This window comes from Neobacillus sp. 204, assembly GCF_046562815.1.
In the GTDB taxonomy this organism is placed as follows: Bacteria; Bacillota; Bacilli; order Bacillales; family Cytobacillaceae; genus Neobacillus.
This window is the reverse complement of the sequence record NZ_JBJORY010000003.1, coordinates 288,356-403,698: the sequence shown is the minus strand read 5'-3', so window position 1 is coordinate 403,698 and position 115,343 is coordinate 288,356. Positions and strand designations below refer to the sequence as shown.

The 115,343-nt window shown below is 38.6% G+C and carries 109 protein-coding genes and 8 pseudogenes (2 of these 117 running past the window's edge); 82 read left to right on the top strand and 35 right to left on the bottom strand.

What is annotated here, in order from left to right; all coding sequences use genetic code 11:
- From ACJ004_RS09155 to fbpA, 5 genes are all read left to right on the top strand, one after another.
- Window positions 1–6, top strand: the 3' end of a protein-coding gene (locus tag ACJ004_RS09155) for an ATP-binding cassette domain-containing protein (RefSeq protein WP_410892593.1). Its footprint begins 768 nt before the window's first position; only the last 6 of its 774 coding nucleotides appear in the window; the start codon falls outside the window, past its left edge; it ends in the stop codon at window positions 4–6.
- Window positions 7–67: 61 nt separating this feature from the next.
- The gene (locus tag ACJ004_RS09150; protein ID WP_410892592.1) at window positions 68–1,690 is read left to right on the top strand and encodes an FAD-dependent oxidoreductase; all 1,623 of its coding nucleotides are present in this window, start codon (window positions 68–70) and stop codon (window positions 1,688–1,690) included.
- Window positions 1,687–2,028, top strand: a complete 342-nt coding sequence (locus tag ACJ004_RS09145) for a 4Fe-4S binding protein (protein WP_410892591.1) — start codon at window positions 1,687–1,689, stop codon at window positions 2,026–2,028. Before ACJ004_RS09150 ends, ACJ004_RS09145 begins: the two co-directional genes overlap by 4 nt.
- Before the next feature lie 20 nt (window positions 2,029–2,048).
- The gene (locus ACJ004_RS09140) at window positions 2,049–3,062 is read left to right on the top strand and encodes an ABC transporter substrate-binding protein (RefSeq protein ID WP_410892590.1); all 1,014 of its coding nucleotides are present in this window, start codon (window positions 2,049–2,051) and stop codon (window positions 3,060–3,062) included.
- Window positions 3,063–3,121: 59 nt separating this feature from the next.
- On the top strand, window positions 3,122–3,316 hold the full coding sequence (fbpA, locus tag ACJ004_RS09135) for a Fur-regulated basic protein FbpA (RefSeq protein WP_410892589.1): 195 nt from the start codon (window positions 3,122–3,124) through the stop codon (window positions 3,314–3,316).
- Between the two features lie 80 nt (window positions 3,317–3,396).
- On the opposite strand, the gene ACJ004_RS09130 is transcribed toward fbpA, so the two are convergent.
- A complete protein-coding gene (locus tag ACJ004_RS09130) occupies window positions 3,397–4,881 on the bottom strand; it encodes an aldehyde dehydrogenase family protein (RefSeq protein ID WP_410892588.1) in 1,485 nt (494 codons plus the stop codon).
- 282 nt (window positions 4,882–5,163) lie between these two features.
- On the opposite strand from ACJ004_RS09130, the gene ACJ004_RS09125 reads away from it, so the two are divergent.
- Window positions 5,164–5,862: a hypothetical protein gene (locus ACJ004_RS09125; RefSeq protein ID WP_410892587.1), complete on the top strand. Its 699-nt coding sequence runs from the start codon at window positions 5,164–5,166 to the stop codon at window positions 5,860–5,862.
- A gap of 63 nt (window positions 5,863–5,925) precedes the next feature.
- On the opposite strand, the gene ACJ004_RS09120 is transcribed toward ACJ004_RS09125, so the two are convergent.
- Window positions 5,926–7,125, bottom strand: a complete 1,200-nt coding sequence (locus tag ACJ004_RS09120) for a CynX/NimT family MFS transporter (RefSeq protein ID WP_410892586.1) — start codon at window positions 7,123–7,125, stop codon at window positions 5,926–5,928.
- 217 nt (window positions 7,126–7,342) lie between these two features.
- Window positions 7,343–8,245 (bottom strand): DMT family transporter, encoded by a 903-nt coding sequence (locus ACJ004_RS09115; protein WP_410892585.1) that lies wholly within the window; start codon window positions 8,243–8,245, stop codon window positions 7,343–7,345.
- 211 nt (window positions 8,246–8,456) lie between these two features.
- Here ACJ004_RS09115 and ACJ004_RS09110 point away from each other — a divergent pair, with 211 nt between their 5' ends.
- Window positions 8,457–8,948, top strand: a complete 492-nt coding sequence (locus tag ACJ004_RS09110; RefSeq protein WP_410892584.1) for a protease inhibitor I9 family protein — start codon at window positions 8,457–8,459, stop codon at window positions 8,946–8,948.
- Window positions 8,949–9,036: 88 nt separating this feature from the next.
- On the opposite strand, the gene xylE is transcribed toward ACJ004_RS09110, so the two are convergent.
- Window positions 9,037–10,425, bottom strand: coding sequence for a D-xylose transporter XylE (gene xylE / locus ACJ004_RS09105; RefSeq protein ID WP_410892583.1), 1,389 nt, complete (start codon window positions 10,423–10,425; stop codon window positions 9,037–9,039).
- Between the two features lie 503 nt (window positions 10,426–10,928).
- Between xylE and ACJ004_RS09100 the strand changes: the two genes are divergently transcribed.
- From ACJ004_RS09100 to ACJ004_RS09090, 3 genes are all read left to right on the top strand, one after another.
- Entirely contained in the window at window positions 10,929–12,086 is a 1,158-nt protein-coding gene (locus ACJ004_RS09100) for an ROK family protein (protein WP_486348387.1), read from the top strand.
- Between the two features lie 42 nt (window positions 12,087–12,128).
- A complete protein-coding gene (locus tag ACJ004_RS09095) occupies window positions 12,129–13,097 on the top strand; it encodes a 2-hydroxyacid dehydrogenase (RefSeq protein ID WP_410892582.1) in 969 nt (322 codons plus the stop codon).
- Between the two features lie 313 nt (window positions 13,098–13,410).
- On the top strand, window positions 13,411–14,127 hold the full coding sequence (locus tag ACJ004_RS09090) for a CAP domain-containing protein (RefSeq protein ID WP_410892658.1): 717 nt from the start codon (window positions 13,411–13,413) through the stop codon (window positions 14,125–14,127).
- Window positions 14,128–14,667: 540 nt separating this feature from the next.
- Here the strand turns inward: ACJ004_RS09090 and ACJ004_RS09085 are convergent.
- Entirely contained in the window at window positions 14,668–15,147 is a 480-nt protein-coding gene (locus ACJ004_RS09085) for a GyrI-like domain-containing protein (protein ID WP_410892581.1), read from the bottom strand.
- A 123-nt stretch (window positions 15,148–15,270) separates the two neighbouring features.
- Between ACJ004_RS09085 and ACJ004_RS09080 the strand changes: the two genes are divergently transcribed.
- Entirely contained in the window at window positions 15,271–15,741 is a 471-nt protein-coding gene (locus ACJ004_RS09080; protein WP_410892580.1) for a hypothetical protein, read from the top strand.
- Entirely contained in the window at window positions 15,741–16,235 is a 495-nt protein-coding gene (locus tag ACJ004_RS09075) for a hypothetical protein (protein ID WP_410892579.1), read from the top strand. The genes ACJ004_RS09080 and ACJ004_RS09075 overlap by 1 nt, the downstream gene beginning before the upstream one ends.
- 44 nt (window positions 16,236–16,279) lie before the next feature.
- Here the strand turns inward: ACJ004_RS09075 and ACJ004_RS09070 are convergent, their stop codons facing one another.
- The gene (locus ACJ004_RS09070; protein ID WP_410892578.1) at window positions 16,280–17,296 is read right to left on the bottom strand and encodes a S66 family peptidase; all 1,017 of its coding nucleotides are present in this window, start codon (window positions 17,294–17,296) and stop codon (window positions 16,280–16,282) included.
- A 234-nt stretch (window positions 17,297–17,530) separates the two neighbouring features.
- On the opposite strand from ACJ004_RS09070, the gene kduI reads away from it, so the two are divergent.
- The 4 genes from kduI (at window position 17,531) to ACJ004_RS09050 (ending at window position 21,376) form a co-directional block, all read left to right on the top strand.
- Window positions 17,531–18,361, top strand: a complete 831-nt coding sequence (gene kduI, locus ACJ004_RS09065; RefSeq protein WP_410892577.1) for a 5-dehydro-4-deoxy-D-glucuronate isomerase — start codon at window positions 17,531–17,533, stop codon at window positions 18,359–18,361.
- A gap of 48 nt (window positions 18,362–18,409) precedes the next feature.
- Window positions 18,410–19,186, top strand: coding sequence for a 2-dehydro-3-deoxy-D-gluconate 5-dehydrogenase KduD (kduD, locus tag ACJ004_RS09060; protein WP_410892576.1), 777 nt, complete (start codon window positions 18,410–18,412; stop codon window positions 19,184–19,186).
- A gap of 185 nt (window positions 19,187–19,371) precedes the next feature.
- Window positions 19,372–20,364: a 2-keto-3-deoxygluconate transporter gene (gene kdgT, locus ACJ004_RS09055; RefSeq protein WP_410892575.1), complete on the top strand. Its 993-nt coding sequence runs from the start codon at window positions 19,372–19,374 to the stop codon at window positions 20,362–20,364.
- A 61-nt stretch (window positions 20,365–20,425) separates the two neighbouring features.
- Window positions 20,426–21,376 carry a sugar kinase gene (locus tag ACJ004_RS09050; protein ID WP_410892574.1) on the top strand — a complete coding sequence of 317 codons (951 nt, stop codon included), beginning with the start codon at window positions 20,426–20,428 and terminating at the stop codon, window positions 21,374–21,376.
- 102 nt (window positions 21,377–21,478) lie between these two features.
- On the opposite strand, the gene ACJ004_RS09045 is transcribed toward ACJ004_RS09050, so the two are convergent.
- Window positions 21,479–22,243, bottom strand: coding sequence for an IclR family transcriptional regulator (locus tag ACJ004_RS09045; protein ID WP_410892573.1), 765 nt, complete (start codon window positions 22,241–22,243; stop codon window positions 21,479–21,481).
- A gap of 164 nt (window positions 22,244–22,407) precedes the next feature.
- On the opposite strand from ACJ004_RS09045, the gene ACJ004_RS09040 reads away from it, so the two are divergent.
- The 3 genes from ACJ004_RS09040 to ACJ004_RS09030 all read left to right on the top strand — a co-directional run bounded on the left by ACJ004_RS09040 (window position 22,408) and on the right by ACJ004_RS09030 (window position 27,300).
- Window positions 22,408–23,055, top strand: a complete 648-nt coding sequence (locus ACJ004_RS09040) for a bifunctional 4-hydroxy-2-oxoglutarate aldolase/2-dehydro-3-deoxy-phosphogluconate aldolase (protein ID WP_410892657.1) — start codon at window positions 22,408–22,410, stop codon at window positions 23,053–23,055.
- Window positions 23,056–23,127: 72 nt separating this feature from the next.
- Entirely contained in the window at window positions 23,128–23,973 is an 846-nt protein-coding gene (locus ACJ004_RS09035; protein WP_410892572.1) for an aldo/keto reductase, read from the top strand.
- Between the two features lie 135 nt (window positions 23,974–24,108).
- The gene (locus ACJ004_RS09030) at window positions 24,109–27,300 is read left to right on the top strand and encodes a DEAD/DEAH box helicase (RefSeq protein WP_410892571.1); all 3,192 of its coding nucleotides are present in this window, start codon (window positions 24,109–24,111) and stop codon (window positions 27,298–27,300) included.
- A gap of 33 nt (window positions 27,301–27,333) precedes the next feature.
- Here ACJ004_RS09030 and ACJ004_RS09025 read toward each other — a convergent pair whose 3' ends face one another.
- Window positions 27,334–27,615 carry a YggT family protein gene (locus tag ACJ004_RS09025; protein WP_410892570.1) on the bottom strand — a complete coding sequence of 94 codons (282 nt, stop codon included), beginning with the start codon at window positions 27,613–27,615 and terminating at the stop codon, window positions 27,334–27,336.
- A gap of 121 nt (window positions 27,616–27,736) precedes the next feature.
- A complete protein-coding gene (locus tag ACJ004_RS09020; protein ID WP_410892656.1) occupies window positions 27,737–28,318 on the bottom strand; it encodes an HAD hydrolase-like protein in 582 nt (193 codons plus the stop codon).
- Between the two features lie 155 nt (window positions 28,319–28,473).
- Between ACJ004_RS09020 and ACJ004_RS09015 the strand changes: the two genes are divergently transcribed.
- Window positions 28,474–28,662, top strand: a complete 189-nt coding sequence (locus tag ACJ004_RS09015) for a hypothetical protein (protein WP_410892569.1) — start codon at window positions 28,474–28,476, stop codon at window positions 28,660–28,662.
- 241 nt (window positions 28,663–28,903) lie between these two features.
- Window positions 28,904–29,329 (top strand): DUF1801 domain-containing protein, encoded by a 426-nt coding sequence (locus tag ACJ004_RS09010; RefSeq protein WP_410892568.1) that lies wholly within the window; start codon window positions 28,904–28,906, stop codon window positions 29,327–29,329.
- A gap of 220 nt (window positions 29,330–29,549) precedes the next feature.
- Here the strand turns inward: ACJ004_RS09010 and ACJ004_RS09005 are convergent, their stop codons facing one another.
- Entirely contained in the window at window positions 29,550–30,359 is an 810-nt protein-coding gene (locus ACJ004_RS09005) for an alpha/beta fold hydrolase (protein WP_410892567.1), read from the bottom strand.
- A 241-nt stretch (window positions 30,360–30,600) separates the two neighbouring features.
- Here ACJ004_RS09005 and hemY point away from each other — a divergent pair, with 241 nt between their 5' ends.
- The 5 genes from hemY (at window position 30,601) to cysT (ending at window position 36,467) form a co-directional block, all read left to right on the top strand.
- On the top strand, window positions 30,601–32,007 hold the full coding sequence (gene hemY, locus ACJ004_RS09000; RefSeq protein WP_410892566.1) for a protoporphyrinogen oxidase: 1,407 nt from the start codon (window positions 30,601–30,603) through the stop codon (window positions 32,005–32,007).
- A gap of 400 nt (window positions 32,008–32,407) precedes the next feature.
- Complete coding sequence (locus ACJ004_RS08995; RefSeq protein WP_410892565.1) at window positions 32,408–33,655, top strand: cation:dicarboxylate symporter family transporter; 1,248 nt, start codon at window positions 32,408–32,410, stop codon at window positions 33,653–33,655.
- Between the two features lie 388 nt (window positions 33,656–34,043).
- Window positions 34,044–34,214 carry a YezD family protein gene (locus ACJ004_RS08990; RefSeq protein WP_410892655.1) on the top strand — a complete coding sequence of 57 codons (171 nt, stop codon included), beginning with the start codon at window positions 34,044–34,046 and terminating at the stop codon, window positions 34,212–34,214.
- Window positions 34,215–34,478: 264 nt separating this feature from the next.
- Window positions 34,479–35,549: a sulfate ABC transporter substrate-binding protein gene (locus tag ACJ004_RS08985; RefSeq protein WP_410892564.1), complete on the top strand. Its 1,071-nt coding sequence runs from the start codon at window positions 34,479–34,481 to the stop codon at window positions 35,547–35,549.
- Window positions 35,550–35,633: 84 nt separating this feature from the next.
- Entirely contained in the window at window positions 35,634–36,467 is an 834-nt protein-coding gene (cysT, locus tag ACJ004_RS08980; RefSeq protein WP_410892563.1) for a sulfate ABC transporter permease subunit CysT, read from the top strand.
- 3 nt (window positions 36,468–36,470) lie between these two features.
- Here the strand turns inward: cysT and ACJ004_RS08975 are convergent, their stop codons facing one another.
- The gene (locus ACJ004_RS08975) at window positions 36,471–36,737 is read right to left on the bottom strand and encodes a hypothetical protein (RefSeq protein WP_410892562.1); all 267 of its coding nucleotides are present in this window, start codon (window positions 36,735–36,737) and stop codon (window positions 36,471–36,473) included.
- Window positions 36,709–36,846, bottom strand: coding sequence for a hypothetical protein (locus tag ACJ004_RS08970; RefSeq protein WP_410892561.1), 138 nt, complete (start codon window positions 36,844–36,846; stop codon window positions 36,709–36,711). The genes ACJ004_RS08975 and ACJ004_RS08970 overlap by 29 nt, the downstream gene beginning before the upstream one ends.
- Before the next feature lie 265 nt (window positions 36,847–37,111).
- On the opposite strand from ACJ004_RS08970, the gene cysW reads away from it, so the two are divergent.
- The 3 genes from cysW to ACJ004_RS08955 all read left to right on the top strand — a co-directional run bounded on the left by cysW (window position 37,112) and on the right by ACJ004_RS08955 (window position 39,647).
- Window positions 37,112–38,002 carry a sulfate ABC transporter permease subunit CysW gene (gene cysW, locus ACJ004_RS08965; RefSeq protein WP_410892560.1) on the top strand — a complete coding sequence of 297 codons (891 nt, stop codon included), beginning with the start codon at window positions 37,112–37,114 and terminating at the stop codon, window positions 38,000–38,002.
- A 1-nt stretch (window position 38,003) separates the two neighbouring features.
- Complete coding sequence (locus ACJ004_RS08960; protein ID WP_410892559.1) at window positions 38,004–39,074, top strand: sulfate/molybdate ABC transporter ATP-binding protein; 1,071 nt, start codon at window positions 38,004–38,006, stop codon at window positions 39,072–39,074.
- A gap of 84 nt (window positions 39,075–39,158) precedes the next feature.
- Entirely contained in the window at window positions 39,159–39,647 is a 489-nt protein-coding gene (locus ACJ004_RS08955; RefSeq protein ID WP_410892558.1) for an HIT family protein, read from the top strand.
- Window positions 39,648–39,769: 122 nt separating this feature from the next.
- On the opposite strand, the gene gnd is transcribed toward ACJ004_RS08955, so the two are convergent.
- From gnd to ACJ004_RS08935, 4 genes are all read right to left on the bottom strand, one after another.
- Window positions 39,770–41,173, bottom strand: a complete 1,404-nt coding sequence (gnd, locus tag ACJ004_RS08950) for a decarboxylating NADP(+)-dependent phosphogluconate dehydrogenase (RefSeq protein ID WP_410892557.1) — start codon at window positions 41,171–41,173, stop codon at window positions 39,770–39,772.
- 149 nt (window positions 41,174–41,322) lie between these two features.
- Window positions 41,323–42,669: a GntP family permease gene (locus ACJ004_RS08945; protein WP_410892556.1), complete on the bottom strand. Its 1,347-nt coding sequence runs from the start codon at window positions 42,667–42,669 to the stop codon at window positions 41,323–41,325.
- Between the two features lie 18 nt (window positions 42,670–42,687).
- On the bottom strand, window positions 42,688–44,232 hold the full coding sequence (gene gntK / locus ACJ004_RS08940) for a gluconokinase (RefSeq protein WP_410892555.1): 1,545 nt from the start codon (window positions 44,230–44,232) through the stop codon (window positions 42,688–42,690).
- Window positions 44,232–44,957, bottom strand: coding sequence for a GntR family transcriptional regulator (locus ACJ004_RS08935; RefSeq protein ID WP_410892554.1), 726 nt, complete (start codon window positions 44,955–44,957; stop codon window positions 44,232–44,234). The genes gntK and ACJ004_RS08935 overlap by 1 nt, the downstream gene beginning before the upstream one ends.
- Before the next feature lie 236 nt (window positions 44,958–45,193).
- On the opposite strand from ACJ004_RS08935, the gene ACJ004_RS08930 reads away from it, so the two are divergent.
- Entirely contained in the window at window positions 45,194–45,907 is a 714-nt protein-coding gene (locus ACJ004_RS08930) for an MOSC domain-containing protein (protein ID WP_410892553.1), read from the top strand.
- A 163-nt stretch (window positions 45,908–46,070) separates the two neighbouring features.
- On the opposite strand, the gene ACJ004_RS08925 is transcribed toward ACJ004_RS08930, so the two are convergent.
- Both ACJ004_RS08925 and ACJ004_RS08920 read right to left on the bottom strand, forming a co-directional pair.
- Complete coding sequence (locus ACJ004_RS08925) at window positions 46,071–46,922, bottom strand: hypothetical protein (RefSeq protein ID WP_410892552.1); 852 nt, start codon at window positions 46,920–46,922, stop codon at window positions 46,071–46,073.
- A 563-nt stretch (window positions 46,923–47,485) separates the two neighbouring features.
- Window positions 47,486–47,827, bottom strand: coding sequence for a YqzG/YhdC family protein (locus ACJ004_RS08920; RefSeq protein ID WP_410892551.1), 342 nt, complete (start codon window positions 47,825–47,827; stop codon window positions 47,486–47,488).
- A gap of 172 nt (window positions 47,828–47,999) precedes the next feature.
- Here ACJ004_RS08920 and ACJ004_RS08915 point away from each other — a divergent pair.
- The 4 genes and pseudogenes from ACJ004_RS08915 to ACJ004_RS08900 form a co-directional block, all read left to right on the top strand.
- Window positions 48,000–48,446 (top strand): annotated as a pseudogene (locus tag ACJ004_RS08915) (DUF3231 family protein); the annotation flags it as partial.
- A 66-nt stretch (window positions 48,447–48,512) separates the two neighbouring features.
- Window positions 48,513–49,079 (top strand): annotated as a pseudogene (locus tag ACJ004_RS08910) (GNAT family N-acetyltransferase); the annotation flags it as partial.
- Window positions 49,080–49,136: 57 nt separating this feature from the next.
- Window positions 49,137–49,673, top strand: a complete 537-nt coding sequence (locus tag ACJ004_RS08905) for a GNAT family N-acetyltransferase (RefSeq protein ID WP_410892654.1) — start codon at window positions 49,137–49,139, stop codon at window positions 49,671–49,673.
- A 153-nt stretch (window positions 49,674–49,826) separates the two neighbouring features.
- The gene (locus tag ACJ004_RS08900) at window positions 49,827–51,245 is read left to right on the top strand and encodes a tetratricopeptide repeat protein (RefSeq protein ID WP_410892550.1); all 1,419 of its coding nucleotides are present in this window, start codon (window positions 49,827–49,829) and stop codon (window positions 51,243–51,245) included.
- A 93-nt stretch (window positions 51,246–51,338) separates the two neighbouring features.
- Here the strand turns inward: ACJ004_RS08900 and ACJ004_RS08895 are convergent, their stop codons facing one another.
- Entirely contained in the window at window positions 51,339–51,566 is a 228-nt protein-coding gene (locus ACJ004_RS08895) for a hypothetical protein (protein WP_410892549.1), read from the bottom strand.
- 321 nt (window positions 51,567–51,887) lie between these two features.
- Between ACJ004_RS08895 and ACJ004_RS08890 the strand changes: the two genes are divergently transcribed.
- Window positions 51,888–52,343, top strand: coding sequence for a DUF2269 family protein (locus ACJ004_RS08890; protein ID WP_410892548.1), 456 nt, complete (start codon window positions 51,888–51,890; stop codon window positions 52,341–52,343).
- 72 nt (window positions 52,344–52,415) lie between these two features.
- Here ACJ004_RS08890 and ACJ004_RS08885 read toward each other — a convergent pair whose 3' ends face one another.
- Window positions 52,416–53,186 carry an alpha/beta hydrolase gene (locus tag ACJ004_RS08885; RefSeq protein WP_410892547.1) on the bottom strand — a complete coding sequence of 257 codons (771 nt, stop codon included), beginning with the start codon at window positions 53,184–53,186 and terminating at the stop codon, window positions 52,416–52,418.
- Between the two features lie 270 nt (window positions 53,187–53,456).
- On the opposite strand from ACJ004_RS08885, the pseudogene ACJ004_RS30210 reads away from it, so the two are divergent.
- A pseudogene (locus ACJ004_RS30210) lies at window positions 53,457–54,097 on the top strand (AlkZ-related protein).
- Window positions 54,098–54,391: 294 nt separating this feature from the next.
- Window positions 54,392–55,636 carry an MFS transporter gene (locus ACJ004_RS08870; protein WP_410892544.1) on the top strand — a complete coding sequence of 415 codons (1,245 nt, stop codon included), beginning with the start codon at window positions 54,392–54,394 and terminating at the stop codon, window positions 55,634–55,636.
- Between the two features lie 52 nt (window positions 55,637–55,688).
- Here the strand turns inward: ACJ004_RS08870 and ACJ004_RS08865 are convergent, their stop codons facing one another.
- Entirely contained in the window at window positions 55,689–57,077 is a 1,389-nt protein-coding gene (locus ACJ004_RS08865) for an ATP-binding protein (protein ID WP_410892543.1), read from the bottom strand.
- 515 nt (window positions 57,078–57,592) lie between these two features.
- On the opposite strand from ACJ004_RS08865, the gene ACJ004_RS08860 reads away from it, so the two are divergent.
- Window positions 57,593–59,224 carry a M4 family metallopeptidase gene (locus tag ACJ004_RS08860; protein WP_410892542.1) on the top strand — a complete coding sequence of 544 codons (1,632 nt, stop codon included), beginning with the start codon at window positions 57,593–57,595 and terminating at the stop codon, window positions 59,222–59,224.
- A gap of 379 nt (window positions 59,225–59,603) precedes the next feature.
- On the opposite strand, the gene ACJ004_RS08855 is transcribed toward ACJ004_RS08860, so the two are convergent.
- Window positions 59,604–60,089, bottom strand: coding sequence for a nucleoside deaminase (locus ACJ004_RS08855; protein ID WP_410892653.1), 486 nt, complete (start codon window positions 60,087–60,089; stop codon window positions 59,604–59,606).
- Between the two features lie 164 nt (window positions 60,090–60,253).
- Between ACJ004_RS08855 and ACJ004_RS08850 the strand changes: the two genes are divergently transcribed.
- From ACJ004_RS08850 to ACJ004_RS08840, 3 genes are all read left to right on the top strand, one after another.
- Window positions 60,254–60,778 (top strand): sigma-70 family RNA polymerase sigma factor, encoded by a 525-nt coding sequence (locus ACJ004_RS08850; RefSeq protein WP_410892541.1) that lies wholly within the window; start codon window positions 60,254–60,256, stop codon window positions 60,776–60,778.
- Window positions 60,771–62,093 (top strand): DUF4179 domain-containing protein, encoded by a 1,323-nt coding sequence (locus tag ACJ004_RS08845; protein ID WP_410892540.1) that lies wholly within the window; start codon window positions 60,771–60,773, stop codon window positions 62,091–62,093. The genes ACJ004_RS08850 and ACJ004_RS08845 overlap by 8 nt, the downstream gene beginning before the upstream one ends.
- A 205-nt stretch (window positions 62,094–62,298) precedes the next feature.
- Window positions 62,299–62,520 carry a hypothetical protein gene (locus ACJ004_RS08840; RefSeq protein WP_410892539.1) on the top strand — a complete coding sequence of 74 codons (222 nt, stop codon included), beginning with the start codon at window positions 62,299–62,301 and terminating at the stop codon, window positions 62,518–62,520.
- A 71-nt stretch (window positions 62,521–62,591) separates the two neighbouring features.
- Here ACJ004_RS08840 and ACJ004_RS08835 read toward each other — a convergent pair whose 3' ends face one another.
- The 5 genes from ACJ004_RS08835 to ACJ004_RS08815 form a co-directional block, all read right to left on the bottom strand.
- Entirely contained in the window at window positions 62,592–63,101 is a 510-nt protein-coding gene (locus tag ACJ004_RS08835; RefSeq protein WP_410892538.1) for a DoxX family protein, read from the bottom strand.
- 296 nt (window positions 63,102–63,397) lie between these two features.
- Entirely contained in the window at window positions 63,398–63,787 is a 390-nt protein-coding gene (locus tag ACJ004_RS08830) for an SRPBCC domain-containing protein (RefSeq protein WP_410892537.1), read from the bottom strand.
- A 19-nt stretch (window positions 63,788–63,806) separates the two neighbouring features.
- Window positions 63,807–63,983 carry a hypothetical protein gene (locus ACJ004_RS08825; RefSeq protein ID WP_410892536.1) on the bottom strand — a complete coding sequence of 59 codons (177 nt, stop codon included), beginning with the start codon at window positions 63,981–63,983 and terminating at the stop codon, window positions 63,807–63,809.
- A gap of 38 nt (window positions 63,984–64,021) precedes the next feature.
- A complete protein-coding gene (locus ACJ004_RS08820) occupies window positions 64,022–64,477 on the bottom strand; it encodes an SRPBCC family protein (RefSeq protein WP_026568447.1) in 456 nt (151 codons plus the stop codon).
- Complete coding sequence (locus ACJ004_RS08815; RefSeq protein ID WP_410892535.1) at window positions 64,461–64,787, bottom strand: ArsR/SmtB family transcription factor; 327 nt, start codon at window positions 64,785–64,787, stop codon at window positions 64,461–64,463. The genes ACJ004_RS08820 and ACJ004_RS08815 overlap by 17 nt, the downstream gene beginning before the upstream one ends.
- A 192-nt stretch (window positions 64,788–64,979) precedes the next feature.
- Between ACJ004_RS08815 and ACJ004_RS08810 the strand changes: the two genes are divergently transcribed.
- The 3 genes from ACJ004_RS08810 to ACJ004_RS08800 all read left to right on the top strand — a co-directional run bounded on the left by ACJ004_RS08810 (window position 64,980) and on the right by ACJ004_RS08800 (window position 67,087).
- Window positions 64,980–65,687: an MBL fold metallo-hydrolase gene (locus tag ACJ004_RS08810; protein WP_410892534.1), complete on the top strand. Its 708-nt coding sequence runs from the start codon at window positions 64,980–64,982 to the stop codon at window positions 65,685–65,687.
- A gap of 13 nt (window positions 65,688–65,700) precedes the next feature.
- Window positions 65,701–66,273 carry a TetR/AcrR family transcriptional regulator gene (locus tag ACJ004_RS08805; protein WP_410892533.1) on the top strand — a complete coding sequence of 191 codons (573 nt, stop codon included), beginning with the start codon at window positions 65,701–65,703 and terminating at the stop codon, window positions 66,271–66,273.
- A 208-nt stretch (window positions 66,274–66,481) separates the two neighbouring features.
- The gene (locus ACJ004_RS08800) at window positions 66,482–67,087 is read left to right on the top strand and encodes an exonuclease domain-containing protein (protein ID WP_410892532.1); all 606 of its coding nucleotides are present in this window, start codon (window positions 66,482–66,484) and stop codon (window positions 67,085–67,087) included.
- Between the two features lie 86 nt (window positions 67,088–67,173).
- Here ACJ004_RS08800 and ACJ004_RS08795 read toward each other — a convergent pair whose 3' ends face one another.
- On the bottom strand, window positions 67,174–67,599 hold the full coding sequence (locus ACJ004_RS08795; protein ID WP_410892531.1) for a VOC family protein: 426 nt from the start codon (window positions 67,597–67,599) through the stop codon (window positions 67,174–67,176).
- Between the two features lie 197 nt (window positions 67,600–67,796).
- The gene (locus ACJ004_RS08790) at window positions 67,797–68,321 is read right to left on the bottom strand and encodes a DinB family protein (RefSeq protein WP_410892530.1); all 525 of its coding nucleotides are present in this window, start codon (window positions 68,319–68,321) and stop codon (window positions 67,797–67,799) included.
- A 183-nt stretch (window positions 68,322–68,504) separates the two neighbouring features.
- Here ACJ004_RS08790 and ACJ004_RS08785 point away from each other — a divergent pair, with 183 nt between their 5' ends.
- The 11 genes from ACJ004_RS08785 (at window position 68,505) to ACJ004_RS08735 (ending at window position 78,270) form a co-directional block, all read left to right on the top strand.
- Window positions 68,505–68,984 (top strand): hypothetical protein, encoded by a 480-nt coding sequence (locus ACJ004_RS08785; RefSeq protein WP_410892529.1) that lies wholly within the window; start codon window positions 68,505–68,507, stop codon window positions 68,982–68,984.
- Window positions 68,985–69,145: 161 nt separating this feature from the next.
- Window positions 69,146–69,595, top strand: a complete 450-nt coding sequence (gene grpE / locus ACJ004_RS08780) for a nucleotide exchange factor GrpE (protein ID WP_410892528.1) — start codon at window positions 69,146–69,148, stop codon at window positions 69,593–69,595.
- A 94-nt stretch (window positions 69,596–69,689) separates the two neighbouring features.
- The gene (locus ACJ004_RS08775) at window positions 69,690–70,895 is read left to right on the top strand and encodes a tetratricopeptide repeat protein (protein WP_410892527.1); all 1,206 of its coding nucleotides are present in this window, start codon (window positions 69,690–69,692) and stop codon (window positions 70,893–70,895) included.
- 153 nt (window positions 70,896–71,048) lie between these two features.
- Window positions 71,049–71,324 (top strand): hypothetical protein, encoded by a 276-nt coding sequence (locus tag ACJ004_RS08770; protein ID WP_410892526.1) that lies wholly within the window; start codon window positions 71,049–71,051, stop codon window positions 71,322–71,324.
- The gene (locus ACJ004_RS08765; RefSeq protein ID WP_410892525.1) at window positions 71,285–71,929 is read left to right on the top strand and encodes a hypothetical protein; all 645 of its coding nucleotides are present in this window, start codon (window positions 71,285–71,287) and stop codon (window positions 71,927–71,929) included. Before ACJ004_RS08770 ends, ACJ004_RS08765 begins: the two co-directional genes overlap by 40 nt.
- Entirely contained in the window at window positions 71,889–72,446 is a 558-nt protein-coding gene (locus ACJ004_RS08760) for a hypothetical protein (protein ID WP_410892524.1), read from the top strand. Before ACJ004_RS08765 ends, ACJ004_RS08760 begins: the two co-directional genes overlap by 41 nt.
- Before the next feature lie 21 nt (window positions 72,447–72,467).
- Entirely contained in the window at window positions 72,468–72,854 is a 387-nt protein-coding gene (locus ACJ004_RS08755; RefSeq protein WP_410892523.1) for a VOC family protein, read from the top strand.
- Between the two features lie 305 nt (window positions 72,855–73,159).
- The gene (locus tag ACJ004_RS08750) at window positions 73,160–74,956 is read left to right on the top strand and encodes a histidine kinase (RefSeq protein ID WP_410892522.1); all 1,797 of its coding nucleotides are present in this window, start codon (window positions 73,160–73,162) and stop codon (window positions 74,954–74,956) included.
- Window positions 74,934–76,514: a response regulator transcription factor gene (locus tag ACJ004_RS08745; RefSeq protein ID WP_410892521.1), complete on the top strand. Its 1,581-nt coding sequence runs from the start codon at window positions 74,934–74,936 to the stop codon at window positions 76,512–76,514. Before ACJ004_RS08750 ends, ACJ004_RS08745 begins: the two co-directional genes overlap by 23 nt.
- 26 nt (window positions 76,515–76,540) lie before the next feature.
- Window positions 76,541–77,866: an ABC transporter substrate-binding protein gene (locus tag ACJ004_RS08740; RefSeq protein WP_410892520.1), complete on the top strand. Its 1,326-nt coding sequence runs from the start codon at window positions 76,541–76,543 to the stop codon at window positions 77,864–77,866.
- A 17-nt stretch (window positions 77,867–77,883) separates the two neighbouring features.
- Entirely contained in the window at window positions 77,884–78,270 is a 387-nt protein-coding gene (locus ACJ004_RS08735; protein ID WP_410892519.1) for a glyoxalase superfamily protein, read from the top strand.
- A gap of 205 nt (window positions 78,271–78,475) precedes the next feature.
- On the opposite strand, the gene ACJ004_RS08730 is transcribed toward ACJ004_RS08735, so the two are convergent.
- Both ACJ004_RS08730 and ACJ004_RS08725 read right to left on the bottom strand, forming a co-directional pair.
- A complete protein-coding gene (locus ACJ004_RS08730) occupies window positions 78,476–78,883 on the bottom strand; it encodes a DUF6671 family protein (RefSeq protein ID WP_410892518.1) in 408 nt (135 codons plus the stop codon).
- A 71-nt stretch (window positions 78,884–78,954) separates the two neighbouring features.
- Window positions 78,955–79,167 carry a hypothetical protein gene (locus ACJ004_RS08725; protein WP_410892517.1) on the bottom strand — a complete coding sequence of 71 codons (213 nt, stop codon included), beginning with the start codon at window positions 79,165–79,167 and terminating at the stop codon, window positions 78,955–78,957.
- 275 nt (window positions 79,168–79,442) lie between these two features.
- Between ACJ004_RS08725 and ACJ004_RS08720 the strand changes: the two genes are divergently transcribed.
- The 12 genes and pseudogenes from ACJ004_RS08720 (at window position 79,443) to ACJ004_RS08665 (ending at window position 94,156) form a co-directional block, all read left to right on the top strand.
- A complete protein-coding gene (locus tag ACJ004_RS08720) occupies window positions 79,443–80,378 on the top strand; it encodes an ABC transporter permease (protein ID WP_410892652.1) in 936 nt (311 codons plus the stop codon).
- An 18-nt stretch (window positions 80,379–80,396) separates the two neighbouring features.
- Complete coding sequence (locus tag ACJ004_RS08715) at window positions 80,397–81,278, top strand: carbohydrate ABC transporter permease (protein ID WP_410892516.1); 882 nt, start codon at window positions 80,397–80,399, stop codon at window positions 81,276–81,278.
- Window positions 81,279–81,340: 62 nt separating this feature from the next.
- The gene (locus ACJ004_RS08710) at window positions 81,341–82,957 is read left to right on the top strand and encodes an ABC transporter substrate-binding protein (protein WP_410892515.1); all 1,617 of its coding nucleotides are present in this window, start codon (window positions 81,341–81,343) and stop codon (window positions 82,955–82,957) included.
- A gap of 100 nt (window positions 82,958–83,057) precedes the next feature.
- Window positions 83,058–84,536: a glycoside hydrolase family 32 protein gene (locus tag ACJ004_RS08705; protein WP_410892514.1), complete on the top strand. Its 1,479-nt coding sequence runs from the start codon at window positions 83,058–83,060 to the stop codon at window positions 84,534–84,536.
- Between the two features lie 98 nt (window positions 84,537–84,634).
- Window positions 84,635–85,623: pseudogene (locus tag ACJ004_RS08700) on the top strand (carbohydrate kinase family protein).
- Between the two features lie 31 nt (window positions 85,624–85,654).
- Window positions 85,655–86,794, top strand: a complete 1,140-nt coding sequence (locus ACJ004_RS08695) for a Gfo/Idh/MocA family protein (protein WP_410892513.1) — start codon at window positions 85,655–85,657, stop codon at window positions 86,792–86,794.
- Window positions 86,795–86,877: 83 nt separating this feature from the next.
- Complete coding sequence (locus ACJ004_RS08690; protein WP_410892512.1) at window positions 86,878–88,647, top strand: ABC transporter ATP-binding protein; 1,770 nt, start codon at window positions 86,878–86,880, stop codon at window positions 88,645–88,647.
- Window positions 88,634–90,422: pseudogene (locus ACJ004_RS08685) on the top strand (ABC transporter ATP-binding protein). Before ACJ004_RS08690 ends, ACJ004_RS08685 begins: the two are co-directional and overlap by 14 nt.
- Window positions 90,423–90,823: 401 nt before the next feature.
- Window positions 90,824–91,312, top strand: a pseudogene (locus tag ACJ004_RS08680) (tyrosine-type recombinase/integrase); the annotation flags it as partial.
- Window positions 91,313–91,955: 643 nt separating this feature from the next.
- Window positions 91,956–93,197: an LOG family protein gene (locus ACJ004_RS08675; protein ID WP_410892511.1), complete on the top strand. Its 1,242-nt coding sequence runs from the start codon at window positions 91,956–91,958 to the stop codon at window positions 93,195–93,197.
- 220 nt (window positions 93,198–93,417) lie between these two features.
- Window positions 93,418–93,781 (top strand): annotated as a pseudogene (locus tag ACJ004_RS08670) (recombinase family protein); the annotation flags it as partial.
- Window positions 93,782–94,006: 225 nt separating this feature from the next.
- Window positions 94,007–94,156 carry a hypothetical protein gene (locus ACJ004_RS08665; protein WP_410892510.1) on the top strand — a complete coding sequence of 50 codons (150 nt, stop codon included), beginning with the start codon at window positions 94,007–94,009 and terminating at the stop codon, window positions 94,154–94,156.
- A 721-nt stretch (window positions 94,157–94,877) separates the two neighbouring features.
- On the opposite strand, the pseudogene ystJ reads toward ACJ004_RS08665, so the two are convergent.
- A pseudogene (gene ystJ / locus ACJ004_RS08660) lies at window positions 94,878–95,303 on the bottom strand (NADP-dependent malic enzyme); the annotation flags it as partial.
- 244 nt (window positions 95,304–95,547) lie between these two features.
- Between ystJ and ACJ004_RS08655 the strand changes: the two are divergent.
- The 4 genes from ACJ004_RS08655 (at window position 95,548) to ACJ004_RS08640 (ending at window position 97,371) form a co-directional block, all read left to right on the top strand.
- The gene (locus tag ACJ004_RS08655) at window positions 95,548–96,054 is read left to right on the top strand and encodes an acyl-CoA thioesterase (RefSeq protein WP_410892509.1); all 507 of its coding nucleotides are present in this window, start codon (window positions 95,548–95,550) and stop codon (window positions 96,052–96,054) included.
- 122 nt (window positions 96,055–96,176) lie between these two features.
- Window positions 96,177–96,404: a hypothetical protein gene (locus tag ACJ004_RS08650; RefSeq protein WP_410892508.1), complete on the top strand. Its 228-nt coding sequence runs from the start codon at window positions 96,177–96,179 to the stop codon at window positions 96,402–96,404.
- A 44-nt stretch (window positions 96,405–96,448) separates the two neighbouring features.
- On the top strand, window positions 96,449–96,832 hold the full coding sequence (locus ACJ004_RS08645) for a VOC family protein (RefSeq protein WP_410892507.1): 384 nt from the start codon (window positions 96,449–96,451) through the stop codon (window positions 96,830–96,832).
- A 134-nt stretch (window positions 96,833–96,966) separates the two neighbouring features.
- The gene (locus tag ACJ004_RS08640; RefSeq protein ID WP_410892506.1) at window positions 96,967–97,371 is read left to right on the top strand and encodes a globin domain-containing protein; all 405 of its coding nucleotides are present in this window, start codon (window positions 96,967–96,969) and stop codon (window positions 97,369–97,371) included.
- Between the two features lie 55 nt (window positions 97,372–97,426).
- On the opposite strand, the gene ACJ004_RS08635 is transcribed toward ACJ004_RS08640, so the two are convergent.
- From ACJ004_RS08635 to ACJ004_RS08625, 3 genes are all read right to left on the bottom strand, one after another.
- Entirely contained in the window at window positions 97,427–98,722 is a 1,296-nt protein-coding gene (locus tag ACJ004_RS08635; protein ID WP_410892505.1) for an ABC transporter substrate-binding protein, read from the bottom strand.
- 88 nt (window positions 98,723–98,810) lie between these two features.
- The gene (locus ACJ004_RS08630; RefSeq protein WP_410892504.1) at window positions 98,811–99,638 is read right to left on the bottom strand and encodes a carbohydrate ABC transporter permease; all 828 of its coding nucleotides are present in this window, start codon (window positions 99,636–99,638) and stop codon (window positions 98,811–98,813) included.
- Window positions 99,638–100,606 (bottom strand): carbohydrate ABC transporter permease, encoded by a 969-nt coding sequence (locus ACJ004_RS08625; RefSeq protein ID WP_410892503.1) that lies wholly within the window; start codon window positions 100,604–100,606, stop codon window positions 99,638–99,640. The genes ACJ004_RS08630 and ACJ004_RS08625 overlap by 1 nt, the downstream gene beginning before the upstream one ends.
- Before the next feature lie 203 nt (window positions 100,607–100,809).
- Between ACJ004_RS08625 and ACJ004_RS08620 the strand changes: the two genes are divergently transcribed.
- The 11 genes from ACJ004_RS08620 to ACJ004_RS08570 form a co-directional block, all read left to right on the top strand.
- Window positions 100,810–102,630, top strand: a complete 1,821-nt coding sequence (locus ACJ004_RS08620; RefSeq protein WP_410892502.1) for a sensor histidine kinase — start codon at window positions 100,810–100,812, stop codon at window positions 102,628–102,630.
- The gene (locus tag ACJ004_RS08615; RefSeq protein WP_410892501.1) at window positions 102,627–104,216 is read left to right on the top strand and encodes a response regulator transcription factor; all 1,590 of its coding nucleotides are present in this window, start codon (window positions 102,627–102,629) and stop codon (window positions 104,214–104,216) included. Before ACJ004_RS08620 ends, ACJ004_RS08615 begins: the two co-directional genes overlap by 4 nt.
- Window positions 104,217–104,417: 201 nt before the next feature.
- Window positions 104,418–105,245, top strand: coding sequence for a glycerophosphodiester phosphodiesterase (locus ACJ004_RS08610; protein WP_410892500.1), 828 nt, complete (start codon window positions 104,418–104,420; stop codon window positions 105,243–105,245).
- A 325-nt stretch (window positions 105,246–105,570) separates the two neighbouring features.
- Window positions 105,571–106,545 (top strand): LacI family DNA-binding transcriptional regulator, encoded by a 975-nt coding sequence (locus ACJ004_RS08605; protein ID WP_410892499.1) that lies wholly within the window; start codon window positions 105,571–105,573, stop codon window positions 106,543–106,545.
- 245 nt (window positions 106,546–106,790) lie between these two features.
- A complete protein-coding gene (locus ACJ004_RS08600) occupies window positions 106,791–107,747 on the top strand; it encodes an ABC transporter permease (protein WP_410892498.1) in 957 nt (318 codons plus the stop codon).
- 18 nt (window positions 107,748–107,765) lie between these two features.
- The gene (locus ACJ004_RS08595) at window positions 107,766–108,680 is read left to right on the top strand and encodes a carbohydrate ABC transporter permease (RefSeq protein ID WP_410892497.1); all 915 of its coding nucleotides are present in this window, start codon (window positions 107,766–107,768) and stop codon (window positions 108,678–108,680) included.
- Between the two features lie 83 nt (window positions 108,681–108,763).
- Window positions 108,764–110,404, top strand: a complete 1,641-nt coding sequence (locus ACJ004_RS08590; protein WP_410892496.1) for an ABC transporter substrate-binding protein — start codon at window positions 108,764–108,766, stop codon at window positions 110,402–110,404.
- Between the two features lie 68 nt (window positions 110,405–110,472).
- Entirely contained in the window at window positions 110,473–111,435 is a 963-nt protein-coding gene (locus tag ACJ004_RS08585) for a PfkB family carbohydrate kinase (RefSeq protein WP_410892495.1), read from the top strand.
- Complete coding sequence (locus ACJ004_RS08580; RefSeq protein WP_410892494.1) at window positions 111,436–112,956, top strand: glycoside hydrolase family 32 protein; 1,521 nt, start codon at window positions 111,436–111,438, stop codon at window positions 112,954–112,956.
- A 32-nt stretch (window positions 112,957–112,988) separates the two neighbouring features.
- Window positions 112,989–113,597 (top strand): YesL family protein, encoded by a 609-nt coding sequence (locus ACJ004_RS08575; RefSeq protein ID WP_410892493.1) that lies wholly within the window; start codon window positions 112,989–112,991, stop codon window positions 113,595–113,597.
- A gap of 100 nt (window positions 113,598–113,697) precedes the next feature.
- Window positions 113,698–115,343, top strand: the beginning of a protein-coding gene (locus ACJ004_RS08570) for a GH32 C-terminal domain-containing protein (protein ID WP_410892492.1). 3,259 nt of this gene lie beyond the right edge of the window; 1,646 of the gene's 4,905 nt are visible here — the first part of the coding sequence; it begins with the start codon at window positions 113,698–113,700; the stop codon falls past the right edge of the window.

Sequence of the window (115,343 nt, the reverse complement as noted above, 5' to 3'; positions counted from 1 at the left end):
ATCTAATAGTTTATGATTTTAGGATAAATAGATACTTACGGTTAATCATACAAGGAGGTTTGTAGTCATGAGTAAACATTTAGGATTACAACAAAAGAATGAACGAGAAGTAGAAACTGATGTATTAGTGATAGGGGGTGGACCTTCAGGGACCTGGGCAGCGATTCATGCCGCTTCAAAAGGAGCAGGGGTAATTCTCGTCGATAAGGGATATTGTGGAACAAGTGGTGCGACAGCGCCATCTGGGACAGGAGTTTGGTATGTGAATCCAACCCCGGAGGAGCAAGAAAAAGCGATGAAAAGCAGGGAAGCGCTCGGCGGGTATTTACAGGAACGAAAATGGATGAAAAACGTATTGAACCGAACGTTTAGCAATGTCAATCAGTTAGATTCGTGGGGATACCCTTTTCCACTGGATGAAAACGGACATAAACATCTTAAAAGCTTGCAGGGTCCAGATTATATGCGGTTAATGCGAAAGCAGGTGAAAAAAGCAGGGGTTAAAATTTGGGATCATAGCCCAGCGCTTGAGCTTCTTGCCGATGAACATGGTGTTGGCGGAGCAGCAGGGATATCTAATGAAACGGGGGAACGTTGGAAAGTTAAGGCCGGAGCTGTTGTTATTGCTTCTGGGGGCTGTGCCTTTCTAAGTAGAGCATTGGGTACCAATGTTTTAACGGGTGACGGCTATTTACTTGCTGCTGAAGCGGGGGCTAATCTATCGGGGATGGAATTTTCAAATGCCTATGCCATTGCTCCAGCTTTTTCATCGGTAACAAAAACAGCATTTTATACGTGGGCTTCCTTTTATTATCAGGATGGTTCAATCATTGAAGGTGCAGGTTCACAAAGAGGTCGGTCTGTGATCGCGAAAACACTGCAAACACAGCCCGTCTATGCAAGACTTGATAAAGCAGATGAAGAAATGCAGAAATGGATGCGCAAAGCACAGCCAAATTTCTTCGTTCCATTTGATCGGTTGAGTATTAATCCGTTTACGGACCGATTTCCAGTGACTTTGAGATTAGAAGGAACGGTTCGTGGGACGGGTGGCGTCCATCTTATCAATGAGAATTGTGAAACGAAGGTGCCAGGATTATATGCAGCTGGGGATGCTGCTACCCGAGAATTTATTTGCGGAGGATTTACGGGTGGAGGTAGTCATAATGCTGCCTGGGCGATGTCATCAGGTTCTTGGGCCGGTGAAGCAGCAGGTGAATATGCACTAAACCTAGGATCGAACGCCTCAAAACGGAACGTAAAAAGGATTTCCTCTACACCCATCGCAGCGGGATGGAGCAAATCAAACAAAAAAGGAACGGTATTATATGAAATTACTGAAAGCGTCCAAGCAGAAGTAACTCCTACTGAAATTAATTTATTTAGAAGTGAAAAAACGCTCCAGTCGTCTTTGCAGCGTCTTGATCTGATTTGGGAGGAAATTCGATTAGGTCTCCTAGCAAACGAACCGAATGTCGTGAGGGTAAGAGAATCTGCTGCTATGACAGCAACCGCCCGATGGATGTATTCTTCGGCCATAGTGCGGCGAGAAACACGGGGGATGCATAAACGTTTGGATTATAAGGACCAAGATCCGAGTTTTCATTACCGAATTCTTACAGGGGGACTGGATGAGATTTGGGTCAAACCTGATAAGCCTTTGCATCAAGAGGAAGGAGTTAGAAGATGATTGAATTGATAAGTAAATCAAAATGTATTAGCTGTGGTTTATGTGTTTCCATTTGTCCAACTGGTGTATTTGACCAAGCAAAAGGGAAGGTCCCTGTGATTGCTCGTAAGGATGATTGCCAAACATGCTTTATGCGTGAAGTTTATTGCCCGGTAGATGCCATGTATGTCGCTCCAAATGTAGATGAAGTGACAGTAAATGAGGAGGAACTTGTACAAAGTGGGGTTTTGGGAAGCTATCGAAAAGAAATTGGCTGGGGGAAAGGTCAGAGTCCAAGTGCAGCCTCAGATGCTTCTTATAAAATGTTTCAATTGATGAGTAAATTACCGGGACATTAATGATAAGTAGGAGGATTTTTATGAGTGTAAGCCATAAACGAAAACCATTTTTAAGAGGAGTAGTGGGGTTTCTAATCTTGGTTGTTCTTTTGACGATAGCCGTAGGATGCACAAACAACGCCTCTTCAACAAACTCAAAGGAATCTAATAAATCCCAGTCAACGACTTTACGGATTGGTTTTGTTGGATCAACGAAAGATAATATTCCATCAGGAGTAGATGGTTGGGGAATTCAACATCAATCACTTCAGGAAAAATTGCAAAAAATTGGGATCGAAAACTACGAATTTCATGCTTTTCCGAATGGCCCGCCATTGAATGAAGCCATTGCGGCAGGAGAATTAGATATTGGTATTTTAGGAGATACTCCTGCGATTGTAGGGAAATCGAACGGACTGAATACACGATTGATTAATCAGGCTGCCATTAACAGCAATGTGTGGTTAATCACTCCGAAAAATGGAGTAAAGACACTTGAAGAATTAAAGGGAAAGACAGTAGCAACACAGTTAGGATCATATATGTATCGGTACCTTACTGGAGTACTCAAAGAAAAGGGCTTGGAAAAGGATGTTAAGATTGTCAGCATGCTATCAAGTGATGCAGAAGCCGCTTTAAAACGGAATGACATTGCCGCTTATGCTTTTCCGACAAACTCTGGTCCGCTGATCAAGTCCCAAGGATATCCGGTAATAGATGAGGCAAAGGATCATCCAGAGCTACTTGGAAGCACCGTCACAGTTATTACCGAGGATTATTTAGCGAAAAATCCAGACTTTCTAACGATTTGGAACGAAGTACGCAAACAATCATTAGCGGATTTATTAAAGAAACCGGAGGATTTTTATCAATTCCAGTCGGAACAAATTGGGTACCCAGTCGACGTCATGAAAGATTCTTTGCCGCTCAGTAATTTAAAAGCAGAAGCATTATCTGAGGAGGGAATCAACCTATTGGAGGGGACGAAAAAGTTTCTCGTTGAAGGGAAATTTGCAAAAAAAGATTTTGATTTGAATGATTGGATTGCTAAGTAAAGATATGATGCTTTTTCTTTTCCTCTTAAGCTAGCAAACAATCAAAGGGAGAGGGTTGGATGGAGAATATTCTTCGGAAGGCTGTAGAACAGAGAAGGAAAACATTAATAAATATCCTGCTTAATTTTAAAATATATGACAATGAGGAACAGCTTTTGAACTTATCATTAACAGAATTAGAAAATGAGTTCAAAAGACTAAAGTTGAATAGTCATCCTCATAGTGATACAGGTTCGATTAATTGGAAGAACTAGAAATTTGGATTCTAGGTTTACGTAAAGAAGGAACTCAAAAATGAGTTCCTTCTTAATCTTTATTATAATAGATATATATTTTACTTCATGGCAATCCAGACACTTTTCACTTCTGTATAGTTTTCGAGTGCATAGGAGCCCATTTCACGGCCGATACCAGATTGTTTATATCCTCCGAATGGAGAAGCTGCATCAAAAGTATTGTAGCAGTTTACCCAAACTGTTCCGGCACGAAGCTTGTTGGCAATATAGTGGCCATTTGCAATATCGCGTGTCCACACACCTGCGGCAAGTCCATACTCGCTATTGTTAGCACGATTTATTAATTCATCCAAATCATCATATGGCATAGCAGAAATTACTGGTCCAAAGATTTCTTCCTTGGCAATAGTCATTTCATCCCGTACATCTGCAAAGATAGTAGGGGAGACGAAGTAACCTTGCTCCTGAGGCCTATCACCGCCAGCTACCAGTTGTGCCCCTTCGCTTAGCCCTTTCTCAATAAAGCCAAGTACTCGATTTTGTTGCTCAGCAGAAACAAGCGGCCCAATTTCAGTATCAGCATGAATTCCTGCCCCTTGTTTAATCTTTTTCGCATGACTTGCCATATCAGCTACAACATTATCAAACTGCTTCTTTTGTATGAACACACGGGAGCCAGCACAGCAAACCTGGCCTTGGTTGAACATAACTCCGTTAAGTGCACCAGGAATGGCCTTTGTTAAGTCCGCATCAGGAAGAATGATGTTCGGTGACTTGCCTCCAAGTTCAAGTGTAACGCGCTTCAGTGTTTTTGCAGCATTTGCCATGATTAGCTTTCCTACTTCAGTGGAACCAGTAAAAGCGATTTTATCTACTAATGGATGGTCAACAAGCGGCTGGCCTGCCGTTTCTCCAAAACCAGGAACGATATTTACAACACCTGCTGGGAATCCAGCTTCTTGTATTAATTCAGCTAAGTAGAGGGCTGATAATGGTGTTTGCTCAGCTGGTTTTAAAACTACGGTACAGCCAGTTGCAAGGGCAGCTCCGAGTTTCCACATTGCCATAAGAAGAGGGAAGTTCCAAGGGATAATTTGTCCAACTACTCCTACAGCCTCATGGCGTGTATAGTTTAAGAATGGTCCATTAACAGGAATTGTTTGTCCAACAATCTTCGTGCACCACCCTGCATAATAACGCATATGCTCAACTGCCAAAGGAATGTCAGCATTGGAAGTTTCACGGATGGGTTTCCCGTTATCCAAAGTCTCTAACTGAGCTAGTTCTTCACTGTTCTCCTCCATTAGATCAGCCAGTTTATACATAAGACGGCTTCGAGAAGAGGCGCTCATTTTTGACCAAGGTCCTTCATCAAAAGCTTTACGGGCAGCTTTAACAGCCAGATCAATATCAGCTGATCCAGCTTCAAAAACACAGGCTAATACTTCACCGGTAGCGGGATTGTACGTATCAAAGGTTTTTTGAGATTGGCTTTCTACAAATTCCCCATTAATATAAAGATTTTTTTTCCCACTTAAGAATTTTTCCACCTTTTCTTTTAAACCAGCTGTTAGTTGACTCATAAAATCCCTCCATAAAATTAGTAGTCTATGTATTTCGTGATGTTAAAAGATTGAGCAAACCCTGGTGATAACGCTTACTTTCTAATGGTAACATTTGGGTGGTTGTGAAATCTATGTATATTTTATCCTAATTTTCTGATAATTATCGACATGAATCTTCAAAATAAAATTCTGTCAGTGCGATCAGTTTTGCAATTTATTATATGAAACCTCATGCGAGTTATTGATTCCATAATAAAAAGCGGTTAATCTTGAGTAAAATAAGTTACTGGAGCCATTGTTATGAAAATACTAAAAGCAGCCACTCTACGAGTTCTTGCATTTATCGCTGTAATTATAATAACCATAGGTAGTTTTGTTTTAATTTCAAGCATTCAAGAAGCATTGTTTGTACCGAATGTATATCTCATCTGGATTTTTAAATCGCCCTACTCAGGGCTAGTGATGGTTTTTGAAATCTATCTTTTTTGGGGTTTCTTCTATATTTTCAGTAAAAATTGGAGAAAAGCCTGGAGAAATGGGAGACTTATTAAAAAGTATAGAAAACAAGTGATTGCCGCGTTTACTATTTTTAATATTATTTTGCTGTACACAATCACTTCAGCAGTCGCTGTCATAACTAATGATCAGATTATCGATTATTCGTTTTTTTCTCCAAAGGGCAGGGAGTATAGCTACAACGATATTGTGAAGATTAAAACGGGAGTGTATGGTAAGGGGAGAACGTTTCAATTTAAACACACAAAAGGTGATTTCTTCTATATAATTGAACTAAATGATGGTACCAAGATTGATTTGGCTCAAGTGGGTGGAGTAAAAAATGATCAAGACGAGCGTTTTGTCATTGAAAAACTAGATAGACAATTAGTCAACATGGGAATTCCGAAAGAATCTAGTATGAAATACTTTGAATACACTAAGAAAGACTTAGCTAAAATCTATACTGATAAAATTCGGAACATATTAGAAAATACGAAATAATCGAAGTGAGTAGTTTTTCCTAATAGACATAACATGAGGGAACAAGCTAAGCATTGTTCCCCACTACACATATTGATCTCGACCCGACAACATCCCGAATAGCATTACAACGCAAGAGATAATGATTAGTGTGATAAGTGGAATAGTCCACATATGGGTGTAATCATACAAAAATCCAATAAACAAGGGACCAATGGCCGCTAGGATATAACCCGTTGATTGTGTCATGCCAGATAAATCGGCAGCCTGGCCGGCATTCCTGGAGCGAAGTCCAATATAGCTAAGTGCCAATGGAAAGGTTCCTCCCAATGCAATTCCAATGAAAATAATACTTACGATTAAAATGGGATAGGATGAGCCCAACAGTAATCCTCCATAACCAATGACTGAGCACAAGCTTAACATGAACGATATCCACTTTTGTGAACGATAACGTCCTGCAATCATGGGAATGATGAAACTAGCTGGTAATCCTACAATTTGGCTAAATGATAAGAGCCAGCCTGCTGTTGCCATACTCATGCCATGACTATGTAGGATTTCGGGTAACCAAGAAATCGTTACATAAAATAAAAAAGATTGAAATCCCATAAATATAGCGATTTGCCAGGCAAGTGGTGAACGCCAGATTTGATTAGAGCTAGGAGTCACTTTTTTTATTTCCTTTTGATTTCCTTGGTTATATTTAGAAATAAATATCCACACCAAAATCGCTACGACAGCTGGAATCCCCCACACGTTTAAGGCACCCTTCCATCCAAGGTTCATCCCTTCTGCTAAAGGTACACTAACTCCCGATGCTAAAGAGGCAACTAATCCCATTGAGGTTGAATAAACACTTGTCATTAAACCGAATTGCTCGGGGAATTTATCCTTTGCAATAGCTGGTAAAAGGACATTTCCAATCGCTATTCCGACACCAATAAAAAGAGTCCCTGTGAAAAGAAAAAATACTAAGGGAATAGACCGAATGACAATGCCGATTAAAAGAAATGTCAAACCCACAATTAAAGCTATCTCATTTGTAATACGATTGGCTAGCTTTGGTACAAGGGGTGACATGATGGCAAAAACAATTAGTGGCAAACTCATTAATAAGCCAGCACTCCAATGGGCCAGTCCAACATCCTTCTGAATCATTCCAGCTAACGGTCCTACAGAGGTAATCGCAGGGCGCAAATTAAAGGCTACTAGTACAATCCCAATCACGAGCCAAATGATGTAAGTCGATTTTGAATAGGTATTTGATTTTAGTAACTCCACTACTTAGACCTCCATTGTTGAACAAACTTTCTAAAGTATATCATAATTAAAGTGAGGAGTCGCAAAGCAGGTTTAGTGGGGATTGCAACACAGAAGTGAAGGAACAAATAAATCTTCCAATTAAATGGATTCTTTAAGAATATAAGAATAGTAGGCGGTCTTTTGACGCTTATGAGTTCGGCAAAAAGACTTTTAAAAAATTGGGGTCAGACTACCATTACGGTGAAGTAGTGGGAGTCTGACCTTTTTTTGCGACTTTTAACTCTAGTTTTTCGCTGAAGAACGTGGAGCCTAGGACAAGGACTCCACCAATCATTTGAATGAGAGTCATGCCCTCGCTTAAGAAAATCGCAGCAATGATTACAGCTGAAATCGGATCGATATAACTAAGAACCGCAATCGTTTGCCCTTTTAGTTCTTGGATGGATGTAAAATATAAAAAATAGGCGAAACCGGTATGTACAATACCGAGGATCAAAATATAAATAATTGAAGTGGAGTTTATCCCAGCAAAATGAAGATTACCCTGCCACAGGATATAGGGAAGCAGGACTAAGGCAGCCGCCATTAATTGGACTAAGGTAATTTCAAAACCCGATAAATTTTTGATGAATTTGTTGATTAAAACCACACTTGCATAAAATGCTGCCGCGATAAGGCCATAGGCTATACCTAATGTATGATTCTGTGAACCGCTGTTACCACCGGCTCCAGGATTGACAATTAAAAACAGACCAATCATAGCGGTGGCGATGCAAATAACCTTCACGCTCGTCAGTTTTTCTTTCAGAATCCATGGTGCTAAGATCATCACAAATATTGGCGCGAAGTAATAGCTAATGGTGGCATTGGAAATCGTCGTATAGTGATAGGACTCGAAGAGGAAAATCCAATTAAGGCCAATCGCTGCCCCAGATAAAAGAAGCAGAAGGGCATTTTCTTTTAACGCCTGATAAGATGGCTTATGTTTGACTAGGAAACTAGCAATAAGCAGAAATAGACTTCCGATAACCCCTCGTAAGAATGCAATTTCACTTGAAGATAGGTCAATCTTTTTAACAAAAATCCCGATGCTTCCAAAAATAAGCATCGTCAAAATGAGTTTCATATTCCCTTTCATATGGATCCCCCCTCGTTCTTCATCCAATTACTTATGACTGGCTGCTCAACTGCTGTTAACAGCAGGGGACACCATCTTATTATGTTATAAACTGGAATAACGTAAAAATCAATCATTACATAGTTTTTTTAGCAACTATCCTATAAAACGTATGAAAGGTGAATACTAAAGATATATTTCACTTTTTGTTTCAAAGGAGACTCGGATGATTATGAAGAATTGTTATAGAGGAGTCGTTTTAGCAACAGCTATGCTATCAATTATGAGCGGCTGCAGTTATGAAAACAATTATCCCAACGATCAAGAAAAGGAGGTGAAAGAAACAATGAATCGGTCCGCCTATATTGATCCTGCCATTGACCTCTCAAGCAAACAAACCATTTCGGTTATCATTGAATTTAAACCAAAACCAGCGAAAGTGGCAGTTATTGAAGCAGAAGCAAAGGGGATTCCTTTAACATTGGAGGAAGCGGAGAAACATGTAAAAGAAAGTCATCTAATGTTTCAAAAGGAACTGCACGAGTTATTAGATAAGAACCAGACCCCCTATACCGTTCGGCACAAATATACGACGGCCTTAAACGGCGTGTCTATGGAATTACCCGCAAACGAAATCAACAGGTTAGCAGAGTCCTCGTCTGTCATTTCAAGAATATATCTAAATCGAAAAATCAAACTGGATCCGCCGATTTTACCCTTTTGAGCAACTGTGAAAATAAGCCCATTAGCTCCGATTATAATAAATAAACGCTATCCTCCTGTTTGTTACAAAGGATAGCGTTCTATTCTTATTAGGCAATCTTACTCCAAGTTCCATCCATTTCTTCAAGAGTCTTCCCTTTTGTTTCAGGTACGAACTTCCATACAAAAATGGCAGACAGCACACTCATTACCCCGTAAAAACCATAGGTTACGGCGCCGCTATATTCCATCATCATTGGATAGGTGGAGGAAATAAGGTAGTTAGCTGCCCATTGTGCTGCAACCGCAATGGCAACCGCACGTCCACGAATTTTATTAGGGAAGATTTCAGAAATTAATACCCAGCAAATGGGACCCCATGACATCATAAAGGAAGCGGTATAGACAATGATGAAGACTAACGTTGCCACTCCAATAACACCCGTATAGGCCATACCTGCTACACCAAACATACCTAAAGCCATACCACCAGATCCTACGATTAATAAAGGTTTGCGCCCCCATTTATCAACAGTCATAATCGCGACAATCGTAAAAACAACATTGATTAATCCCATAACTGTTGTCTGCATCATTGAGGCGCCTTTTCCCGCGCCCATACTTTCAAAAATTCGCGGTGCATAATATAAGGCAACATTGATACCAACAAACTGTTGAAACACTGAAAGCAAGATCCCAATAACGATCACAGCTTTACCGTATGTGAATAGTTTTTCAGAAGAAGCATCGACCGTTTGCTTGATTTGTTCTAAAATCGACTTTGCTGCTGAAGAACCATTAATTTTTGCGAGAATCGCAAGTGCCTTATCATCTTTATTGTTCAGTGATAAATAGCGAGGTGTTTCAGGTACCATCAGTAAAAGGCATCCAAACAATAGAGCGGGCACTCCACACGACGCAAACATGTATCTCCAGCCAATATCATTGACCCAGGCTTGACTTTCTCCGCTCGAAATCGAAAAGTTAACGAAATAAGCAACAAGCATCCCAAGGATAATCATAAACTGGTTAAAGGATACTAGCCGGCCTCGGACATTCGCAGGTGCCACTTCTCCGATATACATCGGGCAAACAGCAGAAGCCAAACCTACACCGATCCCGCCCAGAATTCGATAAATATTAAAGGCTAGTAACAAGCCAATAGTAGGTTCTCCTTTGGTGAAAAATAAAAACTCAGGATAGGCTGCTCCAAGAGACGATACTAAGAAAAAGATTGAAGCGATAATAAGCGAATTCTTCCGTCCAAACTTTGAGGCAAAGTGACCGGAAATAAAACCGCCGATAATACAACCAATGAGGGCACTAGAAATAGTTGCCCCGTGAATAAAAGCACCTAAGTTGAGGCTATCAATCAAATAAATTTTTATAGATTCCTCCGCCCCAGAAATAACGGCAGTATCATATCCGAACAGCAAGCCGCCAATCGCAGCTACCAGTGTAATTCCAAAAAGATAAAGCGAGTTCTTTTTTTGCTCCATCGTATTGTTTAAAGACAGGTTCTTTTTTAGGAAACGAAGATTCTACCATCATTTACCATAACAGCGTTTTCATAATGGTCTAATAAATAAAGTAGATAAAATTTACACCTAAAATCTGTCTTTATCCTCCTTTTAATATGGAATGAAAAACTAGGAAATTACTTCTGTTTCAATAAATAGCCTTGTAACCAAAATTAGCTTATCCCTGTTGACGGGTCGATTTTTCCCAAATAAGTATTTGTCTGTGTTTGAATATGTTTTTTCCCTCCTGAATTTAACTATAATTAAAGATTAGGTAGATTCAATAGATGTTTGTATTAATTAGTTCGTTGTGTGGACAAACTAACTTTATCTGTTTACATCTTATAAGAATTAAGCGCTTTAATCAATAGTTTTTTTAAAAAATTTAAGTATAATTTCAATAATAGTTGATTTATAATGGAATGATACGAATGAATAACATGGGACTTAATTTATGCATTATACAAACGGGGTGTAGACTTGTGGTTATTGCTGATCAACTATTAGTGAAAAAAATGAACCAAAAGGTACTATTAAATGAAATCGTTTCTAATTCTCCGATTTCGAGGGCCAGATTATCTGAAATAACAGGATTAAATAAATCCACTGTTTCTTCCCAAGTAAACACGTTGATTGAGAAGAACCTGATTTTTGAAATCGGACAGGGGCAATCAAGCGGTGGGAGAAAGCCTGTTATGCTTGTTTTTAATAAAAATGCCGGATATGCAATTGGAATTGATATCGGTGTCGATTATATAAATGGAATTTTAACGGATTTGAAAGGAAATATTGTCTTTGATCAATATCATCATTTAAAGAAATCTTCACTTGATCAGAACAAAGATGTATTATTTTCAATTATTAAGGAACTTAGCAATCAAATCCCGGATTCTCCTTACGGTTTAATTGGCATTGGGGTATGTGTACCAGGTCTGGTCAATACAGAACAAAAGGTCATTTTCACACCAAACATCGACTGGAACTATCAACTTGACTTGAAATCCCTCATCGAAAAGGAATTTCAGGTCCCAGTCTTTATTGAAAATGAAGCCAATGCCGGTGCATACGGGGAAAAAGTTTTTGGCGCAGCTAAAAATTATGACAACCTCATTTACGTGAGTGTAGGAACTGGAATCGGGATTGGAATTGTGATTAATAATGATATCTATCGAGGGGTTAACGGGTTTGCGGGTGAAATGGGTCATTTAACCATCGACTTTAATGGCCTGAAATGTAGTTGTGGAAACCGAGGATGCTGGGAATTATACGCTTCTGAAAAATCCTTACTCCATAATTTTAAGGAAAACGGTCGGATCACTTCCAATCAGGAACTGATTCATTTAGCCAACCAAAATGACCCGGATGTATTAATGGCATTACAAAATTTCGGCTTTTACCTTGGGATTGGATTAGTAAGCATTTTAAATACATTTAACCCACAGGCGGTTATTATTCGAAATGAACTTGTCGAAGCGCTGCCCATGGTTTTGAATTCAATTAAGAATTCTATTTCATCAAGGAGTAACGACCAGTTTACTAACGGTCACGAGTTATTTCTATCTTCCTTAGGAAAAAATGCTCCCGCCTTAGGGACGTCTTCAATTGTTATTGAACATTTCTTAGAAATGGCTACAGCCTAATAGGTAACGTCTATTTTGCATTGTCGAGAGGTGGAGAAGGGTTTGAAAAGAACGATATATATTACAAGAAAACTACCCGAAGAAATTGTCGGTAAACTCTCAAGGCAATTTCATGTGAAGATGTGGTCTGAAGAAAATGTTCCCGTTCCAAGGGATGTTTTATTGAAAGAAATAGAAGAGATAGATGGGCTTATTTGTCTTATAACGGAGAAGATAGATGAAGAGGTTCTAAGTAAAGCGAAACAGTTAAAGGTGATTAGTAACATAGCGGTAGGCTATAATAATATCGATATTGGCTATGCAACGGAGAAGGGAATTGTTGTGACCAACACGCCTGGTGTATTAACCGAAACAACAGCTGATTTAACGTTCGCCCTGTTAATGGCTGCAGCACGAAGAGTCGTGGAGGGATCTGATTTCTTGCGCAGTGGGGAATGGGGGGCCTGGTCTCTTATGCAAATGACCGGACAGGACATTTTTGGGGCAACCTTAGGGATTATTGGGTTAGGCAGAATTGGAGAAGCCCTAGTCAAACGGGCAAAGGGCTTTGATATGAATGTTCTATATTATAATCGGACACGGAAACAGGAAAAAGAAGAAATGCTTGGGATTCACTATAGGGAAATGAAGGATTTGTTGGAGGAAGCTGATTTTGTTTGCCTGCTGCTCCCTTACAGTCCTGAGGTCCACCACCTAATCGGTAAAGAAGAATTGTCGCATATGAAAAGAAATGCCATCTTGATTAATACGGCAAGAGGGGGCATTGTTGATGAGGAAGCATTATATGATTCTTTGAAGAATGCGGAGATTTGGGGCGCTGGACTAGACGTGTTCGAACAAGAACCCATCCCAATGGATCATCCCTTATTATCCCTGCCCAATGTTGTGACCCTGCCGCACATTGGAAGTGCCAGTCTGAAAACGAGAATGCAGATGGCTCATTTAGCTGCGGATAATATGATGAGTGTATTAGCTGGTGAAGAAGCACTTACTCCGGTTATTAAGCCCTAACAAATAAATGTAAAATACGACACTTTTCTGAAATATTTGTTAAGAATGATTATTGTTTAAAAGCTTGTCAATGTTATTTCCCCTTATAATTATTGGTTGTAATTCTATAATTTGGTAAAAAATGTTGAAATGAGTAGTTTTTGATTATCGTCTCAGAGACTTAGAGTACCAGTAGATAGCAAGAGTTGAAACATTAATAGAATCAAAATAGGCTTTTATAATGTAAAATCCTTCCTCAAATATGACAAAAATCATATGTTACGATGAATTTGCGAAGGAACTGCAATTTGTCAAAACAGGAGGAAGAATAATGATGAAGAAAAAAGCAATTCTAACTGTAGCCGCTGCAGCAGCATTAATGATGTCCAATCCAGTCTTAAATAAAGCTCATGCTGCCACGACTAGTCCGTCGGTGCAGGAAAAGGTCTATGTATATCAAGGAACTAATTTGAATGAGATTAATAGTATTATCGAAAAATATCTTGCTAGTTTCGGTCTTACCTTTTCAAAAAATACTGAAAAGGAGCCAGCTCAGACTGGGCCGAGTCAAACGGTCCCAACCACACAAGAGCCTGCTCAGACTAAGGCACCACAGCCTGTCCAACAACCAGCAGCTGCCACGCAGCCTAGTACAACACAAACCACTAGTGCATTGAGTGCGTATGAGCAAAAAGTAGTCGATCTGACCAATCAAGAACGGGCAAAAAATGGATTACCAGCGCTTAAAGTGGATGTAACGCTTAGTAAAATGGCCCATGAAAAATCACGTAATATGTCTGCTAATGGCTATTTTAGCCATACAAGCCCAACGTACGGGTCACCATTTGATATGATGAAGAAATACGGGATTACCTATCGATATGCTGGTGAAAATATAGCCATGGGACAACGAACTCCTGAGGAAGTAGTTAAGGCTTGGATGAACAGTGAAGGTCACCGTAAGAATATCCTTAGCCCGAACTACAACTATATTGGAGTTGGTTACGTCGCAGAGGGGAATTACTGGACACAGGAATTTATCGGTAAATAAGTATAAAAAACCTTGGGGATGATTTGTCCCCAAGGTTTTTGTGTAATTTACAACTTATAAAAATAATAACTAACCTTTCCAAATAAAAAAACTCTAGTCAAAAAGATTTGGTGATTTTAGATTCGCCCATAAAGTACCTAGATTCGCCCATTGAAGAGAAAAGTCGTTAAATAAATCAAAAATGTCCACATTTTGAAGTGTAATTTTACACAAGATATCACATTTAATGAGTTTCTCATTGAGTTTTAACAACAGTATTTAGGAAAACAGGCAATAAAAGAGTACACCTCTTCTTAAAGAGGTGTACTCCTGTTGAGTTTTCATATGTAACAAACAAGTAAGTATTAGATTTACATATTTAAGGAAGTATCGTTTAGCTCAGCTCTTCCTAAGGTATGGGCTCCGCCTACGCCAAATACCATGATAGCCACGCGTGCTATCCCCTCTAATATGTACTATAACTCTCTATTATTAATAAAATATGAACTAGATGTTAATCAACCATTAATTTTCCTATCATTCCGTAAAAAAATGAACCTTTTATTTTAAAGGGATCCAAATCTCGGAGTAGTAATCAGAACTCCGTGGATCTCCAGCGGAATAGACTTCTAAATCAGGTGTGCCGGCATGCTTGTAATGACCGGAGGGGAACCATTCTGTATATATTTGTTTCCACACTTTTTGAATAGCATCGGGCATTGCACCGTGAACTTCAAATACGGCCCACATGGAAGCGGGGATCTCGAGATTCATTAAACATTCTGGAGTATCACCAGAATGTTCTGTTGCAATCCAGTAATCCATTAATTGCGGCTGAGTTTCTCGTTTATTGACACATACACCAAGGACACCGTTAATTTCCCCATTGTTCATCTTGAATAATAAATCGTTGGTTCCATCTGCATGAACATCAGCCCACATTTTTGGAATTTCCGTTAAGTTCTCACCATTTTCACATGATAACTCGCGCTTGATTCCAACTACTTGAAAACTTTCTCTCTCCATAATTTTGTATTTCATAGGTTCTGCTCCTTTCAATGTTCCCCAATTTGTCAACCGATTATATGATTTCAGTTTCCCAATTTTTAGTATGAATTTTTATAAAATAGTTAAACTAACAGTAAAATCTTTGGGAGGCTTCTTATGGGCTTTGTCATTTTTTTCTTCCTAGCATGGCTGATTGTATCCCTTTTTGTAGTTATAAAGAAGAAATTAACATTTGCCGAAAATACATTGGTTTTTTTAGTTGTTCTAATTGTTAGTATTAACTTTTCCTGGATTGTAATTGAAGAACTGGAACTAATCAAACTGACTAGATCAAGTTTGGGATATACGGGCTTCATACTTAACCGTAGTATAATCATCCCGATCTTAAGTGTTATTCATGTGAATCTTCTTTTATGGTGTCATTCGTTGCTGATGAAAATAATACTATTTGTTTCTGTTGTTATGATACTAATTGGCATAAGTAGTCTCGCTAACTTTAATGACATAACAGAATTTAAACATTGGAATTACTGGTATGATGGAATCTATTTTTTCATTCTAAATGGAATGGCGATTTTTTCTTATAAGTTATATACGAGAGCCTCTCGGAATGTGGTGAGTTATTAATGATTTTATGGGAAAATTTCGATAAAAACGAAATATATATCTTAATTATGCTGGTTATTGCATATACTGCATTTTTCCTATTTCCGAAAAAATTACCTACATCTATTACGATTTTATTTTTAGTGTGGGGATTTGCAAGTGCTACCTTGTTCGATTTCACCATCGGCGGTGGATTGCTCGATTTTTATAAGGTCAATGATTCTAACGAATATGAGCTATTTGATTTGCTCAGCTATTTTTTATTTGCCCCGTTCAGCTATTTTTTTATTTATTTTTATGAAAGATTTAATATCGGTAGAAAGGCATTTATCTTTTATGTGCTCGGGTGGTGCTTTGTGGGCTTATTAATGGAGAAAGTCTCAGGCATTATGGGACTTACACATTATCAGCATGGTTATAGTATGAAGTATTCGTTGGTTGTATTTTTAGTTGTTCAAACAACCACAGCCCTTTACTATGAATTATTAAAGAAAAAGGAACCAGTTTACAAGTGATCTAGGTAAACAAAACTGTGCTTTATTGAACAATCGGTTGGTCATTATGGACGGAAATATTGTAATACTGTACCCTGACCTTCGGAGACTTTCACCTCTGCAAAGGCCCCATTGATGAAAGTAATTTGTGGTGGGAGATGCCCGCAATCAATATCATAAATAACAGGTATTTCAAGTTCATCAGCAAGGTCTTGATAAACATCTTCTACTGTATAGTTTTCCACTGGCTTATTAGCTTCACTTCGGCCAAACATCAATCCCGAACAGTTTTCAAACCAGCCAGCTAACTTCATTTGGACTAAAGATCTTCGTAAATCCGTGGTATTCAGCTCACAATTCTCTAAAAACCAAATGACAGGCTCTCCATTGATATGATGTTTTCTAAAAGTATCTACATCACCGAAGGGTGTTCCAATAAGATGCCTAATAATGTCTATACATCCTCCGAGGAGACGTCCTTGGATTTTTGCAGGACCGTTTCCTACCGTTCTCCAAGAAGTCTGTTCCGTTAAATGAAAAACGCAGGGTGACGGATTAGCATGCTGCCATTCCTTTTGATAGCAGTCAGAGGAATACTGAATAACGGAGTCACCTGAGTTCGTTGCTAAAACATCCTCCCACATCGCAGTTGTTTTATCCATCGATTCCCCTCTTATATCTACGAGATTTGTCCCGTGAGCGGTAGCGATACCTGTTTTTAAGGTAATGGCAAGCAATAGCGCGCTAACATCAGAATAACCCAAAACCCACTTATTATTAATATTTTCAAAGTCGATATGTTCGAGGATTTCGACTAATAACTCACCCCCCCAGGGTGGAATGATGATGTCGATGTCATTGTCTTTGACCATCGCATTAAATTCGGCCGCCCGTTTAAGTGCTGAGGCTGACTTAGCCTTGTCCTGAGTCCATACCGTTTTACCTAAGATCACCCGGAATCCCCTTTGTTCCAGTCGGCTGCATGCAAGTTTAAGGATTTCGTGCAATGGTGATGGCACCCCGGATGAGGGGGCTGTAACTCCGATAGTTGCGTCCTTTTTTAAATAAGGATAGGTAATCATAATGGATATCTCCCTATGCTTTTAGATGATTTTACCAAAAGGAACGAAACCTCGCCATATGTTTTCAGCAGCTCAGCTGACGAAAACATAAAAAATAAAAATTCACCTTTTTGTCAAATTACTACTAGCCATTTGAAAATGAAAACGCTATAATTAAATTATGAAACATCGTACCACGATGTGGAACAAAATAAAACATTGTTGATAACAATTAAATATAAGGAGATGGATATTGTGGAAACTAGATATTCGACACACCCAGATCATGCAAAAGCATTTACAACTGAAGAACTTCGCAAACACTATTTAATTGAAGAGTTATTTATGCCAGGCGAAATTAAGCTCGTTTATACAATGGAGGACCGTGCCATTGTAGGGGGCATCACACCGATGGAAGAGTCGATTTCATTAAAGGGGTATGATCAAATCAAAGCAGATTACTTCTTAGAACGCAGAGAAGTTGGGATTTTTAATGTCGGTGGAAGCGGGAAAATCACAGTTGATGGCGTGACATATGAAATGGACAACAAAGATTGCTTATATGTTGGCCTAGGGAAGAAAGAATTGCTGTTCACTAGTGAATCCACTGTAAGCCCAGCAAAGTTTTATTTATTCTCTGCTCCAGCTCATAAAGAGTATCCAGTGCAACATGTTGCCTTTAAGGATATTGAAGGTGACCGATTAGGGTCACTTGAAAGTGCCAATGATCGAGTGATCCGTCGAATGATCCATAATGAAGGGATTCAAAGCTGCCAGGTTGTGATGGGTTTGACGCAATTAAATACGGGAAGCGTATGGAACTCAATGCCAACTCATACACATGACCGCAGAATGGAAGTCTACCTCTATATTGATTTAGATGAAAACGCAAGAATGTTCCATATGATGGGTGAGCCAACGGAAACGCGTCATCTTGTAATGAAGAACGAACAAGCGGTTATTTCGCCGCCATGGTCCATTCATTGCGGTAGTGCAACCAGTAATTATACTTTTATCTGGGCAATGGCTGGAGAAAATAAAACCTATAATGATATGGATCAAGTAACCATGGACCAATTGAGATAACTTGTAAACTGCAAGATTCGAAGACATAAAAGAAGAGGGGCAAAACAAATGAGTTTAAGAGATTTTTCACTAGATTTTTTTAAGTTAACAGATAAGGTTGCGATTGTGACAGGAGGAAATACGGGTCTTGGACAAGGATATGCAATCGCATTAGCTAAAGCAGGAGCAGATTTGTTTATTGTTTCACACGATACCAACTGGGATGAAACCAAATCTTTAATAGAAGAGACAGGACGCACTGTCCATTTTCATCAGGCAGACTTAACAGTGAGGGAAAATATTAAGAGGATTGTAGACGAGTGCCTGAATGTCTATGGAAAAATAGATATTCTTGTAAATAATGCAGGAACCATTCGTCGTACACCGTTACTAGAATACAAACAAGAAGATTGGGATGCGGTCATGGATATTAACCTGAACGCTGTCTATTTTCTAAGTCAAGAGGTTGCTAGAGTAATGGCCAAGCAAGAAAGCGGAAAAATTATCAATATTGGTTCGATGCTGTCCTTCCAAGGTGGTAAATTTATTCCACCATACACAGCAAGTAAGCATGGGGTGGCTGGTCTTACAAAAGCATTTGCAAACGAATTAGGCCATTACAACATCCAAATTAATGCAATTGCACCAGGTTATATTGCTACCGCTAATACAGCTCCAATTCGTGAGGATGAAGGACGTAATGCGGAAATTCTCTCTCGTATTCCTGCAGGAAGATGGGCCGATCCTTCAGATCTTATGGGGGTAGTTGTCTTCTTATCTAGTAAAGCCTCCGATTACATGAATGGACATATTCTTGCAGTTGATGGTGGTTGGTTAGCCCGTTAATCAGGGAGTAGTAGCTTCGGAAGGGTTACAATCAAGAGTTATTTCAATTTTGTGGTGTAAATTGAGTTCCAAATGTCAAAGGCGGTTCAATTAGATAGCTTAATTCAAAGCCGCCTTTGGTTTTCAATGAAAATAGCCTTGCTAAAACATTACCCATTATAAACCGAAAGGTAAGGTATGCAAATATGAAAATTATGAAGACGATTGAAAAAATTCCTGGCGGACTAATGCTGGTTCCATTATTTTTAGGTGCAATTATCCATACGCTTGCTCCAAAATCTGGTGAGTATTTTGGGTCCTTTACAAATGGGTTAATGACCGGTACTGTACCAATTCTAGCTGTATGGTTTTTCTGTATGGGTGCAGGGATCAATATTAAAGCAACAGGTACTGTTTTACGAAAATCAGGAACACTTGTGGTAACAAAGATAGCGGTTGCATGGGTAGTTGCCATGGTTGCTGCCATGTTTATCCCGGATGGCGGAATTCAAACAGGCTTTTTTGCAGGGTTCTCTGTTCTCGCTTTAATTGCCTGTATGGATATGACAAATGGCGGGTTATATGCTTCCATTATGCAGCAGTACGGTTCCAAAGAAGAAGCAGGTGCGTTTGTACTCATGTCACTTGAATCAGGCCCACTAGTAACAATGTTGATTCTTGGCTCAACTGGATTAGCAGCCTTTCAACCGCAAGCATTTGTAGGCGCTGTCTTACCTTTCTTAGTAGGGTTTATTCTTGGTAACTTGGATAAAGATTTCCGTGAGTTTTTCAGTAAAGCTACACATACAATGATTCCATTCTTTGGTTTTGCCCTTGGTAACTCGATTGACCTGACAGTGATTGCGAAGACTGGTCTGGCAGGAATTCTATTAGGTATTCTTGTAATCGCTATCACAGGTATTCCATTAATGCTAGCAGATAAGTTTATCGGCGGAGGAAATGGAACAGCAGGACTTGCTGCCTCTAGTACAGCGGGTGCTGCGGTTGCCAATCCAATGATCATTGCCACGATGAAACCAGAATTTCTTCCTGTTGCCCAGTCCGCAACGGCTTTGTGTGCAGCATCTGTTATCGTAACGTCTATATTAGTACCAATCTTAACTGCCTATTGGTCACAATACATGAAAAAGAAAAACAAAGGATCCGTTGTGCAGGACGGAAATAAAGCTACGGCTTGATAATTAAATCAAGGGAGACATATTCAGCGTATGTCTCTTTTTCAATTAAGGGGTGGATCGTATGAGTAGAATTATGACTGTGGGAGAACCGATGGCACTCTTTGTTGCAGAACAAGAGGGTTCATTAGAAAACATAGAGCGTTTTGATCGTTTTGTTGCAGGTGCGGAGGTCAACTTCTCCATTGGGATGTCACGATTAGGGCATAAAGTTACATATATTACCCAATTAGGAATGGACCCGTTTGGAAAAAATATCGAAAAGTTTCTAAAGCAGAATGCCATTGATACCACGTATGTGACGTTTAATGCTAATTATTTAACAGGGATGCAATGGAAGCAAAAGGTAGTGAGTGGTGATCCAGAAGTGTTTTCAGCTCGAAAGAATTCAGCTGCCTCACATATGGACTTGGAAACGATCGCTCATTTAAACTGGGATGGCTTCGATCATATTCATTTGACAGGCATTCCCCCGGCTTTGTCTTCGGGGTGTCGGGAGATGGTTTACGAACTAATGAAGGAGGCTAGGGAGCGAGGCGTGCAAATTTCTTATGATCCTAATTTGCGCCCTGGACTTTGGCCGGACAAACAAGAAATGGCTCAAGTCATTAACGACCTTGCCTGCCGTGCGGACATCGTTCTTCCCGGCATTGAGGAAGGGAAGCAGTTAACAGGGAAAGAAGACATTCATGAGATTGCGGAATATTATCACGCCGTCGGTGTAAAAACAGTCGTTATTAAACTCGGGGCAACAGGGGCGTTCACAAGTTCAGAAGGTGAACAATTTTACACCGAGGGTTTCCCAGTAAAGAAAGTCGTCGATACGGTAGGTGCTGGTGATGGATTTGCAGTCGGTGTGGTTAGCGGAATACTGGAAGGATTACCTTTGAAGGAAGCGGTAAAACGCGGAGCAGCAATCGGTGCGCTTGCTGTGATGTCACCTGGAGATAACGACGGGTTACCCAATAAAGATAGCTTGGAAGCTTTTATCGAAGACTCACTGGAAAAGCTTTAATAATAAGCATTTGTAAAAGGAAGAAAACCAGGCAAAAATACTTTTGCCTGGTTTTATGAATAAACAAAAAAGAGGATTCTCAAGTAGAGAGCCCTCCTGCCACTAAGAACCTGTGTATCCAAGGTTCCTTGAGATTGCAATACTATACTGTTTCATTTTTTCAATTAAAGTGTGATTGATAACATCCATTGTTACTCGGTTATTAGGTCCTGAAATACTAAAACTGGCAATAATTTTCCCTTTATGGTCGTAAATAGGTGAGGCAATACATCTTAGAACTTCTTCATTTTCAGCATTGTCTAATGCATAACCTTGGACCTTCACCTTTTCGATTTCATTGATGAATTCTTCTTTCGAAGTAATCGTTTTTGGTGTTTTAGGAATGAAGTTAATTTTTGAAACGATTTCCTCAAATTGGTCCGGATTCATGCCAGAAAGTAATATCTTTCCTACACCAGTACAGTACATGGGGGCTCTGCTTCCAATTCGCGAATACATCCGAATGGTTTGATTACTTTCAATTTTATCAATATAAATCACTTCGCCGCGATCTTCAATGCATAAATGAACCGTTTCATTCACTTCTTGTGATAATTTTTCTAAATATGGTTTTGCGACAGTGACAATATTCGAGTGATTTAAAAGGTTTCTAGAAAGAAAGAGGACTTGTAAACCAAGTTTATATTTGTCGGTTTCTTCATCTTTCACAACATAATTCATATTCGATAATGTTGATAACAATCGATGAAGAGTACCTTTTGTCAGTCCAACCTGCTCCGCTAGTCGCGTGATCTGGATGCCATCAGGATATTCAGAAAGCTTATTTAATATGGTTAGAGCTCTTTCAAGGGATTGAACATTAGACATAGATTTCTACCTCTTTTGAATGTTTTCATTTTACTTTATTGGAACGCTGTTCTATTATATGATACGTTATAGAGAATCTTTTGTAAATTTAAATTAAATCAATGAAAACTATTTTGAAATAATTCTTCTCAACAATAAAAAGTAGAAAGAAAGTGACAATCATGATGAAAAAAATCAATATATTAACGAAAATTGCTGAATGTGGTGTGGTTGCCGTTGTAAGGGCAGACTCAAAGGAAGAGGCCGTTAACATTTCGGAAGCCTGTGTAGAAGGCGGGATACAAGGGATCGAAGTTACCTTTACTGTGCAAGGCGCAGATGAAGTCATTAAAGAATTAACATCCCTTTATCAAAATAATAATGATGTAGTAATTGGAGCAGGAACGGTACTTGATGCAGCAACCGCACGGATTGCCATTTTGGCGGGGGCGCAGTTTGTAGTAAGTCCAGCCTTCGATCAGGAAACGGCAACACTATGTAATCTTTATCAAGTACCCTACATGCCTGGCTGTATGACCCTCACCGAAATGAAACGTGCATTAGAAGCTGGGGTCGATATTGTGAAACTGTTCCCTGGAAGTGCCTTTGGTCCAGAGTTTGTCAAAGCAGTAAAAGCTCCGCTTCCACAAATAAATATTATGCCAACTGGCGGTGTCGATTTAGATAATGTCGATCAATGGATTAAGAATGGCTGTGTAGCCGTCGGGGTAGGCGGTAATCTAGTGGCACCGGCTAAAACAGGGGAATTTAACAAGATTACTGAGTATGCAAAACAGTATATCGAAAAAGTACAAACTGCTAGAGGAAGATAAACTTTATAAGCGCCTTTCGCTGCAATCAACAGCCAGGTTTAACACAGCTAAAATAATGAGGAGGAATAGATGATGGTACCAACAAATTTAAAAAACACAACTACATTACATAATGGTGTACAAATGCCATGGGTTGGATTAGGTGTATTCAAAGTGAACGAAGGGGAAGAGGTGGTTCAATCCGTTAAAGCAGCCATTAAAAATGGATACATTAGTATTGATACCGCCGCTATCTATAAAAATGAAGAAGGCGTTGGTCAAGCGATTAAAGAATCAGGGATTCCACGCGAAGAACTATTTATTACGACCAAGCTTTGGAATGCGGAACAAGGCTATGAATCAACTTTAGAAGCTTTCGAGACTAGTTTAGAAAAGCTAGGACTTGATTACTTAGACCTTTATTTAATTCACTGGCCTGGAAAAAATAAATATAAAGAAACATGGAAGGCCTTTGAAAAGCTCTATAAAGAGGGTCGTGTCCGCGCGATTGGCGTAAGTAACTTCCAAGTTCACCATTTAGAAGATTTAATCAGTTCAGCAGAGATTAAACCAATGGTAAACCAAGTAGAATTCCATCCACATTTAACCCAAAAAGAGCTGCTTAGCTACTGTAAAAAGGAAGGAATCCAACTAGAAGCATGGTCGCCTTTAAAACAAGGGCAGCTTCTAAATGAACCGGTTCTTGAAGATCTTGCGCATAAATATAATAAATCTGTTGCTCAAGTGATCTTGCGCTGGGATCTGCAGCATGGTGTGGTGACCATCCCAAAATCAATCAAAGAACATCGCATTATCGAAAATGCGGATATTTTTGATTTTGAATTGTCCGCTGAGGATATGGAAAAAATCGATGGATTAAATCAAGATAGCCGCGCTGGCTCTCATCCTGATACGATGAGATTCGGCTTTGAAGAATAGAGTTGAATTATCAAGCGCCTGCCCACCGTTTTAAAAGGCAGGCGTTTTTCATTCTAGAGTAAAAAAGTACTTATGCTATAATGTTTTATATCTTAACTGACAGCAGAACCTAAACCTCAGGAAGGAGCAGGACACTTGAACGTTCCATTAACTCATAAACGCATTAAAGAAATGTGTGGCACTGTCTCCTTCAAACGAGGAGATTATTTTTATCAAACAAATAAAGTGATATTTCAACAATTTCTCCCTAATCGTTGCCAAGCAACAGTGATTAGCGACGAAGACTTTCAGGTGTCAATCGAAATAGGTCCCAATGATGACCTTCGAACCGAATGCAGCTGCCCGAAACTGGCATCCTTTACGAAGGAGTGTCAGCATATTGCGGCGGTTTTAATAGCTATTTATGAACACCAACAGAAAGGGACCATCCCTATGGTGGCTCAAGCGACTAATCAAGAACTGACCGAGGGGTTACTCAATCTCTTTTCGACTCAGCCAGTCCGATCAAGCGGTCATCAACTGCATTTTGAAAAAAGAAAAGTGCTAGATATCGAGTTTACCTTGAAACCCATTGATATTGGCAAGGGAAGAAATCTATTCACGATTGGAATTACGGTTGAATCAATCAAGGTCCAGAACATTCGTAACTTACTGGAGCAGATCAGATTAGGAAAGACCTGCATACTTTCTAGTTCCTTTACCTTTGACCCAAGTCAGCATTGCTTTCAAAAAGAAAACAATGACGTTCTCGAACAACTCATTCAAGTCATGCGGGATGAAAAGGTTTATATGGATGTGGTGCCTGACACCACTAAAGAACAGCTGCTATTCATTCCGTCTTCCGTATGGGGACGGCTGCTTTCTTTCCTTCAAAACATACCGACAGTGCTGGTGGAGTATGATGGACAAACCTATTTGGGATTGCATGTATCAGACGAAGGGCTGCCCTTACAGTTTGATTTTACTATAGCGGAGGGGAACGGCTATCAGCTGAAAGTAAAAAACTTGGGCAGGATGATATTCTTAGAACCCTATCATTCCGTTCTATTTGAAGGGAAAATGAAACAGCTGGAAGAGCAGGACTTTAAACGTCTTTCCGACCTCAAAAAGATGCTCGATGCCTCAGGTACGAGTCAAATTCCGATTCCACAAGCACAAATCCAGTTTTTTCTGGAAAAAGTGGCACCTGGCTTAAAAAAACTAGGACAGGTTACAATCGCTGAATCAATCACGAAGCAATTGATGTATACACCCTTAGTTGCCAAACTCTATTTGGATCGGCTGAAAAATCGCTTGCTGGCTGGACTTGAATTTCACTATGGAAATTTAATGATTAATCCATTGGAAAATAGAGATCTCCCAGCAGGCGCGGTAGTTATCCGAGATGTAGAAAAGGAAGAGGAAATCCTGCAGATTTTTGAGGATAGCTCGTTTGCCAAAACGGACGGAGGGTATTTTCTCCATCATGAAGAACTGGAGTATGATTTTTTAACTTACGTCGTTCCGAAGCTTCAAAAGCTCGTCCGAATATATGCAACCACTGCTGTGCGAAATCGGATTTCCAGAGAGAATTTTCGTCCGCAGGTGAGGGTGAGGATTAAAAAGGAACGAACCAACTGGCTTGAATTCAAATTTGAAATGGACGGCATTCCTGAAGGACACATACGCGAAGTCTTGGCGTCTTTAGAGGAAAAAAGGAAATATTATCGTTTGCCTAATGGATCACTCCTCTCGCTTCAGACAAGAGAATTCAACGAAATCCAGCGTTTTCTTTACTCACCATTGACAAAAAACAAGGATCTCGCCAGCGGTTTGGATTTACCCATTGAGCAGAGTCTTCAACTCCTTGATACGGTCGAGGTTAGTGATGCGTTCAAGCTAGAGGAATCTTTCCGGCAGTTCCTCGATCACCTACATTATCCCGGCAAGTTGAAGTTCGATGTGCCAACGAGTTTAGAACCTATTCTCAAAGAATATCAAAAACAAGGGTTTAAATGGATGAAAACTCTTGCTTTCTATGGATTCGGAGGGATTTTAGCTGATGATATGGGACTCGGAAAAACGGTTCAAAGCATCGCCTATATCTCATCTGTACAATCTGATATCCGTAAAAATAACCAGCCTGTTCTTGTAGTTTGTCCGTCATCGTTGACCTATAACTGGCTGGCTGAAATCAGGAAATTTGCTTCCCAGTTAAAAACGGTTGTGATTGATGGCACAAAAACAGAGCGGACCAAGCTGCTGACAGAACGGACGGATGTTGATGTCATGATTATCTCCTATCCGTTACTGCGCCGCGAGATCAACTGGTTTGAGAAGCAAACGTTTCATACCGTGTTTTTCGATGAAGCGCAGGCCTTTAAAAATCCGTTGACCCAAACCGCTCGAGCGGTTAAGAAGCTGGAATCCAATTATCGCTTTGCCCTAACAGGAACACCTGTGGAAAATTCGTTAGAAGAGCTGTGGTCGATTTTTCATGTTGTTTTTCCAGAACTGTTCCTCGGTCTTAAGGAATACAGCAAGCTTACCAGGCAAACCATTGCGCGGAGAATTCGTCCTTTTTTACTGCGCAGATTGAAGGAAGATGTCCTTGCTGAACTTCCTGAAAAAATGGAATCGCTGGAATCGGTCGAACTACTTCCTGAACAAAAGAAATTGTATGCTGCTTATTTGGCGAAATTAAGACACGACACGTTGAAGCACCTCGACAAAGACACAATTCGAAAAAATCGGATCAGAATATTAGCTGGTTTGACGCGGCTGCGGCAGATTTGCTGTCATCCAGGCTTATTTGTAGATGATTATCAAGGAAATTCGGCGAAATTCGAACAACTCTTGAAAATCGTCGAAGAATCAAGGATCTCTGGTCGAAGGGTGTTAATCTTTTCACAGTTTACGAAAATGCTGGAACTCATCGGGCGAGCGTTAACGGCGCAAGGGATGCCTTTCTTTTATCTGGATGGACAGACTCCATCAGAAGAACGAGTCGAGACCTGCGAACGCTTTAATCAAGGTGAGCGGGATTTGTTCCTTATTTCGTTAAAAGCAGGAGGGACCGGCCTTAATTTAATGAGTGCGGATACGGTCATATTATATGACACATGGTGGAATCCGGCTGTGGAGGAACAAGCTGCTGACCGTGCTCACCGGATGGGACAGAAAAATGTCGTTCAGGTTATCAAGTTGGTGGCCCGAGGGACGATCGAGGAAAAAATGAATGAACTGCAAGATAAGAAGAGACACCTCATCGAAGAAATTATTGATTCGGATGAGAAAGTCATGTCTGCCCTTACCGAAGAAGATATTAGGGAGATTTTGATGATATAAAAAAAGGAGCTGCAGCGCAGCTCCTTTTTTGTTTTATGCTCCAAGGACATTCAATGATTGGCGCAGACCTTCTAAAGCAAATCTCCGGATAAATTGAAAGGCAAATAATGCGATAATCGGTGAAAAATCAATAGGACCAAGAGGTGGGATAAACCTTCTAAACAATCCTAAATAAGGTTCGACAAGCTTGGCAACCCAGCCTCCAAGCTTTGATGCTTGAAACTTAGGAAACCAGGAACCAAAGATAGATATTAAAATTAACCAATAATAAATCTCAAAAACATACTGACCAATTAAAAATATAGTTGAGCCCAATATAGATCTTCCGTTCTATAATAATTTTTTTTAAATCTTTTAATCATCCTACCTATATACACTTATACGATTTAGTTTAAATAAAGTTTCAAAAATTATCACGTTGATTTTTTAAAAGAAACTAATTTTGTCGAAGCGGGTTAAGAACCTCTGGTATAAAATCAGCATAGCTATCAATATGAAAATCCGCTTCAATGTTTCGATTTTGAAAAGCACACGTTTTAATATTTAATTTACGGGCCGGAATTAAATCTAAATCTCGGTCACCGACGACCAAATCGATATGGTAACTTTTTAAAACATATTCATAGGAGGAACTGTGTGGTTTCCTTGTAAACCCTTGTTCTTCAACAGAAACAATGTCTTTAAAATAGGGAGCTATTTGATATTTTTCAAGCAAAAATACGGTGGATTCCTTATCACGATGTGTAACAATAATATTGTTATCAACAGAAGATAAAGCTTCCTCTAAGTGCTCAAATGGCTGGCTTTCCGTCTTTGAATAATAGTTATGTAAGGTTTGATACTCATGTCGCTGCTTCTCATCGATTCCATAATGTTTAAAGGCTGTTTTGGAATCAATTTTAAGCCACTTCAGCACTTCCTCGCGGTCCAAGTCTTGTTGGCTTAAGTTGATGAATCCAGAGACAAGTGCTGGATAGGTATCAAACAGGGTTCCGTCGAAATCCCATAGTACGTTAATATGAATCCCTCTTTTCAGTAACGTTTTGATTTTTCTTTTAAGAGAGTACCATAAGATGAAAATAAAGAAAAATCATTAGGCGCATTGGAGGGGGAAAATTTGTTATACTTTACCTTAGGAATGCAAATGTTAATAGATAGAAATGAGGGATAACAATGCCATTTGATCGTTCAACACTTGGATTACCATATTTTAGCTTAGAGGCAGCAGCCGTTGACAAAAGTCCAAGTGAATTGGTCATTACTGACGAAACGAAAGAAAACTATTACATAGTCTCTCGGGAAGTATACGAGGACGGCCCGCAACAACTTGGGTATATAATTGTTGTAGAAGAAGGAGAGTAGAGCTACTCTCTTTTTTTCATGGACTCTTTCTTAACTTAATGGGAAGACCAGTCGATTAACAACTTGTAATACTTCCTTCTACATATGTAACTCCAATTTAGTAACCTTTATTCTTACAATAGTAACATTAAGCAGGAAAAGCAAGAATGAAAGAGTATACATTAATACAAAGGTCTGTAATTTGTTCTTTTTACCAATAATGGTTTTAAAATCATCAATTTTAACTAAAAGGAGTGGAAAAATGAGCTATCAACAAAAAACAAAAGAGACAGATAACAGTGTGATTGAGTTTATTGAAAACGTCGACAACCCGAAAAAACGCGAGGATGCGTATAAATTAATAGATATTTTTACAGAAACAACAGGATATGAGGCAAAGATGTGGGGTCCAAGTATTATTGGTTTCGGATCCTATCATTATAAATATGAATCCGGTCACGAAGGAGATGCTCATTTCGTTGGCTTTTCGCCGCGCAAAGCAAAAATTAGTTTGTATTTTGCTCCGGGAGAGACTAAGCGTGAGGAATTGCTCAAGAACTTTGGGAAACATACGACTGGAAAAGGGTGTGTGTATATCAATAAAGTAGCCGATATCGATGTCTCTGTCTTAAAAGAACTCATTACCGTGTCGGTCGAATTTTTGCAAAAAACCTATCCAAATTCGTAAAGCGGCCAGGGATTTGTCTTAAAGAGGTTGAGATAAATTAAAGAACGTTCCATTGACCGAAAAGAGAAAAAAAGAAGCCCTTCGGTAAATGAAAGAGTGTCCCAATTACCGAAGGGAGAAAAAAGGAGCTTGCTCGGTAAATGAAAGAACGTTTCATTGATCAAAAGGAGAAAAAAGGAGCCCGCACGGAAAATGAGGAAAGCGTGTGTTCATTCTAATTCTACCCAACGAAGTTGGCCAATTCCTCTGTAAACTTTTTCTGCTCTTCCCAGAACAATCCGTGACCGCTATGTTCAAACCAAACCAGCTTAGATGTCATTATTCCTTGATGTAGGACGGAAGCCAGCGGTGGCAAACAAATTTGATCATGTTTCCCATGCAGAATTAATGTTGGTACTTGAATTCTCTTGATATCAGCGAATAAGATTTCATCTCGTAAGGAAGCAAGCAAACCTGCTGTAGAATGACCTGCAGCTTCAAGGCCTAATTGAAAGAACCAGTCTGAAAAAGGTTTAGTGATGGCTTGATAAAAGAACATGTTTGAGAAGTCAGCAAGCATTTCTGGACGATCGTTATAAATCTGCCCAAGTAGGGCATTGACCGCTTCTTCCTCTAACCCAAAAGGGAAGCCGGGCCGCTTAATAAAACTAGGAGCCGCTGCACCAAAAAGGGCCAATTTCGAAACACCATAGCCATTATGGCGTCCCATATACCTGATAACAATCGCTCCACCGACAGAATGTCCAGCCAGCGTGAAATTCTGTAAACGAAGTGCTTTAACAATTTGGCGAATATCGTCGGCCAGCTTGTCGTAGGAATACCCTTCCCAAGGCTTATCCGACTTGCCAAATCCCCTAAGATCTATCCCTATACACCGATACCCCATAGCAGGAAGGACATTAAACTGATATTCAAATAATTTATGATTAGCCGGCCAGCCATGAACAAAGAGGATGGTCTTTTTACTTTTGGGATTAATGTCTTCTACATAAATATTCACTCCAGTCGCAACTTTTACATAATACCCCATTTCTATCCCTCCCTTATAACAAGGCTATTCATTGATAGCTAGGCTAATACTTCGTGAACATTTTAGTACAACTTGTAAATCTTCACTTTTTCATCTTTAAATAGTTTACAATGTACATTGGAGGAGAATGGATGGCACTCTCCTTTATAAAAAAAATATATATGTGAAATTATGAACAAACTAACTTTCATTCAACTGAGAATTTTTGGATAAAAATCATTTACTGGAGCTGGTTTCTACAATGGATAAAAAGAAAGTTGTCATTATCGGTGGAGGGATTACGGGGTTAGCAACCGCCTATTACCTGCAAAAGGAAATCAAGGAGCAAGCATCGCCGCTTGAAGTTAAACTATTTGAGGCGAGTGACCGATTTGGCGGTGTGATTCAGACGGCAAAAAAGGACGGCTTTATTATTGAAAAAGGTCCCGATTCCATTTTGGCCCGAAAAGCGAGTGCGCTTAAACTGATTAAAGAAGTCGGTCTTGAGGACAAAGTGGTCTCTAATACAGCTGGGAAATCTTATATTTACGCTCGAGGAAAGATCCACTCGATGCCCGAGGGAGCTTTTATGGGGATTCCAACTCAGGTGACTCCATTTGCGCTCTCGGGACTATTTTCTCCACTAGGAAAACTACGGGCTGCTGGTGATTTTATTTTACCAAAAGGAAAAGAAAAATCCGATCAGTCGCTTGGTGAGTTTTTCCGCAGAAGGCTTGGCGATGAAATCGTGGATAACTTAATCGATCCACTTTTGTCAGGGATATATGCAGGGGACATTGACCGGTTAAGCTTAATGTCGTTGTTTCCGATGTTCTATCAGATGGAGCAAAAACATCGAAGCCTAGTACTTGGCTTGAAAAAAACGATGCCGGCTCCGCCAAAATCGGCAAAAAAAGAACCATCTAAAAAAGGCATGTTTATTTCCTTATCTACCGGTCTCGAGTCGTTAGTTAACGAAGTCGTCAAGCGGATGGATGAGGGAACTGTTAGTAAAGGAACGCCCGTGGAAAAGATAGTCAAAGAACATAATACCTATACGATTACCTTCGCAGATGGAAAGGTAGAAAAGGCGGACTGTGTAGTCATTGCAACGGAACATTTCCATGCCCAAAAGATGCTTTCTGATTATCCATTCATGCATTCCTTTGATGATATGCCGTCTTATTCTGTAGCAAACGTGGCGATGGCTTTTCCTAAGTCAGCAATTAAACAGGATATTGAGGGAACAGGCTTTTTAGTGTCAAGAAACAGTGACTTTAGAATAACAGCATGCACCTGGACTCATAAAAAGTGGCCTGGGACGACACCGAAGGATATGGCATTATTACGTTGTTATGTGGGGAAACCAGATGATCAAGCTGCGGTGGATTTATCCGATGAAGAGATTATGAATCTTGCCTTAAAGGATTTAACTAAAACCATGAACATAACCGAAAAGCCATTGTTTCATATCATTACAAGATGGAAAAGGGCTATGCCTCAATACAATGTCGGCCATATTGAACGGATGAAGTATATAAAGGAATCGCTTGCTAAGGAACTGCCAGGAGTATTTTTAGCTGGAGGCTCTTATGAAGGTGTAGGTATTCCGGACTGTATTGACCAAGGAGAAACAGCGGTGAAAAAAGTGTTAACGTTTTTGAAATAGGTTGTAGATGGAGTAGGGGTTAGAAACCTACTCCATCTTTTTATTTTAGGATACTTTTCAGTTGCTCTTCTAGTTAAACAATATTATCAATATAATAATTCTTTTGAAGGTAATAATCGTAAATATGTCTATCTAATGGCAGAGATTTTGAATGTAAAAACTAATCAAATAATAGGTATGAAGTCTTGGAGAAAAAGGATTATTATTATTCTGAAATTTGAAATGAAAGTATTTCCCAATAAAAATAGGTTGTTAAAAGAGTGAAAAATCATTAAAATTAATAAAGTGCTGTATAGTTGAGAAAAATTATCATTTTATTAACAAATTTACAAAGATTTTACTTTTTAGTTGACCCCTCTGTGTAATCAGCTTTTATTAAGATAGAAAAGGAGAAATGCAAATGAAGAAGATTAGTTTAGCATGGCAGATTTTCATTGGGCTGGCACTCGGTATTATTGTTGGTGCAGTGTTTTATGGTAATCCACATGTGGCAAGTTACCTCCAGCCAATTGGCGATATATTTATTCGTTTAATTAAAATGATTGTTGTTCCAATTGTTATTTCCAGTCTGATTGTTGGTGTTGCAGGCGTTGGTGATATGAAGTCTCTAGGAAAGCTTGGCGGAAAAACCCTGCTATATTTTGAAATCATTACTACTATTGCGATTTTCGTCGGACTTCTTGCGGCAAACGTGTTTCACCCGGGAGCTGGCGTAGATAAATCGAAACTTGTGAAAACAGATATTAACAGTTATGTAAGCACGGCGGAACAAACAGAATCACATTCAATGATTGATACTGTTGTAAATATTGTTCCTACGAATATCATTCAGTCAATCGCAAACGGGGAAATGCTGCCAATCATCTTCTTCTCCGTTATGTTTGGACTTGGAGTAGCTGCGATTGGAGAGAAGGGGACCCCAATCATCAATTTCTTCCGAGGAACAGCGGATGCGATGTTCTATGTTACCAACCAAATCATGAAACTAGCTCCATTTGGTGTGTTTGCATTAATTGGTGTTACTGTTTCAAAATTTGGAGTCACATCATTAATTCCACTGGGAAAATTGGTTCTTGTTGTATACGGAGCTATGTTTTTCTTCATTCTTGTCGTCCTTGGATTAACAGCAAAACTTGTTGGATTTAACATTATCCATCTCATTAAATATTTAAAAGACGAATTAATTTTAGGCTATACAACAGCAAGTTCTGAAACGGTCCTTCCGAGAATTATGGAAAAAATGGAGAAACTGGGTTGTCCTAAGGCCATTACATCGTTTGTTATTCCAACGGGATATTCCTTTAATCTTGATGGATCGACACTTTACCAAGCGATAGCAGCGTTGTTTATTGCACAAATGTATGGCATTGATATGAGTATTATGGACCAAATTACCTTAGTGCTTGTATTAATGTTAACCTCTAAAGGAATTGCCGGAGTTCCAGGCGTTTCGTTTGTTGTACTTCTTGCAACATTAGGAAGTGTGGGAATCCCTGTAGAAGGTCTAGCATTTATTGCTGGTATTGACCGAATCCTTGATATGGCACGTACATGTGTGAACATTGTCGGTAACTCTTTGGCAGCTATTGTTATTACCAAGTGGGAAGGCCATAAGATTAAAAATTATCAGGAACAAAAGGTTGCTTAATAGTGGTTAAAAGGACATCTTCTTCAGGGGAGATGTCTTTTTTTCTATGTTTCAATCCATCGACTTACTTTTGAAGGAAATCTGGATCCAAACAGATAATTCATTAAAACCCACTTGACAGGTAGGAAAAGTCAGAATAAAATGTAAATAATTCAATGAGATTTAGAGCGAGAGATTAAATGAATATCAAGCTGATTGGATAACCAAAGGCTTATACTCTTAGTTAGGTAGGGGTGTAAGTTTTTTTATTAGAAGGGGGACTGATCATGAATTACCCGATTAGTAAGTGTTGTCCGCATTGTTGTCAGTCATCAAATCCAGAGTCTTTTTTTAATTATAAAACCAAGTATTCTTATGTGAAATGAAGAGATTAAGAGAGGATGATTCGATGGCAATCGTGGATTCAGCTAAAGCAAATTATATTCTATCTTTACTTAAAGGGATCGAGTATGGTTCTGTGGTTATAACCGTTCATGACGGAACTATCACCCAAATCGATAAAACAGAGAAAACTAGATTTACACAACAAAAAAAGTACGCTTCTAAAGAACAAAAGTGACCACATTAAAAAAATAGCCGATCAGTCAACTGAAGGCTACTTATTTTCTAGACTATCCGAAGGATGAGTATTTCTGATTTTGGTCTTATCTTAAGACCGAAATGCAGACACTTATTCTTTATGAGATAGTACTAAAAATAGGTAGCCTTTTTTGTTTGGCTGTGTTAAAGGTTCTTATTGATTTTGCTACCCTGCTGATTGGAGCGGAAATCAACAGACAAGTTTAACACAGCCTCTTGTTTAAAAATAAGGAGGAAATAACAAATGAAAATAGCCTACAAATTCACAACCGTACTCATTCTTATCGCTCTTATTTTGGCCGGATGCGGCAGTCAGGCTAGTAATCAAAGCTCTGAGAAAAAGGATGGAGGAGCCAATCAAGAAGCGTCAAAAACAAAGGAACCTGTCCAATTATTAAATGTCTCATATGACCCTACCCGGGAGCTTTATGAAGAATTTAACGGGGAATTCGCTAAGTATTGGGAAAATAAAACAGGGCAGAAGGTGACCATTCAACAATCACATGGTGGATCCGGGAAACAAGGTCGTGCTGTTATTGATGGGCTTGAGGCAGATGTAGTGACATTGGCATTGGCCTATGACATTGATGAAATTGCTAATATTGGCGGCCTACTATCAAAGGACTGGCAAAAGAACCTAAAGGATAACTCAACACCCTATACGTCGACGATTGTGTTTCTAGTTAAAAAGGGGAATCCCAAAGGAATTAAGGATTGGGACGATTTAACGAAAAAGGGCACTTCCGTTATAACCCCAAATCCGAAGACGTCAGGCGGAGCCCGCTGGAACTACTTAGCAGCTTGGGCCTATGCAAAAGATAAATTTAATGGTGATGAAACGAAGATTAAGAAATTTATGAGTCAATTGTATAAAAATGTAGAAGTATTAGATTCTGGTGCACGCGGGGCAACCACTACTTTCGTGGAACGAGGCATTGGGGATGTCTTGATTGCTTGGGAGAACGAGGCCTTCTTGACCCTCAATGAATTAGGAAAAGACAAGTTTGAGATTGTTGTCCCATCGATCAGTATTCTTGCCGAACCACCGGTTGCCGTGGTGGATAAGATTGTCGAGAAAAAGGGAACAAAAGAGGTAGCTGAGGCCTATTTGAACTATTTATACAGTGATGTTGGACAGGAAATTATCGCTAAGAATTATTATCGTCCGCGCAATCAAGCGATTCTTGATAAATATGCAGATGTCTTTCCAAAAATTAATCTTGTGACGATTGACGATGATTTTGGCGGGTGGAAAAAAGCACAAGAGACGCACTTTAATGATGGCGGGACGTTTGATCAGATTTACCAGCCTTAACAAGTAGTTCAGTTAGACGGGTGTCCTCCATCAAGAGTGATGAGGGGCGCCCAACATGTATCTTATCTGGAAGGGGTCAACCTCATGGCTCGTTTAGCAAGTATGAAAATGAAAAGAAATAGTGTGCTGCCGGGATTCGGTCTTTCGTTAGGGTTTACGATGTTTTATATAAGCATTCTTGTCATTCTGCCATTATCGATGATCTTTATTAATTCTGTGACTGTTGAGTGGTCAAAAATTTGGGGGACGATTTCAGATCCGAGGGTGGTAGCCTCCTATAAATTGAGCTTTGGTTCAGCCTTTTCAGCGGCGTTTATTAATGTTATTTTTGGTGTGCTAATCGCGTGGGTGCTGGTCCGATATCCGTTTCCTGGTCGAAAAATCATCGATGGACTAGTTGATTTGCCGTTTGCTTTACCAACAGCAATTGCCGGGATTGCCTTAACGACGTTGTATACGGAAAATGGCTGGGTTGGGCAGTTTTTAAGTTTTAAGGTGGCGTTTACTCCGCTCGGGATTACGCTAGCATTAACTTTTATTGGACTGCCCTTTGTGGTACGGACCGTCCAGCCCGTCCTGCAAAGCTTGGATAAAGAAATAGAAGAAGCTTCGGCAAGTTTAGGGGCAAACCGTTCGCAAACGTTTGTAAAAGTAATTTTTCCAGAATTAATGCCGGCTGCGTTAACAGGTTTCGCGCTCGCCTTTGCTCGTGCCCTCGGGGAATACGGCTCGGTTGTCTTCATTGCAGGGAATATGCCGATGCGGACAGAGATAACTCCACTACTAATCATGACGAAGCTAGAACAATATGATTACGCTGGAGCTACGGCGATTGCGGCAGTAATGCTGATTTTTTCCTTCACGATTCTTCTTATTATTAACGTATTGCAGTGGTGGACGAATCGGAAATTTATTTAGAGATTAGTGTTTTGGAAGAGGTTTTCTCTGTTTCGCAAACAAACCACCTGGTTTCGCAAACAAACTACCTGGTTCCGCAAACAAACTAGATAGTTTCGCAAACAAATTAGATAGTTCCGCAAACAAACTACCTGGTTTTACAAACAAACTAGATAGGTTCGCAAACAAACCAGATAGGTTCGCAAACAAACCAGATAGGTTCGCAAACAAACCAGATAGTTCCGCAAACAAACTAGATAGTTTATGCAAACAAACTAGATTGTTCCGCAAACAAACCACCTGGTTTCGCAAACAAACTAGATAGTTTCGCAAACAAACCACCTGGTTTCGCAAACAAACCAGATAGTTTCGCAAACAAACCACCTGGTTTCGCAAACAAATTAGATAGTTCCGCAAACAAACATCTGTAACAAAGCGAAATATTTGAAAAATTGGCTGATTGCATCAAAATTGTTGTTTTTACTAGTGTAAAATTACACCTTATCAGGTAGCTTATATAACTTATCAGCCGGATCTGACCTTTTATCAGCGAAACTAAGTCATATATCAGCGAAATCAAAATTAGCAACAATATTTTTTGCTAAGAACCAATACTGACTCTTCTAAAAAAGAGGATATAAATTTAAGTCCAGAAGGAGGTACCTATGGCAGGAAATGTTCCAATACAATATTCAACAAGTACAAGGCCTCTAACGACAGCACACAATTCAGAGCCTCGCCTTGTCCGCTGGTTACTAATCACACTGGCATTAGCATTTTTAGGTCTATTTTTAGTGATACCACTGGTGGCCATTTTTATAAAAGCCTTTGATAAAGGTGCAGCAGTTTTTCTAAAGGCGATTAGCAATCCAGATGCATTATCGGCAATCAAGTTAACCTTGATCATAACCTTGATTACGGTACCGCTTAATGCCATCTTTGGTGTGGCAGCTGCTTGGGCCGTTACCAAGTTCAATTTTAAGGGGAAAAGTCTATTAATTACGATTATTGATTTGCCTTTTGCCATCTCGCCAGTGATTGCGGGATTGGTGTTTGTTCTATTATTTAGTGCACATGGCTTATTTGGACAATGGTTAATCGATCATAATATCAAAATAATCTTTGCGGTACCTGGAATCGCTTTGGCTACACTTTTAGTAACGCTGCCCTTTGTCGCCCGTGAACTGATCCCATTAATGCAAACTCAGGGGACGGCCGATGAGGAAGCTTCTTTGACGCTGGGGGCAAGCGGCTGGAAGACATTCCTTTTGGTGACTTTGCCTAATATAAAATGGGGACTATTATATGGGATTATCCTCTGCAGTGCTCGCGCAATTGGGGAGTTTGGAGCCGTTTCGGTTGTTTCGGGACATATCCGCGGATTGACCAATACGATGCCGCTCCATATCGAGATTTTATACAATGAATATCAATTTTCCGCCGCCTTCGCGGTTGCTTCCTTAATGTCATTGTTCGCCATTATCACTCTCATTGTAAAAAATGTGATTGAATGGAAAGCCAGAAAGTCATTTGAATCTGAAGAAGGAGCACACTAAGATGAGTATTCAAATCCAAAATATCTCAAAATCATTTGGAAACTTTCAAGCTCTTGACCAAATCAATCTTGATATACAAACGGGGGAACTCGTTGCCCTGCTTGGTCCGTCCGGTTCTGGGAAAACATCGCTGCTCAGGATTATCGCAGGTTTAGAAGCAGCCAACCAAGGGGCCATTCTGTTTGGGGAAGAAGACATCACTCATATCAGTACAAAGGAACGGAAAGTAGGATTTGTATTTCAGCATTATGCCTTGTTTCGTCATATGACTGTTTTTGAAAATGTTGCTTATGGATTAAAAGTCCGGCCAAGAAAAACCCGTCCTTCTAAAAACGAAATAAAAGAAAAAGTTATCGAATTACTAAAGCTAGTAAAACTAGAGGCCTTTGCGGATAGGTATCCATCTCATTTGTCAGGAGGGCAACGACAGCGGGTCGCATTAGCACGGGCATTGGCGGTTGAACCCAAGGTGCTGTTGTTAGATGAACCGTTTGGTGCTTTAGATGCCAAGGTTCGGAAAGACCTTCGCAGATGGTTGAGAAAACTTCATGATGATTACCAGATTACGAGCATTTTTGTGACCCATGACCAAGAAGAGGCGCTAGATGTAGCCGACCGAGTAGTTGTGATGAATGAGGGGAAGATTGAGCAAATCGGCACGCCAGAAGAGGTGTATGAAAATCCCAACAGTCCTTTTGTCTATCATTTTTTAGGAAATGTAAATTTGTTTAAAGGGCGTCTGCATAAGGGGAAATTACGGCATGGTAATTTTGAAGTAGATGCCCCGGAATTTTCGGGGACAGAGAATACAGAAGCAGTAGGGTACGTTCGCCCGCATGATATAAGTATTGAAAGAGAAGCAAGCCTTGATTCAGTTTCTGCAAAGATTAATTATATTCACCAAGTCGGAGCTGCTGTCCAACTTGAACTGATTCGGAAAGATAATGGCGAGTACCTAGAAGTGGAGCTAAGAAAAGAGCAATTTCGAAGCCTCAATCTAAAAACAGGGGAAGAAGTGTTTGTAAAGCCTAAACAATTAAAGGTTTTTATCCCTCAGGATTATTCTATTTAATATTACGTTCTTTATAGTAATATTGGTAAAAATTATATAAGATTCTTTTAGTAATCTTATATAATTTTTACAGGGGGAGTATCATTGAGAAAAATCACTTTATCAAATGGAAATACAGTCGAGGTGGAATGTTTAAGCTGCGCCTTAACAAGTGGTTTGATTGAGCCTGATGGAGGTGTCGTCCTTGAGACTGAACATTTCCATGCTCATCAAGACGTGGCCTATCCCATTAAAGGATTAATGATTGTTGCGTCCAAACGGCATATTAAATGTCTCGATGAACTAACGGAAGTAGAGAAGGCAGATTACATAAATATACTCGCCAAAATAAGAAAAGCACAAAGGGAAGTCCTCGGAATTGAATATGTTTATTATTTTTACAATGAAGATACCACTCATCATTTTCACACCTGGATGGTCCCACGCTATGAGTGGATGTACCAATTTGGACGGTCTGTGGAATCGGTCAGGCCCGTATTATTGCACGCTAGAAATGAAATGAATCATGAAGAAAATCTCAAAGAAGTGATGGAAGCTATTAAACAGCTGACTATCGAGCTAAATAAAGAGTGAGTTCCATAATGATCCTCAAATAGTAATTATTCGTTTCATTCTATTTTTACTCTATGCAAAATTAGAACAAAGTCCTATACTCAATTCTGAGTATAGGACTTTTATGATTGATAAAAGGATATTTAGTTCCAGTCTGTATGAAAGACTCCTTCGATATCTTTTCGCTCATACGTATGGGCACCGAAATAATCACGTTGTGCCTGTAAAAGGCTTGCATTTGAATTGCCTTTCCGGTAACTGTCAAAGTAAGAAAGTGAAGTGCTTAAGCATGGAAATGAGATACCGGAATTAATACCCTCGCATACGATTTTCCTTAGACCCGATTGATACTCTTTAACTTTTCCGGCGAAAAATGGTGCGATTAATAAATTCTTTAGATTGGCTTGGGTCTGATAGGCTTCACTAATAACATTTAAAAACTCGGCACGAATGATGCAGCCACCGCGGAAAATTAGCGCAATCTCCTCTAATGGCAAGTTCCAGTCATAGAGGTCAGAAGTTATTTTATATTGTGTAAACCCTTGGGCATAGGCACAGACTTTGCCCATATATAATGCTTGTCTTACGAATTCAATCCATAAATCTTTATCTAAATCCTGCTGATTCATTTCCGGTCCTTCTAATATTTCATCTGCAAGGACACGCTCTTCTTTTAAAGTAGATACATAACGGGAGAACAATGACTCCGTAATAATGGATAGGGGAATCCCGTTATCAATCGCTTGCATGCTTGTCCATTTCCCTGTGCCCTTATTCCCTACTTTATCAAGGATGACATCGATCAGTGGTAAGCCCGTTTTTTCATCCTTTTTCTTTAAAATTTCCGCCGTGATTTCGATGAGGTAACTTTTCAGCTCACCCTGATTCCAAGTTTCAAAGACATCTGCAATTTCATTCACAGATAATTGCAACGTCTCCCTTAAAAAGGAATAAGCCTCAGTAATTAGTTGCATATCCGCATACTCAATCCCGTTATGAACCATTTTCACAAAATGTCCGGCACCTTTTGGACCAATATACGTACAACATGGGGTCCCGTCCACTTGGGCAGCTATTTTCGTAAGAATAGGTGCTACCTTTTCATACACTTCTCTATCTCCGCCTGGCATGATCGAAGGTCCATTTAAAGCACCAACTTCTCCACCAGAAATACCAATCCCTAAATAATCAATTCCTTTAGACTTCAAGTCATCATATCTTCGGGCCGTATCTTCGTAATGAGAGTTACCGCCGTCCATGATAATATCACCAGTCTCAAGAAAAGGAACTAATGAGGAAATCACGGAATCGATCGCTGCTCCAGCGGTCACCATAAGAAAGATCTTCCTAGGGGTTTCCAAGGACTGAACAAAGCTTTGCACGTCGTAGTGTGGATCGATTGATTGATTTTCAATTCTATGTAAGAGTCTATCTGTTAAATCTCGTGTGTAATTATAGACCGCTACTTTTTCACCTTTATTAGCCATATTTAAGGCAATGTTGCTGCCCATTACTCCTAAACCAATAACACCAATTGAATTGTTCATTGTACATTCTTCTCCTTTAAAAAAATATGAAAGGGCAGTAAATCCACCGCATGCATCCTTAGCGGATCCTAAGCATAAGAGGGGATACTGCCTTGAACTAACGACCAACAGTGGGGATACATTGTACCGCCCACCGTTGGATATTCATCTTAAACAAATATACTTAGTAATAGAATGAACCCTAATCCAGCTACTGAAATAATCGTCTCAAGTAATGTCCATGTTGCGAATGTTTCTTTCATGCTTAAACCAAAATACTCTTTGAACATCCAGAAACCAGCATCATTAACATGTGAGGCAATTAAGCTGCCTGCTCCTGTTGCAAGTACAACTAAAGCAAGGTTAACATCAGTTTGACCTAACATCGGGATCACTAAACCAGCAGTGGTTAATGCTGCAACAGTAGCAGATCCTAAGGAAATACGTAAAATTGCTGCGATGATCCATGCTAGTAAAATTGGTGAGATAGAAGTTCCTTTAAATAATTCAGCTACATAGTCCCCTACATGGCCATTAATTAATACTTGTTTAAAGGCACCGCCGCCCCCAATGATTAAGAGCATCATGCCGATGTGTGTAATTGCTTCTGTACAAGAATCCATTACATTTTTGATCGGAATCTTTCTTGCCAATCCCATTGTATAAATAGCAAATAATAAAGAGATTACCATGGCAGGGGATGCACCGCCAACAAATCGGATAATGGCAAGTAAAGTGTTATCTGCAAATCCCATTGTTTTTTGAAGCAAAGTAATAATTGTAGCGATTGACATTAGAATTACAGGAAGCATTGCAGTAAATACACTGATTCCAAATCCAGGTGTGTCTTCAAGTTTGAACGTTTTTTGTTCACCTAAAGAGGCGATATTACCAGTTTTTGAAAATGATGCAGGAACCAATTTTTTCGCTAGCTTTGTAAATAATGGTCCAGCTATAAAGACAGTTGGAATAGCAATAATGAAACCGTAAAGTAATACTTCCCCAAGATCTGCACCATATTCACCTGCAATGGTGGTTGGTCCTGGATGCGGCGGTAAAAATCCGTGTGTTACCGATAAAGCTGCTGCCATTGGAATACCAAGATAAAGAATAGAAACCTTTAGTTGTTTAGAAATCGCAAATACAATTGGAATTAATAAAACTAGTCCTACTTCAAAAAATAAAGCGATACCAATAATGAATGAAGCTACTACTACAGCCCACTGAATGTTTTTTTCGCCAAATTTATTAACCAGAGTCATCGCAATACGCTGCGCGCCTCCTGAATCTGCAATTAATTTACCCAACATTGCACCAAGTCCAAAGATTAGTGCTATATGTCCAAGTGTTCCGCCTAACCCAGCTTCAATTGTTGCAATGATTTCGTCTAATTTCATTCCAAGTGCGATGGCCACACCGAATGAGACAATGATTAGTGAAACAAAAGTATTTAATTTAAGGCCCATGATTAAAACCAGTAATGCTATAATTCCTAATGCAACTATAACTAATGGCATGATAATTCCCCCAAAAATTTATATATTTTTATTAATTAATCCTCTTTGATAATTGGCAATCCGTGTATAATCTACTTCTAATACTCTCGATAAGTTAATAAAGATTGGCAGTAATTCTCTATACTCTCTTGCTGCGTCCTCTTTAGGTGTATGTTTGTGGGTACTTCCAATCATTTCAGAAACAACATCAAACGAATCGATTTTTCCTGTCGCATAAAGGCCTAAGATACAAGCACCCAGACATGAACTTTCATAGCTTTCGGGCACAACAACTTCTAAGTCAAAGATATCTGACATCATTTGACGCCATACATCTGACCTTGCGAACCCGCCTGTTGCTTGGATACGGGTTACAGGCCCTTCCATGCATTCAAGTAAAGCCAGAAATACCGTGTATAAATTGTAAATCACACCTTCAAGGGCAGCGCGAATCATATGTTCTTTCTTGTGCGCCATTGTTAAGCCGAAAAATGACCCACGAACATCTGGATTCCATAATGGTGCACGTTCTCCTGCAAGGTATGGATGGAATATCAATCCATCAGCTCCTGGTCTAACACCTTCCGCTATTTTTGTTAGTACTTCATACGGATCAATGCCCAGTCTTTTCGCGGTTTCTACCTCGGAAGCGGCAAATTCATCCCGGATCCAGCGGAAGACCATCCCGCCATTGTTAACTGGTCCGCCAATAACCCAATGTTTTTCTGTTAAGGCGTAGCAAAAGATTCGGCCCTTTTCGTCGGTTTGCGGCTGGTCAATGATGGTACGAATCGCTCCGCTTGTACCAATTGTGACGGCAATCTCACCTTTTCGAATCGCATTTACGCCAAGATTGGAAAGGACTCCATCACTGGCACCAATCACAAAAGGAGTTTCTGGATCAATCCCCATTTGTTTTGCTAATTCAAGATTACAGTTGGTGAAAATCTCTGTCGTTGGCACGAGTCTTGATAATTGCTCACTCGAAATACCGGCTATTTCTAATGCTTCCTGATCCCAATCAAGTTTTTTGAGATCCATCATGCACATAGCTGATGCAAGCGAATGATCGACAACGTATTGGTCAAAGAACTTTTTAAAGATATATTCTTTGATCCCGATATATTTTTTCGCTTTTTCAGCTATTTCAGGATGTTCATTCACAATCCAAGTAATCTTACTTAATGGTGACATAGGATGAATCGGCGTTCCTGTCCGTTTGTAGACTTCATGGCCATTTAATTCATCTTTTATTTTATGAGTCCAAGCTTCACTGCGATTATCTGCCCACGTGATACAAGGCGTCAGCGGTTGATCATTTTCATCCATAGCAATGAGACTATGCATTGCACTACTAAAAGAAATAAACGAAATTTCTTTTTGTGGGTGTTGTTTCATGATATTCGAAATAGCTTTTACAACAGCTGAAAAAATCTCTTCTGGGTCTTGTTCAGCTGTCGAAATATCAGGTGTGTAGAGAGGGTAACCGATATTCTCTTGTTGGATGACTTCGCCTTTTTCACTAAATAAAACGGCTTTTGTGCTTGTCGTTCCGATGTCTAACCCTAACATATAGCTTGTCATTATTCTTGCACTACTCCTTTAGAAAGCATTTGTTGAGACCTCCAAAGGTCTTCTACTTTCCCTTGAACGTCATCAAAATTTTGATGCAATGATTTAATCATGAGGTCTCTATTTTTTGTATCGATTGCTTCAATATAAAGTTGATGATTTTCCACAATCCTTGGAAAGTCTTCGTAGTTTTTCTCGAAACGGACCCGCATTGATAAAAGAATGAATGCTTCCATTACCGGTTTTGCATTATTCCAAATCATCATGATGTAGGAATGATTAATTGCTCGAATAATCGTTTCATGGAATATAACATCTTGAAATGAAAACTCATCAGCGTCATGATATTTTATGGCAATTTTCATCATTTCGAGTATTTTACTCAGTTCTTTCACTAACTCTTTGGTGTCTAATTTTACAAGCCGTTCAAATACAAATGTTTCGATCAGTAAGCGGACATCATAAATTTCTTCAATTTCCTTGTCTGATAATCCAAGAACAATTGCACCCATTCTTTCTAGACGAATCAAATTTTCAGACGCTAGTGTTTTTAAGGCTTCGCGAATCGGTGACCGACTCACTTCAAAATCTGCGGCTAATTTATTTTCAGATAGGGTGGTACCGCTTTCAATTAAACCAGAAATAATCTGCATCCTAAGCTCACATGTTACACGATCACCTGCGGAGGCTTTTGAAAGCCACTTTGTGGGATACAATAATTCCTTTGATTCTTTCATCGTCTCACCTTCTTAATTAATACGAGTATACTTGTATACAAGTATTATAGAATATATATTTAAAATTGCAAGCGCTTTTTTTACGAGATAATGACAAAGGTAGAAGGTTTATTAATTATTCTTAACGAATTTAATAAAAATAATGTCGAAAAAGCTCAATTTAATAAGGCTCATGAAGAAGAGGCAATGTTGCATGGATGAAAAAATTGGCATTTATTTTTTAGGAGGGAATCAAAATGAGTATTGTTCTAAGACAAGTATTTATAGGTTTGCCAAAAACGGTGGGAATGAAAGAGGCAAAGAATCCGATGGAAAGGGAATGGACAAGTGCCATTTTTAAAGAGCCGGTCCAAGGACCTGTTTGGGTGGGGAAAACGGGTTTGGCAGGCGATGGACAATGGGATACCGAACATCATGGCGGGGCGGAAAAAGCCGTTTTTGCTTATGCCATTGAAAATTATACATATTGGCAAAAGGAACTTGGGTTTTCTGAGATTACAGCCGGCGGAATGGGCGAGAATCTTGTCATGGAACAACTAACAGAGGAAATGATTTCGATAGGCGACACGTTCCAGATTGGTGAGGCGGTCGTCCAAATATCGCAGCCAAGACAGCCCTGCTGGAAACCAGCACGCCGATTTAAAGTCAAGACCTTAGCGCTGTTATTACAAAATACGGGGAGAACGGGCTGGTATTTTCGCGTGTTAAAAGAGGGGAATATCGAAAAAGGGCAGACGCTTACTTTGCTCGAACGGCCATTTCCACAGTGGACGATCCAAAAGTGTAATCAAGTAATTCATGCGAAGCAACAAAACTTTGATGAAATACGCGAACTTTCCCAGTGCGAATTACTTGCACCTGGCATGAGAGAGACGTTGGCGAAAAGGGTAGAAAAGATGGAAACCCCAGATATCAGTAGTAGAGTTTTTGGACCCAATGAATTGGATTAGCTTTAAATCTAAATATACAGGGGAAAATGCTAAGAATATGGTGTATTGACGAACGTCCGAGCGTGAGAAAAGAGGGGTTATTGGCTACCGAAAGGCTGAAAAAGAAGAGGTGTCGGTAGCCAATAGTGGTTATTGACAACCATCTTAAATAGGTCAATATTTTTTACCCTTTCACCGTCGGTGGCTTAGACAATCTTTTATCAATAATTCCTGCTAACAGGAGGATCAGTATCGATAAACAGATATAGTAAGGTTGGTCCCACCAGACTAGACTACGAAGGATTCCCACTCCAATAAGTACTCGATTCACCACATACATAAGGAAACCAGTGAGAAAATATTTAATCCAATTCCTTTTTAAGGTAAGTTTCGTCATTAGATAATAAAACAGACTGTCACATAAATAGAAAATGGCACCAAATGCAATTGAGTCACGACTTGAATTTTCAAACCAGCCAAGAGAGTATATGCGATTTGAGAAAAAAATGATGGGTAAAACATGTGCACTGGCAGAGATTGAGCCGATTATTAAATAGAGAATCCAAAAATATTTGAATCCTTTAGAAGGTTGTAAAATCCAATTATAATAAATCTTAGCAGAAGCAAAATAAAAAGGGAGCCCGAGTCCCGTATATGCTAATCTCCACCAATTATGAGAATAGATATGAAGTTTTAAAAATAACCATTCGATTCCCACAAATAATCCTGAAAATAAGACAATCCATATCCAATTTAAACCGAATGTAGCTATTAAGGTGGCTGCGATCGGCAAAGAAAAAGCATTTGAGACAAATGCTCCCAAATTGTTGTCATAAAAGTTATTGTACTTGATAAAATTTGGATTATAATCATAACTTCTTAAGAAATTATAGATAAAAGTCTCAACAATGTAAGCTCCACCTATCATCGTTAATAATAGATATAGTGATTGAGTATTTCTTTTTTTGATTAGAATAAAACAAAATAAACTGATGCTTAAAACAAGTAATGCATAGTACCAATATGAATTGTGCATAATGTTCACTCCGATAAAAACTGGATTAAAGATAGTTTGTTCCTAAGCATGAAATTTATGCAATTTCTACCAACACGTAAAAAACATATTTCTTCAATGGAATCTGTGTTCCTACCGGTTTCTGGTTGAGAATTCTTAGGTTCAGGCATAAGCTGTTGCACCTTCTTTCACTGCCAAGTTGTTTTCAACATTAACAACGTTTATTTACTTCTTGTTGTTACATGAAAACTGGCATTTAAAAAAATTTGTCGTTATTTCTGTGATTAAATTTCTAATTTAGTCGATATTACTTGGCGAAGGGCTCTTTGAATGTTTGACAGTGCCCATAGAAGGTAAAAAAGGAGTTGGAAAGGCACGCTGAAAGGTCGACAGTGCCCATAGAAGTTAAAAAAGAAGTTGGAAGGGCACACTGAAAGGCCGACAGTGCCCAAAGAGGGTGAAAAAGGAGTTAGATGGTCACTCTGAAAGTTTGACAGTCCCCAAAGAGGGTGAAAAAGGAATTGGAAGGGCACGCTGAAAGGTCGATAGTGCCAATAGAAGATGAAAAAGTGAACGGAAAAAGACTATCTTGATGTCTCTTCAAAAGAAATTTTTACGACCTTTTCAGTCACCTGGTTAAATTCTATATTTACGAAAACACCGAATTCCTTATTGTTATCTTTTAACCAAAGTTTGAACTTTTCGGTAGAGGTTTGTGGACCGCTTGTTCTTCCTATGTGAAGATAGTCAATGATTTTGGCATGGGGATACTTTTCATGGGTTTTTTTTAGTGCTAGAGTACCCCACTTTGCATATGGAGGTATTGGTTTTTGTTGGGCAGACACTTTATTCATGGCTGACAGTGGACTTACATTTCCTGAGAAGAGAAACGTGGTAATAAATAAACTAATTAGAAGCTTTTTCATAAAATTACCCTCTTTGTTTTTACTCATATGATTTCATTTCGAGCCATAACTTATGTAGTTTTAATGAACCATTTATTTGTAAATTTTTACAAAAAATAATTTAGGTTTATTCATAACTCCCATTATTCTGGTAAAAATACAATTGAGGTGGCGACTTATGGATAAAGAAAAATTACAACTGTCCCTTAAGAAAAGCATTGTGGGGAAAGCCCTTTATATAGGATTTAGTCAGGTTGCTCAATCAGCAGAAGTAAGAAAATTTATGACTAAATCTCAAACCACGGCTAATCAACATATCTCAACCTTTTCTAAAATCCTGAAAGAAGATAACTTACCGACTCCTCGCTCCATGGAAACGGAAGTGACCACGTCGTCAGAGTCTCCATTTTCCGATAAATTAATGTTGTATCATATAGGATTCTTGGCGCAGGTTGCTCAAGCCTATCATGGGACTGGTTTAGCAGCGGCCATGAGATCAGACCTAGTTGCAGCTTATGAAACCATTATTCTAAAAAATTTACTCGTAACGAAAAAGTGGTTTAATATTATGGAGAAAAATAAGTGGTTAGAGCAGCCACCCCTTGCACCTAATCGAACCGAAATTGCTAAAGAAGAATAAGTCATTCCAAAAAGCCAAGATGTAGTCGATATCTCGGCTTTTTATGTTTTCGAATGATTAACAGGAATGGTGATAGTCATTATAGAATTAATAAAAAGAGATAGATCATATACCATTTTCGAATTGGTAACGGTCGAAATGGAATTTCATCAAGGAGAGGGGATTACTTTGAATATAAAATTACTAGATGCCTCTGATGCAGAAAGCTATTGGGCACTAAGACTGGAAGCACTTAAGCAAAATCCAGAAGCATTCTTAACGAGCTATGGAGACGCGATAAAAAGAGAAAATCCCATTGATCAAGTTGCCCGCAACTTCTCCACAGAAGGAAACTATACCTTCGGAGCATTTGATAACAATGAACTGATTGGAGTAGTCACATTACTACACGAAACTGCGGAGAAAATCCAGCATCGGGCCAATATTTATGCGATGTATGTTACGCCAAAAAAGCAGGGTTTCGGTGTGGGGAAAGCATTAATGACAGCGGCCATTAATAAAGCCCAAACGATTAAAGCGATTGAGAAAATAAATTTATCTGTAATGGCAAGCAATGAAAAAGCGAAACAACTTTATAGTAAGTTAGGTTTTCAAGTATATGGGTTTGAGGAAAATGCCGTTAAAGATAATGGAGTCTATTATAATGACCTTCATATGGTGTTACATTTGAATTCAGTGAAGGAAGAGTCCATTTTTAAAGGAGAAAATATCTACATTCGTCCATTTTCTGAAGAAGATGCAGTGCCACTCCTTCGTTTACAAACAGACAATCGCCCTTTTTTCGAAAAGTTTTCAATGGAGCGGAAGGAAGATTTCTATACGGTTGACACTCAACTTCAGCGGATTCAGACGTATCAAGAAGAAAGTAGCAACGATCAGAGTTATACGTTTGGAATTTTCACAAATGAGGGCAGGTTAATTGGGACGATTAATCTTTTTCAAGTACTCAGAGGCTCACTTCAAAGTGCCTTCATAGGATACTTTTTAGATGAAAAGCATAATGGGAAAGGGTACATGACTGAGGCTGTAATACTTCTGGTGGAATATGCATTTAAGGAATTGAAATTACACCGGATAGAGGCCGGTGTCATGCCACACAATATTGGTTCCATTCGGGTGCTGGAGAAATCGGGTTTTCATAAAGAAGGTTTAGCTTTGAAAAATGTGAAGATCAACGGGAAATGGGAAGACCATCAGGTACTAGCGGTTATTAACCCGAATGATTAGGAGGGACTAGTAATCGATCTAACGAATAAATCAAGACTTAATTCAAAGGAGAGGCCCTAGCGTAAGGACCTCTTTTTTTCAATTATGTTATAATAAAGTCACGAAAGTAAATGGTATTAAAATGTGTATATTATGATTGGGGGCAAAAGTGTAATGGAAAAAAAAGAAATGATGCCAACTGATATTTTCATAAAAGATAAAAAACATATGGTAAAAGGAAATGTAATAAGGGCAGCGGTATTTGCACGCAGTAAGGTAATCGAAGTAAGTACAGCGGACCAAGAAAGCTATTATCTAATTTTTTATAAACATTCCCTTATATTTGGTGGGCAGCTTGATCATGCCGAAGAGGGAACATTTTTATATAAAGCCATTCATCAAGGAATTATTATTGAATCCCCCCATCCAATCTTACATGCATTAACCCCCGAGGTAACCGTCACTATTCCGAATAAAAGCAACCTTTTTTCTCATCTCCAACTTCATTATTCACCTCTGGAAATAGTCTATATTTTAACTACACTTGACTCCTTTTTTGAAAAGGAACAGCTGATCAAGGCCATTGATAAGGTCTTTTATCACTATAGAAGAAGCGGTAAATTTATGAAATCCTACCAAGTCATTCAAATGTTAGCTGAGTTCGCACCAACTTTAAAATCTGCACAAGAACGTATGGCTGCTCACGAATTTAGTTCATCCCAACATTTTTACCATTCCTCCAGTTTAACTGCCATCCTAACCAAGGACCCTCTATATGTTGAATTACATTGCTTCAAAAATCGAACCAATCCAGATAACCGAATCGTATTAGAAGAAATCGTCAGTAAACAAGACGGAATAGATGAGTTATTGCTTTGGTTAGAAAATGCAGAGAAAACCAACGTGAATAAAACGCTTGAAAAGTATACGGGCATCGCCTTACGTTTTGTAACAATGGAAGAATGGATGCTGATTTTAGCTCAGATTAACATCAATCCGTTTCATGCACTGCCTGATACAAAATCTTTTATCAAAAAAATGCTTCAAGACGGTCATTATGAGAAAGCTGCCTTATGTTTATTAAACTTTATCGATGATTTGCCTGCCTCCTACGATGCCATTCTCCTTGTTTTATGGGAACATTCCGACCCGAAATTTGTCATTGCTCATTTTGAGCAATTCATTAAGTTATTGCGGCACCTTCCTCACCAAGAGAAGATAAAACACTATGAAAGTATGGTCTTTCAAATTGCTGAAATCTTACTAAAAGAGGATGATCTGAAAACCGTTCATGAAAAACTAATTCCAATTGAGAAGGTTATTCCTGGTCTTGAGGTGATTAGAAAGATCAGTGAGATGGTTGGATTATTAGAGAATCCTGATCGGATGATGGATTTGGGTGATTATTATGCGGAGTTTAAACAATACGATCAAGCCATCGAATGTTTCTTTTGGGAGATGGAATTGCAACCGCAAAATCCTTCTCCAGTACGGAAAATCAGTAAAATGTATCAATCAAAAGGGATGGTAAAAGAGGCGGCAGCGTATCAAAAGGTTTTTACTCAATTAAAAAGTAGTCAAGAAACAGGATGATGCCTTTTCATCGGCAAAAATAGGGCACAAAAAAGGTCATCAGACGAGTCTTCCTGATGACCTTGAGCGATTTTAGATGTGTTAATGAATCAACTAAATTCTGTTTTTAACATCAACTCTAATTAATTCGATAATATTCTCGGATAAATTAGCAGGCAGTGATGTACCATTCTTAAAAACCCAGGCATTCACTACTTCTAGGTCTCCCTTTTTAAAGGTAATACTATAATCCTCATCCTGATAAGTAAAATCAGCGGTTACTTCTTCTTGGTCGTATGCTTCTTCATCAATAATCATATTTAAAATTTCATAAGGTTTCATGGGAATGCTCCTTTGTATCATTCTATATGTAAGGTTTTTTTCGCATAGATTGTTGGTTTTCGTATAAGTTCATCAACCCATATAACTATTTGCTTCGTGGCATCTTTTCGTATGAATTTTTGCGAAAATTGCCTAGAAACTAGGTAAATTCCTTATAAAGCTCCAAAAGCAACAAAGTTTACGAAAAGAGCCTTATGTAAATAGGGTTAACTTTAAAAATTTGTTTATTCAAAAGCAACCACAAAACTACTATATTTCGCTTTAATATATTAAATAAGAATATGATAAAATGAGGATTGGAGAGAATGGAGGTTGGCAAGAATGGTTTCTTTCTATAAAATCCTTGTTTTTATACATATTTTTTCAGCCATCTTAGGGATGGGGCCGGGCTTCATTTTAACAACGGTGGTCAAATCTGGAAAAAACATGACCGAATTAAGACATTCCTACAGTATTAGACATAGGCTGCATATCTTTGTCATGGTCGGAGGCATTCTTTTATTAATGACAGGGCTAGGTATGGGTTTCCTTAACCCAAGCCTATTTCAGATGGGATGGTATGTAACAAGTTTGGTTCTTTTTTTGGCAGCCCTTGCTATTGGTCCACTTGTCTTATCACCTAGGTCAAAACCGGTAAAAGCTCTTTTAGAATCCCATAAAGGCGAAGAGATTCCCGAGGAATATTGGAGCTTATCAAAAATACTCTTTCGATTTGAAAACCTAGAAAATGTAATTTTTATCATCATCATCTCTCTGATGATCTTAAAACCGTTCTAAAAAGGGTGTCAGGCACCAACATGGTGCCTGACACTACTGCCTATATCTTATTCATAGAGTAAAAGGAAGCATTTATGAAAATAAGTAGGATAGTACGGTAGGAATTCTTTTTCTAAAGAAAATATAAGAATGTTCCGCATCCTCGACAAGCTGGAAGTTAAGAACGGTTATTTTCGCGTTCAATATCTCATGGACTCGATTTGTAAGGTCAAGGAAAACGTGGTTCATTTCTTCGTCCGTACCAACTTCTTTTGTTCCAAAGTCCATATAAAACTTTTCGATTTCAGATAAGTCAGAGGTTTTTAATAGTCTTTCGATTTCCTCTTGATTTCGATAGAATGCAGGTGATAAAACAGCGATTCTTTTGAAAATATGCGGGTAGCGGCAGGCAGCATATGTGGAGATTAATCCACCTAATGATATTCCAGCCATCGATGTATGATTTTCAAGGGTCGGGTACTTTTCATCAATGAATGGTTTTAGTTCATTCACAATAAAATCTATATATTCTTTACCTCGGCCTCCAGATGGACTGGCATATCCTAAGATTTGTTTGCTTACTTCCCCATTCACCCACGGGCAGTATTCGTTGACCCGTTCTTCCCCCTCAGGATTTAAATCAATGGCAACAACAATCAGCTCTAGTCCACTCTTGTCTAAGTAATCTTTCATTCCCAAAGATAACCCTTTAATGGCACCATCATCTTCAAAAACGTTTCGTCCGTCATGCATATACAATACTGGAAATCTCTTATTTTCGTTGGTATAGCTATCAGGCAGATATACTCTAATCAATCGATCTTGCTTGAAAGATGTCATATAAACAGGGAAAATTTCTAACACGTTGTCCACCTACATTCTCAAGATTCCTTTCTTCAAATTTACCATAATTTTCATTAGATTCGTTAATTTTTATTTTAAAAAATGGAAGAGTGTATAATGCGGAAAAAAAGCCGAGTTTGTTAGATTGGTATTGGGGTTGATCTCAAAAAAAGATTTGGGTTTAGAATTTGGAGGATTTACCTAAACTAATAGGGAAATAAAGAGATATTCGGACAAAAGGGAGATTTGGTTAGCTTGGTAGATTATAAAATTCATACATATGAGGAAGCAGTGAAAGTCATTAAGGAAGTGGGTTTATTACCTCTTTCGCCGCTCATTCCTTACTATCCCTCGCTTGATAGCATTACATCCAAAGAGCATTGGCATTCTGGCTCCGAATTGGACCCATGGTTATGGAGGGCGCAGTTCCCTGTAGATGGTGTGGCAGCCTATGGAAAGTTTATCAAAAAAAATCCGTATTAATCTCCCGTGAGATTCTGCCTTTAGTTAGGGCGGTCTTAGGTTCCCAGAAATCAGTCTCAGAACGTTATCATGATGGTCTAGTTTCAAGAGAAGCCTTAGAATTATTTACCTTGATAAGCGAGGAAGAAGGTATCGACACTAGAGTGTTACGAGTCAAGGCAGGCATGAAGGACAAAGAAAAGAAAAAGCCGTTTGATCAGGCGCTGTTGGAGTTACAGGGCTCGATGGATATTGTTGTCTCAGTGACCAAGGAGAAAACAAACGAATCTGGTGAGAAGAATGGCTGGAGCAGTACCTCCTTTGAAACACTTGACAATTGGTCAAGAAATAATCATCTGGACTTGGGGAAAATAGAAATGGATGAAGCAAAAGAAGAGCTAAAGAACCATTTTGTAAAAATAGGCAGTCCCGAGTCTATGAAGGTTTTAGGAAAGGTTTTTAAGTTTTAGGTTTTAGGTTCTAGTGATGATCATTGATTACACATTATGACAAACTTCGCTCTTGATTCTTCGTGATGAATCCATTAATATGGAAACTACGATAGTTGAAAGGGTGACCACAAAGCCAATGATTCACTAAACCTATTAAAAGAAAAAAATTCGGATTATTATTAAACGAACATATTTCTGGATAGGGTTAGTGCGGGCTTTTATAGACAAAAGGGAGTAAATAGTACTTGGTGTACTGTGCCCTTTTGTGCTCAAGTACCTCCTGTCCAGATGAATGGATGAGGAGGTTTTTTTATGGAAGAAACAAAGTCAAACATTACCATGGGGGACTTATTTAGAAATCGAGTCATACGTACCATCTTGCTCTCGACGTTATTTTTACAAATCGGTATTTGGGTACGTAACTACTCCATTTTATTATTTGTGATTGAGCAGACAAATGAAGATCCCGTTGCGGTCTCACTGATTTCTGTTGCAGAATTTGCGCCGATATTTCTGTTTTCCTTTATTGGAGGGACTTTTGCAGATAGGTGGCGGCCAAGACGGACGATGATTTGGTGTGACTTCCTCAGCGCGCTGTCTATCTTTATTGTCTTGTTAACACTGGTATTTGGGGGCTGGAAGGTCATTTTCTTCGCAACACTTGCGTCATCGATTCTTTCACAGTTTTCACAGCCTTCTGGAATGAAGCTTTTCAAGCTTCATGTTAAGGAAGAACTAATTCAAATGGGTATGTCTATGTACCAAACAGTATTCGCTTTGTTTATGATTTTAGGGCCGATTATTGGTACTTTTGTGTATCAGAATTACGGCATAAATGCAGCGATTGCGATTATGGGGATTGCTTTTATGCTTTCGGCAGCGATTCTATTTATGCTTCCACCTGACCGGGAAATCGAGGAAAACGCTGTGAAAACAACTCTTATGGAAGAAATGAAGGCTGGGTTCCGTTATGTTTGGAACAGCCGGGCGCTGACTTTACTTGGTGGCTGTTTTGCAGCAGCAGGTTTAGGGCTTGGATTGACACAGCCACTTTCTGTTTTCCTTATTACGGAAAGACTTGGCTTACCAAAAGAGGACCTGCAATGGTTGATGGCAGCTTTTGGAGCGGGGATGATTTTAGGAGGGGGCCTCATAATGGGGTTAGCCAAAAAGACTCCTCCACAAATCTTGCTCGCCATTGGAATGAGCGCCAGTGCGCTAGGATTTTTTGTGATGGGGTTATCAGAACAGTTGTGGTTGACATTGACCGCACAATTTATTAGCGGTTTGTTTATGCCTTGTATTCACATTGGAATTAATACGATGATATTGAAAAATACCGAAGAGGCTTTTATTGGGCGAGTCAATGGCATATTAAACCCGATGTTTATGGGGACAATGGTCATCACTATGAGTGCGAGTGGTTTGCTGAAAAAAACATTTTCGCTTGTCACGATGTATGAAGCTTCTGCCTTCCTTTTTATCGTGGGGGTCATCATTCTAGTTCCACTCTTCAAACAATCGATTCCTCTTTTGAAAAAAAGTGAGGAAGCTTAAGAATCGCAAAAAGGTTGCTCCTTTCAAAGAGCAACCTTTTTTAATAATTTTCTCATTCATCTACTAATGGCAAAGTAATTTCAATTTGTGTGCCCTCAGTGGGTATACTCTTTATAAAAATCTTCCCGCCATAGGAGTCGATAATTCGTTTGCAGACGGTTAAACCTAATCCAGATCCATCTTTTTTTAATGTGAAGAATGGGTTAAAAGCTTGGTTAATTTGATCTTGCTGCATCCCCACGCCGTTATCCGTTACTGTAATCAAACACTGATCTGCTTGTTTTTCTAAAGTAATCGCAAGGCTTCCTCCAAAGGGCATGGCTTGCAAAGAGTTTTTTGTTAAATTAAGAATGACTTGTTTTAACTGATCTTTGACACAAGAAACAGGCAGACTGTCCTTATAGTAATTAATGGTTAATTCCACATTCATAAAGTTGGCTTCAGAATGTATGATCGGATCAATTTCTGCCAAGATGGTATTGATATTATCCGTTTTAAGCGTGTGAGCAGTGGGTTTCCCTAGAACGAGCAATTCACTTACTATAATATTGATCCGATCGATTTCCGTTTGAATCACTTCGAAATAGGATTGGGCTTTCTGATCTTGATATTCCTCGCTTAACAGTTTTATTAAGCCTTTTATACCGGTTAACGGATTCCGTATTTCATGGGCCGTACTTGCCGCAAGCTTCCCAATTAATTCTAGTTTATGATGTTCAATTTGAGCATTTTCCCTTTTTACTTTCTTTTTTAAAAGTAGATATTGAGCCCATAAAAAGACGATATTTGAAATAGTTAGAAAGATGATCATATATTTAATAAACGGTTTCCAAAAAACTAGTCCATTTTCAGATTGGACAAAGATTGAAATCGTCCAGGGTACTTTTGCTATCTTTTTACTAGATTTAATCGACTGATCTTCAAGGATGGATCCTGCTTTAAATAAAACCTTGTTTGAATCATCAGTGACTATGACCATTTCATCCGTAACCAAGTTTTTAATAGCTGCTTCAATTTTGTCCGTACGTAAACTAGCAACGAGAACACCTTGAACTTGCCCATGGTCGACAATGGGAGTAGCAATCGTGATGATTTGCCTTCCTGTGACGCGGCCAATATGTACGTCAGAAAAACTTGTTTTCTCTGTCTGGATTGCATGCTGAAAATAAGGTTGGTCGCTCACATTCACATTTTTAGAATTGGTATTCGTGCTGATTAATAAGTCACCATTAATGTTAGTCCAAAAGAAACCGGAAAGACGAGGATCTTTTCCTGTTGCTTCCCGAAGTAAATTTTCTATATTCGTCAGGCTGGTATTCTGAAATTTAATCGAAGTTGCGAGTACCTCTAATCTGCCAACCGTTTCGTTAAAGAAACTTTCAATGTTCATTGTGTGAAAGTTGGCATATTCTTCGGCCTTGTTTTTATGTTGATATTCCAAAACTTTTACTTGGTGTTGTGCTAAGACCGAACTGATTGCTACTGTGGGGATCAAAGTGAGAAGTAGATAAATCAGAAATTTATTCTTCAGGATTAATGAAATAAAGCGAATGCCGAGCAAATGAAATCTACTCCTCAATTTTTGTATATTACTATATTACTATTTTTTTAGAGAATGGAATATATCTTTTTTTGTTTATTTTTGGTAAAACTACTCGATTTTCTTTGAATATGCCGCTTGAATTAGACCCTGAGAAAATAGAAATCGAGTAATCCTTTGGCACTAAATAAAAAGTTACAATAAATAATATAAAGTTTAGTTTCCAAAAAAATAAACAATAAAATTTTCCCAACGCCAATGATGAACCTAGCGTTGGGATTTTTAATAGAATAGATATTTTTCACCTGTTGCCTGACACCCTGTCCCACACTTTTTTCCCAATTATCCTAATAGTTTCCATATGTTATGATTATTTTGAAAATTCTACACAAAAAGAAATTAGGAGGCAGATGACGATGAAAAAGAGAACGTCACTAGTATTAGCATTAGGATTAACAGTGGGGTCCGTGCTGCCGATTACGGCTGCGGCAAAGACAGTTCCGTACAATGTTACGGTTAAGAAAGATGCATCCCAATTTGGTCAGGATGCTCAGGTAAATTGGAAACAAGGACAAAAGGTACCATCCTTTGTTCATGGAAAGCTATCAACAAAAGCATATAAAGATAAAGATGCTATTAAGCAATTTTTAAAAGAAAATAAAGCGCTTTATCAATTAGATACAGCTAAAGATTTAACTTTACTAGATGTTCAGACGGACGAGCTTGGCAGCAAGCACTATAATTTTGTTCAATCGGTTCAGGGGATTCCAGTGGATGGGGCAAAGTTTAAGGTCCACACCGATAAAAATGGCATCGTGACTGCAGTAAATGGCGATGTGTTCCCAGAAGCCTCCTCCTATTTCAAAGGGGTCCTGAAAGCACAGATATCTAAGGATGCTGCCCTCGATAAGTCCTGGAAATCTATTAAGGTAACCAAAGCGGAAACCTTAACCAATGCCGAAGCAGGTCCTGCTGGCAAAAAGGTAGAGGATACCGTGGAAAAGGCAGAATTAGTGGTCTATAAAAATGGTGATCAATTTAATTTGGCCTACAAAACAAATCTTCAATTTATTCAACCATACCCTGCCAACTGGGTTGTCTATGTGGATGCCGAAAATGGGAATATCTTAAAATCCTATAATGCTGTCGCTGATGGAACAGGGGTAGGAGTTCTGGGGGATACGAAAACGATTAACACCTATTACTCAAGCGGAACCTACTATTTATATGATATTACCAAGCCGATGACTGGGGTAATTGAAACAAGAACGGCTAAAAATCTATCTCTTTTACCTGGTAATTATTCTGTTGATCCGGATAATAATTTCAACGCTACATCACAAAGAGCGGATGTAGACGCCCACTATTATGCTGGTAAAGTCTATGATTATTATAAAAATACGTTTAATAGAAATAGTTTTGATAATAATGGAGCGACTCTTCGCTCTACTGTCCACTATGGTAGGAATTATAACAACGCGTTCTGGAACGGATCACAAATGGTTTATGGAGACGGCGATGGAACAACCTTCCGTTCATTGTCAGGTGCGCTGGATGTTGTTGCCCATGAATTAACTCATGCCGTAACGGAAAGGACAGCAGGGTTGGAATATCAATATCAATCCGGTGCTTTAAATGAGTCCATTTCCGATACATTCGGGGTATTCCTTGATAAAGGGGATTATTTAATGGGGGAAGATGTATATACACCAAATATATCCGGAGATGCGCTTCGCAGTCTTTCCAACCCAGGTCTTTATGGTCAACCGGATAATATGAGCGGCTATGTGAATACAACCTCTGATAATGGAGGAGTTCACACAAATAGTGGTATACCGAATAAAGCCGCCTATTTAACGATTTCAAGTCTTGGGACAGCCGTCGCTGAAAAAATCTACTATCGTGCGTTAACGGTTTATCTGACACCGACAAGTAACTTTAGCAGTGCACGTGCGGCTCTCCTTGCATCAGCAGCTGATCTGTATGGTTCAGGCAGCACGCAGTACAATGCCGTTAAATCCGCTTGGACACAAGTAGGGGTAAACTAAGAAAATTAAAAAGGTCAGCCATCACAATTTGTGATGGCTGACCTTTTGCTGAGCAAAAAAATAGATTGGTGTCAGGAACCAATCCAAAATGGGAAGTTTTAAGAAACGAGCTCTTCGAACCATTTCCTAATTAAGTTACCTTTATATTAAATAAAACATGTGTAGAACTTAGGGAGAACTTGTGTGGAAGTTGTGAAGATATTGTTTGAAGGCAAAAAAATAGATTGGTGTCAGCACCAATCAAAATAATGGGAAGTTTTAAGAAATGAGTTCTTTGAACCATTTCCGTATTAACTTGAATTAATCATAGGAAAAACTTGTGTAGAATTTAGGTGGAACTTGTGTGGAAGTTGTGAAGATTTCAAAAGTCACACTGTGATTAAGATGGCCTGCGCCCGTTTAAGACAACTTCCGCCATAAAAGGTGAATACTTTTTCAATAGTCTTGTTGATTCATCACTCAAGACTCCGCTCTTGTAGTTATGGAGCCGTTTTTTAATATAAATATTAGAATCAATAAAATGAGCCATATCCATGTACTTATCCTCGACGGCAAACACAACATTTCGAATATTTGCAAGGGTAAGGGTAGTTAGGCACATCAGGCACGGTTCAACCGTCGTATACAGAATACATTCCCTGGCATGTTTCCTTAAATAGGAAGCGCATTGATTCATCGCATTTATTTCGGCATGTGCGAGCTCGCTATCCATGGTATTAATTCTATTGGATCCTCGCGAAATAATGGTGCCATTATGGACAATAATTGCTCCGATTGGTCGGTCCCCGCGTTTTCCAGCCTCTTCGGCTTCTTTTAATGCCTCCTCCATAAAAAGTTGATGATCGTATTCATGAAAATTTGTGATTAATTAACTCTCCTCCTTATCATCTTCTTTACTATAAAAATATCAAACATATTAAAATAATGTAGCTAAAACCAAAATAAAATTTTTTTTAGAAATTGCAAAACCTTTTTCCTGTTCAATGGTCTAATATTTAGTACAACAAGGTTGTGGAAGGTGGCGATGGCTTGAGCGTAGATGAGCAATTAGTAAAGGATGCTATAAAAGGCGATGATTCTGCCTTTTTGAGACTAATGCAGCTATACAAAATAGATTTATATAAAACGGCTCTTTCTTATTTTAGGAATGAGGAAGAAGCAATAGAAGCCATTCAGGAAGTAACGTATCGTGCCTACAAAAATTTGAAATCCATCAGGGATACTGCCTATTTCAAAACATGGCTGACTAGAATCATGATCAATTATTGCAATGACCAACTGAAAAAGAATAAACGCATTGTATTAGGTGAAGAAATCTTAAACAAACAAGGGAATGAAGAAAATCATACCCGAATGGAACTGAAGGATGCCATGTTAGGGTTGGATGACCGTTCTCGTGAAATTCTAATGCTAAAATACTTCAACGATATGAAAATAAAGGATATCGCTAGCACGATGAAATGTCCTGAAGGAACGGTAAAAACATGGCTTAACAAGGCATTAAAGGCACTCCGGGAAAAGCTTGAACAGAAAGGCGGAGATCTTCATGTATGAAAAAGAAGAAGAACAACTTAAAGACTATAAAAATATGTATGAAAATATCAAAATTCCGCTGGAATCAATCGATGACGCTATTTTAGCAGGCTTTCAAAAAGCTAAATTAGAAAAAAAGCGAAAACCTCGACGCCAAAAGTGGGTATTCAGCTTAGTGACTGCTGCTTTAATTCTCGTGGGATTCTTCACCTCGATTCGGCTTTCGCCAGCGTTCGCGGGCTACATAACAGTGATCCCTGGAATGGAAAAAGTGGTTGAACTTATCCGTTACGATAAGGGAAAGATGATGGCCATTGAAAATGATTACTATGAAAAAATTGACGTTTCTAAAGAAAAAAATGGGTTAAAGTTTACAATCGATGGTGCGATTGCTGATGAGAATGGTTTAGCCTTGTTTTACACAATAAAATCGAAGGAAAAGCAAACCGTGTTAGAAACTGAGGGTGTTCAACTGTCAAGCCAAGATGGAAAGAGCCTAAATTTGAGTGGGATTTCAATGGGGAGTCCGCTCAATTCTGAAAAAGGTGAGTTAACACATAGTGATATGTTTGAATTTTATGTTCAATCCCCTCTAGAGTCAAAGAAATTTGAACTAAAGGTACGAGTAAAGGGAAAGAAATTGCAAGAGGATTTTAAGCTGAAATTTGAATTGAAAAAGGATCTACAAAAGAAAAAAACATATGCTTTAAATAAAACTGTTACGATTGATGGTCAAAAGATTTATTTCTTAAAAGCGGATATATATCCATTAAGGGTAGCTGTCCATGTAAAGATGGATCCAAATAATACAAAAAGAATCTTTAGCTTTGATGATTTGCGACTTGTCGATGAGAATGGAGAAACATGGAATAAAATTCAAAACGGGGTGATTGCAAGTATTATTTCCCCCGACGAATATATCCTTTATCTGCAAAGTAATTACTTCCGGAACCCAAAAGAATTATATTTGGTACTTAATAAAATTCAAGCGATTGATAAGGATGAAGTAAATGTTGTCGTAGATACAGAAAAGCTACAAATCCTAAAGCAACCTAATGGGGGGCACCTCAGTAATTTACGAATAGTAGGGAATAATCTGTATCTAAGCCTTCGAACAAAAAAGGAATTCAATTATTTTCTTTTTATTAACATTAAAGATGGTGATGGCAAGAAAATAGAATCTAATATGAGCTCAGTGAATGGAAATGGGGAAAAAGGGATAACCGAAATTGGAGTTAACATTCCAAACCTAAAAAATCAAACGAACCCGATATCACTAGAGCTATCAAACTTTCCGTCCTGGATTATCGGGAATGAGAAAATAAAAATCAAATAACTGGGTAAGGTGTGGGTGTCAGGCACCATGTGAATTTTTCACATGGTGCCTGACACCCATTATTTAAATTATCCTTAATCTTTTTATAATAGGCTGTTGTTTAAATAAACAAATGCAATATAATAAGAATATAGATGTTCACAAGATTGTCAAAATCTCAATTTTATTAACGTACATAAATTTTAATGTTTCAGGGGGATGACATATGATTAGAGCGGCTGTGGCTGGTGTTGTTGGTTTTGTGCTTATTTTTATCGAATCGATGATTGTCATGAAGTTAAAAGGCCTTGAAACCATTGAATTTGGCGGCTTGACTCCATTCATTAATGTCTGGGCGATGAACTTCTTTTTCGTGTTTGCCATTCTTACGCAAGTAACCAATTGGTACGAAAATAAGGAAAGCTTAAAAGAGGACAACAGCTTTTAAGAAACACTCTAATAATAATAAAGCGGCTCAATCTGGAGGGAAGTTCTAGATTGAGCCGCTTTTTGTTTGAATTAGGCGTTTTGTTTGATAGATTTGTTTCCTTTTAGGGCAGTTTTACGAATGAATGGGATTACCCAGCGGTCAAGACCGATACGGCCGGCATTATAACCAGAGAATAGGATTATTGCTCCGATGAACAGGTCAGTTGGAATATGAGATACAGTTCCTGCCAAGAAGAAAGAAAAGTTCATCACAAGACCAAAGAACATTGCAGCTGTTGTTAAGCAACCAAGAATAAGTCCAAGCCCTACTAAAAATTCACCTAGTGGAACGATCGTATTGAAAATATCTACGTTTGGTAACGCGAAATGCTTTAAGAAATCAACATACCAGCCATACACCATTGCACCGTCCGGCCCTTTTACTGGATTAGCAATTACACCTTTTAAAAATCCAGAAGCATCGAATCCGCCCGTTAATTTGTGGAAGCCAGCTGTTAACCAGGAATAACCGATATATAGTCGAAGGACTGTTAAAATTCCTGCGGCAACTTTGTTTTCTCTTAACCAATTTACTACCATGTGAAACACTCCTTATTTAAAAAGTTTTTTATTTGATTTCTACATTGTTACTATATCAAACTTATTTTGAAATTAGGCTAAAATGTTCACTATTTCACATATTCGTAATAAAGTTTTGAACAAATTTCAAACAAACTAGCTTTTTTCCGTCCACTGGTGGGTTTTGTCCATCATTGAGGCTATAAAGGCCAAATCTCCAGCATCCTAACCAAGAATTGTCCATTTTTTTCGATATATAAAAAATGCTTGGAGACACTCCAAGCATTTTTACGCTGTTAGGATAAATGAATTGAAGCTTATCCTAAATATTTTTCTAAAGGTTTCCAATAATTTTCTCCCCATCCAGCCGCAAGATGTACTTCTTCGGCTTCAGGAAAACCGATGTGGTCGAAAACCAAAAGGGTTTTAGAGTCTTGTTCTGTAAGCTCAAACTTAGCAATGGAGTAAACCCCTTCAGGCCAATTGGCTACGCGCCAAGCTTGAACGATCCGTACTCCTGGTACTAGTTCAATGTTTCTTCCAAGAATCATCCCGCCAAAACATGAAAAAGTGCCACCAGCTTCGGGGCTGATTTCAACTGGAGCCCCTCCTGTAACTTCACTAAATTGCTTAGAGTCAGTAAGTGCTTCATAAATACGTCCAGGGCTTGCATTGAAAACTACTTCCTGATGAATTGTTTTAGACATTGTTATTCCTCCAATATGATTAAGCAGAAGCTAACTGCTTGTCTTTATTTTTTAACCATTCTTCTAGCATATCAACGGTCATGGTTTTTAACATATCCGCATGATCATGAATTGCATGATGCCACATTGCTGCCTCTACCTTATATCGGTCAGCGTTTTCTACAGTAAATCCACAGTTACAAGATAATTTAGTCATTTTTTTACCTCTCCCAAATAAAAATATTTTTATAAAAATTAATGCATGGCTACAACGGACCAAGGGTCAACGCCTGGATCTCTGCCTTCTGCAAAATCTTTGATGCGCGGCATGTAATGGGACCAGCCTTGTTGGTGTGAAGGGATTTCTTCCACTGGCAAGTCATAATGAGTTAATACTAGGTTCGTACCATTTTCTTTCGGAGTCAGTTTAAATTCAACTTTACTTGAGCCAGGAGGCACAAGCTTTGATTTTTCCCAGCCCCAAGACATAACAATTTTTTCATAAGGAACAATTTCAACATATTCGCCCATGGCAATATCGCTGCCATTGACATCAATTCGATATTTACCGCCGATTTTAGGCTCGAGCAGGATCTGTCTTCCCATCCAACGGACCATTTTGTCTGCATCCGTAAAGAATGAAAATAATGTTTCTGGACGGGCTTCAATAAAAATTTCTTTGGTGATAACGTCATTATTGGTCTGATTCATTATTAATTCTCCTTTCTTCCGCTTCTGCAGCTTCTTTCAAACGAAGTAAACTATCATCCCAAAAACGGTCAATATATTGCTTTAATTCAGAAAAACCGTCCCTTCTAATACCATAGTACCGTTTTGTTCCGTCTCTCCGAACCACAACAAGGCCAGATTGTTCGAGAACTTTGAGATGTTGAGAAATTGCAGGAGCTGAGATGTCAAAATGTGAGGCAATCGCGCTGGAGGTAAGCTCCCCATCGCGAACAAGATATAAAATATCTCGACGTCTAGGCTCTGCCAAAGCATGAAGGACTTTTTCAATCATGATGTTATTTTAGCGTACACTTAATTAAGTGTCAACTTAATTAAGTGATATCGATATTAGTATTTTTTGGCAAAAAAGATGAATATATAACTGATATAAGGAATTGAAATTTTTCCCAAAAAAATACTTGATAAAACTAATGGTATTAGTTAATATAAAACTAATGATATTAGTTAAAAGGGGATGTGCCAAATGAGGTTGATTAAAAAGGGGTATTTGTATCAAGTCACATTTATGGCGAGTGTGTTTCCGGTCAATTGCTATTTGGTAGAGGAAGCGGAAGAGTTAACGTTAATTGATGCTGCATTAGGTTTTTGCACGAAGGGGATCCTGAAGGCTGCAGAAACGATTGGAAAGCCGATTACGAAAATTGTATTGATGCATGCTCATGAAGACCATGTTGGAGCGCTGGATTCAATAAAAGAACTGCTGCCAGAAGTACCGGTTTATATTTCAATTCGCGACCACAGATTAATGAATGGTGATCGTTCGCTTGATTCTCATGAGGCACAAACACCGATAAAAGGCGGGGTCCCGAAAAAATTAAAAATGCGTGCCAATATTTTATTGAAGGAAGGCGACCTAATTGGTTCATTGACCGCAATCGAAACGCCGGGACATACACCTGGCTCAATGTCATTTATAGATTTACGGACAAATGCGCTGATTGCTGGTGATGCCTTGCAAACACGAGGTGGAATGGCCGTTGCGGGGGATATTGTCCCGTGGTTTCCGTTCCCAGCCTTTGGTACATGGAGTAAGGAAACAGCATTGACAAGTGTAAGGAAATTAGTAGGATATCAACCAGATTTACTTGCGGTCGGCCACGGGGAGATGGTAATGAATCCTGTAAAAGAAATGGAACAGGCCATTAAACATCTTGAACGAAAAATCGGATAAGGAGTAATGAGCTATGTCACCAAGACCAAAAATCGGTCTCGAATTATCTTTTATTATTGAAGCTGCAGGAGAACTTGCCGATCAACAAGGGGTGCAGGAAGTTACCTTAGCAAACCTGGCGAAGAAACTAGGGATCCGCCCCCCTTCATTATATAACCATTTCGATGGACTAACGGGATTACGAAAGAAATTGGCCATCTACGGAATCGAAAAGCTTTATGAAGTTATGGCCGTTGCGGCGATTGGGGTGTCAGGCACTGAAGCAGTTCTGGCGGTAAGTCAGGCCTATGTGGATTTTGCTCGAAGGCACCCAGGAATTTATGAGGCAACTTTACTTGCTCCGAACCCGGAAGATGTGGATGTGCAGCAGGCAGGAGCGAAAATTGTTGACCTTACTGTCCGCATTCTTCAGGCCTATCATATAGAAGGAGAGCGTGCCCTTCATACTGTCAGGGGACTGCGTAGTATTTTGCATGGATTTTCAGCCTTAGAGCAAAAAGGCGGGTTTAAAATGTCTTTGGATTTGAACGAAAGTCTGCAAATTATTGTTAAGGCCTTTCTTGATGGGATGGGGCAAAGAGATTAATAAGGTTTTATATTATTGGCCGTACTTGTGTGGAGATAAAAGCTGCTATCACTTTGAAAGATTCAAAGTGCACGTTTCGAATGGAAAATACTAGTCACGGTCACTCTGAGAAGATGATAGGCCCATTAAGGAACTTATTGGAGATAGAGTCCTATGGCAAGCTTTGGTATAATGAGATAAAGTTTAGTATTAAGGGATGGTCATGTAGATGAGATCAGAAAAATTAGGTTTGGTATTAGATGTCGAGACAACTGGTTTAGGGCCTACAAAAGATGAAGTAATCGAGCTCGCCTTAAAGTTATTCTCTTATCGAACAGACACTGGCGAGGTTATTGAGATTATCGATGAAGACTCCTTTTTACGTGAGCCGCTCTCCCGTACAGCAAGGAATAATTATGACACAGCCTATCGCGTTCATGGGATCCCTTATGAGTTGGTTCAAGGGAAAAGTTTTTATGATGCAAAAATAAAAACCTACTTCCATCGTGCGGATTCACTCTTTGCTCATAATGCTTCCTTTGACCGAAGTTTTCTTTATCATATGTATCCGGAAGTCAATGACCTGAAGTGGTATTGCACAATGAGAAACATCCCGTGGAAAAATTACGGCTTTCCCAATGGGAAATTACTGACTCTATTACAAGCACACAACATTACAAACTATCAAACACATAGAGCACTAGATGATATTACATACTTGTTGGAACTGCTCAAGAAAACAAGTCCGAATGGTAACCTCTATCTTCAAGAAGTGCTTGAAAAAGCACCGATGAGAAAATATCAGCCAGCCGTTACACGATCAAAAATGGGATAATAATGATAAGAACTGTTAAATTTGGAACAAAAAGGCCCGGTCGCTAATGGACCGGGCTAATTTGTTTTTGTCTCGTATGTGCGAATCTATTGTCTGCCTTCAGTGAAGATTTGGAAACTTACTCCAAACTTATCTGTTAGATTGCCGTATGCTGGGCTGAAAAACGTTTCTTGAAGCGGCATGGTTACTTGACCACCTTCTTGTAGGGCTTCAAACATTCTATGTGCTTGGTCTGCATCATTCGTTGAAATACAGATAGTCACTTGATTTCCGATATGATGTGGTTGGCCAGGGAATGTATCAGAAAACATTACTTCCGTTTCGCCAACTTTAATGGTTGCATGACTTACAAGATCTTTCGCTTCGGCAGGTAGTGGATATTCAGGGTTTTCTGGCATTTCCCCAAAAGATTGAGAAAAAAGAACTTGGGCATCTAAAGCTTTTTGGTAAAACTGAATTGCTTCCTTTGCATTTCCATTCATCACTAAATAGGGGATCAAACGTACTGTCATAATAAATCTCTCCTCAGTTTAAAAGAATTTTTTTTTTTATCCTTGATCGGATATAAGCTGTGGACAATCTGATCAGAGCATCCCACTTCTTATTATTACCGATATTTCCATTATAAAACAAAGAACAAATGTTCGCAATCTTAAGTTTAGCAAAATTGAGCCCAAGGGATCATATAATCTCACGGGCTGCCTTTCGTTTATTTCAATAATGGTAGGTATCTTTCAGATATAATATGATAATGGTGAAGAGCATGGCCTGCGATAATGTAGGCGATGGCACGGGCCGTGACTTCTGTATTGTTGGCAAAGCCAATGTTTGCCCAGGCAGCTTCCGGCATGTTTTGAAATAGCGTAAGGGTAGCTTTTCTAGTTGCAATAAAATCTTCGAGAATATTTTTTATTGGTAATTTATTAATTTGCGAGCCTTGGACATAATCGTTCTCATTAAAACCAGCTAATGGAGTTTGGTCTCCTCGTCCAACACGGAGCAGACGATAACTCATAATTCGTTCAGTATCTGCTATATGACCAAGAATTTCTTTGATACTCCATTTATTTTCGGCATAACGAAATAGGCCATCCTCTTCAGATAGCGACTCAAATAGCTCAATCGTCTTTACCAGATTCTCTTTCAAAAGTGTTAAGAGATTATCTTCCGAAACTAGATTTACATACGGGTTATAATATTCTGGGTACTCACTTTCTAAAGGACGTTGCAACATTTCAATCTCTCCCTTCTAACTCTCATGACATCATTCTCTACATAATATTAACACAAATGGTAAATAGTTGGTCAAAATAGCTTTCATATGTAATTCCAATTTAAAGAAAAAAATATTTTTATAAAATCATAAATAAATTTTTCCAATTTGCGCATTCTATTAAGAAAAAGGAATGTCATATTGATGAGAAAAAATAAAATGATTTTACTCGTTATGATGATACTGCCTTGGTTGTCGCTGCCGTTCATAAGGAGACAAACCATCAAGCGTTTTTATCCAGGGGCTCTATTTATTATTGTCTGGGTAGCTGTTGAAAGTATTTTTGCAAAGAAAAGAGTATGGTGGCGAATTTATGAAAAGATCATTCCTAATGTAATTGGTGAAATGCCATTCATGTTGGGTCCGTTTTTTGTCGGTTCATTATGGATTTTAAAATTCACATTTGGTAACTTTATACGTTACCTCTATTTAAATTTATTTTTGGATACTCTTTTTGCTTATCCAGGGATGTTTATTTTGAAAAAGCTGGGAATTGCCTCGCTTGTTAGATTAAGACCATACCAAATGGTTATTTTATTTATGAGTAAATCAGTGGTCATGTACGGATTTCAGAACCTAGTCAATCAATTGCGAAAAAAACCTAAGTCCTTATTTCATAAGTGACACCTTATGTGAAACAGTCAGTTTGTGCTGTTAACATAAGGTGTTGCTTTTTTTCATTGAAATCGAGAAAAGATAAGGGATGTACATCATATATATCAAAATGACAGTTAAAAAAGGATAAAGAAAACATTGATTAGAACCAAAAATTCGGAGGGATACGAATGGTGACCATGGAAAGTCCGTACATTCAAGAGTTTAAAAAAATGCTCCAAGAATTAAAGCCAATCACGAAAATGTCTTTCGAATCTGAAAAGATAGCTAAAGACATGCAACAGGATGTGAATGAACTCATCAATTTGACGATCCAGGCCGTCGATGCAATGGATTTAATCTATCAATCAGCTATAAAAATGAATCTCAAAGATTGGGGGGAACAAATAGAAGTAGTTATTAACGACTACCTCCAGTTATTAGATTCCTATGGAATTGAGGAAATTAAATCATTAGGTGAATTTATGAATGGTGAAATCATGACAAGTATTGGAACAATTCCGGAGAGTTTCCAAGCTGAATTACAAAAGTTCCAAGTATTTGGAGTTCACGAACGTGGTTTCCGTCATAAAGACACAGGAAGACTAATCCGTGAAGCGAAAGTCATCACCATTTATTAAGAATTGAGGGGGACTTATAAAATGTTTTCAAATGGTTTCAATTCAGGAATGTTCAAATTAGACAAGTTTATTCATTTGGTTTAGAGGTCGTCAGATGGAGGTTCAATCGTATAGACTAGCCATTCAATATTTACAAGCGGAGCGGTATGAAGAGTCTGCCATTATTCTAGAATCGATTGTTAAGGATTATCCCTTATGTACCGAAGCTAGCTGGGTGCTAGGGTTACTTTATGTGCTATCGGGGTCCCCGTATCAAGCATTGAAACAATGGGAAAACCTAAAAACGGACAATCTTTTAAGCTATAAACAAATGGTTGAGGAGAAACTTCCTCTCTATGATGAACTTTATCAGAAATACAATCAGGCACTTCATTTTGTTCAGGCCGGGGAACTGCATTTGGCAAAAAATATTCTTCATAGTCTTCTTCCATTTCAAACGGAACTCCCTTTACCGGTTGATTTCTACCATGGCTATTTATTGTCACTAATTGTTATTGGAGAAACAGAAAGTGTACCTCAAGAACTAAACCAATTTCCGCTTTATGTGAAAAACAGTTCAGTTAATCGTAATTTGGTAAAAATGTTAGAAGATCACCCGATAAGTGAACCAGTTGGTAAGCGGAAAATGTCTTTCAAGAAAAGCTGGTCCAAGCGTCAGTTTATAGGTTCTAGTTTGGTCGCTTCATTATTGATTGGAGGTGTTGGTTTCCGGGTTTTTAGCCAACAAAAAGAAATAAATGAAGCAAAGCCTGTAATTCAACAAAATGGAAGTGTACAAAACACAGAGACAATTGAGAAAGAAATAGCTGTTTCAAAAGATCAACAGAGCGGAGGACAGGATAAGAAGCAGGTGCTCAATAACGCCAAAAGTCTTGCTGATCGGATAAAATCTTCTACAATATCTGGTTTAAGCAGCTATAGAAACGGGTTAGCAGCGTTTAGAAAGAAGGATTACAAAATGGCCGCAGCACAAATGGAAAAGAGTCAATCCTTGCAGCCAAACGAATATTTTTCAGATGATGCCTTGTTCTTTCTAATCGAATCAAAGCAAAGATTGAATGAGCAGGAGAACATTCTCTTCCTTTACGATTACTTTCTTTCCCAAACTAGTAAACACTATGTCTTTTCACCATATAGGGATGAGCTGCTGCTTGGTAAAGCAAAGATATTAATGGAGGCTGGAAGAAGCAATGAAGCTCTGCCATTGTTGGGGAAAATTTTGACCGATTTTAAACAAGAGTGGACCTCAGTAGAAGCCGTGTTACTTATGAATCAAATCAAGGCTCAGGAAAAGAACTAAGGAACCAAAAAAAATTGCATCTCCATAGTTTCATCTACGTCGATAACCATTGTGGTTATCGGCGTTTTTTATACATTAAGAGCCATATTAATAGGCTCACATGAACGGGAAAATGATACAATTGGAATAAATTATTAACACGGGGTGAAGAACATGAGTCCATCTAATCCGAACACTACCTCACAGTCGAACGAAATCGATTTATCTACCATCCTATCCAATCAAAATAAAGAAGAATTAATTAGGATAATTCTTGACCTATCAGAAGATTATCCTGAGATTGAAAAACAGTTACTTTTTAAATACTCTTCTCAAAAGGACGAAGTTTCATCAGCCAAAAAGCTAATTACGGAATCTATCAATAGTGCGAAAAGGAAAGGATTCATCGATTGGCGTCACGTTGGCCAGCATTACAAGGTGCAGAATTGACTCTCCAAAAAGCACGGGAAAAAGTAGAGAAAGGTGAATGGGAGAGTGCAGTTTTATTATCACTCGTTGTTATGCCACCAGTTGTAAAAATGCTCCAATTTGCTGACGACTCCAATGGATCTATCGGTGATGTTATGAATTGGGCGACACGAACGATTGATGAAGCAGTTATTACCAGTCTGCCTTATTTGAATGAAAAAGAGAAGAAGCGTCTTTTTGACGCAATTATGAAAGAAGCCATAAAAGTACATTATGAAGGCTGGAGTGATTGGCGTTATGATCTAATAAAAATTTGCACCTATTATTCTCCTAGTAAGGACTTGAGAAAAAAGCTAGAAAAACAGCTGGAATCCTTCCTGTCGAGGACAGAATCATCGTGGAGTGATAGATATGAAAAAAAACAAATTAAATTGCTTCAACTTGAAATCATTGAAAGATGTGATGGGGCAGATGCTGCTGAGAAATTTATCTACGAGAATATTAACCATAGTGAATTTCGTGAAAAGGCAATCGCTATTGAACTAGGAAATGGCGACTACAAGAAAATGCTTCAACTTTGTTTGGATGGGGAAGAAGTGGACAAGGAATCGAGGCCTTATTCATAAGTGGCAGGAATATCGATACCAAGCCTATGAATTGCTTGGAGATATCGAACAACAAAAGCAGTTAGCCAGAGAATTGTTATTTAAAAATGAATTTACCTATTACTTAAAACTAAAAGAATTATATGCAGCAAGCGAATGGGATCGTGCTTTGAAAAAGCTTGTTGATGATTTTAAACAGATGAAATATCAGCCCTCGGTGTACCTCTCAATATTAAAGGAGGAAAATTTGACAACCGAGCTTTTAACCTATTGCCAGAGTCATATTTCGTCTATAACGGATCTTTATCCATATTTAATTAAAGATTATTTAGAAAAAGTAAATGACCTGTTTATTAAATATATTGAGTACGCTGCCGAGGAGGCAACGGATCGAAAAAAATATCGTACGGTTTGTTCCATTATTAAAACCTACAAAAATGCCTGTGGAACAATCCAGTCACATAAGCTAATTGGTGAATTAAGAGAAAAGTATAAGCGCCGGCCAGCGTTTATAGAGGAATTAGGAAAAACCAGGTAAGTTGATAAGGAGATAAAAGCGATGCTGCACCATTTAGAAATCTATGTTTCCAACCTCAGTAAATCTATTGAATTATGGGATTGGTTTTTAACGGAGTTAGGATATGAGCCTTACCAAAAATGGGATTCTGGCATCAGTTGGAAACATGGGGAAACCTATCTTGTTTTTGTCCAGACGGAAGAAAGATTTTTGAACGTTCCTTACCATCGCTCACGAGTTGGCTTAAACCATCTTGCTTTTCATGCTGTATCAAGAGAACAGGTCAATCAAATAACATTACAATTGAAGGAAAAAGGGATAAACATTCTTTACCAGGATAAACATCCATATGCAGGCGGGGATGCTCATTACGCTGTTTTTTTTGAAGATCCCGATCGGATTAAAGTGGAGTTAGTGGCCCCTTTATAGGAGTGGAGCTCCGATTCGTTACTTAGGATCATGGAGAATGGAAACTTATGTATTTTGTGATTTAAAGTGATTTAAATCACAAAAAGCCTTGAAGTAGTCATCGAAGTACTTGTTGCCTTCAATATTAGGCCTTTATGAATCAAAAATAAGCAGAGCAGGAATCCGGCTTCTGCTTATTTATTTGGAATTTAATATCACGTGGTAAGTTGATAGGGGATATGTTAAATTGAATAGATACTAATAGTCAAAACTTATTGATTGAGCCTTTGAATGTAAGGGTTTTCTTTTTTGTTTGGGGGGATACCATGTTTTTTTCCTTACGCAATCGCCTATTTATTATTTTTACTTGTTTGTTAACAATTCCATTAATCATTTTGTCGATGATAATCCCGAGCTGGTTTACATCCATTATTGAAGATCAGACCCAGGAGTTAACAATAGAAGCAATGGATCAGTACTCGCTCTATATTGACTCGATTACAACGCAGGCGGAGGATTTAGGAAAACAGGTCCTTGTCAATCAAACGACTCAGCAGTGGTTAAAGTTAGAAAAAAAGGATGCAAATATACCGAAAGAACAGAGCTTGTTACAGAAGAATCAACTGAAAATGATGTTATCATCAATGATGGTGAACAATTCAAATGGTATGTCCATCTCAGTCGTTCTGAATAATGGTGAGGGGGCATGGGGCAATAACCCCAACTTACACAACCTAGATTGGTTTAAAGACTTTACGATCAATGAACAACGATTTGTAAAATCACATATTGATCCATATATGCCAGCACAAGGAAATAGTAATAGTTTTATTTTGCCCCTCGTTGATTTGAATACGGTTGTTTCATACGGATTTATAAAGGTTAATTTCCCTTCATCTTTGCTTGAAACAGCTTTACGAAAAATCACGATCGGAAAAAATGGACATGCTTATTTATTGGATCAGCAGGGAGCAAATGTATTAGAGGGGAAGATCGATACCCCAAAAAGAGTATTAAAAAATAGTTTAAGTAAAATAAAGAATAATACAAAACAAAAAGGGTTATTAGAAACTGATTATCAGGGAGACAAATACTTTGTTTTTTTTCAAAAGTTATCAGTTGGTGATTGGATTCTTGTCAGTGAAGTGACCAAGTCTGACTTATTCTCAAAAGTTATTATTCTACAGCGAAACTTACTTATTACTAGTGCGATTGTGTTTTTAATAACAATCTTTGCGTCGTTCATGCTCTCTTCCAATATCGTAAGCCCTTTAGGAAAACTAGCAAAAGCGATGAAATTTATCGAGCATGGGGATTTTTTAGGTGCAAAACGCTTTATGCCAACCATTAAATCGTCTAATGATGAAGTTGGTTATGTGATTAAAGTATTCGACCATACCGTCGATCAATTGAAGCATTTAATTGAAATAGAATATGAAGCTAACATCCGTCGAAAAGATGCGGAATACAAAGCCTTATTACTGCAAATCAATCCTCACTTTTTGAACAATACACTTGAAATCATTGGAGGATTAGCTGTTCAGGGGAAGAATAAAGAGGTGATGAATGTAAGTATCTACTTAGGCCGGATGATGAGGTATTCATTGAATACACAAAATGACGTCGTGAGATTAGGTGAAGAAATCAGCTATATTCGCAGCTACACCGACATTTTAAAGGTGAGATATGAGGATGCCCTCACGATTGATATTATAGAGGATCCGGAGACAAGAAATCTCTCTATTATTAAATTCATCCTCCAACCGCTCGTAGAAAATGCCGTCAAATATAGTTTTAAAGAAAAGACAAAGGCTGAAATTTTTATTGAAACAAAAAAAGTGAATAATCAAATAATTATAGTTTTAGAAGATAAGGGGATTGGCATGTCTGAAGAAGTGATATCAGACTTAGTGAGTGAAGAAACAAAGAATGAAAGGATTAGTGTCCTAGCGAGCAAAGGAAACAGCATTGGTTTAAAGAATGTCCTTGGGCGATTAAAGCTTTACTACGGAGAACGCTTTTCCTATCAGATTGAATCTGAAAAGAATGTAGGCACGAGGATTACATTATGTATAAATTTTGATAGAGGTGATATACATGATGAAGGTCATAATCACGGATGATGAAATTCAAATTCGTAAAGGCTTACGAATGAAAGTGAACTGGGAAGAAGAAGGTTTTGAAATTGTTGGCGAAGCTTCTAATGGGAAAAACACACTTGAATTGCTTGGTTGCGTGGATATTGATTTGGTCATTACAGATATGAGGATGCCCATTATGGATGGCCTTGAATTAGCTAAACGATGTCAGCGGGAATTTCCAAGAGTAAAAGTGATCGTATTATCGGGTTATTCCGATTTTGAATTGGTACGTGGTTCCATGAAGGAAGGGGTTAGAGACTATCTGTTAAAACCGGTAGCCCCAGATGAATTAGTAGAAGCATTACGAAAAATTCGTAAAGAAATTGTGGAAGAGCGGCGAAAACAAGTTGAAACGGCTCAGATGCGTCAACTCGTTATTACCCAGCTCCAAGAAGTGCAGGAACAATACTTGCTCTATTTAGTTAAAGAGGAATGGTTACAGCTTAATTTCGTCATCGAAAGACTGCGTCAGCTACAACTCGAGGAACTTGTAAATGAGAACGCAGACGTCCAATTTGTCAGCGTGGAAATTAGAGAGAGTTTTGGCAACCCCAATCGATTAAAGGAGCTCTGGATTCCTTTCCAAATGTTATGCAAAGAGATCTCAAAAGAGAATAAAGGAACTTATTCTTTTTACGACCCAAGCTATGCTAATATGGTTCATTTTCTAATACGAATAGATATAAATAGTCCTTCTAGTTTGGTTGAAAGGGTACAACAGAATGTGAAAAGGTTGTTGAGTTTAGAAACGGTGATTGGAATCGGAAATGTTGTCAAGGGCCTAGCTAGCTTTAAGACAGGTTATATTTCCAGTTTGCTTGCTTGGAGTCAAAGTCAACTTGGCTCGCAATCACAGGTGATTGATGCGGCGATAAACAAAGAAGAAGAATTTGAGTTTTCACCTGATTTTGAAAGAAAGTTAACAAATGCGATTGAAAATGTTCATTTCGAGGCATTTAAGGAAAATATTCAACTATTATTACGAGGGAATGGAAACCAATCGATTTTGTCCTTTTCATTTGCTGCCAATCGAGTGTTATTTTTGTTAGGGTCGCTGGCAAAAAAATATGATATCGAAACGAAAGATATTCAAAAAATGATTTGGAATTGCCAACAAAGTATCTGGGAACTTAATTCGCAAAGTAAAGTGCTTGAAAAACTCCTTCAATTAGCCCAATTAATTATTGGAAAAGTACGTACGGCACGCTTTTCGAACGGGAAATTAATCATGGATAGTGTTCGGCACTATTTGGACCAGCATTACGCTAGTGAAATTTCACTTACCTTATTATCAGAACTCTTTCATATCAATAGTGCTCATTTATCTGAAACCTTTAAAAATTATGTCGGGCAGAATTTTAGTGATTATCTTGTGAATTTACGCATGGACAAAGCCCGGGAGTTTTTAGGAGATAAGCAACTAAAAATCATTGATGTAGCAAACTTAGTTGGCTTTTCTAACTCTGGATATTTCAGTACTGTTTTTAAAAAACACTTTGGACAAACCCCTGTTGAATTCCGTAATGCCTTAGATGTTTAAGTTTTCAAGAAAGAAAGGGAATGTAGATGAAAAAATGGTTCACTATTTTTGCAATTATACTTTTGGGTATTTTAGTATATGCGTTGTCCTCTTTTGATACATTCTCTGGTAGCACCCAAAAAGAGAAAGCGGAAAAACCAAAGAGTTCCAAACGAACTGAGTTGACGTTTTGGCGAAATAGTGGAAATACGGCTGAAAATAAAGCATTTGAAGAATTAGTTTCTGTTTTTGAAAAAGCAAACCCCGATATCTCGGTGAATATGAAGTCGATTCCATACAGTGATTATGAAATAAGATTGCGGACAGAACTTGCTGCAGGAAACCCTCCGGATATTTTGACGATTGACAGTCCTACGCTTGCTCTATATGCAAATACCGGATCGTTATTATCAATTGATCCATTTATGAGAAAGGAGGGGCAGATTGATGATATTCCTGCATCTACCTTGCGAGGATTAAGTTATAAGGGTCAAATTTACCTTGCACCGATTGTCGAGTCAAGTATTGCTTTATATTACAATAGACATTTATTTAAAGATGCCGGTATCCCTTATCCATCTGAAGATCCCAAAAACCCATTAACATGGGATGAGGTATTAGAGATTGCTAAAAAAGTAAATAATCCTGCTAAAGATGTGGTCGGTATTGACCCGGCACAGGGTTTTAATGATGGAGAATCTCCTGCTTATTTTAAAACTCCGCTCCTTTGGCAGTTTGGTGCTAATATTTTAAGCCCCGATGGAACTACGGCAAGTGGATATTTAGATTCAAAAGAAGCGTTAGATGCCCTTCAATTTTATCAAGATCTATATCATAAAAATGCTGTTGCGGCATTTGAATTACCCCCAGCTGCGTTTGAGTCAGGTAAACTTGCGATGACTGTGCTTGGTTCATGGACACTTGCAGATTTGGAAAAAAATCACCCTGAATTCAAGCTGGGAGAAGATTTTGGAGTAACGCCACTGCCAAAGGATAAGTATCAGTTTGTTCCAAATGGAGGATGGGCGCTTGGAATCACTTCTAAATCAAAACATCCACAGGAAGCTTGGAAGTTTATTAAATATGTGACAAGTTATGAAGGAATGAAAAAGTATGTAACCATAACAGGTGATGTTCCTGCAAGATACTCTGTAGCAAAAGATTTTCCAGAGCTGAACAAATATCCTAAGAACATTTTTTTACAGCAAACGCAAAAATATTCAAGGAACCGCCCGGTTACTCCTGCGTATCCGGTTGTTAGTGATGCAATAAGGAAATTATTTGAGGATGTTGGAATCGGAGGTAAGGATGTTAAGACTTCGGCGAAGGAAGCTGTAGAAAAAATCAATGCAGGGCTTAAAGAAATTCAATAAATGGGGGGAGGGATTAAATGAATAAACCTGAAATAACCATGAAAAGTCTCACACCAATCCTTCGAATATTTGATGAGTCTAAAGCCAGAGAGTTTTACTTGAGTTTTCTGGGATTTGTGCTGGATTGGGAGCATCGATTTGAGGGAAATATACCGTTGTATATGCAAATATCCTATCAAAATTGTATCATTCATCTTTCTGAGCATCATGGTGATTGCTGTCCAGGTGCAGCGGTGAGGATTGAAGTGGGGAACATCGAGTCATTTCATTTACAGCTTCTTTCAAAGGATTATAAGTACGCCCGTCCTGGCATCGAAGAAACTCCATGGAAAACCAAAGAACTATGCATTCATGACCCGTTTGGCAATAGAATAATATTCTTTGAGAGCACCTCTTCTAGTTAAGGAACTAGGAGAGTTTTTTGCGTGGAATCTCCCTAGTGTTCCATGGTCTGTTTATTATGAGGGTTCCGAACGACAAAACTTTCCTCCAGTGTTCTTTAAATCTGTCTATTATAAGGTAATGAAAGACAAAACCTCGCCAGTGGCCTGGAGATTTGTCTATCATACTGGAAATGAAGGACAAAACCCAGCATCAAAAGCAGAATTATTATTCATTATCATAAAAAGTCCATTGACGTACTCCAACTTTATTAAGGTTTCTTGCTAAAATTCTGCTTAATGTTTTTTTAGACACAGCACCCCTACACCATTCATAAACAACAATTGTAGTAATTTTCAAACTCGGAAAGAGAAGTTTTAATTCCTCTACATTCCGCATTACAGCAGGTTCAACAAATTCTTCGAACCCACAATCACCACAAACTATTTTCTTTCCTTGGATAAACATCGAAAACGAACTGCATACTTTACAAGTTACCCCTTTTTTCAACTGACTATACTTAAAAGTTGGTACCTGGGAATATTGCGATTTCGTCTGATGCAACGAAACTAGTTTTTCAGCAATCTTTTTATGCTGGGTTGTTAGTTTGGACGGTTGCGCATTTAAATTTTCCATAAGTGCGTCTAGCTGCGTTGGATAAATTATGGGTTCGTTTACGGGGGCTTGATATAAAGTAAATCGGGGGTTTATAAAAACAACATATCCCTCAACAGCAAATTAATTAAAAAATAACACTCACTCTGAATCCTTTCTGTTAATAAATCAAACTGAACTTCACCCTCAAAGCCTTTTTCTTGGTACAAATAGTACTTTTTCTCTTCAACGGTTTGATCCATTCTCTTGTTTAAAATCCTTAGCATAATTAATTTACCTGGGACAGTTCGTGCTTTAAAAGGCATATCCCACTTCCTCTCATATGTTTTAACAATCCACCTTAATCATAAATAAAAAAACAAAAGAAATGCGTGAATACTTTGTTAATTTTCCTAAAAGTAAATGGAACCGTTTTCAACTGCCGAAAATTTTAAACATCCATTTCCGAAGAAATTAAACTCTCTCCTTTTCCAAATTTGCTAAAGTTAAAACCAGATAAAGCAATATAAACAATGCTATTTGATAGGAGGTTAAGAGCTTGCAAGAGTTAGTAAATGTTCAAAAAGAACCAGTTGTACAGATCCAAGCGGAAAAGAAAGCAGCTTCGAAACTGACAGGCAAATTGGAATATATGAAGAAAAACTATCATCTTTATTTGCTGATTGCTCCAGCTGTTATTCTAACAATCATTTTTAAATATATACCGATGTATGGAGCCATTATTGCCTTTAAAGATTTTAGTACCATCAAAGGGATTTTAGGAAGTGATTGGGTCGGATTTGATAATTTCACCAAATTCTTATCTTCACCTAACTTTACTGACATTTTTATGAATACGCTTAAACTCAGTTTTTTTGGCTTAATCGTTGGGTTCCCTGTCCCTATCATCCTTTCATTGATGCTTAATCAACTACGAAGGGCGGCCATCAAAAAAAATATTCAACTCGTGCTCTATGCACCAAATTTTATTTCTGTGGTTGTAATTGTTGGTATGGTGTTTATTTTCTTATCACCAACAGGCCCTATCAATCAACTGGTTAGCTTCATAACTGGAAAGCCGCTTATGTTCATGTCAAATCCAGATTATTTCCGATCAATTTATATTATCTCTGGTATTTGGCAGGCGGCAGGCTGGTCATCGATTATCTACGTAGCGGCTTTATCGAATGTTGACCCTGAATTACACAATGCAGCAACGATTGATGGAGCAAATATTCTTCAAAGAATGATTCACATCGATTTACCGACATTGAAACCATTAATGGCAGTAACATTTATTCTGGCTGCTGGAGGGATTATGTCGATTGGATTTGAAAAAGCATATTTAATGCAAACCGCAATGAATTTGCCTTCTTCCGAAATTCTGCCAACTTATGTGTATAAAGTAGGTTTACAGTCCGGCGACTATGCTTATTCAACAGCTGTTGGCCTGTTTAATTCAGTCATTAACGTAATCTTGTTAATCGTAGTTAATAAAATCGTTAAGAAGTTAAACGAAGGTGAAGGTTTATATTAACGAGAAAGGAGTCTTGATATGAATATAAAGCACACCCGCATAGACCGAATCATATTAGGCTTTAATAATATCTTTCTATGCTTAGCCGTATTAATCGTGTTAGTTCCCTTGGTATATGTCGTTCTTGCGTCATTCATGGATCCAACGGTGTTATTAAATAAAGGGATTTCGTTCAATTTTTCAGATTGGAGTTTTAAAGGGTATCAGTTGATTTTATCCAATGATGCGATGGCCCATGGCTTTATCAATTCTATTCTTTATTCAGTAGGATTTGCCGTTATAACCGTTGTGGTTTGTATTTTTGCTGCTTATCCATTATCGGTAAATGGCTTTGTCGGGAAAAATTTCTTTATGACGCTATTTATTATCACCATCTTCTTTGGAGGTGGACTTATCCCAACCTACCTGGTTGTAAAGGACCTCGGAATGTTAAACACCCCATGGGCGATTTTAATACCGGGCGCCGTGAATGTTTGGAATATTATCCTAGCAAGGACTTATTTTAAAAGTATTCCTTATGAATTACATGAAGCAGCAAAGGTGGATGGAGCATCCGATCTATTAATCTTCTTTAAAATCGTTATGCCACTTTCCAAACCTATCATTTTCGTCCTAGCAATGTATGCATTTGTTGGTCAATGGAACTCTTATTTTGATGCGATGATTTATCTCGAGGATCCGAAATTGCACCCATTACAATTAGTTTTGAGGTCAATATTGATTCAAAATCAGACTGGACCAGGAATGATTAGTGATCAGCAGGCTATGGCTGAACTTAAAAAGCTTTCAGAAATGATCAAATATTCATCGATTGTTATTTCTAGTCTGCCGCTTATTATCATGTATCCATTCTTCCAAAAGTACTTTGAAAAAGGTGTCATGGTGGGTTCATTGAAATAATGAGCTAATTTAATAGATTTTATTGTTAAATGCTTACACACAATATTTAGGAGGGTAATGATATGAAAAATGTAAAAAAAGTTATGGCTGCATCACTTGCTACGATATTACTAGTTTCAGGCTGCAGTAACAGCAGCAAAAGTGAAACTGCATCATCAAAAGAGTACAAACTAAAGGATGTAACATTTCCTTTAAAAGAAAAAGTGACATTGAATTTTATGACCCAAAGCTCACCATTAGCGCCGGCTGATCCTAATAAAAAATTAATTTATAAGCGTTTGGAAGATCAGTCGGGTGTTCATATTAAGTGGAAAAACTATACCTCCGATGCTTTTATTGAAAAAAGAAACCTGGCAATGGCGAGCGGCGATCTGCCGGATGCCATCCTCGATGCAGGTTTTAATGACCATGATCTATTAAAACTTGCAAAAGATGGTGCGATTGTTCCTGTGGAAGATTTAATAGAGAAGTACATGCCTAACCTACAAAAGGTTTTGGAGGCAGCACCTGAATATAAAGCAATGATGACTGCTCCTGATGGACATATTTACTCTTTTCCATGGATTGAGGAGTTAGGTTCAGGGAAAGAGAGTATTCACTCGGTTGATGATTTCCCATGGATCAATGTGGAATGGTTAAATAAATTAGGGTTAAAAATGCCGACAAACACAGAAGAATTAAAGCAAGTATTGATTGCCTTTAAAACAAAAGATCCAAATGGCAACGGAAAAGCGGATGAAATCCCAATGTCGTTTATTGGTAAGCAAGCAGGCGGGGAAGACTTAGCATTCTTATTTGGATCGTTTGGCCTTGGTGAAAACTGGGATCATACGGTTGTAAGCAATGATGGTAAAGTTACGTTTACAGCATCAGATAAAGGATATAAAGAAGGTATTAAATTTCTCAATGAGTTATATAAAGAAGGCCTAATCGATGTTGAAGCGTTTGAACAAGATTGGAATACGTATTTAGCAAAAGGCAAAGATAATCGCTATGGTTTATATTTCACTTGGGATAAAGCCAATATTACTGGAATGAATGACAAATATGACCTAATGAAGCCGCTTGCTGGTCCAGCTGGCCAAGTGAATGTAGCCAGAACCAATGGTATGGGCTTTGATAGAGGAAGAATGGTTATTACTAGTGCGGATAAGAACATTGAACTGACTGCAAAATGGATTGATCAATTATATGAACCAAAACAATCTGTTCAAGATAACTGGGGTACGTATGGTGATAAAACTCAACAAAATATCTTTGAATTAGATGAAGCAGCAGGAATGCTAAAACATTTACCTTTAAAAGGAACCGCGCCAGTGGAATTAAGACAAAAAACAAATATCGGCGGACCATTAGCGATTTTAGATGAGTATTATGGAAAAGTTACCACAAAACCAGATGATGCTGCATGGAGATTAGGATTAATGAAGGATGTTATGACTCCTCATATGACTGCAGAAAATATTTATCCAAGAGTATTCTTCTCATTAGAAGATAGCGATAAACTTACAACCATTGAAACGGATATGTTTGCTTTCGTTATGAGAAAACGGGCCGAATGGATTCAAAATGGAAAAGTGGAAAAAGAATGGGATGGATATATAAAGGAATTAGATCGCTTAGGATTACAAGAGTGGTTAAAGATTAAACAAGCAGGATACGACAGGAACACAAAATAAACGGTTGGCTGAGGCTGTACAGTACAGGCAGTAAGTACAGCCTTGTTTCGAAATAATAGGTATATTTCATCTATCTAAATATCAAAAGGAGCAACAAATAATGACACAACGATATAAAGAAAAGCACCGTCCGCAGTTTCATTTTTCACCAGAAGAAAAGTGGATGAACGACCCGAATGGCATGGTCTTTTTTAATGATGAGTATCATCTTTTTTACCAATACCACCCATTTGGTACTACCTGGGGACCAATGCACTGGGGCCATGCAGTTAGTAAAGATTTAATCCATTGGGAACATCTTCCAATTGCATTATACCCAGATGAGCACGGAACGATTTTCTCAGGCAGTGCGGTAGTCGATTGGAATAACACAACAGGATTTTTTGAGGATGGACCAGGGTTAGTTGCCATCTTTACAAGTGCTGACAATTACCCTGAGTCTGACCGGCCGCGTCAACGACAAAGTCTAGCTTATAGTAAAGACAATGGAAGGACATGGGTAACGTATGAAGGTAATCCAGTGCTTTCAGATGTAAATATTACTGATTATCGTGATCCGAAAGTGTTTTGGCATAACGAAACAAATAAATGGGTGATGGTATTGGCGACCGGACAATGGGTTACGATTTATACCTCACAAAACCTAAAAAATTGGGAGTTTGCCAGTGAATTTGGCAAGCAAGCCGGGTCGCATGACGGTGTTTGGGAATGCCCTGATTTGTTCAGATTGCCAGTCAATGGCGATGAAACCAATCAAAAATGGGTCATGTTTGTCAGCATTGGCGACAACCCTCAATTTAAAGAAGGATCAAGAACCCAATATTTTATCGGGGAGTTTGATGGCACTACGTTTGTGAATGATAACCCGGATGAAACCGTTCTTTGGCTCGATTATGGCCGCGATAATTATGCAGGGGTAAGCTGGTCGGATATCCCAGCAGAAGATGGCAGAAGAATTTACATCGGCTGGATGAGCAACTGGCGTTATGCGAATCAAGTTCCAACGGAAGAATGGCGAAGCGCTATGACGTTGCCAAGAGAATTATCGCTAACCTCAAGCGAATCGGGAGTACGTATACTCCAAAAAGTGGTTTCGGAAATTGATTCGATTCGAAACGGTTCAGAAGTGTATCAAGAGCTAACGATTGAGTCAAACCAGCCTGCGCTATTTAACCTATTCAGTCCATTAAATGAAATGAATATTGAATTTGAAGAACAAACGTCTAATTCCTTTGGTTTCGTTTTTCAAAATTCTGATGATGAAAAGGTCGTGATTCGTTACGATGTGGAAAAGGAACTATTATCCATTGGCAGAACGAATGTTGGAGATAATAGTTTTTCAGAATCCTTCCCGACGGTACAAGAAGCTTCTGTGAAAATGGAAAATAACCGAATCAAACTGCAAATCTTTTTGGATGCTTCCTCCATCGAGGTACTAGCGAATGATGGAAAGGTTGTATTTACTAGCTTAATTTTTCCAAATCAGCCATATGAACAAATGGTGTTGTTTTCAGAGGAAGGTTACACAAAGGTGTCCTCATTAACTGTAACGGAATTGGATTCCATTTGGGGTAAGTAATTTTATTATTTGGCAAAGCTCTAATCTAAGGTTAGAGCTTTGTTTTTGCAGGGTAAATGGTTTTAAACGAACAAAATGAAAAGGACGGTTGATCATAAATGAATACCAATTCATCAGTTGTTTGTATCGGGGAATTGTTAATTGATTTTTTCTGTACAGATGTGGATATTGATTTAATCGAGGGTCAAAGCTTTGAAAAACAGGCAGGGGGAGCGCCTGCTAATGTTTGTGCTGCAATTGTGAAATTGGGGGGCAGAGCTTTTTTTAGCGGCAAGGTTGGCAATGATCCGTTCGGGCAATTTTTAAAGAAAACATTAGATGAAGCGAATGTCGATACCTCCATGCTTTTGCTGGATGATGAGCATCCAACAACCTTAGCATTCGTTTCATTAAAGGCAAATGGGGAAAGGGATTTTGTCTTTAGCCGCGGCGCAGATGCTTACTTAACGGAAAACGATCTAAATCAAAAAAAAATTGCGGAAGCTCCTATTATCCATTTCGGTTCTGCGACCGCTCTATTAGAAGGTCCATTTCAAACCACTTATCTATATGTGTGATGGAAGCAGCCAAGGCTGCAGGTCAATTTATCTCATTTGACCCTAACTTTAGACATGATCTTTGGAGGGGAAGAAGAGACCACTTTATAGCGTTAGCGCATAAGGGAATCGCTATTGCTGATATTGTCAAAGTCAGTGATGAGGAAATAAAGCTTATCTCGGGGAGCGATGATTTAACACAGGGAATTGTTGCCCTTCATCAAATGGGAGCCAAAGCAGTAGCAGTCACGTTAGGGAAAGAAGGAACATTGATCTCAAATGGCCAACGTATTGAAACTGTTCCTAGTATAGTAGTTGAATCAATCGATTCTACCGGTGCCGGGGATGCATTCGTAGGCGCAACGCTTTACCAGTTAGCAAGAGAAGCCGAGCCAAAAAGAGTGTTAGAAGACTTCGAACAGCTAAAAAAAATCATTGCTTTTAGTAATAAAGTGGGAGCGATGGTCTGCACGAAAGTAGGGGCCATGTCTGCCCTGCCTACTCAAGAGGAAGTTATTAGTTTTAAAGATAAACTTATTAATAGTCTTTAGGTTATTAAAATTATTAAGAGGAGTGAATTCCATGAAGCTAGGTTTTATCGGTTGTGGTGTTATTTCGGTTGCACATGTGGAAGGATTGGAAGCGTTAAAGAGAAACGGGCAGGAAACATTTGAATTGTCAGCGGTTTGTGATATTCAGCAGGAAAGAGCTGAACAGTTTGCTTTAGAGGTTGAAAAAAGGTTAGGGAAACGCCCTTCCGTCTATACGGATTATCGTTTGATGTTAGCGAAAGAACGATTAGATGCCGTATCCGTACTGATCAATCATGATTTCCATCATACAGTAGCAGAAGATTGCTTTGCATCAGGGGTACATGTACAAATGCAAAAGCCGTTGGCAATTTCACCGTCCTTTGGCCGGAAAATGATTGCTGATGCCAAAAAGTATAATAGAGTCATAACGTTATCTGAACCCAGCGTATTAGGGGCAGAAAATGTTGCGGTTGCCAGGGCAGTAAAAGAAGGTCTGATCGGGCGTGTAACTTTCATTATCGATTATGCGACTGTTACATTGAATCGCGGATTTTTCGCAGGTACACCATGGCGTCATATGAAAGGTCAAGCAGGCGCGGGCTGGATCAATGATCATGGAGTTCATCGAACTCACTTTTTTACTGAAATCAATGGTTCGATTGATGAGGTTTTTGCCTATACGGAAATTTTTGAAAAAGAACTAAGTAATGGGTATGTAACCATGAACCCTACTGCAGAAGATACGGCTGTTACGGTCTTCAAGTTTGCCAATGGCGGACTCGGCCATTGGATGTGTGCAACATCAGCACATGGTGAAGGGACCGGTGGTGTGTGGATTTATGGAAGTAAGGGATGTCTTCGCCCTGGTCAGCATGTCACTCTTCTAGATGGGAAAAAAATTCTGATGACTGAACTGATTGATCGGTTTGCGCCGGATATCGTTGAACATCCATTCGCCCATTCCTATGTGGAATTATGGGAAGCGATTAATGAAAATAAGGCACCTATTTCAAGTGCGGAAAGAGGCTTGGAGGCACTAGGAGTTGTCTTTGCTGCACTTGAGTCTTCAACAATCGGCCAGCCGGTCAAAGTCCAAGATATCCTTAATGGTAAAAAACAAGCCTATGAAGATACCGTTCTTAAGGAGATGAAATCAATTTTAACACCGGGGCCTAGATCATTTAAATAAAAGAAAAATGGCAGTAATCATGAACAGCTATTCTCATTAAAAGAAGGCTGTTCTCCTTATGCTTTAAAGGGGAGGAGAAGAACTTGCAAAGCATGCATTGGATATGGCGATATATGCGGAATTACCGAGTTCAATTATTCATTGGACTTTCTCTAGCACTGGTTGTTTCGGTACTAAATATGTTTAATCCCTATATTGCCGGAAAAATCATCGATAAGGTTATTTATGGACATCAGATTCATTTATTATGGCCCTTTTTGGGATTGATGATAGGCGTTACTGTGATTAAGACTGTCATTCGTTATAATTATCAATTACTCTTCGAGAGAATATCACAAAATGTCATCTTTAGGGTAAGAGAACAGTTGTATGATCGGCTTCACCAATTGGATTTTAGTTTTTATGATCGAACCAAAACGGGTGATGTCATGGCCCGGATGACCGGGGACTTGGAAGCGGTCAGACATTTTATCTCTTGGGTTATTTATAACATTTTTGAAAATATCACCATTTTACTGTTTGCCATTGGGTTTATGTTCTATATTCATCCTCCTTTAGCGTTGGCCATGGTTGCAGTAACACCAATTATTGGTTTCTTTGCTTTTCGACTAACCTACAGGGTTAAGCCGACTTTTTCTGCGATTCGGGAACAGTTTGCCAGGCTGAATTCAGTGGTCCAGGAAAATATTAGCGGCAATCGCGTGGTAAAAGCTTTTGCCAAGGAGGCCTATGAAATCGAAAAATTTTCATTAGAAAATGATGCTTTCAAGGAAAAAAATCTTCACTCGGCAAGAGTATGGGGAAAATACATGCCTGTACTGGATTCACTGGCAGGGGTATTAACAGTGGTTATGATCGTGGTTGGCGGGATGATGGTAGTTAATGAATCTATTTCTCTTGGAGAATTAGTCACGTTTAATTCCTTGATATGGGCGCTAAATAATCCAATGCGTATGGCCGGCTGGCTGATCAATGATGTACAGAGGTTTATTGCTTCTGCTGAAAAAGTGGAGGAATTGTTACATACAGAACCTAAAATAACCAATCCTGTCAATGGATTGAACGTGAAAAATTTCAAAGGATTTGTTGATTTCAATCATGTTAGCTTTCGTTATGGTGACGAGCCGGTATTGAAAGAAATTACCTTTAAAGTCATTCCGGGCCAGACCGTTGGCATTATCGGTCCGACAGGTGCCGGAAAATCAACATTAGTGAACCTTCTTTGCAGATTTTATGATGCGGACAGCGGGGAAGTAAGAGTGGATGGGATCAATGTGAAAGAATGGGATATCCACAAATTACGGGCAGCCATGGCCATGGTCATGCAGGATATTTTTCTTTTTTCCGATACGATTGAGGGCAATATCGCTTATGGCCATCCTGAAGCGTCGATTGAATCCGTTCAGGAAGCTGCCAAAATGGCAGAGGCGCACGATTTTATTAGCGAGCTGCCTGATGGTTACGATACGATTGTTGGGGAACGGGGGGTAGGTCTTTCCGGTGGACAAAAGCAGCGGATTGCTTTGGCACGGGCAATTCTGAAAAATCCTTCGATTCTAATCCTGGATGATACCACTTCAAGTGTCGATATGGAAACCGAACTGCGCATCCAAAAAACGTTGAAGTCTATCCATCAGGGAAAGACCTGTTTCATTATTGCCCATCGTATTAGTTCTGTTAAAGAGGCGGATTTGATCCTTGTCATGGAAAATGGGAGGATTATTGAAAGAGGCAAGCACGAAGAGCTTGTTAAGAAAAAAGGGTACTACTATAACGTGTTTAAAAACCAATATGGGAATTTTGATGAACAGCCACATGGTAAGGAAGTGATCTATCTAAATGGCAAGGAATAAATTTGATGTCGATGAGGAGCTGGAGTCCCCATTTCGCCTTAGTCATTTTAAACGGTTATTGGTGTATATTGAACCTCACCAAAAAGTGATCCTTTTTACCGTTTTGATGATGCTGGTCGCGAGTGGTGCAAGCTTAATCGGGCCGTATTTGATTCAACAAGCCATCGACGTGAAAATACCAAATAAAGATACAAGGGGATTATTCATTCTTGCAGGTATTTACGTAATCGCCCTGGTTCTGACCGGAATCTGCATGAAATTCAGGATTCGAATGATGTCGGAGATCGGGCAAAGTATCATCCAAAATATAAGGAAAGATTTGTTTACTCACCTGCAAAAACTATCTTTCTCTTTTTATGACAGCAGGCCGCATGGGAAAATCCTGGTAAGAGTCGTGAACTATGTCAATTCATTAAGTGATTTGCTTTCAAAATGGAATCATTAACTTGATTACCGATCTGTTAAGCCTTATTGTCATTCTCGGCTTCATGTTTTCGATTGATATAAAGCTGACGCTTTATGCGATGGCTGGTTTTCCAGTACTGTCAGCGGTGATCTTTTTTATTAAAAATGCTCAGAGAAAAGCTTGGCAAAATTTAAGTAACAAGCAATCAAATATGAATGCTTATATTCATGAAAGCATTAACGGTATTAAGGTTACACAAGCCTTTTCCCGAGAAGAAGAAAATAAACGCATTTTTGGCGATGTATCGAGCAATTATCGCCATTCCTGGATGAAGGCAGTGAAAATACAATTTCTTCTATGGCCTTCGATTGAAAATATCTCCGTTTTAACAGTTTCATTTATCTACATTCTTGGCATATCGATGATTGGTCACGGAGTCACGGTTGGAGCATTGGTTGCATTTGTTGGGTATATAGGGATGTTTTGGATGCCGATTTCGAACATTGGGAACTTTTACAATGCCATCATAAATGCGATGGCTTATTTGGAACGAATCTTTGAAATGATGGATGAAGAGCCTAGTGTAAGTAGTAATCCGGATGCTGCTAATCTTCCAACCATCGAAGGAAATGTTGAGTTTAAGAATGTCGTTTTTGGATATGAAGGAGAGTCCAAAATCCTTAACAACATTAATTTCAAGGTAAATTCGGGTGAAACGATCGCACTTGTAGGCGCAACCGGATCAGGGAAGACCACGATTGTCAGTTTGATTAGCCGTTTTTATGATCTTGACAGCGGAAAAATTGAAATTGACGGTATCGACATTAAGACGGTAACGATTCCATCCCTTCGGAAACAAATGGGAGTGATGCTTCAAGACCCGTTTATTTTTTCAGGTACGATCATGGATAATATCCGCTATGGCCGGCTGGATGCGACGCAAGAAGAAGTGATGGAGGCTGCAAAAGCGGTACAGGCTCACCCCTTTATCACCCGATTGGAGGACGGATATCAAACCGAGGTGAATGAAAGAGGGACAAGGCTTTCTACTGGACAGAGACAGTTGATTTCCTTTGCCAGAGCCCTATTAGCCGATCCAAAAATATTAATCCTGGATGAAGCCACTTCGTCGATTGATACGGAAACTGAGCTTGCCTTGCAGAAAGGTCTAGAGACGTTATTGGAAGGCAGAACATCGTTTATTATCGCCCACCGGCTTTCTACGATTCAAAATGCAACCCGTATTCTATTTATTGATAAAGGTAGAATTATGGAAGAAGGGTCGCATGATGAACTAATTCGAAGGAAGGGCTACTATTGGAAGCTATATCAATCACAGCGAGTACATGAGAAGTCCGTCAGTTCATAGATATAATTCAATTGGTTAAACCTTTGTATGATGGAATTCAAGATAATAAGCTGTTTCACCCGATTCTTCCAACGATCCGACAGTCTGTCGAAGAAAGGGAAAGAAAGTCTTTAAGACTGCTTCTAAGAAAAATTGAGGGTGAAACACTGGAGCAAGAGATTTACCGAATCTGTTGTGTACAGAGAGAGAAACGATGTAGTTGATCAAAATTTTTTTAAGTCTATTTGAAGAAAATTCTTATTCAATAAAAGGGCGCGGTTGTGAAAAAAAATCGATGAACAAAATTTTAAAAACAGTAGCTCTATCCCTCAATCAAATATTACGAAATCCCTCCTGAACCTTTTACATCTCAGGGGGATTTTTCATAATAAACCTTTTCGGGGGGATATGCAAAAATACCCATTCACAATTCCAAGGAACGCAGTAATGATGATAACAATCCTAATAAATATATTTTCGTTTGTTACCAAGGTTCCCGTAAGGGAAAGCCGTTTGGTCAGAGTTGGATACAAAAACAACTTAACGAACTAGCGATCAAAAAGAATATCATTGATGAAACAGGAAATATTTTTCATTTTAAAACCAATCAGTTCAGACACACCTACGCAATTAAGATGTTAAATGGAGGAGCAGATATTTTAACTGTACAAGAGCTATTAGCTCATGCATCACCAGAAATGACAATGACATATGCTCGATTATTAGATGATACAAAACGTAAGGCGTTCGAGAACGTTGTACAACAGGGTGTTTTTACATTTGACCTTAATGGTGAAATCCATCAAGTTACAGAAAATGAGGAAGTTCCAAAAGACATTATGGATATGATGACACCTGAAGACTTGAGAGCATTAAGCCCACTTATCTATAGCCACGTAAACCCATATGGCATTTTAAATTGGATATGATGGAACAAATTCCAATTGAAGAAAGGGTTTCGGAGATAGAAAATATTTTGCATCCTTATTACGGGTAGTGACAGCTTCGCTGGTGCTACCCCATGTAGGAAGTCAGAAAAGGTGTAGTAACAAGCCAATTCCCGCTTGTCCATGTGTTCAGGCATTTCATAGAGCCGTTTTCTCTGAGTTGGAGTAAGAAGTTCTCTTGTTTCCAACGTGCTATTCCTCCTGATGTCTTTTTCAACCCATTTCGCATGCAAATTAACATTAATCCCAACTAATCGTTTCCATCGCATCCGCTTTTTCTTCTTGACCAGGTTTAACATAAAGCAATGTTATTTCAATGTTTGGGTTTCCGTCTGCTTTTATCCACATATAAAGTTGCTTTAGGCACATCATTGAGATTCACAATGTCTTTCACACTTAATCCATTCGTTTTTCGACTATTATATTTGTCACCATCACTTGATCTCCAGGTCTCACATATTCTATACTTTCAATTTGTGCCCAATACTGAATAATAATGAAAAGCTTAGTCAAACTAACAAAAGGAAAATACTGGACAAATCCAATATGACATGCAAGCGTGTAATCCGTAAAAGAAATGAATCGAGAAAAGGAAGGTTGTTCCTAGATGAATGAAATTGAATTGTATGGCACGATCTTTTATGAGCCCGCTACAAACCAATGGAAGGGATCAGGTACGGGTTGGTGGATTGAGAAGACGGATGAGAATGTGGCAAAGATTACGTTTGAGGAGCCAATTACATTTGATCCGAGGTTACAATCAAAAACAAATAACTATAGTCTTTCCATCAGTAATATCAATGAAAATGGTGATGTGGATACCTATAATGTAGACGAAGACGGCTTTATTATGATTTGGAAGGATTATTCAAATGAAACTTGCATGGCTTCCTTTCATGTGGTCGGAACCAAAGTATGTTTTGTACCGAATGACAGGGCTCTCGTTACGGAAGAAAGCGTGGCTGACATCTATGCAGCAGAGCTTTTATTTAGTTATGAAGCAAAGTATGGAGTTATTACACTGATGGGTTCCGGAACTATATCGTGCAAAAAAATTGCAGAGGAAAAGTTAGATATCCTAAGTACCGATGAAAAGAAAATTAAGGATCAGCTGGAGAATCAAGAGGACCAATTCTGCAGGAAGCTGCTTCAGCACAAATTGGAAATGACAAAGCTCAGGATGGACCGCCATAAAAGAATCATTGAAAAAAGTTCAAAGTATTGGGATTCTGCTTTTAAGTTCGGGGAGTTATGGGGACATTATTCTGCAAATCAACAGGAAAAGGCACTAGGAGGATGTTATGTACCACTTTGTACAGGCGGAGGTCCTGGAATCATGCGGGCAGCAGCCCAAGGAGCAAGAAACCAGGATGCCCATGTCATTGGGATCGACTGTCAATTTGGTATTGACAACTTTTTCAATTTAAAGGATACATACTCTGTCACCTCGAATCAGCGGCTGAGAATGAATAATTTCTCAATCAGGGAGGGTGTTCTCATTAATTATTCCCATGTCATCCTGTTCTGGCCTGGAGGATTTGGTACGGCATGGGAAGTTTACGAAACCCTATCAAAAATTCAAACCAATCACCTTCGAAGACATCGAACCAAGGCCATTTTTGTCCATGCTGAGTATTGGCAGCCCCTTTTCAATTGTATCAACCATATGCGTGAGCATGGTGCGATTAACAGCTATGGGGACCGTATTAAGATACCTGGTATAGACGATCAATTACCAGATGAGGCCTATCTTGCAGAAGTCGCCAATGGTCCGGAGGAGGCCTTCGAAAAAGCACGTGCGTTTGTCGAAGAGCTATATCGAAAAAATCAATTAACATTAAAGGCGTAGATTCCAAAAAGCTTCATTTACTAATTATGAATAAAGTAGGGAAGCCTTGAGAAAGGTTTCCCTACTTTATTCAATTCCATGTATATTGTAGCAGGTGAAACCCCGGTAGGTTCTTTACTTTTCTTAAAAGTCATTCTTTAAGAATGATAGCAGCAATTGCCTAACTTAATTTTCGCCGATTAACATAAGGTTTTCCACATTTACGACATCAGCTCATTTCATGGACAAACAAAGTGGAAAAGATTTCAATCGAACGCAATATCAGTTGCTTAAACGAGTTGATAAAAGGAGATGTGTTATACATCTATTCCTTGGATCGTTTTGGACCGAAAAAAGAAGAAATTTTACAGGAAAGGAATGATATCACGAAGAACATTCAGGCAGACATTGTGGTGTTAGATATGCCGTTGCTAGATACTACTCAATTTAAGGATAGTTTAGGAACCTTTATTGCAGATCTTGTTTTGTAGATTCTTTCTTGGATGGCGGAAGAAGAAATGGATCGAATTCGAAAACGGCAGCGTGAGGGAATTGATCTGACTTTGCAAAATGGCACAGCTTTCGGTCGACTAAAAGCTACCATTTATTATAGAAGAAACTCGTCAAAAAAGGAGCCTTTACTCAAGGAAGAAAAGGCTTAATGGGGAATACTTTTTCATTATTACTAGCTATATAAATTTATATAAATGTATTTTTAAATGTTTTAAGTGGAATTTGCATAGTTTATTACATCCAGATGCGGCGTATAAAATTTGTGGGCAAGAGTAAGCTACAAACGTATGATAAGCTGTTGCGGGAGGTGAGTAAATATGAGTAATGGTGCAGGAGGTTCTAAAAAGAATGACCAAAATGACGCAAACCATGTGAATGCGGAAACGAAAGCATATCAAAGACGAATGTCAGAAAAGAATAACCAAGAGCATAATGAGGGAAGAAAGTATAAAGGGAAGGTTCAGTAGGGACTGCTCTTTTAGTTTCCAGTATAATTTTCCTCCCATATAACACACAAATATAGAAAAAAATATACTAAGGAACTGATATTTTGACATCAGTTCTTTTTATTGATTTATTCCTTGTAATTGGTGGTAAATCATATTCATAACTAACAAAATTGTTCTTATAAGAAGTAAAGCCCAGAAATTAAACATTTCGGGGCTTTTTTTGTAAAGTTTAATGTTTAATTGGTGATCTTTGTTTTAAAAGGAAAAATAATCAATTGCAAGAGGACAAGCACCGTTTCGTTAAAGATGACCCATTCAGTATGATAAAGAAAATGATGAAGTCATTTGCCCTGCTGGCTATTCAAGTATTTGAAAAGCCAAAACAGTAGGGACAAGTATCAGCCCATGTATGACTTTTAATTTTGATAAAGAAATTTGTAATTTATGGTATGGTTCACCACAATTAATCTACTCTAGTCTCAGATAGTCCACTAAAATCATTAAAAATAAAAAAAATATTCACAATCCCCTCTTCAACAATCTGGCCCTTTTAATGGAATAACATGACTGGCGTTTTTAAACAACTTTATTGTCATTCAACATTAAGGCAATTAAAATGATACTGATTTTAAGAAGCAAAAAAGCCTGATCCTAATTGGATACAGGCTTTTTACTTGTTCGTCAATATGTACCCTTACGAATATTATGAGATCTTAGTTTATCGTTAATTAGGACTGGATCATACTAAAGCAGGTCGTTTTTCATCTGCCAACGCTAATAAGCGCTCTTTCACTTTTTCCGCATTAACAAGCTTTTGCGAAACACCTGTTTCCATTGCAGCGTTAGCAACGGCTTCTGCTACATGAGCCGCCACTCTACGGTCAAATGGATCTGGAATAACATAATTAGCGTGAAGATCTTCATCTGCAATTAATCCGGCAATCGCATAAACGGCTGCCAGTTTCATTTCTTCGTTGATTTCTTTGGCGTAAACGTCCAAAGCACCGCGGAAAATACCAGGGAATGCTAGTACGTTATTGACCTGATTTGGAAAATCAGAACGACCTGTTCCGACGACGAGTGCTCCAGCTTCCATTGCAATTTCAGGCATGATTTCAGGCACCGGATTTGCCATAGCAAAAATGATTGAACTATGATTCATTGAACATCTTAAAAAGCCTACAAGGGGGGATTCTCGGTATGCATAAAATCAAACATGTATATTGCTCTTTCCTACGATCACTGGATGGGGATGGAAAAAGAAATCGTTAGTTTCTTGGCACTGTCAACTAGTTATTTGTAAGATCCAGAAACTTAATTATTAGAAGACTAAGAGCTTTATAGGGTGGACTCAAATTAAAGTTATTTCGTAGAAGATTGTGCCAGTAGTTCAATAGGGGAGTATATATATGGAAGCAAAATATTGTAAAGAATCACGAGTTATACGAACAAGTCGTGTATTTCCAAATGACGTAAACAATCACAATACATTATTTGGAGGAAAATTAATGAGTGATGTGGACCAGGTAGCGTCTGTTTCTGCGGCTCGCCATAGTCGCAGGGAATGTGTAACTGCTTCAACTGATTCAGTTGACTTCTTATATCCTGTTCGTACAACAGATTCGGTCTGTTTTGAATCATATGTGACATGGACAGGGACATCGTCTATGGAGGTTTTTGTAAAAATTATTGCTGAAGATTTAAAAAGCGGAAAACGTACAATTGCAGCAACAGCTCTATTAACATTTGTCGCACTTGATGAACATAAACGTCCAACAGATGTTCCACAGGTTATTCCGGAAACAGAAGAAGAGAAAAAATTGCATGAGACCGCACCAGAGCGAGCAAGAGTGCGCAAAGAAAGAAAACAAAAGAGCAAAAATTTAGCTGCTTTTTTAACAACAAATTATCCTTAAGGTCAACAAGGCTTATGTTAATTTAGTTAAGTTAGTCAGCAGGACTAGCAAATAGGTAATCTTTAAATTAGGGTGCGATTTTTATGTGGATTATCACTTAGTATTTAGATTCAAATATCACAATGTTTGAATTTGAGAAAGAAGCAGAAGGTGAATTTCGTAAAAAGGCATCGAATGAACTAAGTAAAGGTAAATACAAGAAAGTGATTCAACTTTGTTTGGATGGAGAACAAGCAGATACTGAATATCGAGGCCTTGTTCATAAGTGGCGGGAATACCGATATCAAGCCTATGAATTGCTTGGAGATACCGAACAACAAAAAAGTACAAGCGCCGGCCAGCGTTTATAGAGGAATTAGGGAAAATTAGGTAAGTCGATAAGGAGATAAAAGCGATGCTGCACCATTTAGAAATCTATGTTTCCAACCTCAGTAAATCTATTAAATTATGGGATTGGTTTTTAACGGAATTAGGATACAACCCTTACCAAAAATGGGATTCTGGCATCAGTTGGAAACATGGAGAAACCTATCTTGTTTTTGTCCAGGCTGAAGAACGATTTATGGATGTCTCGTACCACCGCTCACGAGTTGGCCTGAACCATTTAGCTTTTCATGCCGCATCCAGAGAACAGGTTGATCAAATTACAAGAAAATTGAAGGAAAAAGGAATAAGCATTCTTTATAAGGATAAACATCCATTTGCAGGCGGGGATTCTCATTACGCTGTTTTTTTTGAAGATCCCGATCGAATCAAAGTGGAATTAGTGGCTCCTTGATAGGAGTTGTGCTCTGATTCTTTACTTAGGTGATGGAAACTTTTGTATTTTGTGATTTAAAGTGATTTAAATCACAAAAAGCCTTCCGCTTTATCTCTATAATAATCAAAAATAGGGAAAAAAATAAAAGGTGGATGGTGACGAAATTGGACTACAAATTTAAGACGTTATATGCCGAAATTGGCGGGCAGGAAACAATTGATAAACTAGTAAATGCGTTTTATCCACGTGTATATGCGGACCCAGAATTAAGGCCATTGTTCGAAGGGGATATGGAAGAAATTAAGCGTAAGCAGCGGATGTTTCTCCCACAATTTTTAGGGGGTCCTGCCCTGTACAGCCAGGAATTTGGACCGCCGGCAATGAGAGGGAGGCATCTCCCATTTGAAGTCACGCCAAGCAGAGCTAAATGCTGGCTTCGCTGTATGAAAGAGGCATTTGAAGAAATTGGACTTGATCAACAACCTGCTGGCCAGGCTTTTTATGACCGTTTAACGCAAGTCGCTGGAATTATGGTTAATAGCCCGGATCGTGAATAATAATAAAATGGACAAAAAGCTCTTCTCAGATTGAGAGGAGCTTTTGATTTAAATACTATTTCTTTAACTTAGCCCAAGTCGCATCAAGAGCCTTTTCTGTTTCAGCTTTAGATTTTTGGCCACCTACATATGCTTGAAGAGATGCCCCAAATTCTTGACCAGCACCATCAGGATACTTCATGAACTGCCAAGAATAAGTTTTGCCTTCTTGAGAATATTTCTGAAGTTCGGCACCTAGAGGTCCAATATCTTCCGCTTTTGCTTCAATTGTTTTAAAGGCAGGGATATACTTGAACTCTTTAACTAATGCTGATTTCCCTTCTTCAGATGTAACCATCCAGTTTAAGAAATCTTTTGCTGCCTTTTTATCTGCTTCTGGTGCCTTGTTATGAATTACCCAGTTAGTTGGAACGTCAACCATTAATTTATCAGCTTGAGCTGCATCATCAGTAAGAGCCATTGGAATGAAGCCCACTTCCATGCCTGGATTTAGTTTATCAAGCATAGGCTGAATCCAGTTACCTTGCTGAATCATTGCCGTTTCGCCGTTGGCAAATTGAGTTACTTCGGTATTGTAGTCAGTTGTTAATGGATTTTTATTACCATATTTAATCGTTAAGTCGACAAGCTTGAAGTAGTCATCGAAGTACTTGTTGCCTACAATTTTACCAGTTCCTTCGTTTAAACCTTTGATATAATTTTCGTCGTCTGCTTGTTGGTAGGCGAACGGAACGTTAAGACCATGGTTTGCTAAAACCCACCATTCTGCATAGCCAACTGAGAAAGGAGTAATTCCGGCAGATTTTAGTTTTTTCGATGCAGCTTCTAACTCTGTGAATGTTTTTGGTAATTCTGTAATACCAGCTTTTTCAAATAGTTTCTTATTGTATGCAAAGCCATAGCCTTCCATATTTACAGGCTGTCCATAAATTTTTCCATCGATTGTCATCGGCTTTAAGGCATTTTCATAAGCATCTTTTACCCAAGGCTGATCAGATAAATCTTCAAATTTATCCTTCCATGTTTGTGCTTCTTGATATCCGCCATTACCAAAGATATCAGGTGCTTTGTTAGAAGCAAACTTTGCTTTTAAGGCTGCCGATCCATCGGCACCGCCGCCGACCGTTTCAATATTAAAGGTAACGTCGGGATGTTCTTTTGTATATTGGTCTGTTAACGCTTTCAATTGATCAGCGATTTCAACCTTTCCGTTAAAAAGGTCGACAACTACTTTCCCATCTTTGCTACCACTTTTTTTATCAGTAGATGCACTGTCGCTAGAACAAGCTGTAGCTAATAGTAGTGAAGCGGATAGTACACCTGCAAGTAAAGAATACTTTTTGATCCCCATTAATTTTCCCTCCTGGTATATAAATCTATTCTATAATTATCTCTGCTATCTGTCATGCAGACAGCAGAGGTTGTACCCTACGTATAAATCACTTTATAGAGCCACTAGTAATCCCTTTAATAATGTGTTTTTGCATGGCAAAGAAGAAGATTAATAATGGAATAATGCCCATAACCAATGCTGCTAATGCCAAATCCCATTGCTTTGTATACTGTCCAAAGAAAGAGAACGTTGCTAATGGAATCGTTTTTAACTCCGGATCCTGAAGTACGAGTGATGGTAATAAAAAGTCATTCCAAATCCATAAGCTGTTTAAAATAACGATTGTTACCGTAATCGGTTTTAATAATGGAAAAACAATTCTCCAAAATACGCCAAACCTGGAACAGCCGTCGATGATAGCTGCCTCTTCAAGTTCGACCGGGATCCCTTTGATAAACCCGTGATATAAGAAAATGGTCATCCCAGAGCCAAAGCCCAGGTACATGACAACGAGACCCCATACACTGTTTAAAAGTCCAAAGGTACTGGCTGTTTTGATTAGCGGGATCATGATCGATTGAAACGGAATAATCATCGCTGCTACAAATATCATGAAAATCACATGGCTAATTTTCTTTCTGGTTCTGACAAGCATATATGCTGCCATCGAACAGAAGATGACTAGAACTACATTACTGACAACTGTTACGATCAGTGAGTTTGAAAATACTTTAAGATAATTCAATTTATCGAAAGCACTCACATAGTTTTGAAACTCCAAAACCTTCGGCAAGGCCGATGTGTTAGATAATATATCTGCGAACGGTTTCAAGGAGTTTGAGATTACATAATAGAAAGGGACTAAAAAGACGAGTCCGAGCAGGATAGCAAGGATTTCAACAACAAAGGTTTTTCCTGTGTACCTGTTTCCCATTAGGATTCAACCTCCTTCTTCTTCGAAATGGTTACCTGAAGGACTGTAATCGCTGCAACTACAAGGAAGAAAATTAATGCCTTTGCTTCACCAATTCCGTAGCGGTTATTCACAAATGCCTCTGTATAAATATTAAGCGCTAACATTTCAGTTGATTTGAATGGACCGCCATTCGTCAACGAAAGGTTTGCATCAAAGACCTTAAAGGATGAGGCTGTTGTTAAAAATAAACAAATCGTTACGGCTGGTGCGACGAGCGGCATGGTGATATGGCGAAGAATCTGCCACCTATTTGCACCGTCAATTTTGGCTGCTTCAATTAATTCTTGAGGAACGTTTTGCAATGCAGCGATATAGATAATCATGATGTAGCCTGCACCCTGCCAAACACTGACAATTACAATTCCCCAGAATGCCGTATTGGCATCCCCTAACCAAGCTTGTTCAAAAATTGGGATTCCAGTTAACTCTCCAATCGAGGCAAAGCCCTTTACAAAAATAAACTGCCAGATAAAACCTAATAAAAGGCCGCCAATCAAGTTTGGCATGAAGAAAACTGTACGTAAAATATTTCTCGTTTTTAGCATTTGAGTAACAAGTAACGCTAAACCAAACCCAATTGCATTTGTTAAGATAATGGCAACAACCGTATATTTCGTGGTAAGTTTGAAGGAAGCTTGAAATTGCTTATCCTCGGTAAAGATGTACTTAAAATTGTCCAAGCCCACCCATTTGACCGCCCCAGTGATCCCGTTCCAGTCTGTAAAGGCATAATAAATACCTGTGAAAAAAGGAATCAGAACAATAATCGTAAAGGCTAACAAAACGGGCCCCACAAATAAAGCAAATAACCCTGCATCTTTCAGTTTCTTGTGTTTATTTAAAGAAACTGACTTTGAAACCTTTGCGTTCTTTTGAACAACTATGACTGAGGCTTCAACTTTTTCCAACTTACTTTGGCTATTCATGACCTGCACCTCCATATCTTCATTTTAGAGAATCCTGAAAATTATGAAACGGCTTACATTGACCAGTAGGGTGGAATATATTGAACAGTCCTGACAATAGACAAGTCAATAAATGCCCTTTGAATAGAATAAGAATGTTGTTACAATAGAGAAAATTCATGAATGGGAGGAAGGTTAGTTCATTCTAAACTAACCAAGATGATATGCAGTGGGGTATTCGTAAAAAGCTCATTATATTTTTAATGCTGGTAACGGTCCTGCCTTTTGGAAGCTCGATCGCGATTACATATTATCAAACAACGACATCTCTCAATAACCGTTTTGTTTCGACCAATCATGATCTAATTGTCAAAGGCGAAGAAGAACTAACAGTTTATTTAGAAGATGTGGCCCAGATGTCTTCCGTACTTTATCGATATACTCCCTTTATGAACGTGATGAGGGATGGTCTATTACCGAATTTAAATGCAAATCAGGAAGAAGTTCGCCGTGCCCTTGCCTATTTATTTAATACGCGTCCTGAGATTGAACAAATGCATCTCTATATTGATAAAGGAAAAGATTCGTATACGAATTATCATTCAAGAATCAGCGGAAGGGGGAAATATTATAGTATTTTTTCACATCCCTACTATTCCAGGTTAACAAGATCTGAAGGATTTTCACTCATCGAACCACCACATGAAATGTATAGTTATAACAATATTTCAGTCATTCCCAATTCCGAAAAGAAAAATGTCCTAAGCTTTCATAATATTCTTCGTGACGTTCCTTCAGACAAGCTCTTAGGCTTTTTATCGATTGATATTAATCTTTCAAAAATAAGTGCCATAGCCAGCCGATTATTTACGAAGGATATGGAGGACCTGTATATTATGGATGAAAAAGGGGTAATTATTTATTCCTCCAATGAATCTATGATTGGCAAGGAAAATAAAGAACAGTGGTTTGGGTTTGTAAAGAAGGAAACGGCTTCAAGTAAAAGTACGGAATGGAAGGATAAGCAATTCGCAGGTGTGATTGTCTATGATAAATTTTCCGCTCCCTATAAGAATTGGTATATTGTAAAACGCATTCCCTACCATGTACTCTATCAAGGTGCTAGGGAAACAGCACTAATCAATATTATGATTGGGATTGTGACGCTTGTGTTTGTGTTGATCGCCACGATGTTTGTTTCCTTTAAGATCACGGCACCGATTAAAGTATTAATTGATAATATGAAAAAAGTAGAACAAGGTGCATTCGAGGCGGATTTTGAATCATTAGGAAACGATGAAATGGGGATGTTAGGAAGGCATTTCAAATTAATGATCGCCAAAATCAATGATTTAATTGAGCGAGAATATAAACTGGATATCGAAAATAAAGAATCGCAGCTGAGAGTACTGCGTTCGCAAATTAACCCGCATTTCTTATATAATGCCCTTCAATCGATCGGGACCCTAGCGTTAAAATCTAAAGCTGTTCCAGTCTATACCTTACTCACTTCTTTATCGAAAATCATGCGATACAGTATGAATATGAAGGAAGACATTGTCCCTGTTATTTCAGAGTTGATGCATGTGAAAGCTTATTTATTATTACAAAAACAACGTTTTGACGAGCAGTTTGAATTTGAATTAACTGTCTCAAAGGAAGTCCAAGAAATATATATACCGAAAATGATTTTGCAGCCTATTGTGGAAAATTGTTTTAAGCATGGCTTCGAGCAGAAAATTGAAAAAGCATCCATTCAGATTGACGGTAGGCTGCTAGAGGATGGGCTTGTATGCATTACGGTAAAAGACAATGGAATAGGTGTAAATGTTGAACAGTTGGACAGAATCAGGCAGGAATTAATACATGGTGTATCTAGAGAAGAAAAGCAAAGAGAAACCATTGGGTTAAAAAATATTTATGACCGCCTACAGATCTATTACACTAACCAGGCACAAATGACGATTAATAGTCATGAAGGATGTGGATTTACTGTTACCATTCAATTTCCAAAGGATATCCAAAAAGAGGTGGGGCATTCATGAAAGCATTAATCGTCGATGATGAAAAGCACGTTCGTGAAGGAATTAAGATATTGGGTGCTTGGGAACAAAACGGAATAAGTGAAATTTATGAAGCGAGTAATGGGGAAGAAGCGATTCACCTCATCCAAAAGTATAAGCCAGAGATTATTTTTTCAGATATGAAAATGCCAAAAATGGATGGTGTTTCACTTTTAGAATGGATAAAAGAAAATCAGTCTACCAGCAAAACCATCGTTGTGACAGGGTACGATGATTACCACTACATGCGTAAAGCGATTCATTTCGGAAGTTCTGATTATCTCTTAAAGCCGATTGATCCTGAAATCTTAAATCATACCTTGGAAACAGCCGTTAAAGAATGGAAAAAAGAAGCATTAGACAGGGAAAGAAAAGAAAACAGCTCGCAATTGATCAATGAAATGAAACCAGTTTATCGGGACCGAAAACTTACCAAACTGCTCAATAGTGACAATCTGCAGGAGGACTTGTATGAGGGTTATGGAATTCATTCCTCTTCCAATTATCAAGTAGCCCTTGTGCGGATTACCGGGAAGACCATTGAGGCATTTCAAGGTGATCGGGATTTAGCCTATTTTACGATTCTGAACGTTATTAATGAAATCATGATGGAAAATGAATGTGGAATTGGATTCCGTTATTTATCCAATAAAGGTGAAGTGGTCATTATCTTTTGGAATAAGTTTGAGCAGATCGAGGGACTATTAAAACGAATCTATGAGATGCTAAGAGAGACGATGAATATCTCCTGTCCAATTGTTTTAGGGAATGTAGTGAATAAGAACGCAAGCTTAAAGGATTCCTATCTGCATGCCAAACAGTTATTACTTAATCGTAATATCTTAGCTGAGTTAGAAAATCACGTCTATGTGCAGGGGAATCTTCACAGTCATCCATTAAGAAATCTTATGGACTACTCATCCCATATAGAAATGGCTGTACAAGCCGGAGAGATTGGCGCCTTTGTTGAAGTAATCCACCAAATCGAGTCTGATTTTACAAAAGACCACTTTCTATCATTAAAACAGCTGAGCCATTTAGAAAATGAATATTTGGTCATCAGCAATCGTTGGTTTAAACAGTATCATCTTCCTGTTTTAGCAGCAGAGGATATCGAAAAGCGAATTGATTTATTTTTTGATGAAAGCGGGAACTTTAGGCTGGAAGATTACAAACAAAGGAAGATACGAGAGATTGCTATCTTTTTGAAAAAAGTAAAGAAAGGCACTCTTCAGAAACAAAGTAATATTATTTATGATATTGAAAAGTACCTGCAAGCAAACTTCGACCGGGATGTAAAGCTGCAAGAGATTTCAGAGCAATTTTATATCAGTCGAGAATATATCTCGAGAAAATTCAAACAAGAATTTAACGTGAACATCTCTGATTATATTGTGAAGTTTCGGATGAAGAAGGCTAAATCTTTATTAAAAAACAGCCAATTAAAAATCTATGAAATCGCGAATATGATAGGCTATCAAGACGACAAATATTTTCGAAAAGTATTTAAAAAGGTTGAGGGCATTACCCCGAATGAATACCGTGAATCCTATCTTAAACAAAAATGAGCAGAGCCGATAACCGGTTTCTGTTCTTTTTTTATATTAACATAAGGAAAAAGAACTGCTTTTTTGTAAATTAAGGAATGAACATTTCTCTATACTTTTTTACATTACATTAACGATGTCTAAATGTTAATAACATAGTGACTCAACATTTTTTTAATACAATTTTCCTTGTAGCACACATAATAGGGGAGATGAGGAAAAATGAATAAAACAACTTTATTGGGAACGGGCCTTGCTTTTAATTTATTATTTAGTCCGTTTCAGCAGGCTTTCGCAGCAGAAACAACTGGGGAATTACGTCAAATGGATACGGTTGCCCACCGCGGTGCATCCGCTTATGCGCCTGAAAACACCATTGCTGCTTTTGATAAAGGTGTAGAAATGAAAGCCGATTATATTGAAATTGATGTTCAAAGAAGCAGAGATGGCAAATTAGTCATTATTCACGATACAAATGTTGATCGAACAACAGATGGTACGGGGAATATTAAAGACTTAACGTTTAACCAGATCAGAAGTCTTGATGCAGGCAGCTGGAAAGGGGAACAATTTAAAGGAGAAAAAATCCCTACATTTGATGAAGTACTTGATCGATATCACGGGAAAGTTGGTATTTTAATAGAATTAAAGTCACCTGAACTTTATCCTGGAATAGAAGAAATGGTAGCTCAAGAATTAAAAGAACGAAACCTGGATAAGCCGCAAAATGAAAAAATCATTATTCAATCTTTTAATTTTGAATCCATGAAGAAAACAAATAGCCTGCTGCCGAAAGTGCCCATTGGTGTCCTGACATCAAATCGTGCAGACACAACCGAACAAGCATTGCAGGAATTTGCTGCCTACGCTGATTACTTTAACCCAAGCTACGGAATTGTGACGGAAGAATTAGTTAATCAAGTACACGCAAACGGTATGAAAATTCAATCCTGGACTGTTCGCAGCCATGAAGCGGCTGAATTTCTTTTAAATATGAAGGTGGACGGAATTATAACTGATTATCCTGATTATGTAGATTCAAGGAACTAAGATCAATTATGATAATAGAAGTGATGTAAAGACTCCGTTTTTGGGACGGAGTCTTTATTTATGGTGAGGAATCCATATCAATTTATACAAGGAATTTGCCGGACTAGGAATTGCCATGGGAAATGCCCCGGAACATGTAAAACATATTGAAAAAAATACATTCTATCTTGAAAAAGTAATCTGAAAATTAATTTATTTTTTCTATAAAAAAATATTGAAACGTTTCCAAAGGGGTGATATTATAGGTGTATGGAAACGATGAAACGTTTCCAAAGCGATAATATTATAAGTGTATGAAATCGCTTTATTACTGGAGGTAGTGGTAGTGCCAAGCATTAAAGATGTTGCAGAACTGGCAGGAGTTGGGGTTGGCACAGTTTCACGAGTCATAAACAATCATCCAACTGTAAAGCCTGAAACCCGGGAGAAAGTGAATGCAGCGATCAAACAATTAAATTATATTCCAAACGAAGTGGCAAGAAATTTTAAAATGCAAAAATCAACAATGGTTGCGCTGTTGCTTCCGAGTGTATGGCATCCATTTTTCTCAGAGCTCGCCTATTATATCGAAGATGAGCTTGACCGAGAAGGGTATAAATTGATGCTTTGCAATAGTGGGGGCAGACCCGACAAAGAGCTTTATTATTTAGATATGCTCAATCAGAATAAAGTAGCAGGCATTATTGGAATCACTTACAATGACATCGAAGATAGTGTGAGTACTGATATTCCGATTATCAGCATTGACCGCCATTTTGGAAAAAAAATCACATGCGTAACCTCGGATAACTACACTGGCGGCCGCATTGCCGTAAGAGAGCTTGTGAATGCGGGAACTAAAAAAGCCGCATATCTTGCAACCTATAGTGACGTATATAGTGAGGTTGAACTTCGGAAAAAAGGATTTATCGATGAAGCAGAGGCTCAAGGTATCGAATATATCATTTACGAGGAGCTTGATGCTGTTTTTAATGATGAAAAATATTTCGAAAATTTCTTTAAAATAAAAGAACATCAGGATGTGGACGGGATATTTGCCAATACCGATCTGCTTGCCGCCAAATATATCGATAAAGCTAAACAATATGGCTTGCGGACTCCAGAGGATGTAAAAGTAATCGGATATGATGGAATTCAGGATAATAAGCTGTTTCATCCAATTCTATCAACGATCCGGCAGCCGGTTGAGGAAATGGCAAGAATGTCTGTTCAACTTCTATTAAAAAAAATTGAAGGTGAAACATTGGAGCAACAGATTTACAGACTGCCTGTTATGTACAGAGAAGGGGAAACGACTTAGCTGTGTCAAATTTTTTAACTCATCATTGGAAGCGTTTTATTGAATCTCCATGATGTAAGATTGAGAGAAACGGCTCAGTTAAGTCCCGTTTTTTAGTCTTTATTGGAAACGTTTCAATAAAAACAATTGAGCAAAAGATTTTAACCAAATCCTTTATCAAATAAAACTACTTAGCAAAATAATTTTTTTAACTTCAATTGGAAACGTTTCAATTAATATAACTAAATTGAAAGTGAGGCAAGAATATGGAAGTGGCAAGGAAGGCAAATCCGATCATCGATTCACCCATCCAAGTAAGAAAAGCATCAAAACTAAAAAAAATCTTGAGTAATTATCAGCTCTATTTATTTCTTTTACCCGCTTTAGTTTATTTTATTGTTTTCCATTATGTCCCGATGTATGGAATATTAATTGCATTTAAAGATTTTGTTGCAACAAAAGGAATTATGGGAAGTCCGTGGGTTGGGTTTAAACATTTTGAACGATTTTTCGATTCCTATCAATTTTGGAGCCTGATTAAAAATACTCTTGGTCTTAGCGTTATACAACTAATCGTTGGTTTTCCGCTTCCAATTTTTCTAGCTCTCATGATGAATCAAATTAGAAGTGATAAGTACAAACGTTTTGTTCAAACAGTTGTTTATGCGCCGCATTTTATATCAGTAGTTGTTTTAGCGGGTATGATTTATGTCTTCTTTTCAAACAATGGGCTTATTAATAACTTAATCCTGATTTTTGGCGGCGATCCGATTTCGTTTATGGCAAAACCTGATTGGTTTAAACCATTATATATTGCCTCAGGCGTTTGGCAAGAAACCGGATGGGCTGCGATTATATATCTAGCAGCGCTTGCAGGAGTCAGCCCTGAACTTCATGAGGCTGCGGTAATGGATGGAGCAAATAAGTGGCAGCGGATTTTTCATGTGGATATTCCAGCGATTATGCCAACGGCTGTTATTCTATTAATTCTTAACGTTGGTAACATTATGAATATTGGTTTTGAAAAGGCTTACCTGCTACAAACACCAATGAACCAGCCGGCAGCAGAGATTATCCCAACCTATGTTTATAAGATGGGGTTACAGCAGGCGCAATATAGTTTTGCTGCCGCAGTAGGATTGTTTAATTCAGTGATTAACTTAGTTTTATTAGTCTTAGTAAATAAGTTTGCAAAAAAATTATCGGGAACAGGATTATGGTAGCAAGGAGGTGCAGCATAAATGAGTATATTAACTTTAAAGAATAAGAGAATGACAAGAAAATCGAAGGAAGATAAGGTCTTTGATATTATTAACTTTTTTCTGGTCGCGATCATCTTACTATTGGTAGTCTATCCATTGTACTTTATTGTAATTGCCTCGATCAGTGACCCAAACATGATTTACGAAGGAAAAGTATGGTTATTGCCGAAAGAGCTGACCTTTGAAGGGTATCAGCGAATCTTTGGAGACAGCAAGATTTGGCTGGGCTATAAGAACTCCATCATCTATACGGTGGTTGGTACGATTGTAAACGTTTCTTTTACCTTAATGGCTGCCTATGCATTATCAAGAAAAGATTTATATGGAAGAAATGTGATTATGTTTTTATTCCTCATGACGATGTTTTTCTCAGGCGGATTAATTCCTACATACCTGGTTGTTAAGAATCTTGGTTTGCTTAACACTATGTGGGCCCTAATCCTTCCAAAAGCTGTTGCGGTATGGAACGTCATTGTGGCCAAAACGTTTTTTGAGTCCTCTATTCCTAATGAGTTATTAGAAGCAGCACGAATAGATGGATGCTCGGATGTGAAATTTTTCTCGAAGATTGTCCTTCCTTTATCAAAACCGATTGTGGCTGTTATGGTCCTATTTTATGCAGTGGGGCACTGGAACTCCTATTTTGATGCGTTAATCTATTTGAATAATGAAAACTTATATCCATTGCAATTAATTTTACGAAATATCTTAATTCAAAATCAGGCCTCGACGATGATGATCAGTGATTTGGACTCCTTAGCAGCAAAACAAAGAGTGTCTGAGCTAATTAAGTACGGTGTCATTATTGTAGCTTCCATCCCGCTTTTAATCGTCTATCCATTTGTCCAGAAGTACTTTGTAAAAGGTGTTATGATTGGCGGAATTAAAGGTTAATAGTAATGATCTGCATTAGGGGGTGATGGTAGACGTAATTGATTGTTTACCATCCAATTAATATCCTAGAGGGGGAAAAACAAATGATTCGATCAATCAGGAAAAATGTCCAGAAAAACAAGAAAAAGAGCATGGCAATGGCGTTGGTTTTAGGATTAAGTGCTTCATTAGCATTAACTGGCTGCTCAAACAATGATTCAGCTAGTTCCGATAAAAAAGCAGATGCTGCCTTTCATAAAACAGGTTTACCTATTGTCGACAAACAAGTAACGCTAAACATTGTTTCACCAAAGGCAGCTCTAGCACCCGACTATTCCAAAATGGTGATTTTTGACCGACTTCAAAAAGCAACAAACGTTCAAATTAAATGGAATAATATCCCGGGTGATGGATATCAAGAAAAGAAAAACTTAATGCTGGCAAGCGGCGACCTGCCAGATGCTTTCTATGCGTCAGGCTTTTCCGATAATGATCTTGTCCAAAATGGTCAGAATGGTACCATTATCCCATTAGAGGATTTAATTGACGAATATGCACCAAATTTAAAGAAACTATTTGAAGAGAGACCAGAGTTGAAAAAGGTTGTAACCGCACCAGATGGGCATATTTATTCCCTTCCGCGTGCTGAGGAAATGGATCTAATCGGTATGCCAAATATTATGTTCATCAACAAAGCATGGATAGATAAGCTTGGCCTAAAAATGCCGACAACATTAGAGGAATACCATGATGTGTTAAAAGCATTTAAAGAAAAGGATCCGAACGGAAACGGTAAGAAAGATGAAATTGGGTTGACTTTCTGGTATAACGGCTGGTGCGGGAATGAAGGAGATTTAATTGGATTATTCGGGCTGCCGGATGCACCATTTGAAGCCGATCACCGTATCGTCAGAGATGGAAAAGTTATTTATGCAGCGATTCAGCCGGAATTTAAGGAAGCGATTAAGTATTATAACGGCTGGGTAAAAGAAGGGTTGATTGACCCTGAGGTTGTCACCCAAAAGACAGAGCAGCTTTTTGCAAAAGGGAAAACGCAGAATCCAACACTTGGCTCTTTCATTTGGTGGGAAAATACGGAAGTAGTAGGACCGGATCGTGTGAAGGATTACGTGGTGATGCCTCCATTAAAAGGGAAAGATGGCAAAATTGTCATCGGGCGTTCAAACTATTCTGAGTATGGAAGAGATGCCTTTGTGATTACCTCAGCGAACAAAAATCCTGAGATTACGATGCGCTGGGTTGACCAATTGTATGAGCCAAAAATGTCTGCTCAAATCAACTGGGGCCCAATCGGTGAAATTTACGAGGAAGATGCGAATGGCATGTTAGTGAATAAAGAGCTTCCAGCAGGCGTAGCAATGGGTGAATTACGTCAAAAGGTTGCTCCGGGCGGTCCCTTTGTAGTCTTAAAGGAGCACTTTGGTAAAGTAGTAGACATGGAGCCAAGAGCAAAGGAAAGATTACAAATTCTTGACCAGTATTATAAACCACATATGGTAAAAGAAAGCTATCCATCCATCTTCTTTAGCCCTGAAGAGCTTGAAGTGATTAATACGATTGAGCCTGAAATTAAAGCTTTTGTGAAGCAAAAAGAAGCTCAATGGTTGATCGAGGGAGGAATTGAGAAGGAATGGGCTGCGTATGTGAAGCAATTAAATGATATGGGTCTTAATAAATTAATGAAAGTTTACCAAAAAGGATTAGACCGCTATAACAAACAATAATCCTGACATAAAGCCAGACCCCGTTGCTGTCTGGCTTTTTTTTAAAAATACAAAATAGGATGATGTACATGTTTGATGTCACGGCTTTAGGAGAAGTTTTAATTGATTTCACACCTTCCGGTCATTCGGAAAAGGGCCATGTATTATTTGAAACAAACCCTGGCGGGGCACCGGCCAATGTCCTTGTGGCACTCTCCAGATTAAATAAGAAAACGGCATTTATCGGAAAAGTGGGGCACGATCAATTTGGTCTTATTCTCAAGGGTGTCTTAGAAGACCAAAAGATTGATACAAGCAATCTTTTATTCTCGAAAACAGTCAATACAACACTAGCTTTTGTTCATTTAGATGAAAAAGGGGATCGTTCCTTTAGTTTTTATCGAAATCCAGGAGCCGATATCATGCTGGAGAAAAATGAAATTGATGAAGATACAATCAAACAGTCCCGTATCTTTCATTTCGGTTCTTTATCGTTAACAAATGAACCTGCAGCCACTGCCACTATTACCGCATTGGAATATGCAAAAAAGCATAATGTAACGATTTCCTATGATCCGAATTTGCGAACTCCTTTGTGGAGGTCACTTGATGAAGCAAAGCGGCAGATTTTAAAGGGATTTGAATATGCTGACATCGTTAAAATTTCAGAAGAGGAACTGGAATTTTTAACCGGTTATCGTGATGTCATAAAGGGCACGGAAGTTTTACAGGAACAATTTGGTACAGCTGTAATATTTGTCACTTTAGGGCCAGTAGGCTGTTTTTACCGAAACATACAAGGATATGCCAGTAAAAAAGGGTATCAAGTAAACGTTGTCGATACAACGGGAGCGGGAGATGCCTTTGTTGGCGGTGTATTATATCAAATCCTTGAAAGGAAAAAACCGTTAGCTCATTTAACTGCATCAGAATTTGAAGAAATGGTTACTTTTGCTAATGCAGTTGGTGCCCTAACGACAGAAGGAAAAGGTGGAATTCCCAGTATTCCAACTATCGAGCAAGTTGAAAGGTTTTTAAAAAAGAATTCCTAAATGGAAGAAAGGAAGAACGGAAAAATGAACAACAACGTCTTAGAAAAACAACAATATTATTCCGAAAAATACCGTCCACATTATCACTTCACTCCAGAGCGTCAATGGATGAATGACCCAAATGGGATGGTGTTTTATAACGGGGAATATCACTTATTTTATCAATATCATCCCAATGGAACAACATGGGGTCCCATGCATTGGGGACATGCGGTAAGTAAAGATCTTATTCACTGGGAACACCTCCCAATTGGTTTGGCTCCCGATGAGCATGGAACGATTTTTTCGGGTAGTGCAGTCGTGGATTGGAACGACACAAGCGGTTTCTTTGAAGGGAAATCAGGGTTAGTGGCAATTTTCACCCATGCGGATACATACCCTGATTCTATTCGTCCACGACAAAGGCAGAGTCTTGCCTATAGCAAAGACAATGGGCGTACATGGATAAAATATCAGGGGAACCCTGTTCTGCAAGAAGAAAGTATAACAGATTTTCGTGATCCAAAAGTGTTCTGGCACCGTGAAACAAATCAATGGATCATGGTATTAGCCGCAGGTCAAACCGTTAGAATATACACTTCGAAAAATTTACTATCATGGGAGTTTACGAGTGAATTTGGAGAAGGCCATGGCTCACATCAGGGTGTCTGGGAGTGTCCCGACCTTTTTGAATTACCTGTTGATGGGGATTCCAATCAGAAAAAATGGGTGCTATTTGTCAGCATTGGCAATAATCCAAAATATGAAGAAGGGTCCAGAACCCAATATTTTATTGGCAATTTTGATGGTAAAACATTTTTCAACCATTACGAACCAGAAAAGACCCTTTGGATTGATCATGGACGCGATAATTATGCGGGCGTTAGCTGGTCCGATGTTCCAGATGAAGACGGAAGAAGGATTTATATTGGCTGGATGAGTAACTGGCAATATGCAAATTTTACTCCTACAATAGAATGGCGAAGTGCGATGACGATTCCTAGAGTTCTTGAGCTTAAGAAAACCGAAGAAGGGATTCGACTTGTACAAAGCCCGGTTCATGAGTTACAAGATATTCGTGATGAAAAAATATTAATTCAAAACGAAGTGGTTGTACCCGGTAAAAATCTTTTAGAAAATGTGAATAGTAACACATTCGAAATCATTGCCGAGTTTGAAATTGGAACCGCAGCGGAATTTGGGTTCAAGGTTTGCAAGGGCGCCAATGAAGAAACAATTATCGGATTTGACGTAGTAAACCAAACATTATTTGTAGATCGAACAAATTCGGGAGAGGCTGCTTTCCATGAGGCCTTCGCAGGAAAACATGAGTGCTATTTACTACCAGAAAATAATAAAATCACCTTACATGTTTTTATTGACCAGTCGTCTGTAGAGTTATTTGGAAATGATGGAAAGTCGGTCATAACGGACTTGATCTTCCCAAATCAAGAAAATAAGCAATTGGAGCTCTATGTAAAAAATGGAAAAGTTAAGTTACACTCGTTAGAGCTTTATTTGTTAAAATCTACTTGGCGATAATGTAGTGAAAGGTAATAGGGGGAATGAAATTAATGAATGGTTTAAACAACAGATTATTTAATACCTTGAATACAATGGTAGATTTATTTCTTTTAAATTTACTATGGGTCATTACTTCGCTCCCCTTAATAACCTTTTTTCCTGCAACAGCAGCCATGTTTGGCGTTGTCCGCAAACGAATATTACAAAAAGAAACAGAGGGTATATGGAAGGGCTTTTTTAAAGTATTTAAGGAGAATTTTAAACAAAGCTTTATCCTATCAATATTTTGGGGTATACTTGCCCTCTTTTTATTCTTTGATTATCGGCTCATTCATCCAGGAGTCTCTGTTGTCCAACTTATATTTTATATCATCTTAATCATTGGCATTATGTTGTTTAGTGCGATCTCCATTTATCTTTTTCCAATTATGGTCCATTTTGAACTAAGCTGGAAGAACATTATTCGAAATGCCTTTTTCTTTTCCCTTATGAATCCAGTCTTAACAATTCTTTTATTAATTATTGTTGGGGCGGGGACTTCTCTGTTCTATTTCTATCCCGTTACGATTTTCATCATCGGCAGTTTCTCAGCCTATGCGGTATATTACTTATGTCAAATATGGTTTAATCAGCTGCTAAATATGAAAGGAACGAATTGAGGCCTTGAGTCTATCATCATTCTAGCCTCAATTCTTTTAAGTTTATTTGTAAGCGTATTCACTGAATGAAGAGGCAATTAAATGTTGGAGGGGAAAAGGGTTGAAGCAAAAGATAAAAAATCAAGGAATATCGATTATTATCATTTTTTCATTAATGATTTCGCTGTTTATGCCCAGTGTTTCTAGTAAAGCGGAAACTAGTGTATCATCCAGTTCGTCTGTTGATGGCGAAAATGAACCATATCGGTCCAAATTTCATTTTTCTCCGGAAAAAAACTGGATGAATGATCCCAACGGCATGGTGTATTACGATGGGGAGTATCATCTGTTTTATCAGCATAATCCTACTGAACCAAAGTGGGGACCGATGTATTGGGGACATGCGGTAAGTAAAGACTTGGTCAATTGGGAATACCTGCCGATCGGTCTTTATCCAGATGAAAAAGGTTTTATCTGGTCAGGGAGTGCAGTTGTGGATTGGAACAATACGACTGGATTCGGAAAAGACTCTAAACCGCCGATGGTTGCTGTATTTACTCAGGAAAAAGGCGATCATCAAGTTCAAAGTTTAGCTTACAGCAACGATAAGGGCCGTACTTGGACGAAGTATGATGGTAATCCGATTATCCCTATGCCAGAGGGGATTGATGTTTTCCGGGACCCAAAGGTATTTTGGCATGATGAAACAAAAAAGTGGATTATGGTCATTTCAGCTGGTGATCGTGTTTATTTTTATAACTCACCGGATCTGAAAAGTTGGACGAAAGTAAGTGAATTTGGCAACAATGACGGCTCCCATACGGGAACATGGGAATGCCCGGATTTATTTGCCCTTCCGGTTGATGGAGATCCAACTAAGAAGAAGTGGGTATTAGCTGTCAGTATCAGTCAAGGGGCCCCAGCCGGCGGTTCGGGGATGCAGTATTTTATTGGTGATTTTGATGGGAAAACCTTCACCAATGCCAATGATCCGAGTAAAGTCCTATGGGCCGATTATGGGGCTGATTTTTATGCAGCTGTTTCATGGAGTGATGTCCCTGAGGGACGCCGTTTATGGCTCGGGTGGATGAATAATTGGAAATATGGGCAGGACATTCCAACATCCTCGTTCAGAGGAACGATGTCGACCCCGCGTGAACTTGCCTTATCAACGGTTGAAGGTGAAGGGATTCGTCTTAAACAAAAACCTGCAGCTGAGTTAGAAAGCCTTAGGGGTAATCCACAAGATATCGAAAATAAAGTGATAACTCCGGGAGAAAATCTGCTTTCGAAGTTAACAGGAGATGCCTTTGAGATTACGGCTGAATTTGAATTGAATTCGGCAACGGCAACTGAGTTTGGTTTGAAAATTCGAAAAGGCGAAAGCGGGCAAACAAAGATTGGTTATGATATTGGCAGTAAAAAAATGTTTGTAGACCGTTCCAATGCTGGTGAATCGGGTTTCAGCAGTCAATTTGCGGCAAAACATGAGGCTCCGTTAGCTGCCATTAATCAAACTGTTAAACTCCATCTGATTGTTGACCGAGCATCTGTTGAAGTATTTGGCAATGATGGTCAGGCAGTAATAACAGATCAAATCTTCCCCGATCCTAAAAATCAATCTCTTGAACTTTACACAACCGGCGGGGAAGTACAACTTAAATCATTAACGGTATATGATTTGAACCAGGCTTCTTTTGTTTCAAACATAGACCAAATCGCCGTTGATGGGGGCAGTCTGCCAAATGAGATTGAAAACCCGGATTT

Excerpts from the sequence above, each read along its gene's own strand:
- ACJ004_RS09150 (WP_410892592.1), top strand. The coding sequence starts at position 68 with ATGAGTAAACATTTAGGATTACAACAAAAGAATGAACGAGAAGTAGAA.
- ACJ004_RS09145 (WP_410892591.1), top strand. The coding sequence starts at position 1,687 with ATGATTGAATTGATAAGTAAATCAAAATGTATTAGCTGTGGTTTATGT.
- ACJ004_RS09140 (WP_410892590.1), top strand. The coding sequence starts at position 2,049 with ATGAGTGTAAGCCATAAACGAAAACCATTTTTAAGAGGAGTAGTGGGG.
- fbpA (WP_410892589.1), top strand. The coding sequence starts at position 3,122 with ATGGAGAATATTCTTCGGAAGGCTGTAGAACAGAGAAGGAAAACATTA.
- ACJ004_RS09130 (WP_410892588.1), bottom strand. The coding sequence starts at position 4,881 with ATGAGTCAACTAACAGCTGGTTTAAAAGAAAAGGTGGAAAAATTCTTA.
- ACJ004_RS09125 (WP_410892587.1), top strand. The coding sequence starts at position 5,164 with ATGAAAATACTAAAAGCAGCCACTCTACGAGTTCTTGCATTTATCGCT.
- ACJ004_RS09115 (WP_410892585.1), bottom strand. The coding sequence starts at position 8,245 with ATGAAAGGGAATATGAAACTCATTTTGACGATGCTTATTTTTGGAAGC.
- ACJ004_RS09110 (WP_410892584.1), top strand. The coding sequence starts at position 8,457 with ATGAAGAATTGTTATAGAGGAGTCGTTTTAGCAACAGCTATGCTATCA.
- xylE (WP_410892583.1), bottom strand. The coding sequence starts at position 10,425 with ATGGAGCAAAAAAAGAACTCGCTTTATCTTTTTGGAATTACACTGGTA.
- ACJ004_RS09090 (WP_410892658.1), top strand. The coding sequence starts at position 13,411 with ATGAAGAAAAAAGCAATTCTAACTGTAGCCGCTGCAGCAGCATTAATG.
- ACJ004_RS09085 (WP_410892581.1), bottom strand. The coding sequence starts at position 15,147 with ATGAAATACAAAATTATGGAGAGAGAAAGTTTTCAAGTAGTTGGAATC.
- ACJ004_RS09080 (WP_410892580.1), top strand. The coding sequence starts at position 15,271 with ATGGGCTTTGTCATTTTTTTCTTCCTAGCATGGCTGATTGTATCCCTT.
- ACJ004_RS09075 (WP_410892579.1), top strand. The coding sequence starts at position 15,741 with ATGATTTTATGGGAAAATTTCGATAAAAACGAAATATATATCTTAATT.
- ACJ004_RS09070 (WP_410892578.1), bottom strand. The coding sequence starts at position 17,296 with ATGATTACCTATCCTTATTTAAAAAAGGACGCAACTATCGGAGTTACA.
- kduD (WP_410892576.1), top strand. The coding sequence starts at position 18,410 with ATGAGTTTAAGAGATTTTTCACTAGATTTTTTTAAGTTAACAGATAAG.
- kdgT (WP_410892575.1), top strand. The coding sequence starts at position 19,372 with ATGAAAATTATGAAGACGATTGAAAAAATTCCTGGCGGACTAATGCTG.
- ACJ004_RS09050 (WP_410892574.1), top strand. The coding sequence starts at position 20,426 with ATGAGTAGAATTATGACTGTGGGAGAACCGATGGCACTCTTTGTTGCA.
- ACJ004_RS09045 (WP_410892573.1), bottom strand. The coding sequence starts at position 22,243 with ATGTCTAATGTTCAATCCCTTGAAAGAGCTCTAACCATATTAAATAAG.
- ACJ004_RS09040 (WP_410892657.1), top strand. The coding sequence starts at position 22,408 with ATGAAAAAAATCAATATATTAACGAAAATTGCTGAATGTGGTGTGGTT.
- ACJ004_RS09035 (WP_410892572.1), top strand. The coding sequence starts at position 23,128 with ATGGTACCAACAAATTTAAAAAACACAACTACATTACATAATGGTGTA.
- ACJ004_RS09015 (WP_410892569.1), top strand. The coding sequence starts at position 28,474 with ATGCCATTTGATCGTTCAACACTTGGATTACCATATTTTAGCTTAGAG.
- ACJ004_RS09010 (WP_410892568.1), top strand. The coding sequence starts at position 28,904 with ATGAGCTATCAACAAAAAACAAAAGAGACAGATAACAGTGTGATTGAG.
- ACJ004_RS09005 (WP_410892567.1), bottom strand. The coding sequence starts at position 30,359 with ATGGGGTATTATGTAAAAGTTGCGACTGGAGTGAATATTTATGTAGAA.
- hemY (WP_410892566.1), top strand. The coding sequence starts at position 30,601 with ATGGATAAAAAGAAAGTTGTCATTATCGGTGGAGGGATTACGGGGTTA.
- ACJ004_RS08995 (WP_410892565.1), top strand. The coding sequence starts at position 32,408 with ATGAAGAAGATTAGTTTAGCATGGCAGATTTTCATTGGGCTGGCACTC.
- ACJ004_RS08990 (WP_410892655.1), top strand. The coding sequence starts at position 34,044 with ATGGCAATCGTGGATTCAGCTAAAGCAAATTATATTCTATCTTTACTT.
- ACJ004_RS08985 (WP_410892564.1), top strand. The coding sequence starts at position 34,479 with ATGAAAATAGCCTACAAATTCACAACCGTACTCATTCTTATCGCTCTT.
- cysT (WP_410892563.1), top strand. The coding sequence starts at position 35,634 with ATGGCTCGTTTAGCAAGTATGAAAATGAAAAGAAATAGTGTGCTGCCG.
- cysW (WP_410892560.1), top strand. The coding sequence starts at position 37,112 with ATGGCAGGAAATGTTCCAATACAATATTCAACAAGTACAAGGCCTCTA.
- ACJ004_RS08960 (WP_410892559.1), top strand. The coding sequence starts at position 38,004 with ATGAGTATTCAAATCCAAAATATCTCAAAATCATTTGGAAACTTTCAA.
- gnd (WP_410892557.1), bottom strand. The coding sequence starts at position 41,173 with ATGAACAATTCAATTGGTGTTATTGGTTTAGGAGTAATGGGCAGCAAC.
- ACJ004_RS08945 (WP_410892556.1), bottom strand. The coding sequence starts at position 42,669 with ATGCCATTAGTTATAGTTGCATTAGGAATTATAGCATTACTGGTTTTA.
- gntK (WP_410892555.1), bottom strand. The coding sequence starts at position 44,232 with ATGACAAGCTATATGTTAGGGTTAGACATCGGAACGACAAGCACAAAA.
- ACJ004_RS08935 (WP_410892554.1), bottom strand. The coding sequence starts at position 44,957 with ATGAAAGAATCAAAGGAATTATTGTATCCCACAAAGTGGCTTTCAAAA.
- ACJ004_RS08930 (WP_410892553.1), top strand. The coding sequence starts at position 45,194 with ATGAGTATTGTTCTAAGACAAGTATTTATAGGTTTGCCAAAAACGGTG.
- ACJ004_RS08925 (WP_410892552.1), bottom strand. The coding sequence starts at position 46,922 with ATGCACAATTCATATTGGTACTATGCATTACTTGTTTTAAGCATCAGT.
- ACJ004_RS08920 (WP_410892551.1), bottom strand. The coding sequence starts at position 47,827 with ATGAAAAAGCTTCTAATTAGTTTATTTATTACCACGTTTCTCTTCTCA.
- ACJ004_RS08900 (WP_410892550.1), top strand. The coding sequence starts at position 49,827 with ATGGAAAAAAAAGAAATGATGCCAACTGATATTTTCATAAAAGATAAA.
- ACJ004_RS08895 (WP_410892549.1), bottom strand. The coding sequence starts at position 51,566 with ATGAAACCTTATGAAATTTTAAATATGATTATTGATGAAGAAGCATAC.
- ACJ004_RS08890 (WP_410892548.1), top strand. The coding sequence starts at position 51,888 with ATGGTTTCTTTCTATAAAATCCTTGTTTTTATACATATTTTTTCAGCC.
- ACJ004_RS08870 (WP_410892544.1), top strand. The coding sequence starts at position 54,392 with ATGGAAGAAACAAAGTCAAACATTACCATGGGGGACTTATTTAGAAAT.
- ACJ004_RS08860 (WP_410892542.1), top strand. The coding sequence starts at position 57,593 with ATGAAAAAGAGAACGTCACTAGTATTAGCATTAGGATTAACAGTGGGG.
- ACJ004_RS08845 (WP_410892540.1), top strand. The coding sequence starts at position 60,771 with ATGTATGAAAAAGAAGAAGAACAACTTAAAGACTATAAAAATATGTAT.
- ACJ004_RS08840 (WP_410892539.1), top strand. The coding sequence starts at position 62,299 with ATGATTAGAGCGGCTGTGGCTGGTGTTGTTGGTTTTGTGCTTATTTTT.
- ACJ004_RS08835 (WP_410892538.1), bottom strand. The coding sequence starts at position 63,101 with ATGGTAGTAAATTGGTTAAGAGAAAACAAAGTTGCCGCAGGAATTTTA.
- ACJ004_RS08830 (WP_410892537.1), bottom strand. The coding sequence starts at position 63,787 with ATGTCTAAAACAATTCATCAGGAAGTAGTTTTCAATGCAAGCCCTGGA.
- ACJ004_RS08825 (WP_410892536.1), bottom strand. The coding sequence starts at position 63,983 with ATGACTAAATTATCTTGTAACTGTGGATTTACTGTAGAAAACGCTGAC.
- ACJ004_RS08820 (WP_026568447.1), bottom strand. The coding sequence starts at position 64,477 with ATGAATCAGACCAATAATGACGTTATCACCAAAGAAATTTTTATTGAA.
- ACJ004_RS08815 (WP_410892535.1), bottom strand. The coding sequence starts at position 64,787 with ATGATTGAAAAAGTCCTTCATGCTTTGGCAGAGCCTAGACGTCGAGAT.
- ACJ004_RS08810 (WP_410892534.1), top strand. The coding sequence starts at position 64,980 with ATGAGGTTGATTAAAAAGGGGTATTTGTATCAAGTCACATTTATGGCG.
- ACJ004_RS08805 (WP_410892533.1), top strand. The coding sequence starts at position 65,701 with ATGTCACCAAGACCAAAAATCGGTCTCGAATTATCTTTTATTATTGAA.
- ACJ004_RS08800 (WP_410892532.1), top strand. The coding sequence starts at position 66,482 with ATGAGATCAGAAAAATTAGGTTTGGTATTAGATGTCGAGACAACTGGT.
- ACJ004_RS08795 (WP_410892531.1), bottom strand. The coding sequence starts at position 67,599 with ATGACAGTACGTTTGATCCCCTATTTAGTGATGAATGGAAATGCAAAG.
- ACJ004_RS08790 (WP_410892530.1), bottom strand. The coding sequence starts at position 68,321 with ATGTTGCAACGTCCTTTAGAAAGTGAGTACCCAGAATATTATAACCCG.
- ACJ004_RS08785 (WP_410892529.1), top strand. The coding sequence starts at position 68,505 with ATGAGAAAAAATAAAATGATTTTACTCGTTATGATGATACTGCCTTGG.
- grpE (WP_410892528.1), top strand. The coding sequence starts at position 69,146 with ATGGTGACCATGGAAAGTCCGTACATTCAAGAGTTTAAAAAAATGCTC.
- ACJ004_RS08775 (WP_410892527.1), top strand. The coding sequence starts at position 69,690 with ATGGAGGTTCAATCGTATAGACTAGCCATTCAATATTTACAAGCGGAG.
- ACJ004_RS08770 (WP_410892526.1), top strand. The coding sequence starts at position 71,049 with ATGAGTCCATCTAATCCGAACACTACCTCACAGTCGAACGAAATCGAT.
- ACJ004_RS08760 (WP_410892524.1), top strand. The coding sequence starts at position 71,889 with ATGGGGAAGAAGTGGACAAGGAATCGAGGCCTTATTCATAAGTGGCAG.
- ACJ004_RS08755 (WP_410892523.1), top strand. The coding sequence starts at position 72,468 with ATGCTGCACCATTTAGAAATCTATGTTTCCAACCTCAGTAAATCTATT.
- ACJ004_RS08750 (WP_410892522.1), top strand. The coding sequence starts at position 73,160 with ATGTTTTTTTCCTTACGCAATCGCCTATTTATTATTTTTACTTGTTTG.
- ACJ004_RS08745 (WP_410892521.1), top strand. The coding sequence starts at position 74,934 with ATGAAGGTCATAATCACGGATGATGAAATTCAAATTCGTAAAGGCTTA.
- ACJ004_RS08740 (WP_410892520.1), top strand. The coding sequence starts at position 76,541 with ATGAAAAAATGGTTCACTATTTTTGCAATTATACTTTTGGGTATTTTA.
- ACJ004_RS08735 (WP_410892519.1), top strand. The coding sequence starts at position 77,884 with ATGAATAAACCTGAAATAACCATGAAAAGTCTCACACCAATCCTTCGA.
- ACJ004_RS08730 (WP_410892518.1), bottom strand. The coding sequence starts at position 78,883 with ATGGAAAATTTAAATGCGCAACCGTCCAAACTAACAACCCAGCATAAA.
- ACJ004_RS08725 (WP_410892517.1), bottom strand. The coding sequence starts at position 79,167 with ATGCCTTTTAAAGCACGAACTGTCCCAGGTAAATTAATTATGCTAAGG.
- ACJ004_RS08715 (WP_410892516.1), top strand. The coding sequence starts at position 80,397 with ATGAATATAAAGCACACCCGCATAGACCGAATCATATTAGGCTTTAAT.
- ACJ004_RS08710 (WP_410892515.1), top strand. The coding sequence starts at position 81,341 with ATGAAAAATGTAAAAAAAGTTATGGCTGCATCACTTGCTACGATATTA.
- ACJ004_RS08705 (WP_410892514.1), top strand. The coding sequence starts at position 83,058 with ATGACACAACGATATAAAGAAAAGCACCGTCCGCAGTTTCATTTTTCA.
- ACJ004_RS08695 (WP_410892513.1), top strand. The coding sequence starts at position 85,655 with ATGAAGCTAGGTTTTATCGGTTGTGGTGTTATTTCGGTTGCACATGTG.
- ACJ004_RS08675 (WP_410892511.1), top strand. The coding sequence starts at position 91,956 with ATGAATGAAATTGAATTGTATGGCACGATCTTTTATGAGCCCGCTACA.
- ACJ004_RS08665 (WP_410892510.1), top strand. The coding sequence starts at position 94,007 with ATGAGTAATGGTGCAGGAGGTTCTAAAAAGAATGACCAAAATGACGCA.
- ACJ004_RS08655 (WP_410892509.1), top strand. The coding sequence starts at position 95,548 with ATGGAAGCAAAATATTGTAAAGAATCACGAGTTATACGAACAAGTCGT.
- ACJ004_RS08650 (WP_410892508.1), top strand. The coding sequence starts at position 96,177 with ATGTTTGAATTTGAGAAAGAAGCAGAAGGTGAATTTCGTAAAAAGGCA.
- ACJ004_RS08645 (WP_410892507.1), top strand. The coding sequence starts at position 96,449 with ATGCTGCACCATTTAGAAATCTATGTTTCCAACCTCAGTAAATCTATT.
- ACJ004_RS08640 (WP_410892506.1), top strand. The coding sequence starts at position 96,967 with ATGGTGACGAAATTGGACTACAAATTTAAGACGTTATATGCCGAAATT.
- ACJ004_RS08635 (WP_410892505.1), bottom strand. The coding sequence starts at position 98,722 with ATGGGGATCAAAAAGTATTCTTTACTTGCAGGTGTACTATCCGCTTCA.
- ACJ004_RS08630 (WP_410892504.1), bottom strand. The coding sequence starts at position 99,638 with ATGGGAAACAGGTACACAGGAAAAACCTTTGTTGTTGAAATCCTTGCT.
- ACJ004_RS08625 (WP_410892503.1), bottom strand. The coding sequence starts at position 100,606 with ATGAATAGCCAAAGTAAGTTGGAAAAAGTTGAAGCCTCAGTCATAGTT.
- ACJ004_RS08620 (WP_410892502.1), top strand. The coding sequence starts at position 100,810 with ATGCAGTGGGGTATTCGTAAAAAGCTCATTATATTTTTAATGCTGGTA.
- ACJ004_RS08615 (WP_410892501.1), top strand. The coding sequence starts at position 102,627 with ATGAAAGCATTAATCGTCGATGATGAAAAGCACGTTCGTGAAGGAATT.
- ACJ004_RS08610 (WP_410892500.1), top strand. The coding sequence starts at position 104,418 with ATGAATAAAACAACTTTATTGGGAACGGGCCTTGCTTTTAATTTATTA.
- ACJ004_RS08600 (WP_410892498.1), top strand. The coding sequence starts at position 106,791 with ATGGAAGTGGCAAGGAAGGCAAATCCGATCATCGATTCACCCATCCAA.
- ACJ004_RS08595 (WP_410892497.1), top strand. The coding sequence starts at position 107,766 with ATGAGTATATTAACTTTAAAGAATAAGAGAATGACAAGAAAATCGAAG.
- ACJ004_RS08590 (WP_410892496.1), top strand. The coding sequence starts at position 108,764 with ATGATTCGATCAATCAGGAAAAATGTCCAGAAAAACAAGAAAAAGAGC.
- ACJ004_RS08585 (WP_410892495.1), top strand. The coding sequence starts at position 110,473 with ATGTTTGATGTCACGGCTTTAGGAGAAGTTTTAATTGATTTCACACCT.
- ACJ004_RS08580 (WP_410892494.1), top strand. The coding sequence starts at position 111,436 with ATGGAAGAAAGGAAGAACGGAAAAATGAACAACAACGTCTTAGAAAAA.
- ACJ004_RS08575 (WP_410892493.1), top strand. The coding sequence starts at position 112,989 with ATGAATGGTTTAAACAACAGATTATTTAATACCTTGAATACAATGGTA.